111 protein-coding genes, 2 pseudogenes and 3 riboswitches (2 of these 116 cut by a window edge) are annotated in these 115,343 nt (G+C 36.2%); of the genes and pseudogenes, 51 read left to right on the plus strand and 62 right to left on the minus strand.

The features are described from left to right. Positions 1–1,299, plus strand: the 3' portion of a protein-coding gene (argH, locus tag C7B89_RS09690) for an argininosuccinate lyase (RefSeq protein WP_048392798.1). It extends 21 nt beyond the left edge of the window; only the last 1,299 of its 1,320 coding nucleotides appear in the window; the start codon falls outside the window, past its left edge; it ends in the stop codon at positions 1,297–1,299. A 255-nt stretch (positions 1,300–1,554) separates the two neighbouring features. Here argH and C7B89_RS09695 read toward each other — a convergent pair whose 3' ends face one another. Then, complete coding sequence (locus C7B89_RS09695; protein ID WP_115673595.1) at positions 1,555–2,412, minus strand: PhzF family phenazine biosynthesis protein; 858 nt, start codon at positions 2,410–2,412, stop codon at positions 1,555–1,557. Positions 2,413–2,578: 166 nt separating this feature from the next. Further along, on the minus strand, positions 2,579–3,787 hold the full coding sequence (locus C7B89_RS09700) for an MFS transporter (RefSeq protein ID WP_115673596.1): 1,209 nt from the start codon (positions 3,785–3,787) through the stop codon (positions 2,579–2,581). A 134-nt stretch (positions 3,788–3,921) separates the two neighbouring features. On the opposite strand from C7B89_RS09700, the gene C7B89_RS09705 reads away from it, so the two are divergent. Continuing rightward, positions 3,922–4,476, plus strand: a complete 555-nt coding sequence (locus tag C7B89_RS09705) for a helix-turn-helix domain-containing protein (protein ID WP_103118130.1) — start codon at positions 3,922–3,924, stop codon at positions 4,474–4,476. Positions 4,477–4,862: 386 nt separating this feature from the next. Here the strand turns inward: C7B89_RS09705 and qoxD are convergent, their stop codons facing one another. Genes qoxD through qoxA form a run of 4 tightly spaced genes read right to left on the minus strand, consistent with a single transcriptional unit; the run spans position 4,863 to position 8,602 of the window. Then, a complete protein-coding gene (gene qoxD / locus C7B89_RS09710; protein ID WP_036079092.1) occupies positions 4,863–5,147 on the minus strand; it encodes a cytochrome aa3 quinol oxidase subunit IV in 285 nt (94 codons plus the stop codon). A gap of 1 nt (position 5,148) precedes the next feature. Then, a complete protein-coding gene (gene qoxC, locus C7B89_RS09715; RefSeq protein ID WP_048392792.1) occupies positions 5,149–5,745 on the minus strand; it encodes a cytochrome aa3 quinol oxidase subunit III in 597 nt (198 codons plus the stop codon). Further along, complete coding sequence (gene qoxB, locus C7B89_RS09720) at positions 5,742–7,691, minus strand: cytochrome aa3 quinol oxidase subunit I (RefSeq protein ID WP_048392790.1); 1,950 nt, start codon at positions 7,689–7,691, stop codon at positions 5,742–5,744. The genes qoxC and qoxB overlap by 4 nt, the downstream gene beginning before the upstream one ends. A 20-nt stretch (positions 7,692–7,711) precedes the next feature. Then, positions 7,712–8,602, minus strand: coding sequence for a cytochrome aa3 quinol oxidase subunit II (gene qoxA / locus C7B89_RS09725; protein WP_054550145.1), 891 nt, complete (start codon positions 8,600–8,602; stop codon positions 7,712–7,714). A 352-nt stretch (positions 8,603–8,954) separates the two neighbouring features. On the opposite strand from qoxA, the gene pdxR (C7B89_RS09730) reads away from it, so the two are divergent. Further along, positions 8,955–10,385 (plus strand): MocR-like pyridoxine biosynthesis transcription factor PdxR, encoded by a 1,431-nt coding sequence (pdxR, locus tag C7B89_RS09730; protein ID WP_054550146.1) that lies wholly within the window; start codon positions 8,955–8,957, stop codon positions 10,383–10,385. A 1,022-nt stretch (positions 10,386–11,407) separates the two neighbouring features. Beyond that, positions 11,408–12,937, plus strand: coding sequence for a DHA2 family efflux MFS transporter permease subunit (locus C7B89_RS09735; protein ID WP_115673597.1), 1,530 nt, complete (start codon positions 11,408–11,410; stop codon positions 12,935–12,937). A 128-nt stretch (positions 12,938–13,065) separates the two neighbouring features. Here the strand turns inward: C7B89_RS09735 and C7B89_RS09740 are convergent, their stop codons facing one another. After that, positions 13,066–13,974: a C40 family peptidase gene (locus C7B89_RS09740; RefSeq protein ID WP_115673598.1), complete on the minus strand. Its 909-nt coding sequence runs from the start codon at positions 13,972–13,974 to the stop codon at positions 13,066–13,068. 538 nt (positions 13,975–14,512) lie between these two features. Between C7B89_RS09740 and C7B89_RS09745 the strand changes: the two genes are divergently transcribed. Next, positions 14,513–15,121, plus strand: a complete 609-nt coding sequence (locus C7B89_RS09745) for a DUF4304 domain-containing protein (RefSeq protein ID WP_115673599.1) — start codon at positions 14,513–14,515, stop codon at positions 15,119–15,121. A 47-nt stretch (positions 15,122–15,168) separates the two neighbouring features. Here C7B89_RS09745 and C7B89_RS09750 read toward each other — a convergent pair whose 3' ends face one another. Continuing rightward, the gene (locus tag C7B89_RS09750; RefSeq protein WP_115673600.1) at positions 15,169–15,771 is read right to left on the minus strand and encodes a YczE/YyaS/YitT family protein; all 603 of its coding nucleotides are present in this window, start codon (positions 15,769–15,771) and stop codon (positions 15,169–15,171) included. A gap of 127 nt (positions 15,772–15,898) precedes the next feature. Between C7B89_RS09750 and paiA the strand changes: the two genes are divergently transcribed. Then, a complete protein-coding gene (gene paiA, locus C7B89_RS09755; protein WP_115673601.1) occupies positions 15,899–16,417 on the plus strand; it encodes a spermidine/spermine N(1)-acetyltransferase in 519 nt (172 codons plus the stop codon). 45 nt (positions 16,418–16,462) lie between these two features. Here paiA and C7B89_RS09760 read toward each other — a convergent pair whose 3' ends face one another. After that, positions 16,463–17,080: an FMN-binding negative transcriptional regulator gene (locus C7B89_RS09760; protein ID WP_103118134.1), complete on the minus strand. Its 618-nt coding sequence runs from the start codon at positions 17,078–17,080 to the stop codon at positions 16,463–16,465. A gap of 166 nt (positions 17,081–17,246) precedes the next feature. On the opposite strand from C7B89_RS09760, the gene pdxR (C7B89_RS09765) reads away from it, so the two are divergent. Next, on the plus strand, positions 17,247–18,662 hold the full coding sequence (pdxR, locus tag C7B89_RS09765; protein ID WP_115673602.1) for a MocR-like pyridoxine biosynthesis transcription factor PdxR: 1,416 nt from the start codon (positions 17,247–17,249) through the stop codon (positions 18,660–18,662). A gap of 69 nt (positions 18,663–18,731) precedes the next feature. Continuing rightward, positions 18,732–19,163 (plus strand): DUF2935 domain-containing protein, encoded by a 432-nt coding sequence (locus tag C7B89_RS09770; RefSeq protein ID WP_066036753.1) that lies wholly within the window; start codon positions 18,732–18,734, stop codon positions 19,161–19,163. 79 nt (positions 19,164–19,242) lie between these two features. Here C7B89_RS09770 and C7B89_RS09775 read toward each other — a convergent pair whose 3' ends face one another. Continuing rightward, positions 19,243–19,608, minus strand: coding sequence for a hypothetical protein (locus tag C7B89_RS09775; protein ID WP_048392769.1), 366 nt, complete (start codon positions 19,606–19,608; stop codon positions 19,243–19,245). A gap of 347 nt (positions 19,609–19,955) precedes the next feature. Between C7B89_RS09775 and C7B89_RS09780 the strand changes: the two genes are divergently transcribed. The 5 genes from C7B89_RS09780 to C7B89_RS23235 all read left to right on the plus strand — a co-directional run bounded on the left by C7B89_RS09780 (position 19,956) and on the right by C7B89_RS23235 (position 25,195). Further along, the gene (locus tag C7B89_RS09780; RefSeq protein WP_115673603.1) at positions 19,956–23,003 is read left to right on the plus strand and encodes a sensor histidine kinase; all 3,048 of its coding nucleotides are present in this window, start codon (positions 19,956–19,958) and stop codon (positions 23,001–23,003) included. Next, positions 23,000–24,106: a response regulator gene (locus C7B89_RS09785; protein ID WP_115673604.1), complete on the plus strand. Its 1,107-nt coding sequence runs from the start codon at positions 23,000–23,002 to the stop codon at positions 24,104–24,106. The genes C7B89_RS09780 and C7B89_RS09785 overlap by 4 nt, the downstream gene beginning before the upstream one ends. Before the next feature lie 71 nt (positions 24,107–24,177). Beyond that, a complete protein-coding gene (locus C7B89_RS09790) occupies positions 24,178–24,681 on the plus strand; it encodes a GNAT family N-acetyltransferase (RefSeq protein WP_112118650.1) in 504 nt (167 codons plus the stop codon). A 45-nt stretch (positions 24,682–24,726) separates the two neighbouring features. Beyond that, positions 24,727–24,951: a hypothetical protein gene (locus C7B89_RS23230; protein ID WP_244205615.1), complete on the plus strand. Its 225-nt coding sequence runs from the start codon at positions 24,727–24,729 to the stop codon at positions 24,949–24,951. A 55-nt stretch (positions 24,952–25,006) separates the two neighbouring features. Beyond that, a complete protein-coding gene (locus tag C7B89_RS23235; protein WP_244205617.1) occupies positions 25,007–25,195 on the plus strand; it encodes a hypothetical protein in 189 nt (62 codons plus the stop codon). Positions 25,196–25,222: 27 nt separating this feature from the next. Here C7B89_RS23235 and C7B89_RS09800 read toward each other — a convergent pair whose 3' ends face one another. Further along, on the minus strand, positions 25,223–25,951 hold the full coding sequence (locus C7B89_RS09800) for a DUF3888 domain-containing protein (RefSeq protein WP_115673605.1): 729 nt from the start codon (positions 25,949–25,951) through the stop codon (positions 25,223–25,225). A gap of 90 nt (positions 25,952–26,041) precedes the next feature. Between C7B89_RS09800 and C7B89_RS09805 the strand changes: the two genes are divergently transcribed. Continuing rightward, complete coding sequence (locus C7B89_RS09805) at positions 26,042–26,338, plus strand: hypothetical protein (RefSeq protein ID WP_244205619.1); 297 nt, start codon at positions 26,042–26,044, stop codon at positions 26,336–26,338. Positions 26,339–26,493: 155 nt separating this feature from the next. On the opposite strand, the gene C7B89_RS09810 is transcribed toward C7B89_RS09805, so the two are convergent. Then, positions 26,494–27,975, minus strand: coding sequence for an Lsa family ABC-F type ribosomal protection protein (locus C7B89_RS09810; protein ID WP_048392759.1), 1,482 nt, complete (start codon positions 27,973–27,975; stop codon positions 26,494–26,496). Between the two features lie 565 nt (positions 27,976–28,540). Further along, positions 28,541–28,720: riboswitch (cobalamin riboswitch) on the plus strand. Positions 28,721–28,894: 174 nt separating this feature from the next. Between C7B89_RS09810 and metE the strand changes: the two genes are divergently transcribed. From metE to C7B89_RS09885, 15 genes are all read left to right on the plus strand, one after another. Continuing rightward, on the plus strand, positions 28,895–31,192 hold the full coding sequence (gene metE, locus C7B89_RS09815; RefSeq protein WP_115673606.1) for a 5-methyltetrahydropteroyltriglutamate--homocysteine S-methyltransferase: 2,298 nt from the start codon (positions 28,895–28,897) through the stop codon (positions 31,190–31,192). A 149-nt stretch (positions 31,193–31,341) separates the two neighbouring features. Next, a riboswitch (cobalamin riboswitch) is annotated at positions 31,342–31,534 on the plus strand. Between the two features lie 149 nt (positions 31,535–31,683). Then, positions 31,684–33,300, plus strand: coding sequence for a nickel ABC transporter substrate-binding protein (gene nikA, locus C7B89_RS09820; protein ID WP_066036744.1), 1,617 nt, complete (start codon positions 31,684–31,686; stop codon positions 33,298–33,300). Between the two features lie 71 nt (positions 33,301–33,371). Further along, a complete protein-coding gene (gene nikB / locus C7B89_RS09825) occupies positions 33,372–34,325 on the plus strand; it encodes a nickel ABC transporter permease (protein WP_115673607.1) in 954 nt (317 codons plus the stop codon). Positions 34,326–34,327: 2 nt separating this feature from the next. After that, entirely contained in the window at positions 34,328–35,137 is an 810-nt protein-coding gene (locus C7B89_RS09830) for an ABC transporter permease subunit (protein ID WP_244205621.1), read from the plus strand. Between the two features lie 13 nt (positions 35,138–35,150). Continuing rightward, complete coding sequence (locus C7B89_RS09835) at positions 35,151–35,921, plus strand: ABC transporter ATP-binding protein (RefSeq protein WP_115673608.1); 771 nt, start codon at positions 35,151–35,153, stop codon at positions 35,919–35,921. A 9-nt stretch (positions 35,922–35,930) separates the two neighbouring features. After that, positions 35,931–36,737, plus strand: coding sequence for an ABC transporter ATP-binding protein (locus C7B89_RS09840; RefSeq protein WP_066036740.1), 807 nt, complete (start codon positions 35,931–35,933; stop codon positions 36,735–36,737). A 192-nt stretch (positions 36,738–36,929) separates the two neighbouring features. Further along, positions 36,930–37,295, plus strand: coding sequence for a DUF2089 domain-containing protein (locus C7B89_RS09845; protein ID WP_004229931.1), 366 nt, complete (start codon positions 36,930–36,932; stop codon positions 37,293–37,295). A 12-nt stretch (positions 37,296–37,307) separates the two neighbouring features. Next, a complete protein-coding gene (locus tag C7B89_RS09850; protein ID WP_016991732.1) occupies positions 37,308–37,694 on the plus strand; it encodes an SHOCT-like domain-containing protein in 387 nt (128 codons plus the stop codon). A gap of 9 nt (positions 37,695–37,703) precedes the next feature. Continuing rightward, a complete protein-coding gene (locus C7B89_RS09855) occupies positions 37,704–37,985 on the plus strand; it encodes a hypothetical protein (RefSeq protein WP_048392756.1) in 282 nt (93 codons plus the stop codon). Between the two features lie 370 nt (positions 37,986–38,355). Then, positions 38,356–38,533: riboswitch (cobalamin riboswitch) on the plus strand. A 118-nt stretch (positions 38,534–38,651) separates the two neighbouring features. Next, positions 38,652–38,876, plus strand: a complete 225-nt coding sequence (locus tag C7B89_RS09860) for a glutaredoxin family protein (RefSeq protein WP_004229925.1) — start codon at positions 38,652–38,654, stop codon at positions 38,874–38,876. Beyond that, positions 38,873–39,232, plus strand: a complete 360-nt coding sequence (nrdI, locus tag C7B89_RS09865) for a class Ib ribonucleoside-diphosphate reductase assembly flavoprotein NrdI (RefSeq protein ID WP_048392755.1) — start codon at positions 38,873–38,875, stop codon at positions 39,230–39,232. The genes C7B89_RS09860 and nrdI overlap by 4 nt, the downstream gene beginning before the upstream one ends. Next, positions 39,229–41,322 (plus strand): class 1b ribonucleoside-diphosphate reductase subunit alpha, encoded by a 2,094-nt coding sequence (gene nrdE / locus C7B89_RS09870; protein WP_054550167.1) that lies wholly within the window; start codon positions 39,229–39,231, stop codon positions 41,320–41,322. Before nrdI ends, nrdE begins: the two co-directional genes overlap by 4 nt. Then, a complete protein-coding gene (gene nrdF, locus C7B89_RS09875) occupies positions 41,310–42,278 on the plus strand; it encodes a class 1b ribonucleoside-diphosphate reductase subunit beta (RefSeq protein WP_004229921.1) in 969 nt (322 codons plus the stop codon). The genes nrdE and nrdF overlap by 13 nt, the downstream gene beginning before the upstream one ends. Positions 42,279–42,290: 12 nt before the next feature. Next, entirely contained in the window at positions 42,291–42,728 is a 438-nt protein-coding gene (gene dut, locus C7B89_RS09880) for a dUTP diphosphatase (RefSeq protein WP_048392753.1), read from the plus strand. 145 nt (positions 42,729–42,873) lie between these two features. Beyond that, positions 42,874–43,722 carry a stalk domain-containing protein gene (locus C7B89_RS09885; RefSeq protein WP_115673609.1) on the plus strand — a complete coding sequence of 283 codons (849 nt, stop codon included), beginning with the start codon at positions 42,874–42,876 and terminating at the stop codon, positions 43,720–43,722. Between the two features lie 84 nt (positions 43,723–43,806). Here the strand turns inward: C7B89_RS09885 and C7B89_RS09890 are convergent, their stop codons facing one another. After that, positions 43,807–44,298 carry a PaaI family thioesterase gene (locus C7B89_RS09890; protein ID WP_048392750.1) on the minus strand — a complete coding sequence of 164 codons (492 nt, stop codon included), beginning with the start codon at positions 44,296–44,298 and terminating at the stop codon, positions 43,807–43,809. A gap of 307 nt (positions 44,299–44,605) precedes the next feature. Here C7B89_RS09890 and C7B89_RS09900 point away from each other — a divergent pair, with 307 nt between their 5' ends. Continuing rightward, the gene (locus C7B89_RS09900) at positions 44,606–45,202 is read left to right on the plus strand and encodes a hypothetical protein (RefSeq protein ID WP_115673610.1); all 597 of its coding nucleotides are present in this window, start codon (positions 44,606–44,608) and stop codon (positions 45,200–45,202) included. A 111-nt stretch (positions 45,203–45,313) separates the two neighbouring features. Here C7B89_RS09900 and C7B89_RS09905 read toward each other — a convergent pair whose 3' ends face one another. Then, entirely contained in the window at positions 45,314–45,700 is a 387-nt protein-coding gene (locus C7B89_RS09905; protein ID WP_054550170.1) for a hypothetical protein, read from the minus strand. 192 nt (positions 45,701–45,892) lie between these two features. Here C7B89_RS09905 and C7B89_RS09910 point away from each other — a divergent pair, with 192 nt between their 5' ends. From C7B89_RS09910 to C7B89_RS09935, 6 genes are all read left to right on the plus strand, one after another. Beyond that, complete coding sequence (locus tag C7B89_RS09910; protein WP_048392745.1) at positions 45,893–46,387, plus strand: DinB family protein; 495 nt, start codon at positions 45,893–45,895, stop codon at positions 46,385–46,387. A 47-nt stretch (positions 46,388–46,434) separates the two neighbouring features. Beyond that, entirely contained in the window at positions 46,435–46,989 is a 555-nt protein-coding gene (locus tag C7B89_RS09915) for a GNAT family N-acetyltransferase (protein ID WP_115673611.1), read from the plus strand. Positions 46,990–47,003: 14 nt separating this feature from the next. After that, positions 47,004–47,765 (plus strand): glycosyltransferase, encoded by a 762-nt coding sequence (locus C7B89_RS09920; RefSeq protein WP_115673612.1) that lies wholly within the window; start codon positions 47,004–47,006, stop codon positions 47,763–47,765. A gap of 193 nt (positions 47,766–47,958) precedes the next feature. Beyond that, positions 47,959–48,903 (plus strand): serine hydrolase domain-containing protein, encoded by a 945-nt coding sequence (locus C7B89_RS09925; protein WP_244205622.1) that lies wholly within the window; start codon positions 47,959–47,961, stop codon positions 48,901–48,903. Positions 48,904–49,233: 330 nt separating this feature from the next. Next, a complete protein-coding gene (locus C7B89_RS09930; RefSeq protein ID WP_054550174.1) occupies positions 49,234–49,800 on the plus strand; it encodes a TetR/AcrR family transcriptional regulator in 567 nt (188 codons plus the stop codon). Positions 49,801–49,857: 57 nt separating this feature from the next. After that, positions 49,858–51,738, plus strand: a complete 1,881-nt coding sequence (locus C7B89_RS09935) for an alpha/beta fold hydrolase (protein ID WP_115673614.1) — start codon at positions 49,858–49,860, stop codon at positions 51,736–51,738. Between the two features lie 662 nt (positions 51,739–52,400). Here C7B89_RS09935 and C7B89_RS09940 read toward each other — a convergent pair. After that, positions 52,401–53,288: a LysR family transcriptional regulator gene (locus tag C7B89_RS09940; RefSeq protein WP_048392734.1), complete on the minus strand. Its 888-nt coding sequence runs from the start codon at positions 53,286–53,288 to the stop codon at positions 52,401–52,403. Positions 53,289–53,406: 118 nt separating this feature from the next. Between C7B89_RS09940 and C7B89_RS09945 the strand changes: the two genes are divergently transcribed. Further along, positions 53,407–54,804, plus strand: a complete 1,398-nt coding sequence (locus tag C7B89_RS09945) for an MFS transporter (protein ID WP_115673615.1) — start codon at positions 53,407–53,409, stop codon at positions 54,802–54,804. A gap of 793 nt (positions 54,805–55,597) precedes the next feature. Here the strand turns inward: C7B89_RS09945 and C7B89_RS09955 are convergent. The 4 genes from C7B89_RS09955 to C7B89_RS09970 all read right to left on the minus strand — a co-directional run bounded on the left by C7B89_RS09955 (position 55,598) and on the right by C7B89_RS09970 (position 60,291). Continuing rightward, a complete protein-coding gene (locus C7B89_RS09955) occupies positions 55,598–56,554 on the minus strand; it encodes an acetyl-CoA carboxylase carboxyltransferase subunit alpha (RefSeq protein ID WP_115673617.1) in 957 nt (318 codons plus the stop codon). Continuing rightward, positions 56,547–57,395, minus strand: coding sequence for an acetyl-CoA carboxylase, carboxyltransferase subunit beta (gene accD, locus C7B89_RS09960; RefSeq protein WP_066036728.1), 849 nt, complete (start codon positions 57,393–57,395; stop codon positions 56,547–56,549). Before accD ends, C7B89_RS09955 begins: the two co-directional genes overlap by 8 nt. A 439-nt stretch (positions 57,396–57,834) precedes the next feature. After that, complete coding sequence (locus tag C7B89_RS23535; RefSeq protein ID WP_369700631.1) at positions 57,835–58,053, minus strand: FadR/GntR family transcriptional regulator; 219 nt, start codon at positions 58,051–58,053, stop codon at positions 57,835–57,837. A 1,050-nt stretch (positions 58,054–59,103) separates the two neighbouring features. Continuing rightward, a complete protein-coding gene (locus C7B89_RS09970) occupies positions 59,104–60,291 on the minus strand; it encodes an MFS transporter (protein ID WP_115673618.1) in 1,188 nt (395 codons plus the stop codon). A 91-nt stretch (positions 60,292–60,382) separates the two neighbouring features. Here C7B89_RS09970 and C7B89_RS09975 point away from each other — a divergent pair, with 91 nt between their 5' ends. Beyond that, the gene (locus C7B89_RS09975) at positions 60,383–61,252 is read left to right on the plus strand and encodes a LysR family transcriptional regulator (protein ID WP_066036726.1); all 870 of its coding nucleotides are present in this window, start codon (positions 60,383–60,385) and stop codon (positions 61,250–61,252) included. 402 nt (positions 61,253–61,654) lie between these two features. On the opposite strand, the gene C7B89_RS09980 is transcribed toward C7B89_RS09975, so the two are convergent. The 11 genes from C7B89_RS09980 to C7B89_RS10030 form a co-directional block, all read right to left on the minus strand. Continuing rightward, on the minus strand, positions 61,655–61,933 hold the full coding sequence (locus tag C7B89_RS09980) for a hypothetical protein (protein ID WP_066036725.1): 279 nt from the start codon (positions 61,931–61,933) through the stop codon (positions 61,655–61,657). 157 nt (positions 61,934–62,090) lie between these two features. Further along, a complete protein-coding gene (locus tag C7B89_RS09985; RefSeq protein ID WP_066036724.1) occupies positions 62,091–62,564 on the minus strand; it encodes a DinB family protein in 474 nt (157 codons plus the stop codon). Between the two features lie 1,074 nt (positions 62,565–63,638). Beyond that, complete coding sequence (locus C7B89_RS09990) at positions 63,639–64,121, minus strand: GNAT family N-acetyltransferase (RefSeq protein WP_115673619.1); 483 nt, start codon at positions 64,119–64,121, stop codon at positions 63,639–63,641. Positions 64,122–64,178: 57 nt separating this feature from the next. Beyond that, complete coding sequence (locus C7B89_RS09995; RefSeq protein WP_115673620.1) at positions 64,179–65,534, minus strand: FAD-dependent oxidoreductase; 1,356 nt, start codon at positions 65,532–65,534, stop codon at positions 64,179–64,181. A 104-nt stretch (positions 65,535–65,638) separates the two neighbouring features. After that, on the minus strand, positions 65,639–65,863 hold the full coding sequence (locus C7B89_RS10000; RefSeq protein WP_115673621.1) for a hypothetical protein: 225 nt from the start codon (positions 65,861–65,863) through the stop codon (positions 65,639–65,641). A gap of 64 nt (positions 65,864–65,927) precedes the next feature. Beyond that, positions 65,928–66,209 (minus strand): Fe-S cluster assembly protein HesB, encoded by a 282-nt coding sequence (locus C7B89_RS10005; protein ID WP_103118156.1) that lies wholly within the window; start codon positions 66,207–66,209, stop codon positions 65,928–65,930. Beyond that, on the minus strand, positions 66,206–67,975 hold the full coding sequence (gene arsA, locus C7B89_RS10010; RefSeq protein WP_115673622.1) for an arsenical pump-driving ATPase: 1,770 nt from the start codon (positions 67,973–67,975) through the stop codon (positions 66,206–66,208). Before arsA ends, C7B89_RS10005 begins: the two co-directional genes overlap by 4 nt. Before the next feature lies 1 nt (position 67,976). Beyond that, complete coding sequence (gene arsD, locus C7B89_RS10015) at positions 67,977–68,336, minus strand: arsenite efflux transporter metallochaperone ArsD (RefSeq protein WP_115673623.1); 360 nt, start codon at positions 68,334–68,336, stop codon at positions 67,977–67,979. A gap of 1 nt (position 68,337) precedes the next feature. Next, complete coding sequence (gene arsC, locus C7B89_RS10020) at positions 68,338–68,757, minus strand: arsenate reductase (thioredoxin) (protein WP_115673624.1); 420 nt, start codon at positions 68,755–68,757, stop codon at positions 68,338–68,340. A 12-nt stretch (positions 68,758–68,769) separates the two neighbouring features. Further along, entirely contained in the window at positions 68,770–69,828 is a 1,059-nt protein-coding gene (gene arsB, locus C7B89_RS10025; RefSeq protein WP_103118160.1) for an ACR3 family arsenite efflux transporter, read from the minus strand. Beyond that, entirely contained in the window at positions 69,821–70,147 is a 327-nt protein-coding gene (locus C7B89_RS10030) for an ArsR/SmtB family transcription factor (RefSeq protein ID WP_115673625.1), read from the minus strand. The genes arsB and C7B89_RS10030 overlap by 8 nt, the downstream gene beginning before the upstream one ends. A gap of 609 nt (positions 70,148–70,756) precedes the next feature. Between C7B89_RS10030 and C7B89_RS10035 the strand changes: the two genes are divergently transcribed. From C7B89_RS10035 to C7B89_RS10045, 3 genes are all read left to right on the plus strand, one after another. Further along, positions 70,757–71,743 carry a copper amine oxidase N-terminal domain-containing protein gene (locus C7B89_RS10035; protein ID WP_115673626.1) on the plus strand — a complete coding sequence of 329 codons (987 nt, stop codon included), beginning with the start codon at positions 70,757–70,759 and terminating at the stop codon, positions 71,741–71,743. 839 nt (positions 71,744–72,582) lie between these two features. Next, positions 72,583–73,197: a DUF4879 domain-containing protein gene (locus C7B89_RS10040; protein WP_048395855.1), complete on the plus strand. Its 615-nt coding sequence runs from the start codon at positions 72,583–72,585 to the stop codon at positions 73,195–73,197. A gap of 34 nt (positions 73,198–73,231) precedes the next feature. After that, a complete protein-coding gene (locus C7B89_RS10045; protein WP_054550191.1) occupies positions 73,232–73,573 on the plus strand; it encodes a hypothetical protein in 342 nt (113 codons plus the stop codon). 476 nt (positions 73,574–74,049) lie between these two features. On the opposite strand, the gene C7B89_RS10050 is transcribed toward C7B89_RS10045, so the two are convergent. The 7 genes and pseudogenes from C7B89_RS10050 to C7B89_RS10085 all read right to left on the minus strand — a co-directional run bounded on the left by C7B89_RS10050 (position 74,050) and on the right by C7B89_RS10085 (position 83,357). Then, on the minus strand, positions 74,050–74,895 hold the full coding sequence (locus tag C7B89_RS10050; protein WP_115673627.1) for a DUF2785 domain-containing protein: 846 nt from the start codon (positions 74,893–74,895) through the stop codon (positions 74,050–74,052). Next, positions 74,892–75,646: pseudogene (locus C7B89_RS23500) on the minus strand (alpha/beta fold hydrolase). The gene C7B89_RS10050 and the pseudogene C7B89_RS23500 overlap by 4 nt, the downstream one beginning before the upstream one ends. Before the next feature lie 528 nt (positions 75,647–76,174). Beyond that, complete coding sequence (locus tag C7B89_RS10065; RefSeq protein WP_158539187.1) at positions 76,175–79,957, minus strand: S-layer homology domain-containing protein; 3,783 nt, start codon at positions 79,955–79,957, stop codon at positions 76,175–76,177. Positions 79,958–80,763: 806 nt separating this feature from the next. Beyond that, on the minus strand, positions 80,764–81,237 hold the full coding sequence (locus C7B89_RS10070; protein ID WP_066036716.1) for an EVE domain-containing protein: 474 nt from the start codon (positions 81,235–81,237) through the stop codon (positions 80,764–80,766). An 11-nt stretch (positions 81,238–81,248) separates the two neighbouring features. Further along, positions 81,249–81,785 carry a DinB family protein gene (locus C7B89_RS10075; RefSeq protein ID WP_066036715.1) on the minus strand — a complete coding sequence of 179 codons (537 nt, stop codon included), beginning with the start codon at positions 81,783–81,785 and terminating at the stop codon, positions 81,249–81,251. Between the two features lie 67 nt (positions 81,786–81,852). Beyond that, the gene (locus tag C7B89_RS10080; protein WP_066036714.1) at positions 81,853–82,800 is read right to left on the minus strand and encodes a helix-turn-helix transcriptional regulator; all 948 of its coding nucleotides are present in this window, start codon (positions 82,798–82,800) and stop codon (positions 81,853–81,855) included. Positions 82,801–83,012: 212 nt separating this feature from the next. Continuing rightward, positions 83,013–83,357: pseudogene (locus C7B89_RS10085) on the minus strand (NUDIX hydrolase). 605 nt (positions 83,358–83,962) lie between these two features. Between C7B89_RS10085 and C7B89_RS10090 the strand changes: the two are divergent. Then, positions 83,963–84,109 carry a YrzI family small protein gene (locus C7B89_RS10090; protein WP_083225250.1) on the plus strand — a complete coding sequence of 49 codons (147 nt, stop codon included), beginning with the start codon at positions 83,963–83,965 and terminating at the stop codon, positions 84,107–84,109. 465 nt (positions 84,110–84,574) lie between these two features. Here C7B89_RS10090 and C7B89_RS10095 read toward each other — a convergent pair whose 3' ends face one another. After that, complete coding sequence (locus tag C7B89_RS10095; RefSeq protein WP_115673631.1) at positions 84,575–85,069, minus strand: NUDIX hydrolase; 495 nt, start codon at positions 85,067–85,069, stop codon at positions 84,575–84,577. Between the two features lie 559 nt (positions 85,070–85,628). Between C7B89_RS10095 and C7B89_RS10100 the strand changes: the two genes are divergently transcribed. Together C7B89_RS10100 and C7B89_RS10105 are read left to right on the plus strand one after the other, a co-directional pair. Continuing rightward, positions 85,629–87,056, plus strand: coding sequence for a serine hydrolase domain-containing protein (locus C7B89_RS10100; protein WP_115673632.1), 1,428 nt, complete (start codon positions 85,629–85,631; stop codon positions 87,054–87,056). A 175-nt stretch (positions 87,057–87,231) separates the two neighbouring features. Further along, positions 87,232–87,561, plus strand: a complete 330-nt coding sequence (locus C7B89_RS10105) for a hypothetical protein (RefSeq protein ID WP_115673633.1) — start codon at positions 87,232–87,234, stop codon at positions 87,559–87,561. Between the two features lie 229 nt (positions 87,562–87,790). On the opposite strand, the gene C7B89_RS10110 is transcribed toward C7B89_RS10105, so the two are convergent. The 6 genes from C7B89_RS10110 to C7B89_RS10135 form a co-directional block, all read right to left on the minus strand. Further along, positions 87,791–89,326, minus strand: coding sequence for a multicopper oxidase family protein (locus C7B89_RS10110; protein ID WP_115673634.1), 1,536 nt, complete (start codon positions 89,324–89,326; stop codon positions 87,791–87,793). A gap of 125 nt (positions 89,327–89,451) precedes the next feature. Continuing rightward, positions 89,452–89,991, minus strand: coding sequence for a TVP38/TMEM64 family protein (locus C7B89_RS10115; RefSeq protein WP_115673635.1), 540 nt, complete (start codon positions 89,989–89,991; stop codon positions 89,452–89,454). Between the two features lie 50 nt (positions 89,992–90,041). Continuing rightward, the gene (locus tag C7B89_RS10120) at positions 90,042–90,920 is read right to left on the minus strand and encodes a C39 family peptidase (protein WP_054550203.1); all 879 of its coding nucleotides are present in this window, start codon (positions 90,918–90,920) and stop codon (positions 90,042–90,044) included. Positions 90,921–91,163: 243 nt separating this feature from the next. Further along, positions 91,164–91,316, minus strand: coding sequence for a DUF1541 domain-containing protein (locus C7B89_RS10125; RefSeq protein WP_425269281.1), 153 nt, complete (start codon positions 91,314–91,316; stop codon positions 91,164–91,166). Between the two features lie 61 nt (positions 91,317–91,377). Next, on the minus strand, positions 91,378–91,911 hold the full coding sequence (resA, locus tag C7B89_RS10130) for a thiol-disulfide oxidoreductase ResA (protein ID WP_115673636.1): 534 nt from the start codon (positions 91,909–91,911) through the stop codon (positions 91,378–91,380). A gap of 38 nt (positions 91,912–91,949) precedes the next feature. After that, a complete protein-coding gene (locus C7B89_RS10135; RefSeq protein WP_112118605.1) occupies positions 91,950–92,660 on the minus strand; it encodes a cytochrome c biogenesis CcdA family protein in 711 nt (236 codons plus the stop codon). A 372-nt stretch (positions 92,661–93,032) separates the two neighbouring features. Here C7B89_RS10135 and C7B89_RS10140 point away from each other — a divergent pair, with 372 nt between their 5' ends. Then, positions 93,033–93,308, plus strand: a complete 276-nt coding sequence (locus tag C7B89_RS10140; protein ID WP_048395961.1) for a YqhV family protein — start codon at positions 93,033–93,035, stop codon at positions 93,306–93,308. 548 nt (positions 93,309–93,856) lie between these two features. Here C7B89_RS10140 and C7B89_RS10145 read toward each other — a convergent pair. After that, the gene (locus tag C7B89_RS10145) at positions 93,857–94,177 is read right to left on the minus strand and encodes an ArsR/SmtB family transcription factor (protein WP_048392987.1); all 321 of its coding nucleotides are present in this window, start codon (positions 94,175–94,177) and stop codon (positions 93,857–93,859) included. Between the two features lie 501 nt (positions 94,178–94,678). Between C7B89_RS10145 and C7B89_RS10150 the strand changes: the two genes are divergently transcribed. Next, positions 94,679–95,299 carry a class I SAM-dependent methyltransferase gene (locus C7B89_RS10150; protein WP_048392989.1) on the plus strand — a complete coding sequence of 207 codons (621 nt, stop codon included), beginning with the start codon at positions 94,679–94,681 and terminating at the stop codon, positions 95,297–95,299. Between the two features lie 188 nt (positions 95,300–95,487). Here the strand turns inward: C7B89_RS10150 and C7B89_RS10155 are convergent, their stop codons facing one another. Then, positions 95,488–96,381 carry a DMT family transporter gene (locus C7B89_RS10155; RefSeq protein WP_054550207.1) on the minus strand — a complete coding sequence of 298 codons (894 nt, stop codon included), beginning with the start codon at positions 96,379–96,381 and terminating at the stop codon, positions 95,488–95,490. 182 nt (positions 96,382–96,563) lie between these two features. On the opposite strand from C7B89_RS10155, the gene C7B89_RS10160 reads away from it, so the two are divergent. Continuing rightward, the gene (locus C7B89_RS10160; RefSeq protein WP_054550208.1) at positions 96,564–97,442 is read left to right on the plus strand and encodes a LysR family transcriptional regulator; all 879 of its coding nucleotides are present in this window, start codon (positions 96,564–96,566) and stop codon (positions 97,440–97,442) included. 55 nt (positions 97,443–97,497) lie between these two features. On the opposite strand, the gene C7B89_RS10165 is transcribed toward C7B89_RS10160, so the two are convergent. Continuing rightward, positions 97,498–99,654 carry an ATP-dependent helicase gene (locus tag C7B89_RS10165; RefSeq protein ID WP_115673637.1) on the minus strand — a complete coding sequence of 719 codons (2,157 nt, stop codon included), beginning with the start codon at positions 99,652–99,654 and terminating at the stop codon, positions 97,498–97,500. Positions 99,655–99,878: 224 nt separating this feature from the next. Next, complete coding sequence (locus C7B89_RS10170; RefSeq protein WP_115673638.1) at positions 99,879–100,328, minus strand: GNAT family N-acetyltransferase; 450 nt, start codon at positions 100,326–100,328, stop codon at positions 99,879–99,881. 455 nt (positions 100,329–100,783) lie between these two features. Between C7B89_RS10170 and C7B89_RS23045 the strand changes: the two genes are divergently transcribed. Beyond that, a complete protein-coding gene (locus C7B89_RS23045) occupies positions 100,784–100,933 on the plus strand; it encodes a hypothetical protein (RefSeq protein WP_016992948.1) in 150 nt (49 codons plus the stop codon). An 87-nt stretch (positions 100,934–101,020) separates the two neighbouring features. Here C7B89_RS23045 and C7B89_RS10175 read toward each other — a convergent pair whose 3' ends face one another. From C7B89_RS10175 to C7B89_RS10190, 4 genes are all read right to left on the minus strand, one after another. After that, positions 101,021–101,839, minus strand: a complete 819-nt coding sequence (locus C7B89_RS10175; RefSeq protein WP_054550211.1) for an SPL family radical SAM protein — start codon at positions 101,837–101,839, stop codon at positions 101,021–101,023. Between the two features lie 30 nt (positions 101,840–101,869). Continuing rightward, complete coding sequence (gene adaB / locus C7B89_RS10180; protein ID WP_054550483.1) at positions 101,870–102,403, minus strand: methylated-DNA--[protein]-cysteine S-methyltransferase; 534 nt, start codon at positions 102,401–102,403, stop codon at positions 101,870–101,872. Next, positions 102,387–103,007, minus strand: coding sequence for a bifunctional transcriptional activator/DNA repair enzyme AdaA (locus tag C7B89_RS10185; RefSeq protein ID WP_054550212.1), 621 nt, complete (start codon positions 103,005–103,007; stop codon positions 102,387–102,389). Before C7B89_RS10185 ends, adaB begins: the two co-directional genes overlap by 17 nt. Before the next feature lie 85 nt (positions 103,008–103,092). Then, the gene (locus tag C7B89_RS10190) at positions 103,093–103,806 is read right to left on the minus strand and encodes a 2OG-Fe(II) oxygenase (protein WP_054550213.1); all 714 of its coding nucleotides are present in this window, start codon (positions 103,804–103,806) and stop codon (positions 103,093–103,095) included. A gap of 161 nt (positions 103,807–103,967) precedes the next feature. Between C7B89_RS10190 and C7B89_RS10195 the strand changes: the two genes are divergently transcribed. Beyond that, positions 103,968–104,879 carry a DNA glycosylase gene (locus tag C7B89_RS10195; protein WP_054550214.1) on the plus strand — a complete coding sequence of 304 codons (912 nt, stop codon included), beginning with the start codon at positions 103,968–103,970 and terminating at the stop codon, positions 104,877–104,879. A gap of 123 nt (positions 104,880–105,002) precedes the next feature. Here C7B89_RS10195 and C7B89_RS10200 read toward each other — a convergent pair whose 3' ends face one another. Further along, positions 105,003–105,884 (minus strand): LysR family transcriptional regulator, encoded by an 882-nt coding sequence (locus tag C7B89_RS10200; protein WP_115673639.1) that lies wholly within the window; start codon positions 105,882–105,884, stop codon positions 105,003–105,005. Between the two features lie 124 nt (positions 105,885–106,008). Here C7B89_RS10200 and C7B89_RS10205 point away from each other — a divergent pair, with 124 nt between their 5' ends. Next, complete coding sequence (locus tag C7B89_RS10205) at positions 106,009–106,908, plus strand: PhzF family phenazine biosynthesis protein (protein WP_115673640.1); 900 nt, start codon at positions 106,009–106,011, stop codon at positions 106,906–106,908. A gap of 103 nt (positions 106,909–107,011) precedes the next feature. Here the strand turns inward: C7B89_RS10205 and C7B89_RS10210 are convergent, their stop codons facing one another. Beyond that, positions 107,012–107,896: a LysR family transcriptional regulator gene (locus C7B89_RS10210; protein ID WP_115673641.1), complete on the minus strand. Its 885-nt coding sequence runs from the start codon at positions 107,894–107,896 to the stop codon at positions 107,012–107,014. Positions 107,897–108,000: 104 nt separating this feature from the next. Between C7B89_RS10210 and C7B89_RS10215 the strand changes: the two genes are divergently transcribed. After that, positions 108,001–108,768 carry a sulfite exporter TauE/SafE family protein gene (locus C7B89_RS10215; protein WP_115673642.1) on the plus strand — a complete coding sequence of 256 codons (768 nt, stop codon included), beginning with the start codon at positions 108,001–108,003 and terminating at the stop codon, positions 108,766–108,768. A 126-nt stretch (positions 108,769–108,894) separates the two neighbouring features. Here C7B89_RS10215 and C7B89_RS10220 read toward each other — a convergent pair whose 3' ends face one another. The 8 genes from C7B89_RS10220 to hemL form a co-directional block, all read right to left on the minus strand. Then, entirely contained in the window at positions 108,895–109,647 is a 753-nt protein-coding gene (locus C7B89_RS10220) for an SDR family NAD(P)-dependent oxidoreductase (RefSeq protein WP_115673643.1), read from the minus strand. Between the two features lie 72 nt (positions 109,648–109,719). After that, positions 109,720–110,016, minus strand: a complete 297-nt coding sequence (locus tag C7B89_RS10225; protein WP_048393027.1) for a hypothetical protein — start codon at positions 110,014–110,016, stop codon at positions 109,720–109,722. A 58-nt stretch (positions 110,017–110,074) separates the two neighbouring features. After that, on the minus strand, positions 110,075–110,590 hold the full coding sequence (locus C7B89_RS10230; RefSeq protein ID WP_054550220.1) for a hypothetical protein: 516 nt from the start codon (positions 110,588–110,590) through the stop codon (positions 110,075–110,077). Positions 110,591–110,868: 278 nt separating this feature from the next. After that, a complete protein-coding gene (locus tag C7B89_RS10235; protein ID WP_115673644.1) occupies positions 110,869–112,125 on the minus strand; it encodes a DUF4179 domain-containing protein in 1,257 nt (418 codons plus the stop codon). After that, positions 112,122–112,622: a sigma-70 family RNA polymerase sigma factor gene (locus C7B89_RS10240; RefSeq protein WP_115673645.1), complete on the minus strand. Its 501-nt coding sequence runs from the start codon at positions 112,620–112,622 to the stop codon at positions 112,122–112,124. Before C7B89_RS10240 ends, C7B89_RS10235 begins: the two co-directional genes overlap by 4 nt. Positions 112,623–112,785: 163 nt before the next feature. Continuing rightward, positions 112,786–113,148, minus strand: a complete 363-nt coding sequence (locus C7B89_RS10245) for a hypothetical protein (protein ID WP_036079224.1) — start codon at positions 113,146–113,148, stop codon at positions 112,786–112,788. Between the two features lie 40 nt (positions 113,149–113,188). Then, complete coding sequence (gene pdxR / locus C7B89_RS10250) at positions 113,189–114,628, minus strand: MocR-like pyridoxine biosynthesis transcription factor PdxR (RefSeq protein WP_115673646.1); 1,440 nt, start codon at positions 114,626–114,628, stop codon at positions 113,189–113,191. Positions 114,629–114,761: 133 nt separating this feature from the next. Further along, positions 114,762–115,343: the final stretch of a glutamate-1-semialdehyde 2,1-aminomutase gene (hemL, locus tag C7B89_RS10255; RefSeq protein WP_115673647.1), read on the minus strand. Its footprint extends 720 nt past the window's final position; the window shows 582 of its 1,302 coding nt (coding positions 721–1,302); the start codon falls outside the window, past its right edge — the gene reads right to left on this strand; the stop codon is at positions 114,762–114,764.

Below are 115,343 nucleotides of genomic sequence, written 5' to 3' on the forward strand. Positions count from 1 at the left end.
TTTAGAAAAGAAGAAAACAAATTAATGGAAGATTTCAATAGTTCATTAAAGGTGGATCAAAGACTTTACAAAGAAGATATTAAAGGCAGTATTGCCCATGTCCATATGCTAGTACAATGCAATTTATTGACTGAGAGGGAAGGACAAGATATTGAGAATGCACTTCTTTCCATTTTAGAGGATATTGATAATGGCACATTACAAATTGAAGGAAATTATGAAGATATTCATAGTTTCGTAGAGTCGAATTTGACTCAACGGATCGGTGACACAGGGAAAAAACTTCATACAGCGAGAAGTCGTAATGACCAAGTAGCAACAGATATTAGACTTTATGCAAAAAACAAGGCGTTTGAGGTGATTGCCTCAATTGAAGCGTTACAACAGAGCTTAGAACAAAAAGCAAAAGACAATAACGTTATGATGCCAGGATACACACATCTTCAACGTGCGCAGGTTGTAACGTTTCAACATCATTTGATGGCTTATTATCATATGTTAAACCGCGATAAAAAAAGAATTGTGAAAGCGATAGAAATTATGAACGAAAGCCCGCTTGGATGTGGAGCATTAGCAGGAACTACTCATGCGATTAACCGTGAGATGACAGCTAATGAGCTAGGCTTCTCTAAGCCTGTAGATAATTTCTTAGATGGCGTAAGTGATCGCGACTATTTATTAGAGCTAATGTCAGATTTTTCAATCATTATGATGCATTTAAGTAGATTAAGTGAAGAGCTCATTTTGTGGAGTAGTCAAGAGTTTAGATTTATTACGATTGATGATGCCTATTCTACTGGCAGCAGTATTATGCCACAGAAGAAAAACCCTGATGCCGCTGAGCTGATACGAGGCAAAACAGGACGTGTATATGGTTCACTGACTTCACTCTTAACAACAATGAAGGGCTTACCACTTGCTTACAATAAAGATATGCAAGAAGATAAGGAGCCATTTTTCGATGCATTGGACACCGTATTATCTTGTCTACAAATTATGTCAAAAATGATTGCTACGATGAAGGTGAACAGTGAAAACATGAAAAAAGCAGTCAAAGGAGGTTTTCTGAATGCAACAGAGGTCGCTGATTATTTAGTGAGCAAAGGCGTTGCGTTCAGAGATGCACACAGCATCGTGGGTTCTATCGTTATTTATTGTGAAGATCATGACAAAGCCATTGAAGATTTAACAATGGATGAATTGAAAGAATTAAGTTCGTTCATCGATGACGATATCTATGACTATATTGACTATCAAAATATTTTAAATAAGGGGATTAAAGTAGGTTTATTATTATAATGAAGCAGGGAAAACGACTTTGTTGAAATGCATGACGGGCTTCTAGGGTGGAAAAAAGGCAAGGCATTCATTGAGGATGTGCCACTTAAGCAACGGAAACGAATCGGTTATGTCCCACAAGATCATAAAAGGTAGCAGAAATTGAAGACAAACACATTGTTCAATTATAAAAATGTGTTTGTCTTTTTATCTATTTTTCTATTTTTAAATTAAAATTCAAAAAATCTACAGTCTGAGGTTGAGAAATTAAATTGTTCACACCATATCTTCTACATTTAAATATTTTGTTTCACAGTAATAGCCTTTGCCGCCAACATAAACTTTTTCTATTTCATTCTTGCTATTGGTTGCTAATTTCACTAATATTTCGGAAGGAGAGTGTAAAGAATAACCTTGTTCAAATACATAGACTTCTTTTTGCAAGTGGTGCTGTTCATAAAGGTAGCAAGCTAATGCACCGTTAGAAGTTCCAGTCGCTGCTTCTTCATTGATGTCGTATAGTGGAGCAAAATTTCTACATATTATTCGATTGTCATTAAACGTATACAGATGCGTCCCGACAACATGATAATACTCGCTGATTTCTTTTATTTTTTCAAAATTAGGTTGCAGTGCATGTAATTGTGTTTCGCTTGTTATCGGAATTAAAATATCTTTTAAGCCCGTGGAAACAATTTGAATTGGGTATTTATTATCTATATCTTTAATGTCAAAACAGTCGATAAAGTCGTTTGGAGAAATAATATTATAGAATATCGGTTTGTTTTGTTCCATGAAAATGATGTCATCTTTTATGGTAATAGTAAGAACACCGCTGTTTGTTTCAATCGTATAGCGATCCTTGAAAAGTTTATTTAAATGCATCAGTATCGTGAAAGCGCCAATTGTGGCATGTCCACATAAATCTACTTCTTCCTTAGGTGTAAAATACTCAAATTTATAATCAGCCATTTCCGATGCTGATATAAATGCGGTTTCCGCATAGCCCAATTCTTTGGCTATTGCCATTTTTTGAGTAGTGGTCAATGTATCCTCATTAAATACCACTCCTGCTTTATTCCCGCCTTGATGATCCTTGCTAAATGCACTTGCAACATAAACGGATATTTTCATAAAACATCTTCCTTCCTCATTTATAGTGAATTGTAGCATAAAAAGAACTACTTAAAAATGTTGTTGGATAAATCTGCTATAAAGCAAGAGACAAACTATTTTAGCAACTTAAATCTCCAAAAGTAGATTGTCTACTGTCTGAAAAACGGTTTAAAGACGCCTTACTTCATCTACTAGGAAGAACGCGAATAGTAGCTGATTCCGTCTTTGTTTTAACCTTTAACGTCAGCCCCATAATAACGATGATTATAAATAATAAGGTGAAAAGGGCAACGTCAAATGTATTCGTCATATCCTTGATGACACCAACAAGCATTGGAATGATGCCGCTAATGATATAGCCACCGAATTGAATCATCGCTGTCCATTCACTTGCCTCTTTTGGTGTAGTCGTAGCATCTAAAGGTAAAATCATTGCTAATGGGAACAAACCACCAGCACCGATCCCAGTTAACGTCGCACAGAAAATAGGCGAGATGCCGCCCATAATTAACATCAAAATTCCAATAAAGGAGCTTGAAGCACAAAGTAGCATCCAAGGCTTTCTCTTGAAACTATTATTTATTAAGATTGGGATGATAAAGCTACAAATCATTTGCATGACAGAAAAAATAGTGACCGTTGTTGCGGCGTAAGCGTCACTATATCCCATATCCTGTACTTTTGGAGCGAGCCATGTCGCGAGGGAATAATAAACGCCAGATTGTAAACCGAACATGACCATAAGGAGCCAAACATATCGGTTTCCCCAAGGTAGTCGACTTTTTTGACCTGTAGATTTCTCTAATGACTCTTGAGAATGCTTGGATTTTTTGATAATTGGAATCCAAACAATAATACCCATAAAAGCAAATACCGACCATATTGCTAAAGCTGCGTTCCATGATTGATGAAAAGCATGCATAGCAGGCACAACTAAACCAGCACTTAATGACGCTCCAATTCCCATACCCGCAGAATATACACCGATCATCGTAGAAGAATATTTAGGAAATTCCTTTTTGATATAGCCTGAAATCAGTGGACCTGTAATAGCAATACCTATCCCACTAAGAATAGCTGTTACTAATAAAAATAAAGGAAAAGTTGCCACTAACCGTAAAGCTGTTGATACACCAATTAATAAAACGGATAGCCCAATCGTCCATTCGATACCCCATCGTTCACTTAGCTTGCCAGCCAAAGGTGCAAAAATCCCCATACAAAATACGGGAAGTGCTGTTAATAAACTTACAACAACACTTGTCATCTGCAAATCCATTTGAATATTTTTCAATACCGGCGAGATAGATGTGATCGAAGCTCGTAAATTCATAGATAGTATAAACAAAGAAAAAACGCTCCAAATAATCGGAAAGTTTTTTGATTTCGCCATCACTGAAAACACCTCTTTTAGTTATTATTTGATATACTATAGTTAACTTTTAAATTAAAAAAATAAACTATAATTAATCGACTTGTATACTATAATATACTATTTATACAAAGTCAATGGGAGGGGTGCGCAGAATGCAGGAGGAAAATATCGACTTATCTGGACAAGTTGGAGGAAATTTACGGGAAATTAGAAAAAGCAAAAGGATGAGTTTAGAGGAGCTGGCGAATGTCAGCAATGTTAGTAAATTGACGTTAGGGAAAATTGAACGAGGGGAAACGAATCCGACTGTCAATATTCTTTGGAAAATTTGTAGAGGGCTTAATATTCCGCTTGTCGCTTTACTATCTTTTGAAGAAAATATAGAGGTTCATCGTTTTGGCTCAGACTACCAATTCGCAGGTCATAATAACGACTGGTTTGTCGATCCATTATTCAAAGCAAATGGAACTGAGTGGTTTAGAGGTCGTCTTGAACCGAATAGTGAATACAGCGAGTGTCACCTAGCAGGCTCCGAGGAAATTGTGCTTGTATTAAATGGGCAATTGGAGCTAAAGGTCGGAGAGAAAACCCATCAGCTAAACCAATGGGATGTCATTAAATTCAAGGGTGAAGAACTTCACACGTATATCAATCACTCGGATGAAAAAGTACATTTAATGCTGTCATTAACATATACAACCCCATGATTGTTCAACAATAATCAAGCAGAAGTTGATCCTATTTTGGGGAGGAAAAAATAATTCTGATTATCGATTTCATCATTGTTTATTATTTTCATGAATATCAATAAAAGCTTGTAAAGGATGTGCTACACGCCAATCATTTAAACGAGGAAATCGTTAAAATTGGCGTTATAAAAATAAACATTGATAAAGGCAATCCTATATTTATCCCATTCAACCAATCTCACAATGATTACTTGATATCACAATGAATGAAAGCGTGGACTCTTACTTTGATGGTGAAAATTTCAAAGAATTGTTGTTTATCCTCATTGTCTTTTGACTATATATCATGCGTTTCCATACAAAAATCGTCCTTACTAAGTTAAGTAAGGACGATTTTTTTCTATTTAGATATAACCCCAAATCATACATAATAATGTTCCGAAAATGGTCACGAGCGCAATAATTAAGCCATAATAAATATTGGTATAGATGGCTGGTTTATCATTTGTTTCACCAGCATGCATAAAGACAACTAACTGCAAGCCTGCCTGAATAAATGCTGTGACTAATAAAATAGTCATGGTAATTGGAAAAGATAGATTGAAAAAATATACACATGCCGCAATGATCGTAAGGATTATGGACACACCAAACCCCATGACTTGTTTCATCGGGAATAAATCACTCATGTTACACCATTCCTTTCAAGTAAATGAAGCTGAAAATAAAAATCCAGACCACATCTAAAAAGTGCCAGTATAAAGAGAAGATAAACGATTTATTGGCTGTTTCTGGTGTTAAACCACGTTGGATGAGCTGATAGACGATGAACATTCCCCAAAATACCCCAAAGGTAACGTGTGCACCATGTGTTCCTAATGTTGTTAAAAGGGCAGCCGTAAAGGCACTCGTCTGTAAGCTCGCACCAACATGAATATAGTGCATAAACTCGTAAACTTCAAAACCAATAAATACGACACCGAGTACTAATGTCAAAACATAAAACCATATCATTGCTTTCGTATAGCCCTTACGCATAGCATGTATACCTAAGCCAATGGTAAAGCTACTTGTTAAAAGAATAAACGTTTCAAATAAAACAGGTGTAATTTCAAAAATCTCCGCTCCTGTTGGACCATTCCCAGTACGGTCTACTAAAACAAAATAACCTGCGAATAATGTGCCGAAAAGCATAATTTCAGCACCAATAAACACCCAGAAGCCTAATATATTCAATTGATTTTGCTGAGTACTATATTCTAAAGGAAGTGATTGATCGATTTTCATAATTGACTACCTCGCAATTTCGATTCCGTTGCTTTCACTTTTTCGACAGGTACATAGTGTCCTGGATCTTTTTCCAATGAACGGTGAGCCATGCAGATAAAAATACCAATGGTTGTGAGAATTGTTGGTATCCACATACCAAAAACAAAGGAGAAGCCCCATGCAAAGAAAATACAGCCTAATATAAAAGGTACACCGCTATTATTCGGCATATGAATCTTTTCATATGGCTCTGGGAACAGTTCATGCTGATGATATTTTGCATCCCATAACGCTTCTGTTGAAATTACGTGTGGAACCTTGGCAAAATTATAATAAGGCACAGGGCTTGGTGTAGCCCACTCTAATGTGCGAGCGTCCCATGGATCCGACCCAACATTCCTTGGTGAATAACGAATACTGTAAATAACATTGTAAACAATTAAGATAAAACCAATTGTTAAGCCAATTGCACCGATAAATGAAATCATATTCCACAGCCCAAAACCAGTAGAGGCAGAATAAGTGTACATACGGCGTGCTTGTCCATCTAAGCCAGAGACAAACATTGGCATAAAGGCTAGCAGCGTACTGACGGCAATAATCCAAGCCGTCCACTTGCCGATTTTTTCATTCAACATAAAGCCAAACATTTTTGGCCAATAGTAATGTAAGCCAGCTAGCATAGCAAAGACAACACCAGGAATAATCACCATATGGAAGTGGGCAACCAAGAACATTGTGTTATGGTATTGATAGTCAGCGGCTGACATGCCAAGCATTACACCCGTTACGCCACCTATTGTAAAGGTAGGAATAAATAACATGGAGTAAAGCATTGGCGTTGTAAAAACAATTTTTCCTTTCCAAAGGGTGAATAACCAGTTAAAAATTTTAACCCCAGTTGGGACGGCAATGGCCATCGTTGTAATCGAGAAAATACTATTTGTTAAAGCACCTTGTCCCATCGTAAAGAAATGATGTGTCCATACTAAAAACGAAAGGAAGGAAATGATTACCATGGAGCCGACCATTGATTTATAGCCATAGAGATTGCGTCCTGAAAAAGTAGAAATAATCTCACTGTAGATCCCAAACGCAGGTAAAATCAGGATATAAACCTCAGGATGCCCCCAGACCCAGAAAAAGTTTGCCCACAGCATATCCATACCACCATCGGATGTTGTGAAAAAATTAGTAGCAAATAGACGGTCAAAAGTTCCCATCGTTAAAGCTACCGTTAAAACTGGAAAAGCAAAAACGATAATCACGTTTGCTACTAATGAAGACCACGTAAACATCGGCATTTTCATAAGTGTCATGCCTGGTGCTCTCATTTTAAGTATCGTCACAATCATATTAATACCAGTAATTAATGTGCCAAGACCTGAAATCTGTAAGGCAAATAAATAATAGTTTGTTCCTACAGATTGGCTAAATTCATTATTTGCTAGAGGGAAATAATTCGTCCAGCCAGCATCAGGGGAGCCACCTATAACAAAGGATATATTTAGTAGCATGGCCCCCATGAAAAATAGCCAAAAGCTTAATGCATTCAATCGCGGGAAAGCAACGTCTCTTGCACCGATTTGTAAGGGCACAATATAATTCATAAAGGCCATAATAAAAGGCATGGCCATAAAAATAATCATGACTGTTCCATGTGTTGTGAAGATTTCATTATAATGCTGCGCATCAAGTAATGTATTGTCAGGTACAGCCATTTGGGCGCGCATCATAATCGCATCTGCTCCACCACGGAAAAGCATCAGAAGGGCAGAAATTAGATACATAATACCAATACGTTTATGATCAACCGTTGTTAACCATTCACGCCAAAGGTAGCCCCATTTTTTAAAGTAGGTTAAGCCAACTATAATTGCTATCACCGTCAGTCCAATCGCAACCATCGATGCATAGATAGCTGGACTTGGATGGGGTATAGCAAATCGTTCGAAGTACTCCATATGACTATGTCTCCTTTTAATTAATGATCGTTTTGTTGAGAAGCATGATCTTTAATGTGTGATGTACCATGCTGATGTCCACCATTCTCACCCTCAGGGGCTGGCAGGAATGTTAAATGTGTACCAGTGTAGGTTGATTGGCCAACGTGTCCTGGTTCTAGCAACGTATTAAATTTTTCTTCTGTTAATGGTTCAGCTGTTGCTTTTACTTCCTTCACCCAATCATCAAACTCATCCTGAGTCACTGCTGTTACGTTAAACGTATTTTCAGCGAACCCTTTACCATTAAAGTTTGCATTTCTCCCCATATACTCCCCAGGTAGATCCGCAGCCAGATGCAATGTATTCACCATATCGGCCATTGCATATTTTTGACCACCCAGTTGAGGAATCCAGAAACTTGTAATTGGTCCGTAAGAATAAAGTTTAAATTCGATAGGACGCTCTGCAGGAATATACAAATAATTCACCGTTTCAATATCTTCCTCTGGATAGCTAAAATGCCATTTCCAGTTCGATGTTGAAGCATAAATGATTAACGGCTCTTCCTGTTTGTATTTCTCTGGTGTAGATTCCACCTTATAGTTACTTTCAACAGAAATAAAGGATAGGTACGCTACAATTAAAACGGGTATACCTACACAAATGATTTCCACCTTTGTACTCCCTTTAATGTGGGGAGGCTTATAGTCAGGGCTTTGCTTAGATGCACGAAATTTCACTAACATATAAGCTAACAACACAAAAACAATGAGTACGATAAAGGACATAATCCCTATCGAAAGCATAATATCTTTGGCTTGCACTTGAGCTTGAGGTCCTTTTGGATCTAATACTAACAATGGGTCACAGCCTGTTAGCATAGTGACAATAGTGGAAAGACCAATTAATCTGAGCCAACTTTTTTTCATAAACAAACCCCTTTAACTGTTTCATTGAAGTGCTATAGGCTACTACGGGTTTGTATGGAATTCGATTCACAATTGATTTTTATAATAGGGGGACTTCTTTTGAAAGACAAGGCGTTTTCCAAGATAACACAGAATGTTCTCAAACGAGAAAAATAATTTCAGTATAATTTTATAGAGGGAAATGCGCATCAAATAAGGGCTTTTATCAAAAAAAATGGATTGAAATTGAAAGTGGATGGTGAAATTAATAAGGAAATGGATGGTTAGTTTCAAATATTGTTATAGTATGATTGTCTTTTTAGCTTATTTACTAGAGCTAAGAAAGGATAAGGCATAACTGAGGTGAGTAAACATGGATTGGAAACCTGATCGAACAGTAAAAAAAGCGATTTATAAGCAGCTCGCAGAATACATTGAAAAGGGGATTGCAGATGGGACATTCCCACCCGATAAACCCTTACCATCTGAGCGCTATTTAGCAAACGCTTTGAGTGTAAACAGAAGCACGGTAGTTAATGCATACGATGAATTGGAAGCAATGGGGCTGATTGAACGAAATCGTGGAAGTGGCACAACCATTAGCAAAGACATCTGGGGCATTACGAGGAAACGAATTCCTAGCTGGAATCGCTATATTGAGGCAGGTTCCTTTTTACCGAACCTTCCTGTTACCCAAAAAATTAGAAAAGAGGCTATTGAACATAAATTAATTAATCTAGCTACTGGCGAATTATCCGAGGATCTTTTTCCCAAAAGCGCCTTGAGAGAAATTACCGCAACGCGTTCATTTATCGGTAGCCTTGGGTATGACCATCCTTTAGGGAGTGACATATTACGGACAACTCTTTCACGGCATATTAAAAAAAGCAGAGGAATTGAGACAAAGCCTTCCTCCATACTGATTACTTCAGGAGCACAGCAAGCCCTACATTTGATTGTCCAATGCCTGTTAAAGCCTGGAGATGCAGTCGCCATAGAAGATCCTTCTTACAACTTTAATCTGCCTATATTTAAAACAGCAGGCTTACAAATCCATTATCTTCCTGTCAATAAGGATGGCATTAACCCCGATGATTTGCAAGTATTATATAAAAAACATCGAATTAAAATGATTTTTCTAAATCCTGATTTTCATAATCCTACGGGATCTTCCTTAGATTTAAAGAAAAGAGAAGCTATTCTAGACATATCCTCTAAACTAGGTATACCAGTAGTAGAAGATGACCCCTATAGCCTAACAGCTTTTTCGGGGGATAAAATGCCTACGCTTAAATCGCTCGATAAGAACGGGAATGTTTTATATATTAGCTCTTTGTCCAAAATTGTAGCCTCAGGCTTACGAATCGGATGGATTGTTGGTCCTACATCTGTAATCGAACGACTATCCGATGCCAAGCAACAAATTGACTTTGGGCATTCTAGTTTCACGCAATGGATTGCCAATGATTTTTTAGAATCCCCTAATTTTAATTTGCATATTAAGCACTTAGTGAAGGAATTAGAAACACGACGAGATACCATTGTACAGAGCCTCGATATGTATTTAAAGGACGAAGTGACGTTTTCCATTCCTCAAGGTGGGATACATTTATGGTGTCATGTTCTCAAGGAATATAACGAGACGCAATTACTTGAGGAATCCATTAAGCGAGGCGTCATTTATGTTCCTGGATCTACGATGGGCTCCAAAAAGGGTTTTGTACGCTTCACTTATGCGAGGGAGGATGTTCATTCAATCAATGAGGGGATTAAAAGGTTTGCACAAGCTCTAAATAGCTTCTAGTAATTTTGTAAATTATAGCCAAGTGGATGGCTGAGAAAGTGCTTAAGTGGATGGTTTAAATTCGCTAGAAAGTATTTAAGATAGAGTCATGGATAACAACTATCCATCAAGGCTAACTACTATCATGGCAGTGTGGATTGATTCACAATTATTCACACAAGTAATGAAATTTTTTATGATCTGGAAGGTGATAGGACAAACCTATTAGTAGCAAGAGAAAGATATCAGTGAAGAGGTAGTTCACTTGATTCGCTATAAAAATAGGCAAACACTTTAATCAAGAGATTTAAAAAATTCACAACAAGTATCGTTGGTTTTCTCAGTTTTACCTGTTCAAACAGTCTCAATCGTTAGCTTTAGGCTGCTGATGAGAAAACATCAAGGCAGTCACACCTTATTATATTTTAATTCCCACAAAGGTATAGTGGGGAAATAGGCACCCCTTCTATACGGACACTTAAATCTTAGTTAAAAAAACACCATCCAGCCACTTAGTCTCGATATTCAATCGATGCTAGGTGGCTGCTTTTTTTCATTAAAAGTAGTTGAGTAGTGCAAGAAGACAATTTGGTGGAGCTATCATTAGTGTTTTGCATAATCGCCGCTACACTTACAAGAAGCCGCCACTACATTATGAATTAACACTAGGGTAGGATTATTTAAAAAATAACGACAACAAAAAAAGTCGCATTCCTGTAGTTCAGGGATCGACTTTTTGGGAAAAAATTTATGAGAAATACATTGAAATATGTATAGTCTTGTGATAAATTTATAGAGATAGACACTGTATAATTATTATACCGCGCATTATCCCTATTTTAATTATACAATACAATCTATTGTGTCGTCAACAATTTTAATTTTAATTTTTTTGAGGGGTGGTTGCGATGAAATCAGCAGGGGCAAAACAGCAGATTGGGGGAACAAACACACGAAGAAGCTCCATTGTTTGAGACAATCAAATGGCTTCCTAAACATGTGAATGAAATTGAAAAAGATAAAGAAAGTAGGACTGATACTATATGTCAGAGAAAACCATTTCAGTTGAGACAAAAGCGCCTTATGGCATGATTGCCATTTTATTTATCGGGGCCTTTGTTGCTATTTTAAATGAGACCTTACTCAACATTGCACTACCAGCCATTATGGACGAATTCGATGTGAAAGCCACTGCAGTACAATGGCTTTCAACAGGCTATATGCTAATTAACGGTATTTTAATTCCTGCCAGTGCATTCTTCATTCAACGATTTACAGATAAAAAATTATTTATTACAGCGATGGCTCTGTTTACATTAGGTACATTTCTAGCTAGTATTGCACCTGCATTTGGTGTGTTATTAGCAGCACGTATGATCCAAGCTGCAGGCTCAGCAATCATGATGCCTTTATTAATGAATGTGATGCTAACTGCATTTCCAGTTGAAAAGCGAGGAGCTGCAATGGGGATGTTCGGTCTTGTCATGATTACAGCTCCAGCGATCGGGCCGACGCTTTCTGGTTGGATAATCGAGCATTATAGCTGGAGAATGTTATTTGATCTTGTGCTACCAATTGCCATTTTAACTTTAATTTTTGCAGCCTTTAAATTAAAGGATGTGACACCACAACGTGCCATTAAGCTCGATGTGATTTCTCTTATTCTATCAAGCATTGGATTTGGCGGCTTGCTTTATGGCTTTAGTTCCGCAGGTGAAAAAGGATGGGATCATATCCTTGTATATGGAACAATTATTATTGGGACAATTGCTTTAATTACGTTTACCCTTCGTCAGCTACGAATGGATGAGCCCATTCTTGAGTTTCGGATTTTCAAATATCCAATGTTTGCCTTATCCTCAGCCATCTCCATCGTTATTTCGGTGGCGATGTTCTCGGCTATGATTTTAATGCCTATTTACGTACAAACCATTCGTGGTATTTCCCCAATGGATTCAGGTCTACTCATGCTGCCTGGTGCCATAGTGATGGGAATTATGTCTCCGATTACAGGGAAGCTCTTTGATAAATACGGGGCAAGAAGCTTGGCTGTATTTGGCTTGATCATTACCATTGTTACGACATATTACTTCAGTAAAATTAGCATGGATACAGCTTATTCTACATTGGTGCTGCTGTATACATTACGTATGTTTGGGATGTCTATGGTAATGATGCCCGTGATGACAAATGGTTTAAATCAGCTACCAGCACACAATAATCCACACGGTACAGCTATGAACAACACATTACAACAGGTTTCTGGTGCGATTGGTTCTGCGGTGCTGATTACGATTATGAACAATAAAACAACTGCCAAGGCAGAGGAATTAGCTACAGGTGCGATGAACAATATGAGTGCCAATGCAGCACAGGCTACGACACAGTCTGCCAGCGAAGTAAAACAGCAAATCTTAAACGAAGCCATGCTACATGGCATCAATTATACGTTCTTCCTTTCCACATTGATTGCGGCCATCGCACTCATACTTGCCTTCTTTATAAAGCGAGTTAAGCCTAACTATGATAATCACACAGGTGGGGAAGTTGCTGGAAAACAGGTAGAGGAATAATACTAGATGGGTGTTGCTTCAGTTTAGCAACGCCCGTTTTTTCTTAAGAAATTTTATATAGAGGTGGGGAAACCTAGTAAGAATAAAAAAAGGCATTCCATCCATAGATGAAATACCTTTTCTAGTAGTTATTGAGCTAATCGTTGAATAAAGGCTTCTAATTGGACCAATGTGACATTGTCGTTCACTCCGAATGTGCCGTCACCTTTACCTACGGTTACTTTATTCGAAGCAAGGATCCCTACATAATGATTTGCCCAATGTGAGCCTGGAACATCAATAAATTGTTCAGCTGTTCCTTGCTGTGTTAAATGAAATGCTTCCACTAAGACTTTAGATAGTTGTCCACGTGTCATTGGAGAACCAGGATTGAACTTTCCATTATCATCACCCGTAAAAACGCCAATTTTTTTAAGTGCCTCTGCAGCACCTGCATATTTAGACGAAGGCTTAATATCTGGGAAACTTGAATTCGTATTACTCGTATCTAAATGTAATTTATTAGCTAATCGAAGAGCTACCTCTCCACGCGATGCATATATGCTAAAGTCAATTTCCGCATCTTTTACTTCTCCATAATCAGAGAAGTTGGCAATACGTTTTGCTCCTACATAACGTGAACCCCAATAGTATGGGTCATTCACTGTATCTACCTTAACCCCAGAACTTGTAGTAGCTGAGATAAAATTATTGTCACCTATGTATATACCAACGTGTGAAACACCGCTTCCAGATGTATTAAAAAATACGAGATCACCCGTTTTTAAATTGTCTTTTGCGATCGAAGTACCTTGTTGGTATTGAGCTTTAGATGTACGCTCTAATGAAATGCCTAGCTTAGAAAAAACTAACTGTGTATATGCTGAGCAATCCACACCTGTCTTAATATCCGTTCCTCCATATTTATAAGGAGCTCCTATATATGCTTTGGCTGTATTTGTTATATCTGCTATTGTTGCCGCTTTCGCATCATGAATACCCATACCTGTAAAGAACATAAACGATGCGAAAATGGGTAGTAACCATTTTTTCTTCAAATCAATCTTACTCCTCTCAAAAAGCTTTCGCCTTTGAACTAAAGTAAGAATAGCATGAAATAGGGCAGAGTTATTTTTCAATAATATTACCAATTACCCCTAATCACCAAAATTGAAACCTTAATTTTAATTGTGTAAAACTTTTGCAATAATAATGGGCAATTTTACTAAAAATATATGAAATTAATGGATTTATAGGGACATAAGTGTTAATTTAAACGTTTTATCCAATTGAAAAATCGTTATTGTAATAGTGGCTTTCCAGCATAACGGTTATTTAAACATTATTATTTATGTGTGATACTACGTTATGACACTAAGGATAGTGGTAGAAAATTCTGCTTTTATGTAGCTCCCGTAACTGCAAAGTCGTTTACTGTTAGATAGGAAAAGTTAGCCTTAATTTATGTTTTTGAGCAATGGATACGTTAAACTATATAAAATAAGTAGGTTCAACATGAAGAAATACAGCTGCGAGCTAATGAAATAATAAGGAAACATAAATCGAATGAATACTAAAGGAGAAGGAGGTATTCCATTGCAGCAAATTTTTAATGAATTAATAAAACAGGACATCAAGCCATTTCTAATCAAGCTAGGCTTTAAAAAGAAAGGATTGAATTTCTATCGAACAACTGAAAACCTTATCTATCTGATCAATTTCCAAAAATCCTCTGGTAATACAGCCGACACTATGATGTTTTATGTGAACTGTGGGATATATGCGGCAGAGCTAGCACGGCTACAATCAAGAGAAATGGTGACAGCACCCAAAGAAGCAGAATGTCACTTCCGAGCAAGGATTAACTCCATTGTCGAAGATGCACCTGATCGATTTTCCATCACAGCCACTACAAATTTGGACGAAATAACAAAATTATTGCTGCTGGGGTTAGAGGAGGTTCATAATTTCTATGAAACGATGACTTCTGCAAGATCCATTGTTGATTATTATATAGCAGGGCCATTTTTGCACTTGGGCGAAGAAAGTTTTCATTTGTTATTACAAGCCAATGATGTAACAACAGCAAAGCTCTATTATAATGCATTGCAGAAGAAGCATGGAACCGAACAGAGGTGGTCCATTTTTCAAAATAAATACCAAGCCATTTTCAATCAATACGGTGTGGAATTTGGGGAAAATTAGTCATCAAAACCAGAGCTCATTCTTGAACGAGAATCTGGTTTTATATTTTAGGAGTTGTTCAGTATATTATCTAGTATTCTTCCAGTTATCGGCATAAAAAAATGGAGGATATAGCCACCTAAGCAAACTGTTAATAATGTACCGACACCGATGGGGCCATTAAAAATGATAGCTAACATTAAAAATAAAATATAAATAAGGGTTCTTGAGAAGAAAACCGTTTTTCTTGTTAATTCTTTGATGATCAAAGTAAGTCGATCTACAGGAATTGGTGCAAAATTTGTATGTAAATAAGTTGCCGTTCCTAACCCAACTACAACTAATCCAGTGGTAAAACAGACAGCTTGGCTAAACCAAAGATCTGGGGACACTATATCATGTAATAAAAATAACCACATATCAATCCCTATGCCAGTGATCAATGCAGTAACCAACCCTAAAATTTCAGGTCTTTTTCTAGCTAATAGGGAATTACTACCTATTAATAGGAGAGCTAAGATGATTTCCCAACTACCTACAGTTAGCCCCACATTTTTAGATAATCCTACTAGAAGCGCATCAAAAGGTGATGTGCCGAGTTTAGATTGAATCGTGAGCGAAATACCTAGCGTTAAAATTAAAATGCCCACTACATAAAAGACATATTTCAACTAAAAGACCTCCCCCTACTATTTTTATTGCAAATACAACAAAATTGCGTTAAATTGACTATATACTCTTTTTATTGCATTTGCAATATAAAATCCAGAAAGAGTTTACATCAAAGGAGTGGAATCAATGTCTGTTAAATTAGAGAAGTGTGAGCACGCAGATTTAAAACAGCTTCAAGCAATAAGTATTGAAACATTTAATGATACATTTAAAGACCAGAACTCCCCTGAAAATATGAAGGCTTATTTAGAGCGTGCCTTTCATAAGCAACAGCTAGAGAAGGAATTGGCCAATTTGGATTCAGCATTCTATTTTATCTATTATGAGGAAGAAATAGCTGGTTATTTAAAAGTAAATATCAACGAAGCACAATCCGAACTAATGGGGGATGAGTCATTAGAGGTGGAGAGAATTTATGTTCGACATCAATATCAAGGAAAAGGGCTTGGCAAATACCTTATGAATAAAGCAATAGAGGAGGCTGTGGCTCAAAACAAAAAAAGCATTTGGCTAGGGGTTTGGGAGAAAAATGACAGTGCCATCGGTTTCTATCAGAAAATAGGCTTTGTCCAAACAGGCGCCCATTCATTTTATATGGGTGATGAAGAACAAATTGATCTTATCATGACGAAAACACTTGCCTAAATTTTATGGCAGAAACGTTGATTCACAACATTTCTGCCTGCTATTTTAATGGCTTCTATTTTTCTTCATCGCCTCAGCTAAAGCATCAGCATGTGGATTTTCCTCTTTATAAAGTTCCTTTATTATGTTGGCGTAATCACTAGCATTTCGATTTTGACTTAATTTATAGGCTGCCTGCACTTCTTCAACCTTTATTTTAAACCCTTTTATTCCTTTCATTTCTTGCTGCAAAAGCTCAGGAGATAGTTTATCCCACAACACAGGATTTTCACGGAATGACTCATATTTTTCAAGTAAGCTAGTCAAATCTTGTTCTAAAGCTATTCCTTCAATCAGACTTGCCTTTCCATATACATGGACAGCTTGATAATTCCAGGTTGGCACATTTTCATGCTCATACCAAGAGGAAGAGATATAGGCATGTGGACCATTAAATATCACGAGAATGTCTTGTACTTCCTCAAAGGTCTTCCATAAAGGGTTACCATAGGCTAAGTGACCTGTCAGATAATAGTCATCCTCGATTTTTTTCAGCAACACAGGTATATGGGCTGCAAAAGGCTTACCTTTTCGAATTGAAACGATTGTTGCAAAGGAATTATGTTGAATAAATTCTTTGATTTCTTCTAAATCCGATACTTTGTAATACTTAGGAACATACATGGAAACCTCTCCTTATACATAAAATCATCGTGAGTTTTTCGAATAAACAAATAATTATGTAGGCACGTCTTTACATTTTCTACTCAACAATGTAGATTTTATTATAATCAATCACTGGCACCTCATAAAAGTGCCAACAACGCTATTTCTAAAGGAGCCAAGAATCATGCTCGAAATGACACCAAACCTGAATAATGAGGAACCACTTTACCTTCAATTATATAACTATATAAAAGCAGAAATTCAAAACGGAAAGATAAGGGCTCAAAGCAAATTGCCGTCTCAGCGTAGTCTAGCTAAACATTTACAGATTAGTCGCAACACTGTAGATGCAGCTTATCAGCAGCTCCTTGCAGAGGGCTATGTGATAAGTAAAGAGCGAGATGGAATATATGTGGTTGATCTTGAAAAAGGTTATTTTCAAGGAGGCCCTCATCATTTTGAACCACAATTAGCGACTCAGCAGAAACAAGAACGACCAGCAATTAAGTACGATTTTAATTATGGAGATATTAATTTAAAAGATTTTCCGTTTAAAATATGGCGTAAATTATCAATGCAGAGCCTTGATGAAGAACAGGCTCACCTCCTTTTATATGGAGATCCACAGGGAGAGCTGGAATTAAGAAATTATATGGCAAGCTACCTTTATGAATCAAGAGGGGTGCAATGCAGTGCAGAGCAAATCGTTATAGGGGCAGGCTTGCAGTTTCTTCTTGGTATCGTATGTAACCTAATTGGACGGAATGAGCTTTTTGCTATGGAAGATCCAGGTTATTATCGCGTTCGTTACTTGTTTAAAGATAATGGTATAAAGGTGAAACCAATCCCACTTGACGAGCATGGTATTCATATCGATCCGTTAAGAAACAATAACATCAAGGCTGTGTATGTCACACCCTCCCATCAATTTCCCCTTGGAACAGTTATGCCTATCTCAAGAAGATTAGCATTACTAGAGTGGGCTAAGGAAGAAGATGCTTATATCATCGAGGATGATTATGATGGGGAATTTAGATATGCTGGAAAACCGATTCCTGCACTACAGGGATTAGATTCAAGTGATCGCGTCATCTATATGGGCACCTTTTCAAAATCTTTGATTCCAGCCATTAAGCTAAGCTATATGATATTACCTAGAAAATTAATGGATTTATTTCATCAAAACAATTACTATGTTCAAACTGTGTCTAGACTCCATCAGCATACGTTACAGCTATTTATAGAGAGTGGGCATTGGGAGAGACATTTGAATAAAACACGAAATAGTTATAAGCGAAGATATGAGGCATTACTAAAGTCCATTCAACAAACGTTCGGGGAAAATGGGAAAATTTATGGAGCAAGCAGTGGCTTACATATTTTACTTGAACCAAATAATAAGATGACTGAAGAGGAATTGATTGATACAGCAAAAATGGCTGGTGTTAAGGTCTACCCAACATCTATTTTTTATGCAAATCCCTTGGTTGTTCAGCCTGCAAAGGTATTACTTGGATTTGCTAATCTAGCGGAAGATGAGATTGACACAGGCATTAAGCTATTAAACAATGCTTGGTTTAAAAGTTCTACTATGACGTGAATCTCTTTCAAAGTTCTATTTCCACATTTCTTGTATATACATAATAGAGATAAGTGGGAGGGGATTTTTATGCAATTTTACTATGGCCATCAAATGCCATTACGTGTATTAGATGAAGCTGAATTTTGGAAACATCAAGAAGAGGAGCATACAGTAGTAATAAGAGAGCTTGTGAAAGATTTGGAGCAGCAATATGTCGATGCGTTAAAGGAATGGGAAAAAGCTTTCGCTCAAACACATCAGCAAGTTGTAAGATATATAGAAACCGTCAATCGTTCCCAGGGACAAGTTTCCCCAGCTCTGTTTCAGGATATTTTACAGCTTACTTCCTTCTGTTTGCAACAGAGTGATCAATTTATCCAGTTTTGCCGAACGCTTATGCAAGAAAGTCAACCGATAAGCGCAAATCCTACAGCTAAAGTTGTATTAAATCATATCATTGTAGAATCCGAATATTTTATCGGAATTGCCCAAACCATTTTATATCAACAGAAATACTAGGTCTAGCGTCTGGAAAATGGAGTTTGGAGAAAAAGCACTTGCCACGCTCCATTTTTAGGACGTTTTCACCATCACAATATTAACTATTCGGAATTTTCTCTTTATATTTAAAGGAAAGGAGACTTAAAGAATAATTTTTAAGTGTATCTGTGTGAACAAAGTCATTTAGAATACTTTCAATTGAATGACAATGTTGATTGATTAAATTAATTTCTTCTATATAATTTGAATCAATCAATACTTCTTTTAATGTTTTAAACACTACTTTCTGCTCGTTAAATAAATAAACCAGTTCAAACCTAGTGTTCAATATTAAAGTGGTAATCTCAGGGAAAATAATTCGATCCTTTAGTACTTCAAGAATGGAATTCACGGATTTTACTCCATCAATAGTTTGTAAAGATGAAAAAACACCATTTAATAACTCTTCAAAATCAACCTTCATCAAAATCCTCCATCAATCAAAATCCTTTCTGATAATAACATTTTTTTAGAAAAATTTTAATGATTAATATTTTCCTTCAATAATGTGGAAAGTCTATTTAGACAATAGTAATTTATTGAAAGCAATTCACTTCACATGTTTCCAGAGGCTAATAAAAATTTTTAATCCGCTCACAATCATTTTTTTAAAATAACAACAAACAAAACATCAAGAAAGGTATTATTATTGTTTGTTTAGATTTTGTTCAAACACAGTATGCTACTATCTCAAAAGGGGTTGATTGTAAAAACAGTGAGCAATATGATGTAAAGATACATCATAAATGATCGATCTTTGGGGGCACGAAAATGAAAAAAAATATCATAATTATTGTAAGTATAATCATGCTTTTTGTGATTGTTTTTTTTATTGGTAATTGGCATTATTTCTCCACTAATCAGCCAAAAATTATACATAAAGGTGTAGGAAAATTAGAGGAAGAGCAATTATTAAAGCTTGTAAAGCTAGAAGGAGAATGGGCCTTTTATCCAAATGTATTAATTTCTTTGGGGGAAAATTTTGATAGCTATCAACATAAAAAACTGAATTTAAATGTACCCTTTAATTGGCAAGCATATGTAGAGCCAAATGAAGAGGGGCTTTCGGTGGGAACCTATCACGTCAACATAGAGGTACCATCAGATGGAGTTTACGGCCTATATATTCGAACGATTCGTCAAGCTAGTCGTGTATTCATTAATGGCGTTGAGGTGGGGGCTAAAGGAAATCCAAGTACTGTTTTAAGCGCATATGCATCTGAAAATGATGATAAATATACCGTTTTTTCTCCTAGTGTCAATAAAAGACTAGACGTTGTCATCCATGTTGCAAATTACAATTATCCTCAGGCTGGAATTGTTTATCCTATTGAATTTGGTACAATGAAGGCTATTCAAAAGCATTATCACTGGAAAGTTTTTTTAGATATAGTAGTGAGTATAGGTCATATTATAGTTGGTGCGATCTATGTCTTTACATTTTTACAGAATCGCAAGCGTAAGGAAGAGTTATTCTTTGGTCTTTTTACTATTTCATTAGGATTTTATATGTCGTTTATCAATCAAAAAGTGTTTTTTCTGTTATTTACTGATCTATCGACGGTCAATCAAATACGTCTGCAATTAGGAATCATTCCACTCGCATTGCTTGCTTTAACATTTTTTATAAATGCGATGTATCCACAATTATTAGAAAGAAAAATTTTATACACGCTTGCCATATTACTTGGTATCGTGTTTGTTATGTACGGTATCTATAATCCCTTTACAAAAAATGAAAGGGCCTCCTCAGAATTTGAAATGATTATGAGAAAAATAATCTATATCAGTGTCACGGCTCCAGTTATTTTCTATAATATATGGTTGCTTATAAAGGTCATGCTAAAACGTTTAGAGGCTGTGCGTTATGTGCTAATAGTTATTACAGCGATTAGTTGTTATTCTATTTTACTCATTTGTAACTTTTTATTTGGGATGCCTTTTGACTATACAGAATTCATGTTATTTTTACTAATATTATTTGGCTTTGCCTCATTATTAAATTATCGTGCCAATCAAGCTGTTTTAAAAATAGCAGCATTGTCAGAGGAATTGCTTGAACATAATCAAATGAAGAATGAATTTCTTCTGAAAACTTCGCATGAACTCCGTGCCCCCCTAAACGGAATATTAAATATATCCAGATCCTTAATGGAAGGTGCTCAAGGACCATTAAAACGATCTCAACAGGAACAAGTTATTCTAATTCACAGCGTTACACAGCGCATAGGTCATTTAGTAGAAGATTTATTGTTTTCTTCTAATCAAATGACAGGAGAAGTAAGGATTAGTCTACGCAGTGTATCTCTATCTGTTATACATGAGGTAGTAGCCGAAATTCGTAGTCTTATGCCCAAAAATAGTCAAGTAAGGGTAACAGCAGAGATAAACTTAGATTTGCCAAAGATCTACACGGATGAATTACGCTTTAAACAAATTTTATATAACTTGCTGCATAATGCAATTAAATTCACACAAAATGGAACAATCATAGTCACTGCGCATGTTGAACAGGAGCAGATGGTCATCCAAGTAAGTGATACAGGCTGTGGAATTCCGACACAAGAATTAGATCGTATTTTTAACGCCTTTTATCAAGGAAACAATCATCATAATAAAGAAGGGCTAGGTTTGGGACTAAGTATCACTAAAAATATTGTTGAAAAATTAAATGGTAACATTTATGTGACAAGCACTGTAGGGGAAGGGACAACATTTACATTTACAATGCCCCTCTCAACACTAGAAAACGTAAGTAATGAACAAGCTACCATTACATCACATACAGATACAGAAATACAGCTTCGACTGCCCCTTATTTATAAAGGAAGCGATAAAAAAATACTGGTGGTAGATGACAACCATGTCAATATAAAAACTTTAACGGAAGCACTAAGTTTAAAGGGATATACAGTGATCGCCTTAGATAACGGCTTTGATGCGATCGATTATATTAAAACCAATCATGTAGATTGTATGTTAATCGACCTAATGATGAATGGCATGTCAGGTTATGAGTTATGTAAACGTGTACGTAAACAATATGATATGCTGGAACTACCAATAATTATCTTAACTACAGTTATGAAGCAATCTGACTTACTGCAAACGTTAAAAGTAGGGGCGAATGATTATCTACAAAAGCCGATTTCTACCGATGAACTTTTTATTCGTATTGAATCTTTATTGGCTGTTCGACAATCATCAATCGATGCAATCGAAGTAGAAATGAACTATTTATATTCACAGGTCACACCACATTTTGTATATAACACACTTAATACGATTATTGGTTTAAGTTATACAGATATGGAAAACACACGTGAAGCTCTTTATTGTTTAGCCACTTATTTCCGTGCAAAACTGAATGTTCATTATCGAAATAGCATTGTCCCCATCGATGAGGAGATGGAGCTTGTAAAAGCCTATTTATCAATTGAAAAAATGCGCTTTGGAGATCGTTTACGTATTAAATATGATATTGACGAATCGATACAATTAGGAATCCCTGCATTGTCCATTCAACCTTTAATTGAAAACGCAGTGTTCCATGGGATCTCTAAGAAAGTAGAGGGAGGGACAATAGAATTAAGCCTACAGAGAGAGGGACAATTTGTAAGAATTAAAATCTATGATAATGGTGTAGGAATTTCAGAAGAAAAATTGCACCAATTGCTAAATGAAGAAAGTACAAGAATTGGCTTTATGAATCCATTAAAGAAATTTAAATTAATAAAAAATGCTAGTTTACGAATTTACAGCGAAGAAGGAAAGGGAACAACAATTGTCATTTTATTACCAGAGGGTGGTGTCACATGAATATAATGATCGTTGATGATGAAAAATTGGCCATTGATGTTTTATCTATTATGGTTAAACAACTTGCCCAATTTCAGATTAACATTAAGGGAACATTTACAAATCCAACTGAGGCCCTCCAGTTTCTTGAAAAAGAAATAATTGATGTAGTGTTTTTAGATATTGAAATGATTGACACACACGGTATGCAACTTGCAAAGCAGCTCCTACACAAGCAACCATCCTTACAAATCATTTTTGTTACAGCTCATACACAATTTGCCGTGGAGGCTTTTGAAGTAGAAGCAACAGATTATTTATTAAAGCCTGTGCATGAAAAACGACTGATTATTGCGTTAACAAAAGTACAGAAAAAAATGGTCGTGACGGTGGCGCCGAGGGATGAGAAGAAAAACTCATTATATGCGCATACATTAGGCAGCTTTTATCTACTGGATGTTCAACATAATGTGATTAAGTGGCGAACAAGAAAAGTACGTGAACTATTTTTATATTTACTATTTCACCAAAAACGGCCTATGTTAAATGCAGTTCTTTTAGAGGAATTGTGGCCAGATTTGAACTTTGAAAAGGCAGCTAGTAATTTACATACAACTATTTATCATTTAAGAAAGATATTAAAGGACAATGGTATTCAAGATCCCATACTCTTGGTCAATAATCACTATAAATTAAATGCGGAAATTCAAACTGATTATGATGAGCTGAATCAACTATTGGAGCAGGATCAACATGATGAGAAATCCATTCAGCAGTTATTGAATTGCTATGAGGGTGATTTTTTAATAGATGAGGAGTATTTATGGGTTAATCAAATCAGGCTCCGCTTAAAGCAATCTGTATTACATGTGCTTGAACAGTATATTGCACGTACAGACGTTGCCCACACTTTATTAAAGTATAATTGCCTACAAAAGCTTTTAGAGCTAGACGAATACAATGAACAGTATATGTTTCAATTGTTAGAATTCTTAATTCAACAAAATAGGAAACAAGAATGTATAAAATTCTTTGAATCTATAGAGGCAAAATTAGCTGAAATTGATCTCCCTGTGCCAGAAAAATTTTATAGAAAATACAACGAGTTCTTACTCAACGTTTAGAAACGATTTCGGAAAAGTAATTTCTGTTTTAATAGTAGGTAATAATTTTATAAAAAGGAGATGCTTTCGGCATGCAAAAGATTGAAATAATTGAGCTTCACCATATTGAGCAAGATTTGGAGAAGCTTACTGAATTATTGATTATGGTCGTAGATGAAGGAGCATCCGTAGGTTTTTTACCTCCACTCACACAAGAACAAGCGATAAAATATTGGCAATCTGTCTTAGCGTCAGATGTCTTACTGTTCATTGCGAAAATAAATAATGAAATTGCAGGTAGTATTCAATTGCATTTAACTAGCAAACCAAATGGCATTCATCGTGCTGAAATTTGCAAGTTAATGACACATCCCAACTTTAGACGCAACGGTATTGGACGAGCGCTGATGCAACAAGCAGAGGAACGAGCAAAACAAGAAAACCGCTCCTTGCTAGTTTTAGATACGAGAGAAGGGGATCCTTCTAATAAATTATATAAATCATTAGATTATCAAGAAGTAGGGAAAATTCCGCAATATACTATTTCACCAGATGGAGAATTAGAAGCAACCGTAATTTACTATAAATTAATTTAATCTAGGATATCGAATACTGAAAACGTGTAGAAAGGGAGCTAGTATATGAACGAAGCGCAATTATTTATGCAAATGAAAATGTGGCGTAATTGGACTGTTGAATTTCTACGTACGATCCCTGAGAATATTGCTGATCAGATACCCGCTGGACATCATAACAATATTCGTTTTGAATGCTGGTCATCTATTAGTTGGTTGGGATCATTCCGTTTTTCCAGCTGTTACACAAGAAAGGCATTTGCCCCTATCCTATCATGTAATGTTTCCTAGTGGCAGTAAACCAGATAACTGGACTGAGCAACCGCCAACAATGGATTAAATAATTATGCTCCTAGAGGAACAACCAATTCTTATTGAACAAGTTTGTGCAGGACATCTACATGAACCGCTTAAAGAACCTTTTTTAGGTATGAAAACATTAGGTGATATGGTTGTCTTTCATATGAACCATGAAAATTTTCACATGGGAATTATAAAAAGTATGATGCAAACGCTCTTAAAGAATGAAGCCTAACTGATGGAATCAGTTGGCTTCATTTTTCTATATATACCACGGTAACAGATCCTCCATTTTCCTACCTGGCTTACTTGTTTTATCTGTTACGATCCATGTGCCGTCTTTCTTTTGCAGCTGATAGCTTACATTTGTACCATCCGCCCTTTTAAAGAGCATATAACCTATATTACCCTTGATAAAAGTGACAGGGTCTATGACATTTTTGTAGGGAATCTTTCGCTCAGGAAATAAAATATGGGTCACTATTTCCTCTGCAATCATAGCAAGGGATTTCATATCATTATGATATTGCAATTGATCGTATCGGTAGGAAGTATACGATGCTAAGTCTAGCTTAAAACTCTGCTGTATATCTAACAGTGTTGCCCTATAGAATGCGTTTATTGCTTTTTCTACATCATCTGCCTCATGTATATAGCGAAGTGTGCTGACACCAGTTGGACTGACTTCAAACGTAATGATTTCCTTACTGTAGGGTGGGGAATGTGCATGCTCAAAGGTCGTAACTTCCACGCTAACTTTAAAGCTAAACTGACTTTCTTTGACAATTTTTAAAATTTTCACATCATACAAGTCATACTGCTTAGGATAGCCATAGTAATGATCAATTTCCTTTTCAATAAATGGATTAAGGATTGTAATGAATGTGTCCCTGATTAGTTGATCATCAGCTTGTTCACTTTGCGCATAAATCTTACATGGCAGAATGAACATAGTGAAGATAGCCATTAAAACATAAGCAAATTTTTTCATGGAATAGTGACCTTTCTGCAGGATGATACTTTATAGAGTGCACCAATCACAGCAAATTATCGAGTATTTTTTAAGAAAGGGAGTTGAACAATGGAAAAAATAATAATGCCCTTTTTATGTATGCTTTTGTTATTTCCAACAGCTACTTCGGGATCAGAACCTGAAGGCTTAAAATGTCCAAATCCAGATGTATTGATGAAAACAACGGAGAAAGACAAAGACGAGCTTAGTCAAGCATTAGCTGACATCATTCCAAAAGTATATGGCTCAAGCCCTGATTATCAGGAGTGGCAAATTGAGGTGATAAAGCCCATGCCCATATTAACTGGCATGGAGGAGAATTACTATAAAATGGCAAGTGAACTTCTGTGGAGAAAATGTGGCTAATCACTCCTGGTTTGTTCGATTAAGGTTTCCAAGATTACTGCCAGCGCAAAGTGCATCACTAGGTGAGCTATATATCGTAAAAGAGACAAATTCTAAATGGATCCATTGGTTTCAATATCATTAAAAAGGAAGAATCCATAAATGGATTCTTCTCTTTACGACATAGCTATCGTTTTCGTTGCTACAGTTTGTTGAAATGCCTGATCATGCTCAACAATCACCATTGTGAGATGAGAGCTTTTTATGAGCTCTTCAATCTGCATGCGTGAATAGATATCAATAAAATTGAGTGGTTCATCCCAAATATATAAATGAGCCTTCTCACACAAGCTTTTAGCAATCAGCAGCTTTTTCTTTTGCCCACCAGAATAATGAGAGATATCCTTCTCAAATTGAATACGCTCAAAATCCATCTTGCGCAGGATTGATTTAAATAACGTCTCATCAATACCATGCTCTTCAATAAATTCCGATAGCAATCCCTTTAAATGGGATGTATCCTGCTGAACATAGGAAATGACTAGACCTGAAGCTAACTTTATCGAGCCTGTATGTTGGATGGGATTACCTAGAATAAGTTTTAACATACTACTTTTTCCGCTTCCATTTTTGCCATCTAAAACAACTCGATCCCCTTGTGCCACTTTGAAGCTAATAGGCTTATTCACGATATGGTCATCGTACCGAATCGATACATCCGTGACAACAACCATTTCTTTTGATGGATATGCCAATGGCTCTACTTTCAATGACTCGGTTTTTTCAACATTTTTTAGCAGTTTTGATTTTTCCTCAATAGCTCTTTGTTGTCTGGATTCCAGGTTCTTCGCTCGTTTCATCATCTTGGCTGCTTTATGTCCAACAAAGCCTTTGTCCAGTTTGGAACCTGAATTGGTTGTGCCGTTTTTGGAGGCTTCCACTTGATTAGACCAACCTGACGAACGCTTTGAGGATTGTTTTAATCGGTCGATATCTTTTTGCAGTCGTTGATTGGTTACTTCTTCGTGTTCCTGCTGACGATCAAAATTTAACTTCCAAGAAGAATAATTTCCACTTTGAACGTCAATATTGGCTCTATTAATCGATAGGATATGGTCAACACAGCCATCTAAAAAGCTTCTGTCATGTGAAATTAAAATAAATCCTTTTTTCCTGCGAAGATAATCGGAAACCGTCTTTCGTGCATCCGTGTCTAGGTGATTGGTTGGTTCATCAATTAATAAAAATTGACCCTCTGTCAAAAACAACGCAGCAAGTAACACCTTTGTTTGTTCACCATTGGATAATGTTTTAAAAGGACGATACATGACCTCCGCATCTACATGTAGGTAAGCTATTTCACGTAGACATTCCCAATCTTCTGCCTGAGGACAAATTTCTTCAAATATTTCATGGGTATATTTATTTGGATCAGAAACTGGATAGGGGAAATAAGTGAAGTCTACAGAAGAGATGATTTTTCCGCTATACTCATAATTTCCTAATAACAACTGAAAGAATGTTGTTTTACCTCGTCCGTTTCTACCGATAAATCCAAGTTTCCAATCCGTATCGATTTGAAAGTTGACATTCTCAAAAATATTGTCAAAGCTGCTTGGATAAGAAAAAGTTAGGTTTTGTACTTGTATCATGGACATGATAATTCCTCCTTTGTATTGCAACAGTTTACTTTTCATACAAAGTCGGTCTATCCATCTATGGTTGATTTCTCCGTATAAGCAGATGGATATTAACGACTTATACGGAGTGTTACATGCGTTACAATAGTTTCTGAATCGCTCATATTTTTTCCTCTCCTTTATGGGTAAATGAAAGGTACAAAATCAACTATGAAAGCAAGAAAAAATCCCTCCAATTGTGCATTGGAAGGATTAGTCTTTCTCTGAATTAATGCGATTTGCCATTTGTGTCATGACAAATAAAATGCAAACTGATAGTTAAAAATGGATAGACTAACCCTATATTTTGTGTTTGAAATCATTCAATTCAAATAAAAATATAGTTTAGTTCTTCATTGTCCATTCATCAGTCCTCTCATAATTGTCTTTTTATAGTAACAAATTTTTTTACAGAATACAATGTAACCTTATTTTCATTTAGTACTATACAATAATTCCTATAATATTTATAGAAATAATTTATATAATAGTTGAAAAATAATTTCTACTATTCTGAAATATGTGCTATAGTAGGAGCATAATTGAATATTGTGTAAGACTTGGTGCCAAATGAAAGTTTGGCTTAAAAGGGAAGTCGGTGCAAATCCGACGCTGTCCCGCAACTGTAATTCGGAGCAAATCACAAATGCCACTGGGGAAACTGGGAAGGCTGTGAGGCGTGTTGATGGAAAGCCAGGAGACCTGCCAATTTCTAGTACACACCAAATACCTACGTGGAAATAGGTGGTGAAAAGTGACCAAATAGGCACTGTGCGATAACGTTTATGCGAAAGTAGATACTTTTTCGTATTGTTTTAGCATTATTAATTTTAACATGCAGCCATTTTCCTAATAGGAGAATGGCTTTTTATTTTTTCTAAAAAAGGAGCTTAAAAACATGAACTATACAAGTACATTGATCGGTTATCCCTATATAGGGGAGGAACGCGAATGGAAAAAAGCACTAGAAGCATTTTGGCGCAATGAACTTTCTGAGGAGGACTTTGAGGAAAAATTAAAGAAAATCCGTTTATCAAGAATAAACAAGCAGCTGCAACTTGGAATCGATATGGTGACAGTTGGCGACTTTACGTTTTACGATAGAATGTTAGATACAGCTTTGATGTTTGGTTTAGTTCCAAAGCGCTTTAACTGGCAAGGTGGTAAAGTCGATTTTCATACCTACTTCAGTGTAGCAAGAGGAGACAAAACAGCCGTAGCTAGTGAAATGACAAAATGGTTTAATACAAATTATCACTACATTGTTCCAGAGTATGAGGGACAAGCCTTACAACTAACAGAAAATAAAGTGTTAGCCGACTTTTTAGAGGCGAAGGAAACTTTCGGTATCATTGCGAAGCCGACACTAATTGGTCCCTATACATTTTATAAGTTAACGAAAGGCTACAACAAATTAACACAGGTTGAGTACTTATTAGCTTTATTACCACTCTATACGCAGGTATTAAAAGAATTAGTGGATGCAGGTGCCACTTGGATTCAGCTAGAAGAGCCATCCCTCGTCTTAACACTTGATCCAGCAGAGATAAAGCTGGTGAAAGAAATGTATGACCAGTTAGCCACTGCCGTTCCTGAGGCTAAAATAATGCTACAGACTTATTTCGAAGCTTTAAGTGCCTATGAAGCATTAAGTACATTGCCTGTTCAAGGATTCGGTTTGGACTTTGTTCATGGCTATAAAGGAAATATGGCGTCACTTCGTCAATTTGGTTTCCCGCAGGATAAAGTATTAGGAATAGGGGTAGTGAATGGCCGTGATATTTGGCGTTCAAACCTGGCGGAGGTCAATGCGACGATTCAAGCCATTGAACAGCTAAGTCATGCTGCTGAACTATGGATTCAACCATCAAGTAACCTACAGCACGTTCCAATCACAACCTCTCTTGAAAATGAACTTGACCCTGTTTTAAAGCAGTCTCTGGCCTTCGCAGATGAGAAAATCGTAGAAATCACGGGGCTGACTAAATATAGACGAGATAAAGATGGTTCCTTACAACATAATTTTTCAGAAAGTATGAAGGCGATTGAGGCTCTAAAAAATCATCCAATCCGCCAAAATAAGTTAATTCATCAAGCCGTTCAAACTGTGACAAAGCAAGATTTTGAACGACACAGTAATTTTACGAAGCGACAAACGATCCAACAACAAGCCTTAGGATTACCGCTGTTTCCAACAACTACAATCGGTAGCTTCCCGCAATCAGATGAAGTGAAAAGAAATCGTAATACGTGGCGAAAGAAACAATTATCGAATGAAGCCTATGAAACATTTTTAGAAGACGAAACAAAGCGCTGGATCTCCATACAAGAGGAATTAGATATCGATGTACTTGTTCATGGTGAATTTGAGCGTACAGATATGGTCGAATATTTCGGTGAAAAGCTGACTGGCTTTGCCTTTACAGAGAAAGCGTGGGTTGTTTCATATGGATCACGCTGTGTGAAGCCTCCGATCATTTATGGAGATGTTGCATGGGCTTCACCAATTACCGTAAAAGAATCCGCCTATGCCCAAAGCCTAACGAAGCGATTTGTAAAAGGCATGCTGACAGGGCCAGTAACAATATTAAATTGGTCCTTTGTGCGAGATGATTTGTCCCGTAAAGATGTCGCTTATCAAATTGCATTAGCACTCCGTAAAGAGGTGGAAGCACTAGAAAACGCAGGTATATCAATTATTCAAGTGGACGAGCCAGCGTTAAGAGAAGGTTTACCGCTTAGAAAGGAGGAATGGGGGGCTTACTTAGAGTGGGCTGTCAATTCCTTTAAGCTTGCGACATCTAGTGTCAAAGATGAAACACAAATCCATACACATATGTGTTACTGTGAGTTTAATGATTTCATCGAACCAATTAGCGCACTAGATGCAGATGTGATTTCCATAGAAACATCACGAAGTCATGGGGAACTTATTACCTCACTACAAGTACAGCCCTATAAAAAAGGAATTGGCTTAGGCGTCTATGATATTCATAGCCCTCGTGTACCAAGCGAGGATGAAATGCTCGCTATTATGAAAGATAGTCTACAGGTGCTGGACCGTTATCAATTCTGGGTGAATCCAGATTGTGGCTTAAAAACGAGAAAAGAAGATGAAACAGTTGCAGCTTTAGCGAATATGGTTGCTGCTACTAAAACGTTGCGTCAAGCTGTACAGCAATCTACATCAAGTTAACGAAATGATTTTTAATCTACTACATCTACTCTCCAATAACGAAGACTAGGGTAAATCCCTAGTCTTTTTATCTTACGTCGATATATATATATTATCTTCAGAAAGTAAAATTGACGTGAACATGCGAGCATGTTATGTTTATTACTAATTTCATAGCAATCATTACAAGTTTGAGTGAAATCGTCTTTCATTCAATTAAAAGGAAAATGGGTGAAAATCCCATGCTGTCCCGCAGCTGTAAATGAGGAGTTTTGTTTCAAATACCACTGAGTGAGTACTTGGGAAGGTGAAACAAAATGATGATTCATGAGCCAGAATGCCTGCTTGTAAGAAGATTCATTGATGATCTACGAAAGATAGGGAGATGGATGGAGACTTGCTCATCGTGGGTTTTTCTGTCCTTATTCTTTTTTAGAATAAGGTTTTTTTATGCCTTCTCTTCTTCAACAAGTAGATGTATTTGTACTACGAATAGAGATAGGAGACAGAAAATGAGATTGACAAAGTATTTACTTCCTTTCCTGCTTGTCCTGACGTTCAGTTTACTTGCTGGCTGTACAGGCACGGATGAAGAAAAGGAAAAGACCTCAGCAAACCAAACAGATGAAAAAATAATAACGATTGGCTGGCCATTAGATGTCGGTCCATTGAATCCTCATACATATTTACCGAATCAAATGACTGCCCAAGCAATGGTTTATGAATCCTTGGTGGAATACAATGATGATGGTACTGTTACGCCTAAGCTCGCCGAAAGCTGGGACATCTCTGAGGATAAAACTTCGTATACTTTCCATCTAAGAAAAGACGTGAAATATTCAGACGGCACTGCATTTAATGCAGATAATGTCATTCGTAACTTTGACGCCGTTTTAGCGAATCGAGACATGCATTCTTGGATGGGCATGGTTAACCACATGAAAGAGGTTGTAAAAGTAGATGATTTTACAATTCGTCTGCAATTGGATGAGCCTTATTATCCAGTCTTAAACGAACTTGCCTTCGTCAGACCTTTCCGTTTTTTAGGGGATAACGGATTCCCAAAGGATGATATGACGCAAGATTCTATCAAAGCACCGATTGGAACAGGCCCTTGGGTATTAACTGAATACAAAAAGGACGAATATGCATTATTTAGTCGCAATGAAAACTATTGGGGAGAAAAACCACTAGTTGAACAAATAAAAGTAAAAATTATTCCTGACTCAGAATCTATTTCATTAGCATTTGAAAACGAAGAATTAGATTTAATTTATGGGCGTGGCATTATTAGTTTAGATAACTATACGTATTTAAAAGACAGTGGCAAATACAAAACTGCTACCTCTGAGCCTTTATCTACGAAAGCACTGCTATTCAATACACAATCTGGTCCATTATCTGAGCTAAAGGTACGTCAAGCCATTCAATATGCTATTAATAAGGAACAAATGGTCGACAGTATTACACATGGTACGGAAAAAGTAGCGAACACATTGTTCTGGGATGCGATTCCTTATGCCAATATAGATTTAGCACCTATTGTATACAATCCAGAAAAAGCCCAACAATTGCTAGATGAGGCAGGGTGGTTATTACCTAAGGGTGAAAAAATTCGTTCAAAAAACGGACAGCTGTTGTCTTTAGATTTGATTTACATTGCATCCGATGCAATTCAAAAACCAATGGCAGAATTAATGCAAGGTGAACTCGCAAAAATTGGCGTTCAGTTGAATTTAGAAGGGGCAGATGTAATGGTCGGTCTTCAAAAATTGATGGATGACCAGGTGGATATTAATTTCTGGCGTACCAATGGACCACCTACAGATCCACATAGCTTTGCAAATGAATCAGCTACACCAAATGCTAGTGGTGTGTACGAGGCGAAATTAGGCCTAGCAAACGCCAAAGAAATCGATACGAAAATTCACCAATTATTAGTAGGAACAGATGAACAGGAACGCGTGCAGCTTTACACGAATATTTTAACGATGTTTCATGACCAGGCACTCTTTTACCCTATTTCTTACGAAACAAATAATGTGATTTATCAACCATCTCTAAAGGATTTTGCACCACGTGCATCTGAATATGATATACCTTATGCACAAATGGCTAAAGAAAAATAAAAGTGGAGGAGAGAGTGTGTCTAGCAGAGACAGCTCTCTCTTTATCATAGGATTGAGTAGGAAGTGACAGCATGTATGAATCAACATGGATCTTTTGTTTAAAAAGAATTTTAACATTGCCCTTTGTCTTATTAGGCGTTTCCATCCTAACCTTTGTATTTATTCGTTTTGTTCCTGTAGAGCCTGCTGAAGTCATACTACGTTTGGCAAGGGTTGCGCCAACAGAGGAAGCCATTCAGGCATTACGTGAGGAACTGGGAACGGACAAGTCGTTTTTTCTTCAATATTTGCTATGGGGAAAGGGCATAATCCAGCTAGATTTTGGAACATCTTTTGTTAGTAAATTACCTGTGGCACATGAACTATTCGTGAAATTACCCGCAACCATTGAATTAGCTATTGCTGCGTTTATCCTCATTTTAGGGCTAAGTATTCCATTCGGAGTAATAAGCGCATTGTATAAGCACACCATCATCGATAAAATCATACGATTCTTTAGCATATTGAGTGTGTCGATTCCAGCCTTTTGGTTAGGTTTCCTATTACTCTATTTATTTAGCTTAAAATTAGGACTCTTTCCGACAAACGGGAAGGGCACACCTGCTCATTTAGTTTTACCCGCCTTCGCACTGGCGTTACCAACAATTGGATTATTCGTTCAGCTTATCCGTTCAACCATCCTAGAAGAATTACAGCAGCAATATGTTCAATATGCACGGCTAAGAGGATTAAAAAGCTCCGTGATTCTTATCCGTCATGTTTTGCGAAATGCTGCTATTCCCTTGACTTCCTTGCTAGGCATGACCCTTGGTAATCTTTTAGGTGGAGCCGTGATTGTGGAGCAGGTTTTTAGCTGGCCTGGACTCGGCAGGTACTTAATAGAATCCATTATGAACAGGGATTATCCAGTTGTACAATGCTATGTGTTAATTATTGCGGTTATCTATGTGCTTGCCAATTTATGTACAGATATATTGCATCGTTTATTGGACCCTCATCTAATGATGAAGGGTAGGAGAGATTAAAAATGAAATTTGTACGAACAAAAAGTGGCAACTTAACAGGATTAATCAGTCTATTCCTCCTTGTCATTACTGGCTTATTAGGACTGTTTGCGCCAATTTTAATGCCACACGACCCTTTTGCTGTCGATATTGCTAAGAAATTTTCAGTCCCGTCTTGGGACTATCCATTAGGTACAGATCATTTAGGAAGGTGTATCTTGTCACGCCTTCTTTTAGGTATTCGTTATTCTTTAGGTTCAGCGCTCATCATTCAGCTAGTCGCTATTGTTTTAGCTATCCTACTGGGTGCTTTTGTAGCGTTGAAAAGAGGATTAATTGATTTTCTTTTTATTCGATTATGTGATATTTTATTAGCCTTTCCGACACTCGTACTTGCATTTGGACTGTTAGGTATATTAGGTCCTAGCTTAAAAAATGTTTTAATAGCGCTCATTTTCACACAGCTTATTTATTATGCAAGAATGATCCGAGGTTTGTTTATTGGCATCAATGAGAAAGACTTTGTTCAAGCTGCTAGGATAACGGGCACTACAGGTATCCAATTAATTAGACGCCATTATATACCCAATCTATTGCCATCTATTGTCACGATTGTCGCATTAGATATCGGGAAGGTGATTTTAGAAATTGCAGGCTTTTCGTTTATCGGACTTGGGGTGCAGGCACCGATCCCAGAATGGGGCATGATGATCAATGAAGGAAAGCAATACATGAGACAGCATCCTGAATTAATGCTTTATCCAGGACTTGCCATCATCCTTGTTGTGTTATTGTTTAATCAATTAGCAAATCGTTTAAAAAGGCTTGACTAGGAAAGGGGAAGTTATGGAGAAAGTTTTAGAAGTGATAGACCTCACAGTCAAAATAGGGGAGAAAAATATATTAACCTCTATCAACCTGACAGCTTATAAAGGGCGAGTCCTAGGAATTATCGGGGAAAGTGGCAGTGGCAAGTCCATGCTTTGCCATGCCATCATGCAAACATTACCGTCCTTTGCCCATGTCAGCCAAGGGGACGTACTCTATCTGCAAGAAAATTTATTAAACGTTTCAGCTACTAAATGGAGAGCTTATCGTGGCAGACATCTTTCGATGATTTTGCAAAACCCATCCTCTGCATTTGATCATATTCAAACGATTGAAAGTCATTTTCGAGAAACATTAAAAGCACACTTTAAGCTTACAAAAAAAGAAATGAGACAGATCGCCCTTGATGCTTTGAAAAAAGTTCATTTACCTCAGCCAGAGCAGCTCTTGTCCTACTATCCTTTCCAGTTAAGTGGAGGCATGCTACAGCGAGTGATGATTGCTCTGTCAATGGCGATACAGGCCTCCCTCTACATCGCAGACGAGCCTACGACTGCTCTGGATACCATCAATCAGAAACAAGTATTAACACTATTTAATCAAATTCGCTCAGAAACAGATGCTACCATACTCCTTGTCACGCATGATTTAGGTGTCATTGCTGAGCTTGCGGACGATGTGGCTGTGATGTATCAAGGAGAAATCGTTGAGCAAGCAAATGTTTTTGATTTTTTTGATGCGCCTCAGCATCCCTATACCAAGAAACTTTTACAAGCGAGAATGCTATGAGGTGATAAAATGACGCTACTAGAAGTAAAAAATATTGAGAAATACTATGCGCAAAGACCATTTCTATTCAAACGAGGACAGGAAGCCCCTGTATTAGAGAATGTGACATTTTCACTTCAGGAAGGAGAATGTCTTGGCATCGTCGGTCAAAGTGGTTCTGGAAAAAGCACATTAGGGCGCATTATTTTAGGGATTGAACGACCAACAAACGGAGAGCTGATCTTTCAAGGTGTCAATTTATACGAAGCACCCAGCAAAGAGAAAAAAATGATACGAAGAAATTTACAGGCTGTTTTTCAAAATAGTTATCATTCATTTAATCCAAAACAGACGATTTTCGAAATACTCGAAGAACCGTTTTTGAATTTCGAGCATTTTAGCAAAGCAGAGCGACAACAGAAAGTAAGGGAATTACTAGACTGTGTAGAGTTAGAGTGGGCAATGGCTCAAAACTATCCCTCACAGCTAAGTGGGGGACAGCAGCAACGAGTCAACATTGCTAGAGCTCTTGCATTAAAGCCGAAACTGATTGTTTTAGATGAGGCCATTAGTAGTCTTGATATGATTTTGCAAAAGACGATTATAGAGCTACTGCAAAGACTTCAAAAAGAGCTACAGCTTGCTTATCTATTCATTTCACATGATTTACAGGCCACACGTTTTATGTCAGATCGCATCCTTGTGATGCAGCATGGTCAGCTCGTGGAGGAGATAGGCAAGGATGGGACATATCAGCACCCCGCTTCACAAGCGTTATACAATGCAATTTTGCCATCACACCCGCGGGAAAGAAAAAAGAAGGATAGACCCAATTAAACAGAAACGCCATTTTGAGAAATTAAAAATGGCGTTTTCTTAATTTTTAAAGCAATATAGAAAAACAAAAATAAATAAAATTAATCAAGATATTAATTTTATTTATTTTTTAATTAAAATTATTAATTTTATTATTTACATCTTTAATTTCTTTATTATATAATCAGCTTAACTTAAAGGAAGGAGTTCACTATGGCTTATCAAGTAATCACAAATTGTCCTGTCTGCAGTAAAACATTAAAAATTACGAAGTTACAGTGTTCTCATTGTCACACGACCATTGAAAATGAGTTTGAATTGTCGAAGCTAGCATCCTTATCACAGGATCAGCTTCATTTTGTGGAAGTATTTTTAACCTGCCGAGGAAATATTAAAGAGGTTGAAAAGGAACTGGGGGTTTCGTATCCAACAGTTCGAGGCAAGCTAAATGATATTATTTCATCCCTTGGCTATGCTCAAAAGAAGAAAAATGAAGTAGATGAGAAAAAAATTGTAAGCATGCTTGAAAATGGCGAAATCACAACAGATGAAGCCATAAAGCTCTTAAAAGACGAATAGGGAGGAACGACCATGAAAGAGGAAATTACAAAAGTGTTAACGATGATTCAAGAGGGCAAAATTGATGCGGATAAAGGATCAGAGCTGATTCAAGTGCTACAACAGAAAGAAGAATCAGAGAATAAATTTGTGGAAAAAACAAAGTATTTAGATAAAACGTTAAAGGTCCGTGTTGTATCCACCGAAAATGATAATGTCACGGTAAATTTACCAATTAAACTTGTCAAAGCCGTATTGATGGCAGGACACAGCATCGCTGCAAGTATTCCGCAATCGGAAAAATACGTAAAAGATATCGACATCAATCTTCTTCTTGAAGCAATTGAAAATGAACTAGATGGACAAATTGTAGATATAAAATCAGCAAACGGGGATTCCGTTGCAGTCTTCATTGAGTAGAGGCGACGAATGATGCATGTAAAAGTGAAAGCAAAAGACGTTCGCTTTACCGTCCCTGTTCCCTATACTGTGCTAACAATTGTCCTCTCCATTTTAACTTCTAAATGGATACAGCAACAAGCCAATAAGTGGACAAAGGCATACTTCGATAAAAAGAAAATAGACTTTACCTTTCCCCTCATCGACAAAGAAATGCTAAAGCCGATTATCAAGGAACTACAAAATTATAAAGGACTTGTGCTAGTCGATGTCAAAGCTCAGGACGGGACTGAGGTTAAGGTTAGACTATAATCCCAATGATAGAATGGTAAGAGCATGTTATGATAAAAGCATGCTCTTTATTAATGTAATGAGCATCATTTGAAATGGGTAAGAGATGATCATTATTTCAGGACTTACGATAGAGACAACTATTTTTCAATGGTACATAAAATAGAAGATTTCTTTAAACTCAAATTAGAATTCTAGATCCATTTTAATAGAAAATCACGTACATCGTTAAAAATAGATTTTTGATTTGGGTATAAGTGATTAGTGGTAATCTATTTGGAACTACATAATTAAAAATACTGAATAATCCAAAAATAAAGAAGTTTAGAATCTTGATTTACTTTTCATTTGAAGGATGGTACACTTAAAACTATTGAACAACAACTATATATTGTGTTCGTTTTACAAAGGTACTACTACATGTAGTTTAAAAGGGAAGTTCGGTACAATTCCGACGCTGTCCCCGCAACTGTGAAGCTGACGATGATTGCAACCACTGTGCATTTGCATGGGAAGGGAATCAGAGAATGAAGCAAAGCCAGGAGACCTGCCTTTATAAAACAAATTTATCATTTCTTCGGGGATTAAGAGATGGGAACGTCAGTATTTTTGGTATGTTAACGTTTCCATTTAGCCTATCTCTTTAGAGGAGATAGGCTTTTTTATTTTATGAAAAGAGGGATTTCTATGAAACTTTATACGAAAACAATTTGTCCAAAATGCCTATGGGTAAAATCTGAACTACAACGTGCAGGACTTGAAGCTGAAATTGTTAACATCGATCACGATGAACAAGCAAAGCAAACGATTATTGACGCAGGTTTTTTAAGTGTGCCTGTTTTAGAGATGAATGAAACTTTCATAGGAGATGTTCAGGAAATTGTTTCTCAAATTGAGTTGATTGCCCTATGATTGTTTACGCGAGTCGTACAGGTAATGTCCGAAATGTTGTATCCAAATTAAAGGCAGAATGTATCGAGCTCTCGGAAGAATTGCGATTGAACAAGCCATATCTCTTAATTACCTACACAGATGGTTTAGGTGACATTCCAGCAAAGGTACAACGTTTCTTAGAAAAAAACAGGGATTTTTGTAAAGGAGTAGTTGCCAGTGGTAATAGTAACTTCGGTCATCATGTATTTGGCGCTGCTGGTGAGAAAATCGCTGCTACCTATCATGTACCCTTAGTAAGGAAATTAGATTTACGAGGTAATCAAACGGATTACGAAGCAATACAAACGTTTTATGAAACGAGGGTAATGAGATGAAAACCTATTTAAAGCTTAATAATGACGTACTGAATCGTTATAGTACAACTGGATTACTTGAGTTAGAAAAGGACCGCGAAGCTACGCGCCGCTACTTTTTAGAGTATGTTAACGTACGTTTGCGTTATTTTATAGATATTGAGGAAAAAATACGCTATTTAGTTGATGAGGGCTACTATGAGAAAGCATTTATCGACATGTACGAAATGGAATTTATTAAGAAGCTGTACAAGAAAGCCTATGATTATAATTTCCGCTTTCCATCCTTTATGAGCGCAAGCAAATTTTACGATAGCTATGCTATGAAAAGTCGTGATGGGGAAGAGATCTTAGAAAAGTATGAGGATCGTATTGTCATTATTGCTTTGTATTTAGCTCAAGGCAACACGGCTCTAGCAGAACGCTCTGTCGAAGCAATGATGGAAGCCTATCAGCCTGCAACACCAACTGCTTTAAATAGTGGTAAGAAAGCACGTGGTGAATTAGTCAGCTGCTTTAAATTATCAATGGATGACTCCATGAATAGTATTGCTGAAAATATTGGCTATTGTTTAGAGCTATCACGCCTTGGTGGTGGAGTTGGGGTCAACTTAACAGATTTACGTCCATTAGGTGATCCAATTAAAGAGATATTAAATCGTGCAAGTGGTGTCATCCCAGTAGCGAAACTGTTAGAAAATTCTTTCAGTTATTCTAATCAGTTAGGGCAACGAAATGGCTCAGGTGTTGTCTATCTAAATATTTTCCATGCAGACATAGAAAATTTCATTTCATCAAAAAAACCAAATGCTGATGATAAAATTCGCCTCGCTACCCTTTCAACAGGGATTATTATACCTAGTATTTTCTTCGAACTGATGAAACGTGATAAGGATATTGTGTTGTTTAGCCCATACGATATTTTTAAAGAATATGGCAAACGTATGTCTGAAATTTCTATTTCAGACATGTACTACGAGCTACTTGATAACCCTAAAATTCGTAAAATTAAACGTTTAAATGCACGCAAGCTTTACACAGAGGTGAAAAAAGCACAATTTGAATCAGGCTATCCGTTTGAAATCTTTGATGATAATGTCAATAAGGTACATCCTTTAAAAAATATTGGACGTGTCAAAATGTCCAATTTATGTACAGAAATCTTACAAGTACAAGAGACAAGTATCATTACGGACCAGGATCAACCAAATGACTATGGATTAGATGTATCGTGTAACTTAGGTTCCATCGATATCCATGCAGCAAGTAAAGTCAATGATTTCGGCGCATTAGTCGATACAGCCATGCACCTATTAACAAATGTATCGCAAATGACACACATTAAGAATGTTCCGTCTGTTGCAAAAGCCAATCAATTAATGCATTCTGTAGGGCTTGGCTGTATGAACCTCCATGGGCATCTCGTGACAGAAGGCATCCTGTACGGCTCAAAAGATTCCATTGATTTCATGGATCACTTTATGGAAGCGATGAACTATTATTCTCTGAAATCTTCGATGGAAATGGCGAAAGAAAAAGCTGCAACCTTCTACCGATTTGAGGACAGTGATTATGCATCAGGTAGCTATTTTGACCAATATATCAATAAAACTGAAGAAGAACTATCGCCTGCTGTGTTGAAGGCGCTTGGCAATATTCCAATCATCACAAACAAGATGTGGGAAACGTTAAAGCAGGATGTAATGCAGTACGGTCTATTCCATTCCTATCGTTTGGCTATTGCCCCAACTGGTAGTATTTCATATATTCGTAGCTGTACGGCTTCAATCGCACCATGTACAGAGCGCGTAGAGGTTCGTGATTACGCCGATAGTAGAACCATTTATCCAATGCCTCATTTAACAAATGACAATAGTCATTTATATGTGGAGGCGTATGATGTAAATCCGTATGATTTAATTGATTTATATGCAGCTTCTCAAAAGCACGTTGACCAAGGTATTTCCATGACGCTTTATGTAACGGACAATTGGACAACCGAACAATTGGCTAAAGTATACATTTATGCGTGGATAAAGGGCATTAAGTCTGTTTACTATGTTCGTCAACGATTACAAAGCTTAGAGGAGTGTGTAGCATGTCAAATATAATTTATGAGGCAGTCAATTGGAATAAGGCAACAAGTGAGCTTGCCCAAATATTTTGGGACCAGCAATGGAAGCAAATTTGGTTTCCAGAAGAAATTGCGGTCAGTAAAGATATTAAACAATGGAAAAGCTTTGAGCATCAGGACACATATAAAAAAGTATTTGCAGGATTAACCTTACTGGATACTGTACAAACAAATATCGGGATGAATCGTGTTGCTGCTTATACAGACGATTTACAGGAAAAGGCTGTCCTAACCGTTTTTGATGCATTCGAGGCGATACATGCCAAGTCCTATTCTTATATTTTCACAACGCTTTGTACAAACGAAGAAATCGACGAGCTATTTGAATGGGTCAAGAAAAATGAATTTCTACAGTATAAAGCCAATAAAATAGCAGACATTTATAATAGTATTGAAGAAGGCAATCCAGAGAGCTTATGGAAAGCGATGTTTTCATCCGTTATGCTTGAATCTTTCCTGTTTTATTCTGGCTTTTTCTATCCACTATACTTAGGAGGACAAGGCTTCCTACGAAACAGTGCCGAGATTATTTCACTCATCTTGCGCGATGAATCTATCCATGGGGTAGCAGTTGGATTTTTTGCTCAAAATTTATTCAAGCAATTTTCAAAGGAAAAGCAAGAAGAGCTACATTTATGGGGCTATGAGCTATTATTAGATTTATATCAAAATGAAATGAAGTATACAGATGATATTTATGCGGAAACAGGATTATCACCTGAAGTTCGAGCATATGTACGTTATAATGCTAATAAAGCTTTAATGAATGTCGGCTTTGAAGCCATGTTCCCAGAAGAGGAAGTCAATCCAATTGTGATGAATGGTATTCGTAATGAAGGTTCCACATATGATTTCTTTTCACAAAAGGGTGCTACCTATGCCAAGGCAAAAGTTGCGCCGATCACAGATGACACATTCAATTTTAATCGTTAAGGATGAAGAACAATGAATCTAGAAGTAAAAATTAAAAAAGTTCACGCTGATGCCATGCTACCGATACAAGCCAACCCTGGTGATGCAGGCATGGACCTCTATTCCATAGAAGCAGTAGAAATCCCAGCAGGCGTAGCCAAACTCATTAAGACAGGTATTCAGATTGAGTTACCTAAGGGAACGGAAGCCCAAATTCGACCAAGAAGTGGACTAGCATTAAAGCATAGTGTAACCGTACTGAATAGCCCAGGCACTATAGATGAAGGCTATAGAGGCGAAATCGGTGTTATTTTAATCAACCATGGTCAAGAACCATTTATCGTAGAAAAATCAATGCGCATTGCTCAAATGGTTATACAATTTGTTCCTTCTATTCAATTAGTGGAAGTAGATGAATTATCTCAAACGGTCCGTGGAGAATCTGGATTTGGTGCAAGTGGTACGAAATAGCGTACCTATATATAAACCGCATAAAGTTTACTTAAAAATCCTGCGAAAATGCAGGATTTTTTTGTTACCGTTGCTAATAGCAGGAGGAAATAATAGGGTACATATGGAATGAAGTAATGATAGCGAATTAAAGGAGCTAATAATCATGAAAAAAATATGTTCAGGTATTTTCCTTATGTTGATTGTCATTCTTACATCGATCACAACTGCTACAGCAGCTAGTAGTCAACTAAAAGTGGACGGTATGACAGTACAAACGGATGTGAAGCCCGAAATAAAAAACAATCGAACAATGGTACCTTTACGCGTGATTAGTGAAAATTTAGGGGCTAAGGTGCATTGGTCGGAAGGGCAAGTGATACTGACCCAAAGTGAGATGAAAGTCAGTTTAAAGTTAAACAGTAGTAAAGCCACCGTAAATGGAAAAACGGTATTATTGGATGCAAAGCCATACTTAAAGAATGGACGCACCATTGTACCATTACGTTTTCTAGCAGAAACCTTTGGCTGTAAAGTTCATTACGATCATTTAACGATCTCAATCGATACAGAGCCATTGATGATTAAGGGTGTGGAAGTGAAAGCATTACTTCATGAATACCACATGACAATGGGGGGAGTAGTCGAGCAAATCAATGGCAATGCCTATATGGAAGAAATGCACCGTATATTTACTAAAAATATGGGCAAGAAGATAAAACAGCCTAACGACTACACCTGGTCTGTCCATAGCACCGTAATTGGGGGCTATTATAAAATGGGCCAATATGATTTCTTGAACAAGGAAGGTAGTAGCATAGCACGTTATGATCTCTATTCGTTGGTGCAATCTTCAGATAAACCTTTGACTGGACAGCCAGACGTGTTGATTTATGATGCCACTGTTGACAAATGGTATGAGTTTAACAAAACAGCCAGTGACTCTATTTATTCGTTAATGGAAACTGCCACGAGAAATGGCTTTGTGACAGTTATTAGTAATACAGTTCCTTGATTATATAATCCATTAAAAACGCAGTAGAAGAGCACATCTATAAATAAGATGTGCTCTTCTTATTTTTAGTGAGGATAAAAAATGCTAATCATTTTTATTTAGAAAAGTACTAGGCATGACTACAAGAACTACTGTTCCACGAGCACAAAGCGTATCCTGCGCGTAAACTTCAGTTTCTACTTTCCATTTTTTCGGGTGAATTTCCTCAACAGTGCCAATTGCCTTTAATGGAACATGTTGGGGTGTTGGCTTTAGGAAATCTACATTAAGGTTAGCCGTTACAAATCGAGGTGGCTCCGCTCCATCACCAATTTCATGTCCATTTTTACGATGCAAGGCAAGCGCTGCTGACCCTGTTCCATGGCAATCAATTAATGAAGCAATTAAACCACCATAGATAAATCCTGGAATACCCATATATTTTGATTCAGGTGTATAGATTGTAATCGTCTTATCACCATGCCACCCCGTGCGAAGATGATGACCATCATCATTCAAACGGCCACACCCATAACACCAAGCGATATCATCTGGATAAATATCTTGAATTGCTTTTTCTACTTTTAATTCTTCCATTCTTCTCTCCCCAATACTCTAGTATTATTTGTTTCTAATCGAACGTTAATCATTTAAGTATAATTAATCATTTCCATTCCATCAATAAAAATCTAAATATTCCATCTATTTAAACTATGTAAAAAAGCACTACCATAAAGTTGGACAAGTTTTATTAATGACAGATGGGGAGGGCTGGTATCAGGAAGAAGGAAAAGCTGCATAGCTTGTAAAACGCTGGCATGGTCAACAAAAGAAAGATGGTATACTAAGATCGTTACATTTTTCTTTTACCGTGCTGAAGAAGGAATTAAAGGAGTCAAAAGGTATGTCATTAGAAAATATAATCGATTGTATTTGCAAGGAAGCAACTAATAAAGACAGTAAAAAATTAGAAGAATTACTAGAGCAATTGTATGATTATGAAAGTGCTAAAATACTTGATATTTACCCTTATCAGATAAAAAGTAATGAAAAATATAGTCAAGTAGAAGTATTCTTCGATAAATTAGAGATGGTCGATTTCCAACAAAAAACGCAGGATTATCATTCGTACCAGAAAAGCCTTGAAAAATTCGAGAGATTTTTTGAATTGATGTGGTTAAAATCATCTGAATTTTATGCATTTTATTATTTACCAGATCCTTTATATAAGGATCAATTGTATTATAAAGTCTACGAGAATGAGTGGGGTAAAATTATACCTAAAGATCTTACAGAAGGAACTTTTGTAAACATTGATGAATACACAATGTTAAATTCACTAATAAAATTAGCTGTTTCGGACCATCTCCATTTACATTTTATTTCACCTGAGGAGAATATTGTATTTAGTGGGAATGGCTTAGCCTTTTTAATTTTCAGCCAACATAATCTTGAGTTATTAGAAAAGATCGCTAATACGGAGGGGCTCTATATCCGTTGAAAAAGTGAGAGAACATTCCCAGCAACATGAAGCTAGATAATATGAAACATACCCTAAAAAAATAGCAACAATCTATGTTTCTTACAGATCGTTGCTACAATTATTTAAAAATCATTTATTCTGCTCTCGATAATTAATGGCCTCTTTAAATTCATCGGTAGCTAGGATATTGTAGAACATATTTTTACTGTTTACGTTTGCTATTGTCCCAGTGATTGTATTATCAATCCATAGATAGTATTCATCATCGTTTAGTTTGATCTTATACTGCGGAGCAATTTCGTTATCGACCTCACCGAATTCTCTAGCTTTTTTAAATGTTTTTTCTATAATTTTAATATCTTTCGCATCGGAGATTTGTTGTAAAGTATCGGGTTGCACTTCATCGAAATTAATTAATTCTTGAATTTCTATCACCTCCGATGCTTCTTTCTGATCGTTACAAGCAACTAACGCTAAGGAACAAATCATTAACAACAAAAATGTTCTTATTTTCACCTTGTCTTCACCCCTTTTTGTTCAATCTAGTATATTCCCTTATGAACATTTCTTCAAACTGCAAAACCCTCGAAGTATTTACATATTCTAACAGTCTAAAAAAGGTTTAACCATAGCATAAAAACTTATTTGAGAGCTTTCCCCTTGAATGGAATTTATAGTATGCTGATTAAAAGGGAGGAGAGGGATTTTATGGTTAAACAATTGATTGTTGGGGATACAACACAGGAATTGGCTTCTACTCGTCGCATGCTGGAACGCTTGCCCGACGAGCATATGACATGGAGGCCACATGAGAAATCAATGACACTAGGAGGTCTGGCCACGCACCTAATCAATCTGCTAAACTGGCAAATGGCTATTTTACAGTACTTAGACTTTGATCTTTCCACCGTTCCGTTACGACGAGAGGCATTAGAAAAGCGAGCTGACATTCTGGATGAGTTCGATACAAACGTAAGAAAACTGGAAATGATGCTTACTGAATGTGATGAGAAAACGCTTGGAGAGGAATGGACACTACGTCATGGTGACCATATTATTCGCCAAGAGCCTCGAGCAATTGCGTTCCGCACCTTCGGATTAAGCCACATGGTCCATCATCGGGCGCAACTTGGGGTATACTTGCGACTTCTCGATATTCCAGTACCAGGCATCTACGGCCCCTCTGCAGACGAAGAAGCCTAGTAAACTACTTCCATGAATCGCTATTTAGAAAGGTATGAGGTGTTCGATTGACTAAGATAATGACGAAAACAGAACGATTAATTATTCGATTAATGGAAGAGGGAGATTACTCTTCTTGGCTTACGCAATATGAAAATCGTTTACCTTCCCAGCATAAATACGATGAAGGTAAATTAGATATGAGCATCTGTACGAAAGAATGGTTTATTGATTTAGTTACTAAGCATCATCAGATGGCTGAGGATGATAAGGTGTATGTATTTGGAGTATTTAGAAAAACAGATAATACGCATATTGGTTTTGTAGACTTTTCCACAATTATGAGGGAAGAATTTCAATGGGCTAGGTTCGGGTATACCATTCATAACCATTTTTGGAGAAAAGGTTATGGTAAAGAGGCTGTAAAGGCAGCGATTGATCTAGCATTTGAAAAATTAAATTATCATCGAATAGAAGCTCATATAAACCTCGACAATACGGCATCTATAAAATTAGCAGAAAATGTTGGGATGCTTTATGAATGCACGAGGAAAGGATTCATATACGAGGACAACAAGTGGACTGATCAGCTGGTTTATTTTATAAATGCAGAAGACATTTAAAAGGGAGGAGCTGTATGTACGACATGGAGAACTCTTTAGAAGTGCAAAAGAAAGAGGATATAAAAATTTCAATAGTCATACCAGCCCATAATGAAGAAAAATACATTGGAAAATGCTTAGAATCTATTTTAAAGGCTTCCAAATCCTTTGAAAATCAAGTAGAGATTATTGTTGTTTTAAATCGCTGTACAGATAGAACAGAGGAAATTGCAAAATCGTATAATTGTATCCTACTAAAAAATAGCGATAAGAACCTTTCGAAGATTAGGAACGCTGGCGTTGATATAGCAAGAGGGGAAATCATCGTCACAATTGATGCCGATACACAGATGAACGAACATGTGTTATCGAAGGCAGTAGAGAACTTAAGCACAGGTAAGTACATTGGCGGGGGCGTTACAGGAAAGTTTGAAAGAATGTCCTTAGGAATTTTTGTTTCAGCTTTGTTATTAATCGGACCAATATTTTTAAAATATGGTGCAATTTCTGTAGGCATCTTTTGGTGCTACAAAAAAGATTTTCAAGCAATTAATGGATTTAATGAAAATATGCTCATGGCAGAAGATGCCGATTTTGCTAAACGATTAAAAGATTGGGGAAAAAAGAACGGAAAAAAATACGGAACAATTCAAAATGGAATGATCACTTCAAGCAGAAAATTTGATAAGCATGGAGACTGGGTTTTACTTAAACGTCCTAAAATGATCCTAGCATACCTTAAAGGTACAGATCAGAAACATGCGAATGAAGCATATTATGAAAATGAAGATAGATAAAAAGAAACCGTAACGTTAATCGAACAAGGATTAACGTTTTTTTGTTATCACACTAGCTGGAAAAAAGAAAAGAATTGAATAATTTTTTATAATAAAATATTCTTTATTACATCAATATTGATGATTCATTTTAGCGAAAGGATGGGGATTGATATAGCTGACGTCAATGTGTCAAACCCTAACAATCAGAATGATGAATAACTTTGAAGATTTAATAGAAAAAGAGTATTCCAATATAGCAGGCATCGCTATTAGAAAAGATAATCATTTAATTTACGAAAAATATTTTGATGGGTACACCCCAGATGATGCTTTGCATATAGCATCTGTCACTAAAAGTATCATCTCCATTCTTATTGGAATGGCAATTGATAAAGGATATATGAAAAATATAGAACAGCATGTGTTAGATTTTTTTCCAAATTATATAGTGAAACGTGGCGAAAAAACCATTCAAAACATCACCATCGCAAATTTGTTGTCAATGACTGCACCCTATAAATACAAGTCAGAGCCTTATACAAAAGTATATTCAAGTGATGACTGGGTAAAAGCTGCATTGGATTTGCTAGGAGGCAAAGGTAGTATTGGGGTGTTTAACTATTCTACCGTTGGCACACATATTTTATCAGGTGTTCTTACAACTGCCACTGGTCAATCTGTTCTTGATTTCGCTACAGAAAACTTGTTTAAACCTCTTGCAATCAAAGCTCCCACAAATACAACTATACAAAATAAAGAAGACTATTTCGCTTTTCTGAAGGATAAATATGTAACTGGCTGGATAGTAGATCCTAAGGAAGTAAATACCGCTGGTTGGGGACTTACGTTAACAACCCGAGATATGGCCAAAATAGGTCAGCTCTATTTAAATGGGGGTGTATGGAACGGTCGCCAAATTCTTTCTTCTCAATGGATAGAGGACAGCACTAAAGTACAAAGTCGATCAGGAAAGCTGACCTATGGTTATTTGTGGTGGATACTTGATGATTGCTATGCAGCTTTGGGGGATGGTGGAAATGTAATATTCATAAATCCTCAAAAGAAGATGGTCATTTCGATTGCTTCGCGCTTTATGCCACGTGCCAAGGATCGTGTTGAATTGATTAGAAAACATATGATGCCATTGTTTGAATAACAGCTAGGCATAATAAACAATTATGTTAAATACACTCCATTTTGATCATCATCAATCAAAATGGAGTTTTTATATTGAATGAAGGATATTAATGAATCAATTTTGTCAATCATCCTTAATGGGCATAAAAGCATCTACTTTATTGACTACAAAATAACATTACAAGCCATCCAAAACAGTTTTGGGGATTCGTTCAATTTTGTTCAACATGACATTTTTAAAATCAATTAAAGTTTCGCATTTTTAATCAAAATTTTTTTAAACTAACAAAAATACTTGCAACACCCATTGTAGTACTGTATAGTACTAATTATGACAAAGGTAAAATTAATGAATCAAAAACGTGTAATTGAAGTAGCTGCAACATTATTTTTAGAAAAAGGGTTCGCTTATACAAGCATGGATGAATTAGTTCGTGTAAGCAAAGTTTCAAAGTCTAATGTGTATTATCACTTCTCTAATAAGGAAGAATTGTTGGAAGGGGTCGTTGATTATTGGATTGAAATGTATCAATCTGCAATAGATGACTTACTATCTCAAAACCATTTATTAGTTGAAGATCGTATCAAACTATTTTTAAAGCAAATAACACAAGGAGTTCAGACGAGAGAATATAAGGGGAGCTGTCCATTTATTACCCTTTATATTCAAAGTCCTACAAATGCCACAAAAGTAAAAGAAAAAATAGGTCTTTTTTTTAAAGGCTTACAAACGAAAGTTTCTTTATTCCTTAAACAAGGGGTAGAGAATGGTGAATTTAGAAAGACAATAAATATTGACGAGGTTGCATCTCTTTTTATTACAAATCTTGAAGGAGCGCTATTTATTTCAGAAACACTGGAGGATGCAACTGTAATCATGAAAACAGCAGATCATTTGTTTAACTTGCTTCGGTAAAAGAAGCATTTTTTTTACATCAAATTAGTACTAAACAGTACTACTAGGAGGATTTTTATGAGAACAGTATTTTTAACGGGTGGAACAGGTTTTATTGGAAAGCAATTAGTGAATGAATTAGTCAAAGAGGATGTGAACATTCTTCTTTTAGTGAGGTCGAAAAGTAAAGCAACACATATTTTTCAGGAAAGAGGCATCTTAAAAGAGGAAAATATGCACTTTATTGAAGGTGATTTAACGAAAATAGACTTAGGTCTAAGTGCTGAAGATAAGGAGTTGGTATTGAAAACGGATGTGATTATTCACGCAGGAGGCTCCATGGATATTCAAGCGACAAACAAAGAGGCAACTTCTGTATTTTTGAATGGCGCCAAACATATTAGTGAATTCGCTAAAAGTATTCATCAATTGAAGGGCTTACAGCAATTTATCCATGTTGTAGGTTACATGAGTCCCTTTGATGATAATAATAGCAAGGTTGCGATAGATGTATTTAAAGAAGGAAACAAATTTTTAAAAATAAAAAATCCATATGAGAAAACAAAATTTTTAGCTGATCTTTATATCCGTCAACAGGCATCAGCAGTAGGTTATCCGCTGTCTGTCATTAATCCGCCAACTGTGGTTGGTAGTAGTAAAACAGGGAGTACAGAGCAGATAGCAGGATTAGGTTTGCTTGTGACAAGTATGCGAAGAGGGCTCATGCCAGTGATTCCTGGAGATAAGGGATATAGGTTGCCACTGATTTCAAACGATGAGTTTGCGAAGTTTATTGTGCAGGTTTTCAAATTGGAGCAGCCGGCTATTCAAACATATACACTTGTTGATGACAAAGTGAACGATCCGAACATTGCTGAATTATTAAGTGTTATGTCGGAAAGTATGAATATGAGGGCACCAAAAATCTCTGTTCCAATGCCGCTTATGAAAACAATAATGAAAAGTGGAGTAAGTAAAATAACAAACATTCCTTCTGATGGACTGAATTTTATCACAAAACGAACATTTTCAAATGGTTCGGTGAAAAACATGAGGGGGGGAGATTGGTTTAAGAAGATGAGTGTCATGAACTTTTTCCCTGCCGTAGTAGCTGATCTGGATTATCGATTGATGTATCAAAATGGTGAACATCATCATTTATTTGAGCGAACATTATGCGATAACAATACCCTTTACCAATTACACGGAGAAGGAAAACCGTTTATTTTATTACATGGTTTATTGAGTGATGGGGAGGATTTATTTCCTTTAGCGCATGAGCTTCATGAAAAAACGGGTCAACCTGTATGGATCTTGGATCTTCCAGGTTTGGGACGTTCTCCTTTTAAACGCGAGAAAAATCTTTTAAATATCTATTTGAATGTAGTAAAAAAATTATTGGAGAAAGCTACTAACGGCGCCCATCTAATTGGCCATTCATTTGGTGCGTATATTCTTTTGGAAGCATTAGTACAAAAGTACATAGATAAGAAGTATACAATTACTTTACTTCAGCCACCTATTACTAAAATAAATGCTAAATCGATATATGTTCCTCAATTTATGAACAAATGGACATTGAAATTGGCAACTACTAATTTGATAGAGCGATATTTATTAAGTAATGGTTTATTTGAAAGTATAGAGAGCATCCCTGAACATTATATTGAAAAACTAAGTAAAAGTTTTACTTCTCCTAGAATTTTAAATACTACGGTTCAGCTTAATAGTTTACTATCGAAAAACGTTCAAGGTGATTTCAATGAAGTAACAAAGTATAATCTTCACATTATTTGGGGGGATTCTGACAGAGGCTATTCTGCTCCTTCACATCTGGGTAAGGTTGATTTTGTTCCATATGGTCATCATTTTCCTCTTAGCCATCCGAGTGAAACGGCTAATTTGGTCATAAAAAACAGTAATGAATTTGCAAAAGAAGCTGAGATCTTGCTTCGGTAAAACTACTATTTAGTGTCCTTTCTACAGGTAGCAGTGAAAATTACTGATATATTACAGCCGAAAAAGTATACACCTAACCAGTTGTCAAAATTTATTTGACGACTGGTTATTTAGTATTATTCTTCAGAATTAAGGAATCAAGAAGAACGAATTTAATAAAAGGAAACTTGATGCAGTATATTGTTTTATTTAAAGAAAATTCTTTTTTAGAGTATGGGGAAGACGAAAGGGACTACGAAATTATTCATATTCCAACAGAGACATTAAAAGAATTATTTGAAGATAATTCCAGATCTAATTGCATTTTTTAATAGATATCGAGGTGATTGAGGATTAATATCTTTTTCAATGAGCATTCGTAAATAATCGCCTATGTTCATATGTCCTATTATTGGATATGGCAGCTGAAAACAACTTTTTTATTATATGAAATGGGGAAACTATTTTTTAAAGTAATACTATCTTAGGCACCAATGTATTAAGTTTTTTTAACATATATTAAACTTTCATTCAACAATCGGGCCAGATTGTAGAGTAACTTCAGGGCATAACTTCTAACTAATAAATATATTATGCACGTTATTCGTTAGAAGTTATAATACTCAATTTAATAGTAGGTTGTTCCATAAGCTCATCGAATCGGTACGAGTCATGCAATAAGATTAATTGGACTGGTTTGATATTGCCTCAAAATAGTCTAGAACTACCTTGCGGAATTCCAATGAAGCTTGCGTCATGTATCGACTTTTATGCCATAATAAAGCGATATCACGTACAAGTTCATGATCCTCAACTTGCAAATATTTAATCTTTTCCCATGATATTTTTGCTGTGCTTGGTATGAAGGCAAGTCCAATTTCAGCTTCTACAAGAGTGATCAAACGTGTAGGTTCATCGCCCTCATACACATATTTAAGGTCAATTCCAGCCGATTTGCATACAGCGTCTACTAAATCACGAGTGCCGTATCCTCTTTTCACACCTACAAAGCTTTCATCCTTAAGTTCTGTTAAACATACGCTACTTCGGTCTGCCAGCCGATGCCCATTAGGAACTGCAACAAGAATGGGATCAACAAAGACAACTTGACATTCGATGTCTTGCCCTTGAAAAGGAGAGGACGACAAGCAAAAATCGACTTCGCCTCGATGTAAAAGCGTGACCATTTCCAGTGTGGTCAGCATTTGCACATGAAATTGGATATTAGGACGTTTTTTACGAAACTCTCGCATTATCTGGGGCAAAGTGCTTGCTGTGGTTACCGCAAGCTTAAGTGTACCAGATTCTGCTCTGGACAAATCGCTAATCTCCTGCTTCCCCTGTTCCAACTCAAACAAAGCCCTTTCCGCGCGACGAATGAATTTGTTGCCAAATTCATTTAATCGCAGTTTCCTGCCTGTGCGATCAAATAAAGGTACCCCTAAATCTTCTTCCAGACGCTGAATCGTTTTGCTTAGCGACGATTGCGTAACGTGGAGACTTCGGGCAGCTTCGGTTACATGCTCTAATCGAGCTACCTCAAGAAAATATTGTAGTTGAAGAAGTTCCATTTCTTTTTCTCTCCAATCATTCCTTTTGGTCAATGATATCATAACTTTAAATGCGTTGGAATGAATGTAAAATTTCAAGTAAGATATCAATGTAACAAATATAAAGGGGGGGTAAAATATGAATTCTCGTAGCAGGTGGTTAATGATATCCGTTGGACTAGGAATATTATTAAACCCTTTAAATTCATCAATGATTTCTGTTGCTATTGCTAGGTTGCAACATGTGTATAGCATTGATTTTACTACTGTTTCCTGGATTGTGTTTTCATTTTATATCGCTAGTGCTATCGCCCAACCTGTAATGGGGAAGGCTAGTGATTTATTCGGTCGGAGAAAGATATTTCTAGCTGGTCTTCTAGTATCCTTAGTTTCTTCTATTCTGGCTCCATTTTCTCCAAATTTCGGATGGCTTATAGTGTCCAGAATTGTACAATCAATCGGAACTAGTATGCTGATTGCAGTTGGAACAGCTATCGTACGCATTCATATTACAGAAAAGCAAGCAGATGCTTTAGCAGGTTTATCGATTTTCCTATCCGGTGCGGCAGCTATAGGACCTTTTGCAGGAGGAGTACTTATTCAATGGTGGGACTGGCCAGCGATCTTCATCGTCAATATCCCGTTTGTTGTGGCGAGCTTTATATTAGCTTGGAAAATGATTCCTAATGATGGATCGGCAGCAATTGTTTCACGTGACATGTCGTTTCAAAAATTACTGGGTGTGATTGATGTGCCAGGAATTCTGCTCTTTGCGGTGGGTCTGATTGCACTTCTAGTTGGCTTGCTGTCAGCGAAATCATCTGGGCATTTCTCTCTATGGAATGTCATTTTTGTGCTAATCGGGCTCGTTGCGTTGGGAATATTCGTACAACATGAGCTAAAAACAATGTCGCCATTTATTCCTTTACGCACCTTCGCCAAATATCCAGGGATGACTTGGGTCAATATACAATACTTGCTAGTTAACTTACTTTATTATTCACTCTTTTTTGGGATTCCATCATACCTGCAAATGGTGCGTCATGTCAGTGAATTTCAGACAGGGATTCTTATGTTAACCTTGGGCTTGAGCTCGATTGTAGCTTCGCCAATAGCAGGGAAATGGGTCGGTAAATCGGGACCAAGACCTGCATTGATTGTATCCTCATTACTGATGGTAGTGGGGGCAGTGTGGATTGTGACATGGACGCAAAGTTCACCAGTCATCAGTGTGTGCCTGGCGTTAGCCGCATTCGGTTTTAGCAACGGGCTAAACGCTGTTAGTATGCAGGCAGCTTTGTTTAAAAGCTCTCCAAAAGAAATTGCTGGTGTAGCATATGGCCTATTTAATACATCGAGATACTTGGGAACAATTTTATCTTCACTGTTGACAGGTATCATTATGGGAGGTGCGTTCAACTTGACAGGATTCCGATTGCTGGGAGTTTTCCTAACGGTCATTGCATTGGTCTTAGTATTTATAAGTCTGCGCCTCAGATATTCTGAGCAATTGGATGAACCGAATACAAGCAATTAAAACAAAAAATAAAAATAGGAGTTGAATGTTATGACAACTGTTAGTATCAAGGAATGGTCCTCATGAGATCAAGCTTGGAAGGAAATGCAAAAGGATAAACAACCCCAAGATGAGAAAGTCATCCAGAAGTTGAATGCGAGAGCGCAAACTTTCGCCGCGAATACCCTTAGAAATGCAGGTCAAAAACGGATGGAGCAAGTTATTCAATGGAATGAGGATTACAACAAAAGAATTGGTTCATATTACATTTTAAATTCATTTTGTCTCACTATTATTAGTATACTTTTTAATGAAACATAACTTCCTATAATTTATATTATGTAAACTAAAATTATTTTGCGTGGAGGAGGGCCTTGATTCATCAACTACCCATACTATCTGTACTTGTATATGAACAAGAACTTTTAGACATTTTATTTTTATGGACAGATGAAAACTAATAAAGATTAAATTACTCTGTGTAAATGGTCACTTAAAGCAAATTAATAAGACACAAAAGTGTTGGTTTAGAATAAAGTTTGATTAAAAGTTTGTTGCAATCGTTGATTTTATAATAGAAGAAACCCACGCATTTTGAAAAAAGTTTGATCAATATGCGTGGGTTTTATTTAAATACGAAGTTATTTTTATCAAACTATATTACAAATAATCGAACTTTATTATAAATGCTCAATCTTTTTTACCAACTACAATTCTTTTTTCTTCCATCATTCATTAGGATATTAATTTATTTAGGAAACATTTTTTATCTCTTTACAAACAAATTCACATGTCCAATAACCTAAAAATGAAATTAAACTTCTGTATATTGTCCAATCTTTCTGAATTTCTCATAGCGATCTTCAATTAATTGTTCGCCATTTAGAGAATTCAATGCTTTTAGTGTGACGCTTATACATTCTTTTATATAAGATGCTTGCTTCACAACATTGCGGTGTGCTCCACCCGTTATTTCAGGGATTATTCCATCAATAACGTCAAGCTCTTTTAAGTCAGGTGCTGTTATCCGCATTGCTTCTGCAGCTTGCTTCCCTAGGCTACCATCTCGCCATAAGATCGATGCAGCCCCTTCAGGCGAGATAACCGAATACGTTGAGTTCTCTAACATAAAGACGCGATTAGCTACCCCTAATGCAATGGCACCACCACTTCCGCCTTCCCCTATAACAATACTAATAACTGGTACTGTTAGAATCGCCATTTCAGAGAGAGTTCTAGCAATGGCTTCACTTTGGCCGCGTTCCTCGGCTGCCTTACCCGGATAGGCTCCTTTTGTATCAATAAAACAAATGATTGGGCGCTTAAATTTCTCAGCTTGCTTCATTAAGCGTAATGCCTTACGATATCCTTCAGGGTGTGGCATACCAAAATTTCGTCGAATATTTTCTTTAGTTGATTTTCCGCGCTGATGTCCAACAATTGTTACGGGCTGTTCTTCAAAGAGAGCAATTCCTCCTAGAATAGCTGCATCATCACCAAATGTACGATCTCCATGTAACTCAATAAAGTTTTCACACATCGCTTCTATATATTGTAAAGTTGTTGGTCGTTCTGGATGTCTAGCAACCTGTACACGATCCCATGGCTTCATATTGGCATAAATAGATTGTTCTAGCTGTGTTAGACGTGTTTCAAGCTTTTCGATTTCGCCTGTCATGTCTACATTTGCCTCTGTAGCAATCGTTTTTAATTCATCAATTTTTTCTCGTAATTGTACGACTGGTTCTTCAAAAGCTAAATTTTTAGACATATTGCACACCGCCTTTTGTATGCATTTTTACAAGTATTGCTACTTGGTTTCGTAAATCCTTCCGATGGAAAATTGCATCAAGCTGACCATGCGCTAGTAAAAACTCTGACTTTTGGAAATCATTTGGTAATTTCTCTCTTAATGTTTCTTCGATTACACGGCGACCAGCAAAGCCAATTAATGCTTGCGGTTCTGCAATATTAATATCTCCAACAGAGGCAAAGCTTGCTGAAACGCCACCGTATGTAGGGTGCGTCATGATCGAAATAAATAATAGTCCTTCTTCACTATGACGTTTTAATGCCACACTCGTTTTTACCATTTGCATTAATGATAGAATACCTTCTTGCATGCGCGCTCCACCACTAGCAGTAAAAATAATAACCGGTACACGTAATTCAATAGCTTTTTCAACGGCACGTGTGATTTTTTCTCCTACAACGGAGCCCATTGAGCCCATACGGAAATGAGAATCCATAATGGCTACAACAATTTCTTCTCCATCAAGAGTACCTAACCCAGTCAGTACAGCTTCGCTTAATTCCGTTTGTTGTTTAGCCACTGAAATTTTTTCTACATAATCAGGGAAATTAAGTGGATTACTTGTTTGTAAATGATCATCCATTGAAACAAATGAACCTTCATCTAAGAGATATGCTACGCGCTCCTGTGCAGTCATTTTGAAATGATGGTCGCATTTTGTACACACTTTATGATTTTTTTCTAATTCCTTTGTTAACTGAATGTGACGGCATTCTGGACATTTTGTCATAAGTCCTTCTGGAAATCCCATTTCCTGTCTGTCCTCTTTCTTTTTACTAAATAAGCTACGTACTACCATGTTCTACTCCCCCTTTGTTGTCTAAATGCCTTGTTCAGCATTCATCCACTGTTGGTAAGCTTTTAATGCTTCTTTTTCATAGCCAAGCTGTATCGATTTCAACATAGTTTGAATGATTAATTTTTCTTCTTCTGTTGAGTTTCGATTTAAACGGTCACTGGCATAAACTGCTAACTGAAACCAAACTTTTAGTGAAAGACGATTTCCTGACGTGATGATTATTTCTCGTTAAACATCCCGACAATAAATCGTACTTTCTATCTCTAGCTTTACAAAAAAACTGCCCCACACTGGTAGTGTTCGCAGAGTCTCTGTACAACTTATAACGCGAATGGCTTCCTTATCATGAATTTGTCGCGTTAATTCGCATCCTTTTTGATTTTTCATCTTCTAATATAAACATCGACAATATTTCTACGAGCTGATGCTTTTGTAGAAGCTAGAAACGTCCTTCCCCATGTCTCGTTTCAATAAGACCTAATAACTCTAAACTTCGCAATGCCTCTCTCACAGAGGATCGCCCGACACCTAGACGTTCTGAAAGGACTCTTTCGGAAGGTGACTTTTCACCAGCCTGTATTTTTTCTATTTTAATAAGTTGTCGTAATTGTTGGACGATATCTAAAAACACTTTCTTTTGTTCGGTTTTTTTATCCATACGATCAACTCCTCGGTCAATCTATTCGCCTTGGAATAATTATTGCTGTCGCTTTCCTTTCGCGCAGATAAACAATGCATCCAAAGGCTTCATCTTCATTCAGTAGGTGTTTGGATACCTACTAAAAAGAAACAAAATCCACCACCTTCAGATGATGGCGTCTCTTACTGAATGAATTCAAAAGTGGTCTGGCCACTTTTGAAGTTGGCTTTATCTTACAAAATAATTATTTGAAAGTAAAGAAAAAACTGCATAAAAATTTATGCAGTTTCTTTAATTCCCTTCAATTTCATATTCTTTTCGTCGTTTGTGCATATTTTATTTTCACTTGAGGTCTACCAAAGCGCTTTTCAAGCGTTCTCTCAATGTAAAGCAATTCATCTTCTAGTAAAAGCTCCTGAACAAGAGGAAAAACTTGCGGGAATAAGGTTACAGAAACCGTTCCTTGCTGCTTTGTTGTTTATTAAAAATGAGTAATGATTAAATTCTAAAAAAGAGTTTTTGAAACAAGAAACTGCCCTTAGAAAATTTGGAACTTTAAAGGACAGTTCTGATTTTTAAGTATTCTATTTAGATTTTTAATATCAATCAACAATTTTTAATTTTTAACTCCTCTATCCATCCATTTAAACAGCTATTATTTTCTTCTATTTGCACTCTTACCCAATTATTTTTTTCTTTCTATTACCTCAACTATTGTATTTTTAGGAATTTTTGTTTCTTGAATAGTCTAGATTGTCGGCTTTTCCCAAATCTTATATAACTTCCATTACGTAATATCCCTAAATCATAAGGTAAATAATCTGATTTAGATTTACGATAATTTTTGTATTTCTTGAACTGTTGAATGTTCAGTTATACTAGATTGAATCTTATTAATTGTCTCAATACTATAAGTGGTTAAAAAAATCGAAAAAACCATTAACAAAACTTCATCTCCAATTACTGAAATAGTCTCCTTAGTAAAATCAGTTATTTCTTCAATATAAACAATACCTAATATTCCCTGAATACCAAGGCAGTTGAGTTTAGAAATTACTTTTTAATTCATTAAAGTCGATGGTGCTTCATAACTTTTTTATTTAGGTAGAAAGAACATCTGATAAAAATAAGTGCGAGTATTACGAATATTCCACCAATCCAGCTTAAATTTTCTATATTAGTATATTGAATAATGATTCCTCCTAATGCAGAGCCCAGCATCATTCCCACATTCATTAAGGCGGTATTAAAACTGAGTACTGTTTCAGAGGATTGTGGTTTTAATGAAATCAGATAAAACTGCTTTGCTGGTGTCATTGTCCAAGTTGCTACTCCCCAAAAAGCTAGTGTGACAAATACACCCACTGCCCTATACTGTGTAAATGCTAGTACAAATAAAGAGATGATATGAACACATAAACTTAATGTTATTGTTCGATTAGGTCCCCATCTATCTACCGCATATCCTCCAAAGCGTGAGCCAATAAAAGCAAATGTGCCTAAAACAAATAATGCGATACTTGTCATTTCTATAGAAAAACCAGCAGTATGACTTAATAATGGAGCAATGTAGGCAAACACCATCGTATAACCTAAAATCCAAAAAATCGTTGTCATTAAACCAGTTAGGACTCGTTTATCATTCATTATTTGTAGCTGTTGTGTAAATGGCAACGGTTGGTTTCCTTTTATAGCTGGTAATAATTTATAAAGACCTATCATTAAAAAAACTGTACCAAGCACAATGATCAAGAAAATATAGTGCCAATCAAAATGTCCAGCTAAAAATGTTCCAATAGGCACTCCAAGTACTAATGAAACAGTGAAACCTGTAATGACTGTTGCCATTGCACTACCTCTTTTTTCTGGAACTGCAATTTGAGCGGCATAATTGGTGGCAACAACAATATACAGCCCTCCACTCATTGCCATAATGACTCGGGATAACATAAGAATGACGAAATTATAACTGAAAAATGCAACTAGATTTCCTAGAATAAATATAGAGATGGCACTTAAAAGCACTTTTTTACGGTCAAATTTAGACGTTAGCATGACCAATACCAATGCTCCAATAGCATAAGATAAAGAATAAATCGTAATCAACTGGCCAGCTATTGAAATTGAAACATTTAATTCAAAAGAAATCAGTTCTAAAATTCCAGAAACAACAAACTCTGCTGTTCCTGTTACAAAAGCTCCTAAAGCTAAAAGTATGATGATTAGTTGATTTATATTATTTTTCAATTTGTACATCTCCTTATATTTGAACTGCTGTTTTTATTTTAAGTTCCATGTTAACATAAGTAAAATTGATGTTTTTGATAAGGGAGATGAGTAATTACTCATGACTATCGTGCGCTACGAAATCATTGCAAAAGTAGTCGAGCTAGGAAGCTTTACAGAAACTGCTGAAACATTAAATATGACTCAATCTGCCGTGAGCCATGCAGTTGCGAGTTTAGAATCTGAATGGGGAGTTTCTTTATTAATTCGTGATCGAAAAAAAGGAATAACACTTACAGAAATGGGACAAAAAATTCTGCCGCATATCAGAGAAATATTGAAAAGAGTGGAAGTCATTAATCAAGAAATTGCACTTATGACAAGCTTGGAAACAGGTATTATTCGTATCGGCACTTTTGCAAGTGCTTCTTCCTGCCTATTGCCTAAATTACTTGCAAAATTCCGGAAAAAGCATCCTAAAATAGAATTTAAATTTTATGAAGGAACCTATGAGGAAATTACGGAATGGTTGGATTCAGGCATTATTGACATTGGATTTGTAGTAAAAGGAAAATCAAGCCCAAATTTCGATTTGGTTCCTTTGATTAAAGACAAGATGGTAGTCGCTTATCACTCTGCTCATCATTTCCGCTCTAAAGAAATTGTAGAAATGAATGATTTAATGGATGAATCCTTTATTATGCCAACAGGGATGTACCAATCACATGTTGAGGAATTATTTGCAGAAGCGCAAATTAAACCATCTATTCTTTTTGAAGTACACGACTGTACAACCATCGCTAATATGGTACAGGAAGGACTTGGCGTTACGATAGGTCCAGAATTATACTTAAAGACACAGCAAAACATAAAAATCAGCAAACTAAATATTGAAAACAGCCGTGAAGTAGCACTTGCCTGTCATTCTATTGCAAATGCTTCTCCTGCAGTTAAGGAATTTCTCCATGTGGCAAAACATGTTTTTAAGTGAACATTTGGAGCGATTACGTTTCAAAATAGAACTTCCTTTATTCATGTAACTCATGATAAAAGGAAAGAAAAAGGAATTTTTATGTATAGGCCTTTTAGATTTATTAAAAACACCTAACAAGTGTAGTGGAACGTCCCCAAGTGCCGTTTTGGAGCCTTTCGTTAAAAAATGTTTTTCAATAATTGGGCCCTTTTCATGAAGAAAGACGCTTTCCTTTTTTCAGAAAAGCGCCCGATTGTTCAATAAGACATACTTTATTCAGTATAGGAAAAAATACAATAAATTTTGATAAAGGTATAAGAGGAGGATTAAAGAAAAATAAAAAATGTTAATCACTTTTGTACTCACACTTGTTTTTATTACTTCTTTTCAATCAGCAGCTGATTCATCTTCCGAACTAACTCAAGACTCTGAAGAACTTAGATGACAGGGTAAAGGTTGTTTCATCTGTTGCGACGATTGAGTTGTTTGCTGTTGTAATTGGTTCATCTGTTGTAAAGGCTGAGTCATTTGCTGCATTGGTTGTGCCATTTGTTGTAGAGGTTGCATCATTTGTTGTGTGTTCTGTAAATTTAATTTGTTCGATATATTTTTTGTGAATTGCTGAAGATTTCCACTTTGCAACCTCTTGTTATTACCCAAGATAGCAGCTCCAATTACACCCCATGTAAGAAATTTCATTATTAAAAACCCTTTTTCCGTCCCCCCTAGTTCATAGCGATTACCATTCAAGCCAGTTTTCTATGTTTGTTCATTACATATCTTCGAAGAATACTCTTTAATTTAACCCGTTATAAAAAGCACATGTTGTTCCCTCTTTGCTGTGGTTTAAATAGGTTTAATTTGGTTGTTTCTCTCGATATGAATTCTTTACCCGTTCAATTTGATCAAGGTGGTCGCGAACATGTTGTACGCGAAATTCAAGTAATTGCTTAAATGTGAATCGTTCCTGATCTATGTACATCCCCACTCGCCTGCTTTGTTCACTCGTTAGATTGTCCAAAATAGGCTGCATACTAGTACGTAACAATTTGAAAAGATGCAAATACTGTTCACGGTCCAATAAGTCATAACTCAAGGTATTCGCCCATGCATCTTGGTCAAATGAGACCAGTATTGGCTCATCCTCTGCCAATACTTTTTTTAGCCTAGGTGTGGCTGAGATCTCGGAATCCGTTACATGTATGAGAATTTGATGAATGCTCCATTTGTTTGGTGCGGGTTTGTATCGAAGCTCCTCCTCTGTTAATCCTTCGATGGCATCCCAAATCATTGTGTATCCTAAGCTGTACTCCTTTATTAAATCCTCCAATTCAGTATCTCCTTTCTCAAGTAACGCTTTTTAAAATTTTAATAAATATATATTCTTTTTTATTGGGTAAGAATCCTTGAATTTTACGAAAATTTATTAAACTAACCTGCTCCGTTAGTAAAAAGCGACTGTTCTATTGAACAATCGAACACTTTAACGGAATACCTAAAATATGTCTAAGATCGCTTATAGCTAGTTGAACTATCGCTACCGTTAGTTTAACTAGACGAGCACAACCCATTATTGAGCTTTGGCATATAAGTACTTCCACCTGCTACCATTACTTTTGTTTCAACATCATAAATTGCATAATTACCTCTAAATTCTTTTTCAGTGTCTTTAAAGGAATAAAAGAAATAAACTTGCCTATCGGGGCTAATAGTACTTAATATCAATATCAGGATAGGTACGAAGAATATTTCCATCGAAAGTTATATAATTTAAACTTTCTACCTAATTAAACAATAATTTCTTTCTTACATTTACAGATGCATCAGGTATTTCTTTAAAAAGAACAGTATCCAAATACCTTTGCTGTTGCTTTGGCTTCAGCTTATATCTTTGATTAACCTCCTGATGAATAGGATATTTTAGGTCTCTTAATGCCTGGTAAAATTCATCTACAGTTTCATTAATAACTTTTTCCTTATTTGCGGGATGTAATTATTCATTTTTATCTGAAGGTGTAGTTTGTGAAAAAACAGGACTTACTAATAACATAGAAAAACTGAACAAAATATAAACACAATCAAACTAATTATGAATGGATTTTTCATTTAGATTACCCCTTTTTAGAAGTAACCCCTAGATGTTCTTTAGCTATCCTGCTCTGTTAGTTTAAGTGAGAAACTTCACAATTTTATTCTATGATTTCAATAATAATATCCAATTTTATTGAAAACGTTCATCAACAATCTGGCCCGCTTGTTGAACAAAAAACTCCCGCATATCAACACAGGATTTTTAATCGAACTTTGTTTTAAATGATCAATCTTTTTTATAAAACTACAATGGCTACCCATGAATTTACTTTATTCTAATTTTGAATCTTGCACACGTAACTTTATTTCGAAGTTACATTCTTCTTTCCATTAAAACTGTATCATGCCATATCCCATCTAATTGAGCAATTTTTTCTCTTGTACCAACAATTCGAAAGCCCATCTTTTTATGTAATTGGATACTTGATGAATTGATCGCAAAGATGGATGATTGGAGTGTCCAAAACCCCTCCTTTTCACTCTCTTCAATTAGTACTTTAAATAGCTTAGAGGCAATACCTTTCCCTTTACTTTCACTCGATATATAAACACTAACTTCTCCAACTCCAGAATAGACGGAGCGTGTAGAGACGGGTGAAATGCCAATCCAACCAACCACTCTATTGTGTTCTTCTGCAACAAAACGCAAGGTCGCATGGTGTCTTTCATCCCATACCTGTTCACTTGGCACTATTGTTTCAAAAGTTGCCATTCCTGTTTCGATTCCCTCTTTATAAATCTTTAATACCTCTTGTAAATCCTTCTTTTCCATTTTACGAATAATAAGTGTGTCCATCCCATTTCCCCCTTGGTATTTTAAAAGGACTGCTAGCTTGCGCTAACAGTCAAATTTTTAACAACATGTATTGGATTGATTAACAAGATTAATACTACATACGCCTGTTTCTGGTAATTCTAATTCCACACGTTTCGACGCTTCTTCATCTCCTGATAAATAAGCTGTTATAGAACGAACCTGTTCGTAGCCTGTGGCCATTAAGAATGTAGGTGCGCGTCCATAACTTTTTGCACCGACAATGTAGAAGTTCTTTTCTGGTTGTCGTAGTGTTTCTTCTCCATGCGCCCTTACTGTGCCACAACTATGCTCATTAGGATCAATTAAGGGCGCTAATGCTTGCACACTTTCTGTTGCTGAATCAATAGATAAACGCAGTTCATTGTTCATGGTAAAGTCAGGTCGATTTCCTGCATTAACAATAAGTTCATCGAATCCTGTAAGTACTTTTTGTCCTCCATTAATAGTACCTATAATATGAATATTCTCTTCTTTTTTCACTTGTGAAATATAGAAAGGTGTTACTACCTCAATCTTTCCTGTATCTACTAACTCATGGATGCGAATACCCAGTGCGCCACGTGCTGCCAACGCATCTTTTTCCTCCCCGCCATAGGCCTCTTCTACAGATTTTTTACGCATAAGCCACACAAGCTTTGTTGCAGGATTATCTTTTTGTAATTCAGCCAAAGCTAATAAGGTATTGATCGCTGAATGACCACCACCAATGACAGCAACCTTCTTATTTGCATATCTCTTAGGGTTCGTATTTATATCTGGAATACCATACTCAATGTGATCTGCTATTGCTTTTTCATTTTTTAGCCAAACACCTGTAGAATTTGCTGGGTTTGGATTCCCCCATGTTCCTGTTGCATCAATAACTGCTTTCGCCTCAATAATATCGATATCATCCTCTTTTTCAACATATATATTAAAGGACTGATTGAATCGATTTTTTGATTTCATTTTATCATTAAATTGTCTTGATATACCTACTACTTTTGAGTTCAATCGGATACTTGGTTTTATTTGTGTTAACTCTGCCAAAGGTTTTAAATAAAGATCTATTAATTCATGCCCCGTAGGTATTGTTTCTAAGTTAGGTTCTATCCAATCAGAGCCCTCTAATAATGATTTAGCAGCTTTATTGATGTTATAACGCCATGGAGAAAATAATGTGACATGACCCCAAGTACGAATATTGTGTGCTATTTCATTGCCAGCTTCAAGTAAAATAAATGACTGGTTCTGCTCTACTAGATGAGCAGCAGTAGCTAACCCTATAGGACCTGCACCAATTATGACAATCGGTAAATTCTTATTTGGGATATTAACACTCTCCTGTACTTCAATATCCTTAGTTGTAGTACAACAAGATTGATTTTGGTTGATTACTTTTAGTGTTTTCATATAAATTTCTCCTCTTTTCTCTATATAAGCATTTTCTTATATAAAATATATTTTTTTACGTCTAGCAGTTAGCTAGACGTAATTTATTTAAGCTTTTGTAATAGTTATGAACACACTTCAATTTCACACATGATTTTATCAATTTCTTTTATAGCTTTTTCAAATTGCAACCATGTAGAAGGGCCGTAACGCTCCATATCTCCTTTAAAGAAGAAATCAAAAGCAAATTCTTTAGCCTGTATCAATGTGTATTCTCTACTATTTATAATTAACTTTAAATAAGCGATAAAATAATCTTTTGTTAATACGCTAGCATGATTTACTGTCATTATTGTATCCTCCATTCACAGATAGAATAATTGCTAAGACAGACAGTATATTTAGAATTACTCTTTAGCAAGATGTCGGAGAGTATCCAACTAATACTAAACCTAGTTCACCATTCTCTTCTTCTGCATGGATCGTAACATCTGTTAATTGCGGTGCAATATCAGGATGAATTGCGATTTCGATACCTTCAATTGTTTGAATCGCATCTTCTGCTGCTGGTGCTTCTAAGCCTACACCTAAATTAACCCCACAGCAGCCTGTAATACCAAAGAAACGAAGTGTTTTAACCTCGGAATCAGCTAATACCTGTTCTAAATAATTTTTACCTTCTGGACTCATTTTCATTTGATTTTCTCTCCTTTTAATTCATGTAAGCCTTGTGCTCCAACCAGTGGCGTTTTTACCCATGGAATGGCCACAAATTGATTATTGCTGATGGATCTAACTTCTTTTAGCCATTTCGATTCTGCTTGTTGTTTTTGAATTAATGTTGGACTTGTTGTATAGATAGATGAAAATGCCTGATTAACAACCCACCAATCAACAGATAATCCAGCACGATGTAAATCTTCTTGTAAGCGCGAAGCTTCATAGACAGGTGTTGCTTCAGGGAGAGTTACAATGGCGACACTCGTATAAGAGGCATCACGCAACCTTGGTAACAGGTTTGAAACAGCTGGAGGAATATCCCCTTGTGAACGGCTTATTTCACGATGATAAGCTTCTGTTGCATCTAATAACAGCAGCGTATGCCCTGTTGGTGCAGTATCAATAATAATGACTTCATCTTGATGATTTTCTACAACGTTAGCAAATGCTCGGAATACAGCTATTTCCTCTGTACAAGGAGAAGCCAAATCTTCTTTCACAAATGCTAAACCTTCCTCATTCATCGTTTCACTTGCCTTTGCAAGCACTTCTGCTTCATAGTTTGCCACTTCTGCTTTTGGATCGATACGACTGATTGTTAAATTTTTAACGTTGTCATCACCGAATGTCCAATTGAGATGTGCGGCAGGATCTGTTGTAGTTAAATGTACATGAGTACCTTCTTCCGCTAATCGTAATGCAATATAAGAAGCCACCGTTGTTTTTCCAACCCCACCTTTACCCATCGTAAAAATGAGTTTCGGCTTACGCTCTAAATAATCTGCAATCATTTCTTCTATCTCAGGAATCTTAGTTACTTCATTTGATTCATCTTCATGTATAACTTCTTGGTCAGTCATCCATGCTTGCATACGCTCAATACTTGATAAAGAGTACGGTACAAAAGGTAAGTAGAATTGCTCAAATTGATTTAGTTCTTCAGGAATTCTTGCTATTGCATCAGCTTGACGTGCAATGAAAGCCTCTTCGATATCATCAGTAGAATTGGCATTGCTCATATATCCATTAATTAGTAGGGTCTGATTTTGAATACCTATTTCAAACAATTCGCGAGAAGCACGTGCTGCTTCCTTTAAAGGATTTTCTTCTGGGCGTGTCACTAACATTAACGTTGTTTGATTAGCATTCTTTAAACGTTCAACTGCTTCTTTATAGATTTCACGTTGTGGCTCTAGCCCTTTTAAAGGACCTAAACATGAGGTACCAGTCGTGTTATCATCTAGAAACGTAGACCATGCAGAAGGCAGTTGTAATAATCGTAACGTATGCCCTGTTGGCGCTGTATCAAACACGACAGTGTCAAAATTCCCTATGACTGAAGTATCAGTCAATAATGTTGCAAATTCATTAAAAGCAGCAATTTCTACTGTGCAAGCACCAGAGAGTTGCTCTTCCATATTTTGTAATACCACTTCAGGTAGCTTTCCACGATACGGACCAACCATTTGTTCTTTGTAATGCTGTGCCGCCTGTTCAGGATTCAAATTTATCGCAAATAAATTATCTATGCCTTCAATTTTTGTTGGACTATTAGAAAACGTTTGGCCAAAAATATCTTGTAAGTTGGATGCGGGGTCTGTACTAATTAAAAGTACCTTTTTCCCTTCATTTGCAATGGCTATTGATAGGCTACAAGCAACCGATGTTTTCCCAACGCCCCCTTTCCCCGTGAAAAACAGGAATGGGGTGTCAGGGAAATGACTTCTTGTAAAACGTTCCATCTTAGGCTTCTCCTTTTAGTGACAAGCGTACTTTTGGCTTTTGTAGTAATTCGTCTTCTGAAAGTCCTGACCACTGTGAAAATTGTTCATTTGTAGGATAGATCCCTTTGCAAAGTAATTCTCCATCCACAAACGTTGCAGGCAAGGCATCCATTCCTTCTGACATTAATAGTTGATTAATTGCTTCATTTTCTACAAAAGCATTTGGCTCGTTTGTAAGATTAAATCTCTCAGCTTCTATGTTTGTTTTCTTTAAATTATTCATAATAAATGACATACGCAATAATTCTGGGTCTATAGAGGGTCCACATAAGCCTGTAGAACAGCACATTGCTGGCTCATAGATATGAATTTTTTTCAATTTATTTCAGCTCCTCAGCTACAAATTGTTCAATGCGTTTACCAATTGCATCACGAACATTTTGGAATACAGCCCACTTCTCTTCATCAGTACCTGTCGCTTTCGCAGGATCTTCAAATCCCCAATGCTCCCGACGAACGTGAGAAGGTGTCATCGGGCATTTATCTGCTGCATCCCCACATAACGTGACAACTAACGTTGCACTGTTTAATGTCTCAGTATCAATTACATCGGATGTATGATTTGAAATATCAACCCCTACCTCGGCCATCGCTTTTATAGCATTCGGGTTTACACCATGTGCTTCAATACCCGCACTTTTAACTGTCCAATTGGTAGGTAGTAATTTCTTTGCCCATCCTTCAGCCATCTGACTTCGACATGAGTTTCCTGTACATAAGAAATAAAGTATATTTGTCATAGTAATTGCTCCTTATAATTTAATGGTTTTAAAGTATTTTTTCTGCCAACGTAGGGCAACCCATACAAGTCCTATGAGAACAGGTACTTCTACAAGTGGACCAATAACAGCAGCAAATGCCACGCCACTATGCAGGCCAAACACACCCACTGCAACCGCAATCGCTAGCTCAAAATTGTTACTTGCAGCTGTAAAAGAAAGAGCTGCTGTGACAGGATAAGATGCCCCAACTTTACGGGAAGAGAAGAATGACACAGCAAACATAATCACAAAGTAAATAAATAATGGAATAGCAATTCGCACTACATCAAGTGGCAGTTCTACTAATTGCTCACCCTTTAAAGCAAACATCATCACAATCGTGAACAACAGTGCAATTAGAGTCAGTGGTGAAATCTTCGGTAAGAACTTTTCCTCATACCAATGTTTCCCTTTTGTTTTAATCCCTATCCAACGTGTGAGGAACCCTGCAGCAAACGGGATACCTAAGTATATAAGTACGCTCTTAGTAATCTCCCACATAGAAATGGATACATGGAAATTCTCTAAACCAAACCAACCAGGTAATACATTTAAGAAAAAGTAAGCAAAAATTGAATAAGTCACGATTTGAAAGATGGAGTTAAACGCAACTAAACCAGCTACATATTCACGGTCTCCACGTGCTAAATCGTTCCATACAATGACCATTGCAATACAACGAGCTAAACCAATCATAATCAGTCCAGCCATATACTCTGGATAATCGTGCAGGAAAATGATGGCTAAAAAGAACATTAAGAACGGTCCGAGTAACCAGTTTTGAAAAAGAGAAAGTAAAAGCACTTTCCAATCCTTAAACACACGCCACATCTCTTCATACTTTACTTTCGCTAATGGTGGGTACATCATGACAATTAACCCGATAGCAATCGGTATGGATGTTGTGCCAATAGACATGGCCTCTAATGCTTCTCCAATATTAGGCATTGTCAAACTTAATAAAACACCTATTCCCATAGCAACAAATATCCATAAGGTAAGGTAACGATCTAGAAAAGATAGCTGCTTGGTTAAAGAATCATTACTCAATTATATTTCCCCCTACATGGCAACAATCTGTGCCACAGTTGCAACCCTTTAAAGGCTGAATTTGTTCTAAGATGCCCTTCATCAATGGCGTTTGATCCTCCACTAAACGGTAATGTTTCCAAGTCCCTACTTTTCGTTCCGTAATAATGCCTGCCTCCTTTAATTTTCGTAAATGTTGACTAACAGCTGGTTGCGATATTCCGAGAACATCTACAAAATCACATACACATACCTCCCCATTCTTCATGCATGCAAGTAATTTAATGCGGTTTAAATCTGCAGCTGCTTTTAGTTGTTTTTCAATTAGTGTATTTTCCATTTATCTGCACTCCTTATATAATTATTTGCTTATATATTATTTTAAATAAAATCACCTCGTTAAAGAAAGGTGAATTAATTCGTATATAACTATATTCTTATATTATGATTTAATGTTTTGAATTGCAACAGATTTTTACCCAATTTGAGCTAAGTGCTGCTCTTAACGGGAGTTTCCATTAACAATTGGAGAGTCCCTTTTTTAATTCGCTAAAGAGAGAAATAATAGAAATTCATATAGATTAGAACAAAGAGAGTAGACTATCCACTTAATTGCTAAAATAATATGTTAAGCGCAAGCCATACGTATCTTTTAAATCAGCATCAGTTGCCAGGATAATTTGTTTCATTGAATTTGAGATCTCCAGAATCGATACGCCAGGTTGAACAATTGAAATTCCAAATTAAGTTTAAAACCAATATTATTAAGTTATGATAATACGCTTATTTTCCAACTGCTCTTAGAATAATTGCTGCATCTTTTTAATTATGAAAATTAAAAAGTAAACATTAAAAGTTAAGACAAACATAAAATTTTCAAAAATAATTTAAAAATGGTAAATCCCCATTAATATCCCTTATAATCATATTTAAAGGGGGAAAATTCTAAATGAAAAAAATAGTTTCATATATTTTATTTGCACTCATTTTAATTTCTACAAATACGGTTAGTGCACAAAGTGTCGTTACTATCACTGGTGGGAAAATGATTGAAAATCGTACGTTAGTCCCATTACGTTCAATCTTTGAAGAATTAGGAGCAACTGTAATATGGAATCAAAATACAAAAACCATTTCTGCAACTAAAGATACAACTAACATTTCATTAAAACTAGGAACGAAAACAGCTATAATAAACGGACAAGCAGTTTCTATCGATGTTCCTGCTCAAATTAGAAATGGCACAACTTTAGTACCTTTAAGATTTATTAGTGAAGCTCTAGGTGCTAACGTTAAATGGGATAATAAAACTTTAACCGCTACAATCGAGCAAAATGATAAGACTATCTCAGTAAAGGTAGAAATCCCCAAACAAGAGGGAAATAGGAATTTTTTGAACATTACGGACGCAGAGATTAAAGAAGCAATTCAAGAAGGGAATAAAGGTGTATATCACCTCCACGATATAAGAAAAAAATATATAGTTCCTGTAGCATCAGATGGATTTGGACTAAAGTATTATCAACCTATTGTTAATATTAATACTCCATATTTAACTGTTCTATCTGTAGCTGCATTAAAAACTAATAAAAATGAAACTTTGTCTTTTTCAGAAGCTAAAAAATGGGTTGATATATATAAGCAATCAAAAAGTATTGATTTTACAATTGAGACATATGGTAATTCAATTGATGTAATATTTAACCCAATAAATATTGTTTTAAAACAAGGAGATAACTATATTTATCCATCAAGCACTATATCTTTGGGTGTTCAAAGAACAACAAGTTGGCCAAATGATCCATCATATAATGAGAATCATACCTCCTTTTTTCCAACTAATAAAATAGATACTAATGAAAATGCAACCCTTATCTTAAAAATGCCAGATAATACATTAATAACGTATAATGTTGTTTTTTCGAATTACAAATAGCATTAAAATTTTTGCAACGAAGGAAGGTGTAGCTCCTAAGGCTACATCTTTTTTATTGAATTAGTTTGGATAATATGACCATATTTTAGATATTATATTTCCGTATTTTATACGAAGTATCATTTCTTTGAATCTCTCTTATTCACAAAAAATCCGATATTGTAAGCTTCTCTACTAGTATCCATCCTGTATTAAATACCTTTTTTTGAAAACTACTCTATGAGAAAAATTGAGACATATCATTATTCACTAAACAATATTTCAATTCGTATCAGAACACCAGAGTGTTAATTTTTTGTAATTAACTTTGAAAGTTTTGAGCACCTTTTCACAGGAATACATATGTGTTCTTAAGGTATATTAAATTCTAATATTATAAATAGATTTATAATATTAGTTTTTTAAACTATTCACATTTGAATGGTGCCGATATTTATAAAATTATGAAATCACTTGGACATGAGAAGTTTGAAACTACCATTATTTATATGGAAAAGGTTCTGGAGATGGATCAAAATGCTATTCATGAGTGGGATACTGAAAGTTTCGGCGGTTACATCTAATATAAAAGATATTGATAAGTAATGTAGCAACTACAATTACTCCCCTATCACATTGTTATAGACACATGCTGGCAATCAGCATTTCAGAAGCTGCAGTGTAACCTTTGGAATCGAAAGTTTTGGTCGAGTTTAATGATTCATTACATGGGTACTACTTGGTTTTTCTGAAGGGGCATTTAATTAATAATTATCTATTTTGGAAAATAGTGTTAAACATCCAATTTATTATCCGATAATTATAATGTGTTACAAATAATGTAAAAGGAGAAGTTGTATATGAAGAAATATTTACTAACTGTAGGAATTTTAGCAAGCGGTTTGCTGGGGCTAAATACAGCTGAGGCTTCAGAGATAGAAAAAGATCAGATTGCTGTAGATCCATTAATTGAAGATTTAAAAACAAAACATCCTGATTGGACTGTTACATTAGTTACTTCAGATGAGGCTGCTAAAATTAAAGAGGAATTAAAAAACAGTCAAAATAGTCCCGTTCTAAGAGGTCCAGCACCACCTTTAACATCTGTTTATATTGACAAAGTAGTATCTCAAGTTGGAACAAGCAATCAAGTAACTGAGGATATTGGCATGCAGCAAACTTCTCATGCAGTTTCAGGAACTGTTACTGTAGCAGTTATGGAAGTTGGCTATGGAAGTGAAAATCAATGGTTAGATGATGAGCGTATTACATATCAAAATCGTGATTATAAACTTAATGAAGCTGCTATAGATTTTAATAATGACAAAATTATAGATGCGTTCTATCATACAGTAACTTTTAATTCAGACTTAAAAATTTCAAGTGGGGCTTCTGCTTTATATAAGTTTAGATCAACTTCACAAAATTCCCCTTGGAATACCATTGAAAGAACGATAAATATTCCACATTTATAATGTAGGAATACTATGAAGAGAGGTGTATTTAAAGATGGTTTCTATGGAAGATATGAGTATAAGGTTAACTATCCTTCAAGGAGCTTACGGATATAAAGGTTTTACTGAACAAACGGGCGAGAATATGTATAAAACTGATTTGAAAGCTTTTCAAGAAACTATAGAAAATGCAAAAGAACCGATTGATACTAGTAAAGTTTCAAAGTTATCTTCTGATCAAATTAAAGTGCTACAAGGTGCTCCAAGTGGTAGTTGGTTGATTCCTTTACTAAACAAAATGGGACAATTAGGGATGATGGATTTGCGTGATGGACTAGTTAACCCTAAAATATTCCAATATACCTCGACAATGAGTGCTTATAAAAGATCCATTTAAGCTAAGTAATATAAAAGGCATTAACGAAAAGGATTTCTCCTTTCTTGTTAATGCCTTTTAGGCAAAGACACTATTTTAGTTTTCCGAGAAAGCGCTCGATTTTTGAAAATCGTTATTGGATTAGAAACCCTACACTTATTTTTATTAGGCTTTAGGCTTCAATATTTACGTCGGTAAGAGCAGTTTTTGATATTACTGGAATAAACATTGCGACATATTGTGGTATAGAAAGTTTAAGTGGTCAAGAATATTTAGCTATTATTTCCAATTCACAAGAAAATACAACCGTTCTTTTAGTTGGAGAAGATAATGGAGATGTCTGTGAAAATAAACAGGAAAATGAAAAAGCATGTTTTAATATATGATTAATCAAAACATGCTCATTATATATTTTAGGGAATCAAAGCGTTTAATGGCGGAATAAACCAGGAAATCTCTCAGCCAATTCCTATGGATGGGGACAACCCCTTAATCCTTTAACTGATAGAAAACCTGTTTAATTTTGCCTCTGTGCCAAGTATAGCAGTATTAAGCGCATTCCCTAGGCTATCTTGTCCCCTTCTGAAATAGAGACTGCGTAAAAAATTCTTGCTGTTCACACGAGCAATCACCTGACTGCGATGTCTCGGCAAATTGCAGCATTGCGCTAAGCAGCTAATCCAATCAGCAATTTCTTGATGTGGAAGTAATTCTTTGTGAATCATCGTATCCACGATATTGACTAATCGCTCATCATCCTCATCACTAAAAATATGTATTCCATTATGTAGCTTGCCAGAAATAGCGACAAGAACCTCACGCAGCATTGCAACGCTGCTCTCCTCGCACTGCACCAACTCAACAAAAACATCTGCACCGTGAGACGCGCTGTGAGCCCAGCCTCCTACTGAAAGGTAACCCCGCAGATCTTTTTCTTCTTTGTAATAACGTAACATTACTTGCATTAATTGCTCAATTTCTTCTTGATTTAAAAATGGATTCTTTCTGTGGTGTTGTATAATCAAAGCGATAGGCAAGGCAGAAAACGTCCTTGTAAAAACTGATTGATCATCCTCGCTGCCAATATTATAGAACAAATGGTTCTCATCAGTCAGAATAGTTAAGAGACTACGCAACTCCTCTTCACTGAACCTATTCTCTTCCTTAATCCACATATAAAACATCGGATAAATCAAATTATCCCGCAATTCTGGCTGAGGGTCGCCAATATATTGGAGTAACAAAGGTAAGAAATCTTGATGCTGCTCACCTTCGCCTAACTGATACTCATTCTCCTCAATTCTTTGTAAATCTTCCATAAGTTTTAACCTTATATCGCTCACTTTCCCATCCCCTTTAACATGAATAAAATCTCTTCTATTACAATATCAGGCTCATCATGGTGTATATAATGTCCACTACGATTAGCAATCCGGAACTTACTTGACGTTGACAGCCGTTGGAATTCTGCTTGTAGACTTTGTTCAATTTTTAATATTTCTAGAGAGGGCCATCCATCTTCATAATTATCGGGTAAACCTCTTGTAATAATTGAGAGAGGGATGTCACTTTCTTTTGAATAATCAGCAATTTGCTTATAACTCTGTATTTTATCAATTTTCTCACTATTCAACATAGGATTCTCGAAATATTCCCTATTTCCTGCAAGTAGATTTTCTGGTAGAACCTTTTCATAGGCAAGTTCTTTGTATTCCGGTGCAGCGTCAACCAAAACCATACCACAGATGTCCTGCGGATAAAGACTGGTATACAATCTGGCGACCAAACCACCAAAGGAATGGCCTACTAATATATAAGGCTTTCCACGTCAAGCACTTGCACCAATTCGAAGAGCTCCTCAACAAGATCACAGCAAGTTCGCGAGACAGCTACGTCCTGACTCCTGCCAATACTTGCCCTGTCATAGGACAAGGTAGATGTTTCATCCGATATTCGGTCTTGTACTTTTTTCCATGTTTCATGGCTATCGCCTAACCCTGCAATAAAGATTACGCTGGGTGTATTTTTACGATATTTATTGAACAGTATACGCCTATCATAAACATTGATTAACTTTTTATGTTGTATCGTCACTTTTAATCACCTAATTAAATTATAAGCTTTACATTATTCTTTCTACAATATAAATAAAGGACCTTTTATGTAACGCAGTAAAAATTTGCTAAAGTCCTCTGTTAGTTCAAGTGAGAAACTTCACCTTCTTACTCAATTTCCAACAATATCTAATTTATCGAAAACACTTCTCAACAATCTGGTCCTTTAGATAAAGAGAGACGCATTCCTTACTAAAGAAATGCGCCCAATTATGGAATATAGTTATTGCTACTTTCAATAGTAATCTAGATGTTTGAAATCCATTAATTTGCGACATTCAGACGATTCGAGACAGGTAACTATCCGAATTAACAAATCTCGATGCGTCTGACATCACAATTCTCATTTTTTGTAAGTTCATAATGAATAAAAAATGGCGTAACTCCATCAATAATAATATATACTTCTTCCCTAGAGTATTGATCGTATAATTTTAAGGGCTTTATCGACAATTATTCACCTCCAAACCTATATAGCTTCAATGTTCCGCCGAATTATATTTCTTGTTTATTTTTTTATCGTTTGTGCTGTTACAGCTGCTTCAATTTCTCTGATTGCCCAATGTGTTGAAGGTACGTCTTTAAACGAAGACGTTGTAATTCGATCTAGAGCTGGTCGCTCGAATAATTGGTTGAGCACTTTCACTGCCTGTGCACGTGTTAATGTATCGTTCGGATTAAACGTAGATGCACTTGTTCCGCCCATAATTCCTAAAGCACTTACCTTTTCAATTGCGCTGACTGCCCAATGATTTAGTGAAACATCTGTAAATGTTTTACCGTTATTTGATGCCTGACAGAAAAATTTTGTGGAGTCTTGTGTACATACAGTTTCAATCCAATGTGCCGCTACAACTGCCATTTGTGCTCTTGTAATCGTCCCATTTGGATTAAATGTTGTATCCGTTATACCGTTAAATAAACCAATTTCTTTCACTAATTCAATCGCATCTTTAGAAGGATGATTCTTTGTATCTTTAAAAGTTGCACTTGCCGTTGGTATGTCACCATTCGTTAAAAAACGTGCTAACATTGTTGCCATTTGTGCACGTGTAACCGAAGCATTTGGTTTAAATGTGCCATCTGGGAAACCTTGAATATATGGTGCTATTTGCTCTACTTCTTCCTCAGCTTCTTGAACTTCTGAAGTATATACTAAGCTATATGTTGAGAAGTGATCAACTTCAAACTGGAAACCTTTCACCCCAGGTACAAACTCCACTATACGCCCATGTTTTACTTCCGTTGTTTCGTCACTATGCTCAACATAGATAAGTAGTGAGGCAATTTGATTTTCTGTTAACTCAGACGAAATCGGTAACGTAATCATTACTGGGCGATTTTGTAGATTCGTTTCGATTCTTACGGGTGTACCTAGTAATGAAATTATCGCTCTATCTGGCATTGCTTTCTGGATTTGTTCATTGTTTAGGGCATTCGTATGAATCATATCCTGTTGTGGTCCCTTGACAGGAGCTAGATGGAAGTACACATCCTCTGTCACGCCATCGAATGATTTAAAAGGAATCCTCATTTGTGCTAACTCTGTTTGTATGAAAAGATCCGTATTTTGATTGTATAAAAACAATCCTGCGTTTCTAAAAAGATTCAAATAAGCCTTTGCAGTTGCTGTTTCTGCTGGGTACACGAGACGAATTGTTCGTGCATCTTGATTAGTCATTTGTTGTACTAGCATTTGGACATGATTCAATGATACGTCTGCTCGATACTTCACGATACCTTGTTCAACAGTACGAATAATGTCTATTGCACCTGAAGGCTTTGGTTCCACTGGATTTACAGGCTGTGGTACCGATGGCGGAACTGGTGTAGGCTTTTTCACCGTAATTGTTGCTGTGTCGGATGAGCTACCATAGGTTGCCGTTACCGTCACGGTCCCTGGAGCAACCGCTGTTAGTTTGTTGTTTTGTATTGTGGCAATGGATGAATCGCTAACAGTAAATGTTGTATTTCCTGTTTGGTCTTTACTTATCCCATTGGACAGATTTTCTACTAACCGGAAGTTTTGCGTATCCCCTACTGTTAATTGACCTGTTTTTGGTGATAGAACAATGCCTGTTGTTGTGACAGGTGGTGTATTCACCGTAATCGTTGCTGTGTCGGTTAAACTACCATAGGTTGCCGTTACCGTCACGGTCCCTGGAGCAACCGCTGTTAGTTTGTTGTTTTGTATCGTGGCAATGGATGAATCGCTAACAGTAAATGTTGTATTTACCGTTTGATCTTGATTGCTCCCATCGGACAGGTTTTCTACCAACTGGAAGTCTTGTGTATCCCCTACTGTTAATTGACCAGTTTTTGGTGATAGAACAACGCCTGTTGTTGTGACAGGTGGTGTATTCACCGTAATCGTTGCTGTGTCGGTTAAACTACCATAGGTTGCCGTTACCGTCACGGTCCCTGGAGCAACCGCTGTTAGTTTGTTGTTTTGTATCGTGGCAATAGATGAATCGCTAACAGTAAATGTTGTATTTACTGTTTGATCTTGATTGCTCCCATCCGACAGGTTTTCTACCAACTGGAAGAATTGTGTATCCCCTACTGTTAATTGACCTGTTTTTGGTGATAGAACAATGCCTGTTGTTGTGACAGGTGGTGTATTCACCGTAATAGTAGCAACCGTTTCGTTGCCAGCAATATCGCGTGCATATACGGAATATATATCATTCTTGGTTACTTCGAACTCTAGTGCATCAACAATGTTCGCTCCTCCACCTGAAGCGAAGAAAGCCGTTTGTTGCTCTCCCTCTGCCCATCGAAGAGCAGTCAATGCATTGCCTTGAGCTGTTCCTTCCGTTTCAACTTCAATCTTGACTATTACCGTATTATTTGTGGGTAGTACAGGGAACGACGTTAATGTCAATTTTGGTGTTTGCTTAAACAAATTAGAGACCGTTATTGTAGATAGCCTAAAATTCCCTGCAGTATCCTCTACATAAACTGTATATACTCCATTTCTAGCAGCAAAAAATTGATTAGTGAAGGGGGTTCCTTCCCCTGTTTGAAAGTAGGATGAATTTTTCAATCCTTCAGCCCAAAGTTGCTTACTAATTGCTACATTGTCCACCGCTATAGCATTTATTTCAATATCCTTATTAGTAGGAGCAGTAGTGCTTTCTGTGAGCGAAACATCTGGTACTATACGATCGATATTGGACACAATTACTGATAGTAGTGTTTCGTTCCCAGCATTATCTCTAGCATAGATCGTGTACTGTCCATTTTCGTTTGCTGTAAAGCTATTCGTAAATTCCGTACCACCTGTTGTGAAGTAACTCTTAGATTGAGTGCCTTCTGCCCATTTAAGTAACTTCACTCCACTAATCGTATCAGTTGCATTAATCTGTACTGTTACATTTTGATTAGTTGCTTCATTTGGCGTCAGTGTATACAAAAGGTTTGGGTTGGTGTTGTCGTATATAACTGATGAGCCATCTGTTGTGGTCGTAATTTCAGTGCTTGGAGCTCCTTTATCTGAGAATACAACAGCAGAAACTGATAAATTTCCTTGGTCAACAGCATCAGTTAGCTCAAGAGAAGCGGACCAGTCAGTACCATTTCCTACAGGTGTTAGCTCTACTCCAGCAATCTTCAAAACAGGGGCAGCAATAGCAAGATTTGTTTGTACGGTAATCGTTACCTTATCTCCCTTTTTGGCATACACAGCATGTCCACCATTAGATGAAATTTTTAGCGACTTAACTATTGGAGTAGTACGATTAACAGTATAATTAGTAAAGGCATGATTAATTGTCTTTGTCCAACCATCGCTAAAGTCAACAAGTGTAGCCCACATTGAATTTGTTGGAATGTTTAAGGCATTAGTTGTGGTTTGTATATCGATTCCATTAACTGAATACTGAAAGGCTGTATTTCCAATTGCGTATTGATTTGTGCCTTCAATTTGAAAAGAATTTATCGTTGCCCAAGTAGCAGTTGCAGGAATGCTCATTGCATTGTTCGTTTGAGCAATTTTACCGAAATTGCTATAAGTAAACTCTTCATTCCAACTATTACGGTTCCAACCAGCATCGAAAAAGTTCGAGGGTGTAACCCAGTCAGCATTAGTAGGCGGTGTAGAACTTTGCTGTACTACACCATTAAGGCTAAAAGTGTATTCTGTTACTGTACCTGTGTAAGTATTATTGGTGATTGTCTGGTAACTCCCCATAACTTGTCCCTCTATGGTAGCTGCGGCACTAACCTGAGTTGGGTTTGTAAACGTTACAAACGATCCTATCATTGGCATAAGCAATATTACTATTGCCAAAGTGGAGAAAACCCCTCTTTTTTTCATTTGAACTTTCCTTTCATTGATAATATGTAAAACTTTAAATTATTATTTCATATGTAGAAACATGAATTATATCTACATACCCCCTCTTAAATGTACTATAAATAAAGATAGACTGATACTAACAAATAGATTTTTAAAAATGAAATTCCACCATCAACATTTTACAAGAAAGGGAAAGAACAAATTGCTATGCATTTCATTGTCATTAGCTACTTCATTTGTATTAGTAAATAAATGATAAACAAACCCTCTTGTGTTTTGTTTGCTCTAAAAGGTGATTAGTCTCATCAAGTTTTAAAGCATGAATTCCCTTTTTTTTCTTTTGCTATTTTTCACTCTTTTTCGGGAGCATACTTAGCCATTCGTTTGACGCAATTAAATTATTAAAGCACATTTGCTCAACATTTTGATTAACGATATCTTCGGTGCATGGATTGGTGGAATGCTTGTTGTATGGTGAAGTCCTAAATTTTCTGATTTCTGATTCGTGCAATCATTGCGGAAAGCTCCGTAAGCTAAATAGATCTTTTATTTTACATCTATATGGTTAAGTGAACCAAGATGTAAACAATTATAAATGGTGACTGTTTTTAATAAAGGCGGCCTTCCACAAACTAATCTGTGGAGGACCGCTTTTAATTTGTTCTTATTTACTTAACAATTCTCGTCTCGTGAATTCAGAAGAACAGAACGCTATTCAACAATAGAGTCCAATTGTTGAATATTGTTATCTAACTAAAGCACTCTAAAGTTTAAGTGAAACTGTTCACAACTTACAATCAGTGTTTAAGGATCTCGGATAATGCCTGTTCCTCACCATCTAACATCGAAGTAACGATTGTCATAAAATCTTCAGCTCCAATTTCAAAATGACCTCGACGGAATGGTAACCCCCAATTGCGATTTCCACGCGTAAAAGTGAGCTGGTTTAACAACAGTGCAATCTTAACTTCTCGACAAGGAATATAACGCATATCTCTGCGAAATGGCACAAACGACTCCGACACTTGATGTTTGTAAGCACCGTTATCCGTAACCTGACCAATAGCAGTAAATGCTTGAACTGGCTTCCCTTTGGACATGTCTGTGCGAGGGGAATAGTATATCAGCCAATCACCTGGAGACATTTTACGCAAAGGTGCTGCCTTACCGTGACATAACTGTGCAAAACCACCTTCTATGGCTAAATTCACATGAGAAGCGGATACAACGCCAATCCAATATCTGCTTTTCTGACTTGTTATATTCGACATGATGCATCCCCCTACTCTTCAAATGCTGAACTTTTCAAACGATCCAGTTGTAAAAAATGATGTCTGTAATGCATTTCAATCAACATAAACCATTCCTGCGCGTTTAAAGCACCGAACGCCGGATGAAGTATCTTGTTACTTACAGGCACTTGAAGTAGAACTGATTCCGTATTCCTCATCCGTTCCACTACACTGTGAAGTCCTTCTACCAAATGCTCCATGCTCTCTGGTGGTTGCGGAGTATAGTTTGGCGAAGCAGGGACCTTAATACGAACAGCAGGAAATTGTTCTAGTTTAAAAACAATCTTACCCTGCTCAGTTTTTTCCTTCGCTGGGTTCAATGTCGATTCGCTACCAGCTAAACATTGCTCGACATTATGTAGATGCATGAAAGCTGATTGAATTAAATGTACATACATCTGTCCAATGGACCAATCTTCTTCGTTCAGCTTTCTATGCATTTTATCCATATTGAGTTTTGTCAGTTCTGCCAAATATCTTTCTACTGTAAGTTCAAATGACTTCAATACTTCCTTTGTACTTTTCATCCTTCAAGCAGCTCCTCTTCATCTTGGTATAGTCACAGTATAAAAGAACACTACTGACAGGTGTATGTCAGTAGTGTTCTAGAATTTTTTTCGCTACTTCCCGAATCTTGAAGCGTAAAGACTTCGGCTCAATCACCTCGATATCTCCGCCCCAGCCAAGTAAATGCTGTAATAGTTCCTCTGGATACCGAACACGAAATTGAAAGATTACATCCTCCTTCCGCTCCTCAATAGATTCAATATAAAAATTAACTGCCTCAATGATTTTGTCGGCAATTTCGGGGTTTGCCCTCATTATTATTCTTTCATCTCGATTGTCAGGTGGCCGATAGCTACTTAGGTCAAAATCATTTGGTAGAAGAAATTGATCTTCCAACACAGAAAGCTCGGACATCCGGGACAAGCGGAAATGGCGCATTTCTTGCCTCATATCACAGTATGCTAGTAAAACCCAATTTTCATGGACAAGTGTTAATCCATATGGAGAGACCACACGTTTATTTTTCCGATTCCCATCTGTTCCTGGCATTTTTTTAATATACATAAAACTGATTTTGCACTGTTTCAAAATTGCATCGCGAACTTGATTAAGATACGTTTTTACCCGCTCTTCAGTTGACTGCTCACCTATATGAAGCAGTCGCATTGTTTCCCGAACAAGCCTTGACTCGTTACGAACTGACTCCGACAAAGTAGCCTCGATTTTGCGTTTAGCGGACCTTGCATTAATACCATAATCTGTATCCAACCTTTGCTCGATAAAATCAGCTCCCATGAGCAGGGAGACGGCCTCTTCTGCTGTGAACCTAACCGGGGGTAGAAAATATCCTTCCATTAAGGAATAACCCTGACCAGGGGCGCCTAAAATGGGAACCCCAGCCTCACTTAGTGCTTGAATATCCCTATATATCGTACGTACACTTGTCTCAAATTGAGAAGCTAAATCTTCTGCTCTCAATGTTTTGCTTCGCTGTAATTCAAGCGTGATCGCAAGCTGCCTCTCCGTTTTATTCATTTTTTTCCTCCACAATTTCAGCATTCTATTACAGTACTTGCCCAATAATTGAATAACAGCAAGCAATATTGAAGCTGTATTCCTAAAAATGAGCTGCCTATGCAACTCCGTGTTCTTCAAGCAAAGCACCCGTTTTAGCTTAAATATTTTCTTTCATATGTTTGGGGTTAATCAGATTTAATAACCTCCCATAACGCCGTTTTATTGCTATCCTATTTCAAAAGTGTTACTGCCTCTTCAAAACATGCTCTTTGGATAATGATATATCTTTTGTAGGGAACTTTAACACCAAATAAAAATTCTTTTAATACATAAACGTCTTGTCTCCAAAGGAAATTCCCAACTCCACCTTCTACTGGTAGTGAAGAAATAGAAGCTAATTCAATATATGGATAATCTCTTGTAAAGCCAACCTCTTCAAATGCTTCTCGTTTAGTAGGAGTCTCACCCTCTTCTCCAGCACCAGCTAATCCCTGCCAATATCCATAATCACTTCTATTAAAAATTGCATATTCAACCCGTGAAAGTAAACACCGAGTGCGCCATGTGCTGGCCAAAGCATCTTTTTCTTCGACCTATAGGCTTTTTCTACAGACTTCTTACGCATTCCACACTAGCTTTGTTGCAGAATTCTCTACCTGTAATTCCGCAAGTGCTAGCAATAACAGAATGGCCACCACCCAAAACTGTAATTTTCTTTCGTATGCGTATTTATAGTTGGGATACCATACTTTATGATCTGCTAATACTTATTCATTTTGTAATTATATCCCTGTAGAAATTACTGGATTTGGATTCCCCCCATGTATCGTAGCATCCATAACTGCTCTCTCTTCAATAATTAGGAAAGCTTTGTAAAAGATGTTTACAAACAACTTAAATTTAGATATACTTACAAAGTAAACAAAAAATTCTTAAGGAGGTCGAATAAAATGATCGTTATCGTTAAATTGATGTCATTGGTAGCTACAACTTCATTAAAAATGAAAATCACACATTCGACCGCATCGGAATGGATCGCTTAAGGTTTTTTTGTAAATAAGCATACCCATACCGCAGGGAGAAGTGTGCCCCTGCGGTATTTTTGTGCCTTTTTTCGCCGTAGAGGAGTCTCTCTACGGTTTTTTTCATTTTTCATGACATTTTAAGGAGGTGATAATAAATGATATTAAACTTTTTTGCGCTCACGATAACTATTACAAAACGTAAGGTCTCTCTTGAGAAAGCACTTCATGATGAATATGTGAAAAAAATCTTTGAAGAGAACCGAAAAAAAATTGACGATTATATTCGTATTCGTCAATTTTAATCTTGTTAATTAAAAAACATGAAAGGTGGTAATTGAAATGTATTATATGATCAAAAGACGTCATGCAGTTTTATGGCTGGAGAAAGACACAACCACCAGATGAAGTAATATAAAGTGATAATTTAGCTAATTTTATAATCTCAGTTGAGCTAACCCGTTCTAATCTAGGACGGGTTGCTTACTCCAATCGCAATGTTAATTAAGTTAAAAAGAAACTTATAAACTAACTATTCCAGACTACACCGTGATAACCCTTCTTGCTTAGAAATTCATTAAATCCTTATTACTTTAACCTTCCCAGTTAGTTAAGTACATTACTTTTCCAACTAACCTAATTTTCAACATAATTCCTTTAAAAACGTTATTCAATTAAATAGCCCTTAAACTGAAAAATGAGCTTTCCTTTTTCCAGGAAAGAGTCCGATTGTTGAAGATCGTTGTTATTAAATTAAAGCACACGTTAGTTTAAGAAGAACAAAAGGTTAACGCATCGTCTAAGATTAATTTTGAAAGTTTATGGTCATTAATTACAAATGGTATTTCAGAGGGTTCTACCCAAATTCGAGCAAATGATTCATGTTCTCGGAGAAAAGGTAAGCATTCGGTAACATCCATTCTAAAAAATGCCTGATAAGCAATCAATGGATATTTTCCACTTGAATCATAAGACAGATTTTCTTTATGGCTTACTTCAATTGAACCTATGTATTTAATTGTTCCCTTTACATACCCCTCTTCATATGTTTCGCGTAGTATAGCTTCTTCTACGTTCTCCCCAATCTCTACGTGTCCACCTGGATAATTAAACCCTCGATTTTTTATTTGTGATAATAACACTTTCCCATCTCTAAAGCACACTGCATGAACACTCGTCACTATTAAAGATTCTGTTAATTTCATTCGAGGCATCCAAGTTAGCTTCACATTATTTCCACCCCAGTCTACAAAAATCGTCTGCATATATCTATCCCATCTCCTGTTAAATGCAATTTATCACCTAATATTAACTTTCTACACTGTTTCAAAAATCCCTCTTATTCAACAAACCGGAAATAGATTTTAAAACGTGGTAAATATACGTTTTTTATGTTGCATCAATTGTAGAATATATTACGAGTAACCAATCTTATGCCAATAGAATATATTTGGAATTTGCATATTGGTCCGTTTAAACGAATGAGGCTTCTGACTCTTATTCGAGTTCTCGTCATCTAGTAAATTTAAAAGTCTTATCAGCAAAGCCTCCCTCATGGTAATAGATTTCTTGATTGTTTTACAACTTGTATTCCACAATCTGGCCCTTTAATGCAAACAAGCGCTGATCCTTATTACAGAATGCACCCTTTTGTTGAAGATCGTTTTTCTTATTGAACTAACGTATCTGTTCGTTAAATGTAACTCTTCACATTTTACTTAATATTATAAAGGTGAATAGAAAGATACGTTATAATTTAGTTTAGTAGTTGTAAAAGTATGTTATTTATATTATTCTCTTATAATTTTTCAAAAAGGAGTGTTTATGAAAAAGATTATTGTTGTTGTATTAATGATATTTATATTATTCTTAGGATCCACAACACAAAGTTATGCACTGTCAGATTCGAAATCTGCGGCAATACAAGCGTTGCTAGATGATGCCTCTCGAATATCAGGTGTTCCAGGAATTTCAATCTCAATAATTGTCGATGATGAAGTGTTCTACTTTTCTTCAGGGTATGCTGACCGTGAAAAGGGGTTGACTGCAAGTGAAAATACACTCTATGAGTTAGCTTCTGTCAGTAAAGCTTTTACTGGTATGGGTATTATGCTGTTGGAAGAGCAAGGGCTGCTCTCAATGACGGACCCTGTGCAAAAATATTTACCTTGGTTTACGTTAAAGTATCAAGGAAAACCTGTTGATACGCAAAGCCTTACACTAAATAACTTTCTTCACCATACCAGTGGTCTAACAAATATTAGGCATACTCAAAATATTCCACAAGGCAATACACCGGATATGTTGCAAAAGACTGTGGAAATGCTCGTAGATGCTGAATTGGCGTTCCCTCCTGGTGAACAGTATAACTATGGAACCGTTAATTATGACGTATTGGGTTTGGTTATTGAGATTGTGTCGCAACAAAGCTATGAAGACTTTATGAAGGAACAAGTATTTCAGCCGTTAGGTCTTCACCAGACGTATGTTTATAAAGAAGATGCTCAAGCCACTGGACAGTTGGCACAAGGCTACCGTTCTTCCTTTTTTATGACAACTCCATTTAAAGCTCCGGATTATGCTGGGAACAAACCCGCAGGCTACATCATTTCTAATACAAAAGATATGGCACGTTGGATGGGCATACAGATGGGTATTGTGCAGGACATACCCGAAATATTTCACACGGTTATCGAAAAATCACATAGGGGTGATATGTCTGTCTCGGCTGTCAACGATATGTATTATGCGGCAGGCTGGTCGGTAAACGCCGACCAAACAATTATCGAACATACTGGGGGCAATCCAAATTTCCGAACCGAAGTAGCCATACTGCTAAATGACAGAACAGCCGTCTGCTTGCTGAGCAACGGCGCAAATACCAATATAAACTTGGTACTAAAAGTTAAAGATATATTAGACGGCAATCTAACTCAGTCATATGAAATAAGTGGCACACAGCTTTTGGATATCATTTTATCGTCTATCACTATTATTCTTTGCCTATTGGCTGTTCTGCTATTTTTCTTAGGATTACGAAAAAGGAAAACGAATAAGAGGCAGCCAATGACAAAAAAGAGGATAATCATAACAGTTATTTTCCTGATGGCTACGATTGTCCTTGGTATACTGTGCTATGCTATCGATTGGTCAACGATACTTATTTGGCAAACATATAGTATTCTTACAGCGTTGATTTCGTCAGCATTATTAACAGCCAGCATTACATGGTTTGTATACACTCACCGATAAAATACCTCGCTCCCAAGATAATCATAATGTTAAGTAATAAAATATAAAATTATCGGTATGCTTAATAAACCTGCTACTGCAGCAGAAATTGAAACTGCAACTGCAACATTTAAGTCTGCTACTGTAAGCATTGGGAATGGAAATACGGTCCTTTTACAAAGAAGTAGTATGGTACATGTTTTACAAAATCACCACCCACTTTATTGGACAGGATCAACTGGAAAAACTCTTTTTAATCCTAATATCAGAAACTAATTTATCTAAGAATAACATTGAATGGACCTTAGAAAAAATTATAAATAAACGAAATAACTTAGTGGTTATTTCTTCAAAAAATAGTATGAAAAGTCGGTTAAAAGGAGTTTGTGAAGAAAATGAATTCATTAATGAAGTAGTTGTAAGTGCACATGATTATCTTACTCTAAGAGAAAAAGATACTCGAACTCAGAATCTAAATGAAATGGTTGAAAAATACCCTCAGCTTAAGCAATTATTTAAAGAATAAAAATATGGCAGAAGCTTGAAGATGTACAATAAGCTACTATTAGTTTTCAGACTAATGGTAGCTTATTTAATTGTTAAGTTACAAAAAGGTCGTATCCTAGAAGTCTTTAAAGCAACAGAAAGCATTTAAATGGCTCGAAATGGCTTTATCTGGTGTTTTAAGTCGTTTAAAATCCACTCTTGAATGACATCTAAAAAACCTCCAAATATATGGAGGTTTTTAAACTATTTTATTTTACTTCAACTTGACCCATCATCCCATTTTCTTCATGTTCAAGGACATGGCAATGGAACATGTAAATGCCCTTATTATTGAACTTCACTGCTAATTTAACTGTTTGACCAGCTTCAACTGAAACAGTATCCTTCCACCCTTTTAAATTTAAAGGAGGTTCTTTCCCATCAATCGACACGATTTTAAATTGAGTGCCATGTATGTGGAAAGGATGTGTCATGCCACCCATCATATCAGGTTTATTATAAATTTCCCAAATTTCAGTATCTCCCTGTTTTTGAGTGAAATCAATGCGATTCATATCAAACTGTGAACCATTGATTGAAACCATTGTGCCCATACCAAAAAGTTCAAGTTTCTTTGTAACTGGTAAGGTTTTTTCCTCTTCCGTAACACCAAAATCATTTAATTTTTGTGCAATGTTACTTGTACTTGCAGCTTTTTGTTCAATTTTAAATGGTAAAAGGGTAATTCCTTCTTCATTTATTAATGCTATATCAGTTTTGTCATCCATCTTTGAAAAATCCACTATTACCTCTGCTCGCTCACCTGGTGTTAAGGTAATTTCTTTCATATCAGTTGGTTGATTTAAGAAACCTCCATCAGTAGCAATTTGTTGGAATGTAGCTCCATTATTCAATTTAAACGTATAATTACGAGCATTAGAACCGTTTAATAATCGAAGTCTTATTTTTTCTTTACCGACAGTAAGTTTAGGATTCACAGTACCATTAATTAACAAAGTATCTCCTATTGTACCATCCTCATTAAGGACTGCTTGATAATTTAATTGCTTTTCTTCAGTAAATTGTCTATCTTGGAATACTAACGGAAAATCATTCACACCATACTCATTCGGTAAATTGATTTTTTGCGAATTTTCATCATCAATATAAATTAAGCCAGCTAAACCTTTATATACTTGCTCTGCTGTAGCACCTTCTGGATGTGGATGGAACCACAGCGTAGATGCTCCTTGATTAACTGTAAAATTCACATCTTCTGTTACACCTGGCTCTAAGACTTGATGTGGACCGCCATCACCATTTCCGGGAATTTCTAATCCATGCCAGTGAAATGTTGTTGGTTCAGATAAAGCATTTTTAGTTCTAAACGTTACCGTTTGATCTTTATGAATACGAATGACTGGCCCTAAAAAAGAACCATTATATCCATATGTCTCTGTTTTAGTTCCCTTAAGGATTTCTGTCGTTCCTTGTTGAGCAGTAATATCAACAATTCCATTTTTAGGTTCAATAATAGGTGGAAGCGCAAGCTCATTTTCCCCAGTTGAATTATTTAATGCTAATGGATTGTTATGACTCGCATGACCATTTTCCATGCTATTATCTTTATTATCCATACCCTCCATGTTTTTCATTTCTTCATCACTCATATTGGAATGGTCCATACCAGACATAGTAGAATGGTCCATATTTGAATTATTATTAGATTCCGAATTACCCGCACTACATCCCCCCATTATAATAGCGCCTACCAATAATGAAGCAATCAAAAGTTTAGATTTCATTATGTTTCCTCCTTTTATTCTTTACATAGGCACTATAACAAAGAAGTATGGAGAAATTATGGATTTGTAATTAAATAAGACAAGTATTAACCACTCTATCTAAGAAAACTTTGATATGACTTTTTTTACTTCTTAACTTTCCAAATCAAAATGATAATTGACATTAATAAGATACTTATTACAATTTTTCCTATTAAATTTACTTGCATAAAACCATATACGGCTCCTGCTTCAAAGATTAAGGCTGGTATTTTTCCAATCGTACTAGCAAGCGCAAATGTGCCTAATGACACCTTAGAAAATGCACTAGTAAAAGTCACAAGACCTGATGACATAAAAGGTAAAATCCTTAAACTGACAATTATCCAAAATGCATCAGACCCTTCCAACTCCTTTAATTTTAAAAGTTTAGGGTGTAATACGAACGGTCTTTTCCATTTATTGATTCCTTTTCTATATAAAATAAAGCTAATAACTGCACCAAGTGATTCACCGATAATAGAAATCAACAAACCGTTGAATACGCCAAAAAACACAAGGTTAGTAGCTGTAACAAAAACACTTGGTAGTATACCTATAATACTAACCAAAGTATTTATCATTAAACTAACCAAAATTGCAAATAATCCAGATTGTTCAAGTAATTGAAGTAATTTTTCTTCCATGATTAAACGCTATCTTTTTTAACCTATTACTTGCATATAATGAACTATTGTTAATAAACAACAACTGCCTGTTCGCCTAATGCTTCATAGCTATTAAAAAATGCTCCCTTATCCAATGTTATCAATCCCTTACGTGGATCCATTACTTCCACAGTCGTATTTCCCACAGATAATAGTACCATTGTATGTAAATTTTGATACATTTGATGGTACTCACCTGCTTCTTCCATAATCCATCCCCCTTTAACCTTTGGTGGTGAGAGGTCCAATGTTACCCATATAATAACTGGTATTCCCTGTCTAATATAATTTGTTATTTCTTTTATTGTACTTCCACTACTATTTTTTGCATGTAAATCTAACTTTCTCTCGGTGATAAAATTATTAGCTGCTTTGACAATTGGTTCTGCAAAAACATATGTACCCGTTTCTAGATTGCTTGGCTCGCCGCCATATGCTTGATTAGGATTTGGCCCATACTTTTTTTTCATTTTGTATTCAAACGATTGTTTAGGTAAATAATTTTGATCCATTTCTAATTTAGATGTTTCTGCACCATAGTAATTAAGTACTGCTGTAAGAGTAGTTATTTCACACCCATTTGGTAATTCAGGATTTTGTAGAATTACAGGAACTCCAAATCCTTTATTATGATTTACTGCATATGTTTGCACTAATATGGATTGTGTAGATGACGTATACGTAAATTTTTTCTCTGTTAAATACATTCCTGTTGTAAAATTGTTTGGATTCCCTACTTTTACTGTATAGGTTTCATTCGGTTGCAAATTATTAAATTGAGCCTCACCTTTATTCAAACTAATTGTTGAATCTATTTCTTTCCCTTCTTCATTAAGTAACACCACATATAGATCATTAAGTGGATCTCCACTAAAAAATTCAACGGTTAACACTGTTATGGTATTCAAGTTTGTATTTTTATTTGTACAACCCTCTAAAATAACTGCTAATAATCCTAAAGTGAAAATAATTCCCCACTTTCTAATGCCCCATACCTCCTCCCGTTATTATTACATGATTCAAAATGAATATAACGAATAATTATGGAGAAATTATGGATTAAAATTAAAATGGATTTTTAGAATTTCTTCATAAAAAAAAGATGTTCCATTTGTCAAAATTGACTTGACTCGTCGAACATCTCTGAGTATTTAATTTTTACGGAGTAGATCATCACTTTCCGTTAGCCATTTATGAATTGTTATTTTTACACCAGAAGTAGAAGTGTAGTTAACCATATACACAGTTGTTTCTTCTGCGGAATTGATTCCTCTTCCATCTCCTTCATTTTGTCTTCGCTGCACATGCAATGTAACAATTTTTGAATTACCCAAAATTGACTTTAGTGATATTAAGAATCATTTTTTAGTCTGGTAGAATTAGTTCCATATAATTCTTTATATCTTGTTCTTTCATTTCTCCAGTGATTATTTTTTCTATTTTCCCCTCAGAATTAATAAGAATAGTCGTTGGTAATGGATTGATATTATATGCTTCCATTACACTTTTATTTTTATCTATTAAAACCGGAAAAGTTAGACCTTTTCGGTCAATATAATTTTGAACCACGAAGTCGGATTCTGCTATATTTATAGCTAATACCTGTATACCCTTTTCTTTATAATCATTATAATATCTATCTATAATTGGAAATTCTCTTTCGCAAGGTTTGCACCAAGTACCCCAAAAGTTTAAAAAGACACCTTGTCCTTTGTATTCTTCCAAATTATGTTTCTCACCATGCATATCAACTAGAGTAAAATTTGGAGCATCGTCCCCTATTTTTAATACTTCATTTTTATCTTGCGTTAAAGTTGTATAGACTGTGAAGAATATTGCCCCAAATAATATAATTAATATAATTGAACGCATAAGAAATCTTCTCTTTTTTTTATCCATAATGAAGTTAGGCTCCTTCCTCTCTTATATATGTAAAACTAGAAACCAGTAAACCCTCCAAAAATCGGTGTTAAAAACGCAATAATTTTAGTCATCATATCAAAGTATAATAAAACCCCCATCACAATCATTATTGCACCACCTATTTTCATAAACAGTCCATTTTTTCTTTGAAGAAACTTCATTTTTCCGATAAATAAAGACATTATTAGGAAAGGTATAGAAAAACCTAGCACATAAAATAGCATGTACAACATACCCTTCCCGGGATCAGACACGCCTAAAGCTATTACTCCTGCAAGAATTGGTCCAGTACAAGGTGTCCATCCAGCTGCAAAACCCATACCAATAAGTACCGAACCAAAATATCCTTTGGGCCTTTTTTTAAAATGAATCTTTTTTTCAGATTGTAAAATATCGATTTTAAAAAAACCTAGAATAACTAATCCAAAAAAGACCATGATAATTGCTCCAATTTGTCTTAGGAACTCTTTATACTGAATAAAAATCTGTCCGATAAAAGAAGTTGAAAAACCTAATGCCATAAAAATAATAGAAAAACCAAGTAAAAAAAGCAGGGTATGTATCAGAGATTTTCGCCTCAAAATCCCTTTTTCTTCTTTTAGTTCATTAAAGGATATTCCTGTTACATAAGATAGAAAAGCTGGATACAATGGTAATGAACAAGGTGATAAAAATGATAATAATCCAGCACCAAATGCAAGAAGTAAATTTAAATGCTCTAACAAATACGCTCACTCAACCTTTCTATAGTCCATTTGAAAATAAAGTATAGACTATAAATATGGAGAATATATGCATATGCAGCGTGATATAAGAATTAGAATTTTTTTGATAGCTTTCTAATTTTTCATTAATCTAAATAGGGATTAAAAATAAAAAATGAGCCGTGTTTCAACTTTAGAAACACAGCTCATTTATTATGCTAATTCTAAACATTGGAAAAATCTTTAATTATATTCCTAGTCTAAGGATTAAAGCATAATCTAACAAGAATATTAGACACGAATCATACATATATTGATTTTAGTATTTCATTAAAACTAAAATCTATTATTCTATTCATGATGGAATTATATTAAATTTTCTATAAAGATAGGATGATGACAATTATTGAAAAGTCGGTTCTTGCTATGGTTATTTTACGTGTATTGTCTGGGAGTATTGAAGTAAGTGCTGGATTGTTGATGCTAAAGTTAAATAATCTAGAAAAAGCATTTTATATTAATACAATGCTTGCTTTGGTTGGTCCAACAGTTTTAATCGTAACGACAGCAATTGCATTATTTGGACTAGCAGATAAAATACCTGTGACAAGAATCGTTTGCTTATTTACGGGTATAACACTTATTATTATTAGCTCACATATTAAATAAATATAAAATATTATTAAAATTCAGCAAAAGCATACAAGTGTCAGAATATGAGTTTGACGAAAAAATAATCTTCACAACCTTTTGGATCCAAGTTATCTTCTGTATCTTTATAGCATGGTTCCATTCATAATCTTTGTTAAACTCTTTTATGAATCACCTAACATGTTCATTAAATTACTGTAGCGTGTGACGACGCTGCTTTTTTTTATGTATAATTAGCCTTTATTTGCACAAATTTATATTGAGTGTATCGCACGCACTTATACGGTGGTGGCGTTGGTTGACCGTCACGACCTCCCTCAATAAGGGTTACATTATCTCAGTAACCCTTTTATAATTTCTATTCAGATCAGGTAGTTTTCTACTTTGGACTAACCTTAATTAAACCTTTACGACCACTAACCCTATTGGTAAAGATGTTCCTCTATCTTTGATTTTTTCTGTACTAGCTCATTCATATAGTTAAGGAACACCTATTTCCTCATAATTTTAAATCTCCTGCATCCTTCCCTATATATTATGGAATCTGCTTTTATTTATATATATCTTTAATCTACATGGTTTGCACAGCACGCAACATCAGAATGAACATCTTCTAAAACCGTATCAAACATTTCAAGAAGTTCGCGAATACGCTCATTTCTCAAACTATAGTAGCAATATTTTCCTTCATTACGACCAACAATAATGCCACACCCTTTTAAACAGGCTAAGTGTTGAGAGATATTAGACTGATTCCCCTTTAATTCCTCGACGATTTGAGATACTGTCTTCTCTTTCTCTTTGATACACTCTAAAATTTGAAGTCTTACCTTGTTTGAAAATCCATGAATTAGTTTAATTTTTAAGTCAATATTTTTTTCTGTCACAAAATCTCCTCCAATTCATATTAGACTTAGCTAATATGTTTTGATATGATCATATTCGATATCACTAATATGTGTGTCAAACATACTAGCACTACCTAATATGTCTGTCAAAAATTTTAAAAAAATATGGGTCTCTCTTCAGCTAATAAACGTAGGCATCCTCAAGTTAGATTTTTTACTGTCTGAAAAGGAATATTAGATTAAATTTGGGACAGGTTTCACAACTGGCTGGATACTTGTAATAATGGCTTTAGGGCTAACAAACCCTGATAAAGGCTTATTATACATACTTATTAATGTACTTGGTTTTTCAATTTCCTTTCTTAAGCTGTCTCAAATTACGTTTCTTCCAAAAAGAAGCCATTTATGATTATTGATTTTAATGGGATTTTATTATATTTTGACATGATGACAAAGATTATTGCGTGGGTCACTCCTATTTTCGGAGGGGACACAGGATTTTAGAAGTTCATACGCTCTGTAGAAAGGCTGGATGTAGCATTGAATAATACGTGGAACAAAATTATCTATAAAATTGGCTCTTCCTTTTACGATAAATTTTTTAATACAGGTACTTTTTTAAAGACTAGAAAGAGGATTTTTCAAGAAGTGCCTTTTCAGCGTAAACAAAAAATCCTCTATGTAGGTATTGGTACTGGGGCTGATTTAGAATTAATCAACTATGTTGATTATGATATAACTGCCATTGATTATTCTCCTGATATGCTAGCGAAAGCTCAACATAAATTCGAGCACTCTTCTATCAATTTTTTAGAAATGGATGCTCAAAAAATGTCTTTTGCAGATGAATCATTTGACTATATTGTAGCTAGTTTAATACTTTCTGTGGTTCCTAATGAAAATAAATGCTTTGAAGAGATGATAAGAGTTTTAAAGAAGGATGGTAGAATTCTTATCTTTGATAAATTTGCTCCTAAAAATCAAAAACTAACGCTAACAAAAAAATTGGTAAGGCCATTTATAAGTATGTTAGGAACAGATATTGGTAGAAGTTTTGAGGAGTTGTTTAAACAAAATGATCAAAGGCTCAGAATTATAAGAGATGAATCTGTTATGTTAAAGGGTATGTATAGATATATTGAAGTTCTTAAACTCTCTTAGCTAAGGGCATAGCTGAACTAGCAGTTAACGTTTTGGAGAAACTCATCAAGAAGCTCAAGCATCTTATCAAGAGTTTAAAAAACAACAATTAGCCAACTTGAATTGGCTGATTGTTGTCTTAGTAATTGAACAACCCTATAAATGTTAAATACCATGTACTATCGATTTAAGTCTCCCGTGATAAATTGTTACTCTATTTGTTTTTTCATGAGTTGTTTTGAAAAGTTAAAAAATCGAATTTCGCTAACAAATGTAGAACCTAATAAAAATACCCCTCCGATAATTTGCACTAGGGTCATTTGTTCTTGCAATATCATTGCAGAAATCAATATTGCTACAAAAGGATCGACATAACTTAGCATCGCAATACTCTGCCCTTTCAATTTTTCCATTCCCGAGAAAAATAACCAAAATCCAATCCCTGTATTAACGATACCTAAAATTAAAATAAAAGGAATAGATGCGCTTGATAATCCAAAAATCCCAAAGCCTTCTGTCAAAAAAACATACGGCAGCAGTAATAATGCAGTTGTTCCAAGTTGAATAATGGTCATCTCTAGCTTGTCCATCTCTTTAATAAATTTGTTTAAAAGTAACAATGCCGCATAAAACGCAGCTGCCATCAATCCAAAGGTAAGTCCAAGGAAATCATCTGATTCCGTTGCACTCACCCCTTCTCCTACAATCATTATCATACCGATAATTGCTATGACAATGCATATTATTTTCTTTATGGATAATTGTTCCCTAAGTACAACAGGTGAAAGAATCATTACAAATACTGGTGCAAAGTAATATCCTAGTGTGGCATTGGCAAGTGATGTGTGGTCGTAGGATTGATAGAGAAAAATCCAGTTTCCTCCCAATGCAACGCCTGAGAGAAACAAAAATAAAGCATTCGATTTCACTAAATTCCAGGATATTTTTTTCTTCATTATGGAGAAGATGAAGAATAAAAATAAGCATCCTAGTAAACTACTTAGTAAAGCTCTTTCACTCGCCGCTAAATCAATGTAACGTACAACTAAACCGATTGTGCCAAAAATAATCATTGATACGATAAATTGAAATTTAGATTTCATGGTCTACTCCCCTAACCTACCGCAATTTAATAGGAACTATTAGGTGCTTTTTCCGTCCTTTCCTTCCACTCCCTTTCAACTTGCTTTTGTAATGGGAATAGCATAGCATACTTATATGTATTACAAAATTGAATGTTTGTCATGCTACACATAACTAAATAGCATGCAAGGGGGATAGCGCAATGAATATCCAAAAATATATGGCCTTTGTCAAAGCAGTAGAATATGGGAGCTTTACAAGTGCTGCCGATGCATTAAACTATACACAGTCTGGTATCAGCCGTATGATCAACGATTTAGAATCAGAATGGGGAATTTCCCTTTTTGAACGAGGTCGTGCTGGAATCAGTTTAACATCCGATGGCTTAAAGTTACTGCCCCAATTACAACGTATATGTAATGAGCATGAAATGTTAATGATGCAGATCGAAGACTTACATGATATCCAATCAGGAATCATCCGAATTGGTACATTTTCTAGTGTAGCAACACATTGGCTACCTTATATGATCAAATTCTTTAAGCAGGATTATCCAGGGATTGATTTCGAGTTACTCTTAGGAGATTACACCGAAATCGAAAGCTGGATTATCGAAGGTAGGGTCGACTTTGGATTTTTGCGACTACCAACAAAAGCTAAAATGGAAACAATCTTTGTAGAGCAAGACCGTTTGTTGGTAGTCATTCATCAGGATCATCCTCTTGCTGATTGCGATAAATTTCCTATAAGTGAACTATTGACCAGTCCATTCATGCTTTTAGAAAAAGGCGCAAAAGCTGAAATCTCCGAAATTTTTGAGAAACATAATATCTCGCCGCACATTTCTTTTACAACATGGGACGACTATGCCATTATGTCAATGGTGGAAAACGGGTTGGGAATCAGTATATTACCTGAACTGATTTTAGAACGCATTCCGTACCAAATTATCGCGAAAGAGCTTGAGATCCCTGCTTTTCGAACTATTGGGATTGCGATGAGAGAGCAACAATCGCTGTCACTTGCAGCAAAGAGATTTATAGAATATTTATCCTATAGAAAGAGAAAAAAAGAAGTTTAGCTATTATTTTGCACACTATAAAAAGCGTATTCGAAAAAATCTCGAATACGCTGCATTAATCTTCCACCGCTTCTAAATAGCCTTGCTGTAAACATGTATCCGTCATAAACTGCTTTATCCCTGCATCAAATGACAATTTGATCGTGCTACTTGTGACCTCCAAAATTTTTCCCTCTCCAAACATCACATGCTTCACCTTTGAGCCAACGATTAACGCTGACTCCGTTGTAATTGTCTGATCATTACGGTATTGCTTCAATGCTTTCCTCGGACTTTTCGACGCTTTCTTTGGTAATTCCTGAGGTGAAACGATTTGCTTTAACGCCTTCATAAATATTGATGGCACCACACTTGCTTTAAAGCGCTTGCTGTACGAAATTAATTCCAAATGGCGAATTGCACGTGTGATACCGACATAAAAGAGTCTTGTTTCTTCCTCTATTGCTTCTTCCGTCTCAGTAGGTAAAATCCCATCAATTAAGTCAATCAAATACACACGATCAAATTCCAAGCCCTTTGAACTGTGTAAGGTTGTTAATGTAATGGCATTCATTTCATTTTTCAGATGAGATGTACGTGCTAAATTTTCAAGGTTCTTCAAACGACCCGCAAATTCAGTCATCGTCGACGTATGGCGAGCAATTAGTCCAAGTACATCCACAATATCTAGTAAATTTTCATAATTAAAACCGAGGTCCTCGCTCATTTTCTTTAAGGCACGCTCATAACCAAAGTCATAACGGATATGCTCTAGCATGGCTGTTGGTGTTGTTTGATCAAATTGAATGCTATCATACGTTTTGCGAATTCGCTTAATATATTCAGGCTGATAATCCTTTAATTCCACATGCTCTAGTAATAGTGAGAATACACAGCCATCCTCCGGTACTTTCTGCAGTGCCTTTAATTGTGTTGGTGTAATATAAGCATTCATTTTTCTGTAAACTTTTTCAAATATCGAGATATTTTTTGTATTGTACGCTAGACGCATGAAGTTCATTATATCCTCCACAACCCAATGCGTAAAAAAGCGAATGGTGGAATCTTTCATATAGAAAGGCAAGCCCGCTCTGTCTAACGCGTCCATAAGAGGAATGGCTGACGTATTATTTCGATATAAAACAGCCGTTGAGCCACGCTTAGACAAGCTTTTTAACTGATTCACTACATATTTGGCCTGTAAGCTGTAATTCTCTAGGATTTTAAACGAGATTGGCTCTGCTGCAGGATTTTGCGTAAACATTTGTTTGTTATATCGTTTTTTATTTCGCTGAATGAAAAGATTGGCTGGCTCTACAATCGAGGCAGATGAACGATAATTTTGTGTCATTAGTAAAACACGTGCCTCTGGATAAATCTTTTGGAAATTCAACAAATAATCTGGCTCTGCACCGCGCCAGCTATAAATGGCCTGATCCTCATCGGCAACGACGCATAAATTTTGATGGACAGCGACAAGCTTCTCGATGATCGCATGTTGAACAGGCGATGTATCCTGACTTTCATCCGTTAAATAAAAATCGTATCGACGCTGATATTGCGCCAACACCTCTCGATTTTTCGTAAAAATATCATTCGCCATTAACAGCATATCGTCAAAATCAATGAGCAATCGGTCACTAGCTGTGCGCTTATATTCCTCATAATGCTGTAAAATCTCGACTTTTCTTGGCACCTTTACTTCTGCAATTGCCCATTCCTGTTCTGGCAGCATTTTATTTTTGATGAACGTTATGTACGTCAGTAGCTCGTCTAACTGATCTTCCGTAATTTTGGAGCCATTTAATTGTTCAAAAATCTCACGAAGCACTCGTTTTTTTGACATTACACCAGGCCCGTCCGCTTCTTCGATAATCCCGTACGAAATGCCCTGACGTTCAAGTGTCTGCCGGACAACTTGAAATGCTAAACTATGAATCGTCGAAAAATCAACTGGTGGCAAATGCGGAAAAAACTTTGCAAAACGTGCCTTCATATCATTTGCTGATGCCTTACTAAACGTAACAGCCTTTATGCGAGCAGGCTTGACACCAAGCGCCTCGATCATATAGCCAATACGCATAATAATCGTCGTCGTTTTTCCTGAACCAGGAGATGCCAATAGTAGCAGCGGTCCATTCGTTTGCAATACGGCCTGCTTTTGCACATCATTTAGATAAACGCCAAGTGAACGCTCCTTTTCTTCAAAAAATGCTTTTTGCGCTCCATTCATATCAATTACTCCGTTCTAAAAAAATCTATTTTCTATTATACCAGATGATACTGATTAACTTCTTAAGAGCATTAAAAGCAACTAAGCTCGACTACTACTCATTCGAGTGATCTTAGCTGTTAAGGAAATTGTTTGCCTCTTCATCATTTTTAGATCTTATCAAAAACAAAAAAGCGTATATACAAAATGTACAACGCTTTTTAGTAGCTCGTTAGTGAAATTTTTTATTTGGCTATCCATTCATATTGAATATCAGCTAAATTTTCTTCATTTTCATGTCCTCTCCCTATGATTTTAAATCCATGTTTTTCATAAAATCGTTGGGCATTTTCATTAACCTCAAATGTGTATAAAGTTAATCGCCCTTTTGATTGTGCTTTTACTTTATCTAGTAATGTATGACCTATGCCCATCCCTTGATAGTCAATATGAATATATAGTTGGCTTATTTCTTCTTCGTTATAGGCAATCATGCCAACTACTTTTTCATCCATTAACGCTAAATCGATGTGAAACTGCTCAGCTAATAGATGATTTAAGAAATATACATGACTTTCAAAGGTATGAATTTCTTTTTGACCAATCGCCTGTTCCTTACTATCTCGCCACATAGCAACTGTTTGTTCAGCGTATTGGTGGGTATATTGCGTAATAATTATTTTGTGTTGGTTCACTACGATGCCTCCTTAAGCATAATGTAAAAAATAGATCTTATGAAAAATACTTGGTTGGATTCCTAAATCCTGATTGCATACGACTTTAGCAATGCAATATACTTTAAATCAAATATTTTACATTCAAGACTAAACCTATGTAGTTTGTATTTCCTCACATCTTCTGGAAAAATATAAGACATTCCTGTATGCTTCAATTTTTAATCGACTACAATAATTATTTTCTCGTCTTGTCAATGTCGTAATTCAAACAGCGTGATAGCCCTTTTATAAACCACCTGCTATCATTATCAATTACTTCCTACCCTAGTTTGAACCGTAGAATTAAATTTGGATAATTTTCATTCATACTATACTCCTTAATAAAGTAAAGCACATTACTTGAAGAATTAAATGTAAGTTCTACGGATAAAAAAACATCTTCCACTCACACTAATGGTGGAGGTGAGATGAAAATGGGAAATAATAAACATAAAAATAATAAAACGCAAGACAACAAAAAACAGCAGAATCAAAATCAAAATGCTAACAATGAGCGTAAAAACAGAGAAGAGTTTGCTGAAGAAGTAGATTTCAGTCAAATTCAAAATGAAAACAAACGTTAATCATACTATCATGTGAAGAAACCCTAATACTCACTTCAGTAAAGATGGGTATTGGGGCTATTTTTATAATCCATCTATTACAGCATTTTACGGCTCAAACCCAGCCTGACTTATATAAACATGATTTTCTGGAAAGATTTCAATAAATCGGTTGTATACTTTTTTTATTACATCTGGTCCATACCATTCTTCTAAACCAAGTTGGTCATATTTTTTCTCAATCTCAAGTTTTCTTGTGCGTTTTCCACCACTGCCATCTCCCATGAAGTAGTCATCTATACATATCCGATCGACGAGTTGCTTCAATTTCAAAGGAAAATATTCTCCACTTGGTAAAATGGGAGCGATAGCAACTTGGGTCGGTATGTCCGCAGCTGCTAATTTTTCCAATGTCTTAAAACGCGCTTGGATTGGAGGTGCCATTGGCGTAAAATGTTTACGTATCGTTTCCGAATCTGTCTCAATTGTCATACTTACCCGCACTTTTTCTTTAAATTGTCGCAGCAAATCAATATCTCGACTGACAAGTGGACTTCTCGTCTGTACAAATAAGAAATCAGGGGGATCCTCTAGCATAACCTCTAGTAAAGATCGCGTCACTTTTTCCTTATGCTCTATTGGCTGATACGGGTCTGTACTTGAGGACATAAAAATGGTTACAGGCCCTTTGGCTTTAGCACGATGAAGCTCCTTTTTTAATACATTCGCCGCACCGTTTTTAACATCGACCCAACTACCCCATTCTCCTTCTCGAAAAAGAGATACAGGCATTTGACGTACATAGCAATAAGAACATCCAAATGAACAGCCTGTATAAGGATTGAGCGAATGCGTATAGCCAGAAAGAAAGCCAGTTCCTTTATTCAAAATGGTTTTTGGATGCTTATAGAATAATTCGCTTTTCATACGAAACCTCCATTCCATGTAAAGCAAGTATTACGCATTGCTAGATGAACCTCGCTTTTCAAGTTCCAAGAGCAATTTCTTCATTGCTAATCCGCCCCGATAGCCTGTTAAAGAGCCATTCTTTCCTGTTACACGATGGCACGGTACAGTAAGTAACACTGGATTAGCCCCAATAGCCGCTCCAACAGCACGAACAGCTGCTGGTTTATTGATAGCATGGGCAATGTCTGAATAGGATTTCGTCTGCCCATAAGGAATTTCACAAAGTGCTTGCCAGACTGCTAGCTGAAATGGCGTACCTACGTACTCAAATGGGATAGTAAAGGTTTGCCTCTTTCCTGCTAGATACTGAATGATTTCATTGACATAGGGTTCAAGCTTTTCCTCATCTTCAACAAAAGGACTTCCTGGAAAGCGTTTCTTCGCCCATTCAAACATTTCCTCGATTGGTTTGTTCTGTGAACCAACAAACACAAGGCCCTTGGAGGTAGCAGCAATATAAAAATGCCAATCCTCAAACTTGAGTAAAGACCAAAAAAGGGTTGGTTTATTTTTTATTTCCATCATTCATTTCCTCCATTTTTCTCATTTGACGAAATTGCGCTGGGGTCTGACCTGTTTTCTTTTTAAATAAAGTAATAAAATAAGGCGCATTCGCCATACCCACACATAGGGCAATATCGCCTATTGCTTTATTCGTCTCAATCAAATACTTTTTAGCCGCGTGTACGCGAACTTGTTGTATATACTCAATGGGCGTCAAGCCTTTTATCTTTTTAAATGTTCGATGCATATGATAGGGACTCCCATGACAAATCATTGCTAATGATTCGAGCGTTAATTTTTCAGCGAAATTTTGATCAATGTATGCTGTGATAATATCAACCCACTCGCTATCAGGCAAATTTTCATTAGTAGGCTTGCAACGTTTACAAGGGCGAAAATTTGCGTGAAGTGCTTGTTCTGCTGTTGCAAAAATACATACATTCTCTTTTTTCGGAACGCGAGACTTACAGGATGGTTTACAGAATATCCCCGTTGACTTGACAGCATAAAAAAATTGATTGTTGTACGCTGTATCATTCGTGATAATGGCTTGCCATTTTTCATCTGTCATCATTTCTACATTATTTAAAATATCATTTTCATCATTCATAGGATCCAGCATTTATCTCACCTCTCCTTACAATATACTCCCTAAAAATTCACAATGTACAATTCTAGATATGGAATAGCAAGATATTGAAGTTTTTTTATTTAGAATCGTGAAAAATGATGCCAAGACCGTATCGTTCTCCAGCAGTAATCGTACTTACTCCATGACGAACCGTATGTTTATAATATCCCCTTTTCCCTAGAACAGGTCTATGGTTTGTAGGAAAGATGAGCGCACTGCCTTGATCTAACGTAATGACATGTCCCCTACTCTGAGCACGTGGAATTTGTTCCACTAGGAGGGATTCTCCACCAAAAAAGTCTTGTTCGCGTTGATTTAATACAAATACTACTTGAAACGGGAAAAACACATCGCCATATAAATCTTGATGCAAACAATTAAAGCCACCTGTTTCATACTTTAAGAGTAACGGTGTCGGTCTAGTTTGTTCAAATTCTTCACAAGTGTTCAAAAAATCTTGAAGCTGAGCTGGAAAATGTACTGTTTTCTTTAAATAACCTAACCATCGATTAGCTGTTTTGGCCAATTCTTGATAAAAGGACTCTCTTAAACTTTGGATAATTTCAGGCAATGGATAGGAAAAATATTTGTATTCCCCCTCCCCAAAGCGATACCTGGTCATATTAATGGTCGTTCTATATGGCTCTTCTGTACTATACAACCCTATTAAGAATTCACATTCCTCTTTTGTTAAAATTACTGGAAGCTTTGCAAATCCTTGCTTATCTAGTTCATGTTGAATGGAATCCCACTCCAAGCTGCCAACACGTGTTTGAATATCTTGGACCATTTTTATTCCCTCCTTAGCCTTCTTAATAACTAACACTATAACCTCATCAATAGAAAAAAATAAGGCGTTTAGAATGGAATAGCAAGATAACAAAATGAGTAAAGCTACTTTTATGATAAAGTAAACTAACAAACTGTGTAGTTGAAAAGGAGAATGAAAAAGTGATATGGCATGACGTTGACGATGTGATGATCATTACCTTACCAGCAAATTTTGATATGAATGCAAATCTAGGCTATTTAACAAGAGAAAAAAATGAATGCCTGTATGAAATAGAGAACAATATCATCACAAAAGTGATAGCCATTGGAGAAATGCAGTCTTTAGTACAGATAAGCGTAATCGATAATCAACAAATGGTTGTTCAATTCCTAAATGGTTCTAGGCCTATTGAAAAGAGGGAGCGGGAAAAAATTGCAACATATATAATTGAATGGTTTGATCTTGATAACGATTTAACGCCATTTTATGAAATGGCAAATACAGATCCATTACTTAAAATACCTGCCCAAAAATTCTATGGATTACGAGTTATCGGCATTCCCGATTTATTTGAAGCGTTATGCTGGGGCGTTTTAGGGCAACAAATCAACCTTGCCTTTGCCTACTCTTTAAAGAGACAATTTGTAGAAAGCTTTGGCGATTCTATCGAATGGAATGGTAAAAAGTATTGGGTATTCCCTCCATACGAACGAATTGCACAGTTAGAACCTACTGACCTAGCAGCTATTAAAATGACGGTTAAAAAAAGTGAATATATCATTGGCATTGCAAGATTAATGGCATGCGGAGAATTATCGAAGGAACAATTAATGAAAATGAATTTTAAAGAGGCAGAAAAAAGCTTAATCAAAATACGAGGAATCGGACCTTGGACAGCCAATTACGTGCTAATGCGCTGCCTACGGTTTCAGACAGCTTTTCCAATCGATGATGTAGGTCTGATTAATTCAATAAAAACATTACGTAATATGAACCAAAAGCCTACGAAAGAGGAAATTTTAGCGCTCTCGATACCATGGAAAAACTGGGAATCCTACGCTACCTTCTATTTATGGCGTGTTCTTTACTAAATATCATCACCTTGATTTGAGCATGTTTTGAAAAAATGAACCAAAACATGCTCTTACGTAGGTATGTTTTATGCTTCTACAAAAGCACAATGATGATGAACAATCGCAATGGACACAGAATTCTTATAGCTGTAATTCTTTAATACAATCCATGGTTGTTTTTATAAACTCTTTGACAGCGGGAAGGGGTTGCTTCTTTGAGCGAGTAATAATGCTTATTTCTCGGAAAGGTTCGGGTAAGAGAGGTTTTACAATGGTACCTGCTAAATTATAGGGTAAAGCTAGTTCTGGTATGATTGTAATGCCTAATCCTTCACGTACCATTGCAATGATTGTTTGATTTTCTTCCACATTAAACTCTATGTTTGGGGATACCTCTTGTTCCTGTAAAAACTTCTTAACACTCACTTCACATCCTAGCTGAGGCATAATAAAAGCCTCCCCTTGAAGTTCTTCCGCCTTTACTTGTTCATTGATGGCAAGATGATGATGAATCGGTACGATTGCTACTAATCTATCTCTTACTATGGTGGTAGCCTCCAAATGATCCATAGGGTTACTTAAAGATGTAAAACCTATATCCACTTTCCCCTCTTCTACCCAACGTGTAATTTGGTCATAGCTCCCCTCATAAAAGTTTATTTCAATTCCCTTAAACTCTCCTTTAAACTGTGATATGATCGTTGGCAACACTTTGGAGGCAAAACTTGAAAAGCTGCCAATATTTATTTTTCCGTTTTGTATTCCTAAAATAGAAGCGGCTTCTTGTTTAATGCTTTCTGCTTCGGATAAGATATTTCTCATATTGTTGATGATACGTTCTCCACTATCTGTTAACGAGATGCCATTTCTTCCTCTATTCAAAAGTTTAATACCGAGTTCTGACTCTAATGAAGCGATATTATGGCTTATGCCCGATTGTGTCATCGCCAATATTTCTCCTGCTTTTGTGAAATTCCCAATATCGACTACTTTGACGAATATTTCTATTTGCAAAAGGTTCACAAGCTAACCTCCGTATAAGATTTAACTTTCCATTCGACTTCCTCATGTTGATAATCAAAAACATGAATTTTACTTATCAATTCTATCATACTACAATAATCGTAGAATGAAGGAGGAGATAGCAATGAAGAAAATGGTAGAGTTTTTTTATGTGGATGCATTCACAACAGAAACGTTTGGAGGAAATCCAGCTGGCGTCATACCTCATGCAGAAAATTTAACAGATGAGGAAATGCTAAACATAGCCAATGAATTAAACCTTTCGGAAACGGCCTTTCTTTTACCATCAACAAATGACAATGCAGATTATCAAATAAAATATTTTACTCCTACAAAAGAAGTTGACTTTTGCGGTCACGCTACGTTAGGTACAGCATGGTTAATGGCTAATAAGTACAATTGGATTGATAAGGACGAGAAAATAATCTTTGAATCAAACATTGGACTAATTCCTGTAAAATGGATTACGGAAAACAATCACTTAAAGAGCGTGTCCATGACTCAAGTACGTCCCCATGTAAAAAGTATAGACATTAGCCCTGAAGTCGTTGCGGACCTTGTGGGTTTAGAGGAAACGGACATTGATGATCGATACCCGATAAAAATAGCGAACACAGGTGTCCCACATCTTATGGTTCCCGTTAAAACACGTCAAGCAATTGATCAAGCAGAACCTAAATTAAATGAGCTTAAAAAGATGAACAATCATTTTAACATATCAACCACTCACCTCTTTACCTTTGACACCAATGGGGAATTTGATATTTATACAAGAGATTTTTGCCCAAATATAGGGATTGATGAAGATCCAGTTACAGGGGCAGCAAACGGTGCATTAGGTGGTTATTTATATCTAGAAAATATACTAGCTCCACAAGAAAAACATCAATTAGTAATTGGGCAAGGACATACGATTAATAGACCTGGGACTCTTTATGTCACGATCACTCCTGATGGGGAGAATGCTGTTATTGAAGTAGCAGGAGCAGCAGTTGTTTCAATAGAAGGAAAAATACTTTTATAATACTTTTTTTCTGAATTTTCTGTGTTAATTATCATCATAAAATAAACTTCTCTAAATTCTTCACTTAAATTTAGAGAAGTTTTATTTATGGCAAATAAAGTGGTTAGTTTAATGCATTTAAATGCGTTTTTAAGTATTGCAAAAATGGTTGCTCCATGAGATCGGTTTTTCGAGAGCAAATAAATAAACTTTGCTGAATAGCTGCCTGCTCAACATACACTTGAGCAAGTTTCCCGTTTGCTATACTTTCATCTACACTATAGGACGGAGCTAAAGTCATGCCGTACCCCGCTTCCACTACTTTTATGGATTCGTGTAAGCCCTGCATTTGAAGCCCTAATTTAGGTAATGGCGCATTAAATGTGTAAAAAATGGACTCCAATAAATCGAGTGTCGAGCTACCATGTTCCCGATAAATAAAGTCCTCGTTCGATAATTCATAGATGGAGACAGTTTGATTTGATAGAGGATGTGAAGGATGGACTATAAACCAAAACGGGATATCCAACACCTTTTCAAATTGTAAATCTTCATGACCAAATTTACTTTGAACGACAAAGCCAAAATCTACTTCATAATTCAGAACTTGCTCCTCCACAGATTGAACATTGCCTAACGATACAAAAAATTCAATTTGAGGATGCGCAAGCTTGTATTTAGCGATGATAGGCGGAAGTATATAATTAATAGGGATGTAAGAGGACGCAATATGTATTTTGTCTTCCTTTGCTAAAAACTTACCAAGCTTCTCATCGATTTGTGCTTCTAAGTAAAATAAACGCATGCCTTGCTCGTATAAAAACTTCCCCTCTGGCGTTAATTGAATTCCACGCCCTTTACCTTCAATCAATTTTGCCCCTATTTCATTCTCTAATTTTCGAATTTGTATGGTAACAGCAGGTTGACTTAGTAGCATACTATTCGCCGCTGCAGTAATTCCCCCAAGCTTGGCTACATTCGTAAAGATCCTCAATGCATGTAAATTCATTCCATTCCAACCTTTCTATCCATAAATAATATTTATGAATAAGCAATAATTATATATTTGTTTTATGTATAGTTTACCAGTAATTTAAGTATAGAGGTGATTGAATGGAAATTTTACTACATGAATGGTTAACAGTAAAAGGAGTTATTTTATTTACAATTGGTTTACTCGCAGCCATAATAGGCGTTCTTTTTGGTGCAGCAGGCTTTATTTTGATGCCTTCATTGTTGCTCGTAGGCATTCCAATTCATACAACCGTTGCCATTAATAAATTTGCGACAGGCTTATCAGCCCTATCAAATGTTGTTTCATTTGTCATAAAAGGACATTTATCTGTAAAAAAGTATTTTTCTTTCATGTTTGTTGCTAGTATAGGTGGAGTATTTGGGGCATTATTCGCAATCCTCTTATCGGAACAAATCATGAATGTCGTCGCTTGTATAAGCTTAATTTTTGCATTTCTGATTGTCCTTTGCAGTAATAAATGGATTGTCAAAGATGTAAAAGAAACAGAGGAACAACCCTTGAACAAGCTTATTCCATTTGCAATTTCCATATATGACGGTGGTTTTGGACCAGGCTCAGCTCTAATGAATATAACCTATTTCTTGAAAAAACAATACCATTATTTAAAAGCAGTCGAGTTAACAAGAATGCTCTCGTTATCAAGCTGTACAGGTGCTTTTCTCTTTTATTACTTTACTGGCATTTTTAATTGGGGAATTGCTATCCCTGTTTCACTTGGCTCTATTGCTGGCTCTTTCTTTGGTTTAAAGATCGTTCCGTATATCCAAACAAAATGGATTCAAATTATTTTACCAATCATTTTTTTGTTCTTAATTGTTCAAGTAGTGTCGGATTTAATAAAATAAACGAAACAAGTCCTACCTTTTTTGCCCCCAAATTTAAGGACATCTAAGGTGGAGCTTGTTTAGAATCCGAAATTTACGACTGTTAGTATAATAGAGGAACACAATAATAATTTGCCTATTTTTTATTTATCTACCGCCACTCACATGTATAATTTCTCCAAGGATGTAATTTGAGGCATCAGAAGAAAGGAAGGCAATTACTTCTGCTATCTCTTTAGGCGCTGCAGCTCGTTTAATTGGTACAGCGGAAGCCATCCGTTCTAGCCGATTGTCGCCAGGAGCAAATTTATCGTGAAAGGGTGTCTCTACCATTCCAGGCGCTACCCCGTTCACGATAATTCCATATTCAATTAATTCTCTGGACATACCAATCGTCATTGTATTGATAGCTCCCTTAGCAGATGCATAATGAATACTTTCCCCTGCCCCACCAATACGTGCAGCTGCAGAAGAGACATTAATAATTTTTCCGCATTTCTTCGGAATCATATGTCTTAATACAGCTTGAGAGCATAAGAGCACACTATTGACATTTAGCTTGAACGTTTCTTCCCATAGCTCTTCACTCATCTCCATAAAAGTACTTTGACGGATGCCGCCTCCAGCGTTATTCACTAAAACATCAATCGTGCCGAATGTAGAAATAGCCTGCTCAATCATTGCGTTCACTTCTTCTTTATTCACAATATTAGCTTGAATAGCAATGGCGTCTCCACCTTGTTCTTGAATTCGTTGGACAGCTTCGTTGGCACCTTCCACATTTGTATGATAATTGATAATTACTTTAGCCCCGTGTTTTGCCACTAGCTCAGCCGTGGCAAATCCAATCCCAGAGCTTGCACCTGTGATAAGAATAACCTTTCCTGACAAGTTATGCATAGCGTCCCCCCCTAACGTTTTTAATAGTAATTCGTTCATAAACAACTAATGCTCACGCACCACGATAGTTAATTATATGGTTCTACTACTAGTATATTTTTTAATGATCGTAACTAAAATCGCCAGAATAAATACAATCAAACTATTAATGAGTAAGTAATAGGCAATGTTCAATCCATAGAATAACGCAAAGGGATCACGAATAATAATTAGTGCTAATACACTTCCTAGTCCACCAAACACACCTGCCAGTAGTAAAATGATAAAAGCAGCATTATATAGATTTTTCTTTTTTTTGTAGAATACAAACCCAATCACATTTGCAACAACAATTAAAAAGCCTATCAGTATGAAGAAAAAACCTTCCATTCAACTCCCTCTTTTCAAAACGATTTTGTCATGGGATAACTATTTCTTCCCCCTTGAATTAAAGTGGTCCACCCTCAAAACCAATAGGCCAACCATTTTCTTTAAATTTCACTTTATACTGAAACTCAAAGTGACCCTCATAAATAAAAGCTAAACTAAAGCCTGAAAAGATATAACTATCGAAGTTAGCCATATTTCCAAAGCTTATTGTGGATAAATAATAACTGTTTATTTCTTGATTAGGAAAAAACTTATGTAAATACGCCAATGCGCGGCTTATATGTAAATGGAGTTCATCGAAAATTCTTTCTGCTAGTTCGATTATTCTCACCTCAGGATTTTCATTATTTCCTTGGATAATAATCTCTACATCCTCCCATTCCCCAATATTCATGCTGTATAACCACTGTTCCTGAATAAGATACTTTTCTTTATTGTATACAGGGGGATTGACTAGGTTTAATTCTTTGATGTCATCTTTAGTCAACGGTTTTGCAAGAATAAGCTTATTCTGCAAAATGTCTTTTATATTAGAGACCGTATATTTTGATTTGTTTAATTCTAAAGAGTCCATTTTCCACCTCCGTTTAAAGTAAGTTTACTTAAATTATACCATCATCGCTCTACAACCATTGTAAGTTCAAAAAGAAAAAAGAGCTAGCTATGTAACTAATTCTAGAAAAGATAACCGCTTCGAATCTAAACATATCGTTACCCCTGTTTTGACTAAATCAAGTGTCACTTTAATCTATCATCTATCAAGTTGTTCAGAAAAGAAGCCCCCAACCCTTGCAGTCAAAATAGCAAAACAGCTATTCAAAAAGGTTCGTCTTTTTGAACAGCTGCTGCATTTTATTGCAATGGAATGTTTACTTCAATATTTTCACCAATCGGATTAGGGTAATAGTTTAAATATAGCTTAGCTTTTCCATTATATTCTTCAAATTGTGATGTCTCCACTACATACTGCTCGTCTCGAGAAATAGTCAAACTTTTGAATTCTAATGGCGTGCCATCTTCTTTTATGGCGTCAGAGAGCATTAATAATTTGCCTTCATTATTTTTTTTCATCTTAACCGCTACACTTTGCTGCACTATTGAAATGTCCCCCTTAAAATAAGTAGGCTTCGTGAGTATCTCTTTTGTGCCAAAATCAACTTCGATAAAATCCTCACCCTTTGGCACAGCTTGAACGGCGCCAATCATAACCGTCAATGACGCTGGATCATCGAAATAATTACTTTGCAAATAGAGCGTAAATTTGCCATCGCGAATATTCCCGTCTGTTGAAATGTCATTTCTAATACTTTCTCTACGTTCACCGCTTTCTGTCATGATGGCAACATCATCTAGCGCTAATAGTTGCATTGTATTATCTTTGGCTACCTCAATATCGAGTGCCACTTTTAATGGCGAACGACGAATTTGTGTAATCGTAAATTTCTGCCCATTGACATCGATCGTACGATTTGCAGTAAAAATTTTCTCCTTTGCGATGTCGTTTTTCAGTGAAAACGGTAAAGATATTACAATGTTACCTTTCTCTTCATCCTGAAAGTGAAAGACTGCTTTAAAATCCTTGGAAGTATAGGCGATAGGCTTTAAAAAACTATATTTCACAGATGAAGAGATGTATGTTTGATTGCTAGCATTCATGGTAAACGTACAGCCGCATTCAATCTCCTCAGCTCCTTGAAACAATTGAACTTTCTCTAAGTTTAATTTTGAAATATCAAATGAGGCATCAGCGTCATAGAACAGGACAAATCCTAAATTGTCGGCAATCACGCCCTGCAATGTAAGTGCTAGACCTTTTCTAGATTGCGTCACATTGATTTCTTCATAGTATTCATGGTCTACAATATCTTTTATTCCTTTATCTATTGCAATCGCTGTTACAATTGCTTGAAAGCCGGGTATTTTGGCAACTTGGCTAGCAATCGTTGGCGAGACGCGAATTGAAAAGAGAAGGCTTAGGCAAAGCATGGAGATGCATGCAACCGAAACAATGCGCTTCTTTCTTCTTTTTTCTTGTTGAACCTTTCGCAACATGTTCATGCGAACTTGTTGCAGTTTCTCCTTTGGAACGTCAATTAATGGTTTACTCATAGCCAGTCCTCCTTTTCTCTAGCAAAGCTTCTAAGCTTCTTTAAAATGTGATGAAGCTTCGATTTCACAGTACCCTCAGGAATTTGATTGAGCTCAGCAATTTCTTTATTTTTCAATTGCTGGAAATACTTCATATAGACGAGTTGCTGCTCTGACAAAGATAAATGTTCCAATAATCTCTCCATATCTGAGTAGATGACCCATTCAGATAAGTGGTGTTCCTCAATCTGAACAGTCGGCGGACGTTTTCGTAAATGGTCTTTACAGCAATTGATTAAGACGCGCACAAGCCATGTTCTGGCATATTCGTGCTGTTGAACGGTATGCATTTTTTTGAGTGCCTTGTAAACAAGCTCCTGCATCACGTCCATAGCATCTTGCTCATTTTTCATATATGTAAAGGCCATGCGATATAAAATATCCTCATCCATTTCAATCAGTGAAAGTATCGCTTCTTGATCTCCACGTATAGCACGCTGCTCTAATTCAAATTTCATCCTTTTTCGCCTCCTTCTCTCATTAGACTCAACATTGTTGCATTTCGTTCAAAATTTTTGAAACTTTTTAGGGAACTGTCATTCATCTCCCCATTAATAGTAAGAAGCGATTGCTCTAATTGAACAATCGCCTCTTCCCCTTACCTGTATGTATTGGTAAAAATTAAACACCATAATGAATCATCCATTTATCTTGTTTTATTGCTTCAGCTATTTTTTTGATTAATTCTTCAAGTTCTGCAGATTGGTACTCGACATTGGCTTCACTCACCATATTTAAAAATTGTTTATGAGAGCTTGGTGGTATCAAGGTTATCCCCCAATAGGCGAGACTTTTAAATGGCCTATTTGTGTTGTGTGCAAAAGTTTCGAGGTGATGTATTTTTTTGCCAAAATCCTTAGAAAGCAGTTCATCAAAGAGGTCACCATCTACACCGATGCAATTGTATTTTTCAGGTTCATAAGCAGCATACTCCTTGTCTTTTTCTATACAAGCAATGATTCCAAACTCATGAATGTATGGCATAGTATCGCAACCCCCAATTCCCTTATTGCCCAGCTAATGATTATGTTTCTTGCAAGAGAATCTTTGCAAGACGAAAAATGCCTTCCTCAATGGCTTGCTCATCAATTTTAGCAAAGCCTAGTACCCATCCTTTTCGAGTATTTTCTAAGCAATACTTGCTCAGTGGATAAACACGTATCCCATTTTCGAGTGCGAGGTTCGTCATTGCTTCTTCATCAAACGATTCTTCCGCCTCAAGAAGCATATGCAAACCCGTTTCAATGCCACTTAGCTTGAAACGTTCGGCTAGTCCTGTCACCATGATTGCCTTTGTCATCGCTTCATGTCTACGTCGATAGACATTTCTGGTTCTCCTCATATGACGCATAAAATGACCGTGCTCAATAAAATGAGCAAGCGTTAATTGCTCCATAATGGGAAGATGCCGATAGGTTAATTGTTGTACTTGCGCAAGCTGGCGAATAGCATCTTTGGGGCCGATAACAGCCGATATTCGTATGCCAGGAGCAACCATTTTAGAAAAACTCATCATATATAATGTGTTGTGAGGTTGTTGGCTAAACAAGGTAGGAAGCGGGCCACCTCGATACCTGAACTCACCATCATAATCATCTTCTACAATCCAGAATTGATTTTTCGCGGATTTTTGCAGCAATTGTTGTTTGCGTGGCTCAGACATTATGACACCAACCGCACATTGGTGAGAAGGTGTAACAAAAATAAGCTTGGTTTGTGGATCAATCTGCTCTACTTGTACGCCATACTCATCCACGGGTACAGCAACAACATTCATACGCCGATATTTCATGGTCATCCAGGCTGCAGGAAAGCCTGGATCTTCCACAGAAACCGTTTCTCCTTCCTTAAGAAGGGCTTGGGCAATCAGATCGATACTATGCTGTGCGCCAGAGGTTAAGATGATTTGGTCAATCTCTACATGTACACCTCTTTCAAATGTCAGGTAACGTTGAATCTGTTCACGGAGCGGTGTGAAACCGTAGGCATCGCCATAGCCCCAATTGGTCAGATCTGTTTCTGCTGAAGCCTGTAAAAACGATTGTCGCCAAGTTTTTCGGAAATGCTCGTCCAAATACGGCTCATGGGGACAAAAATCGATTGCGACGTTTCCATTTTCTTTGCCTCTAAACCAACTGTTTAATTCATCAACTGCCACGTTTAATAAAGGTAATGTTGGCGTAGATGGTCCTTGAGGAATCACCTCTTCTGCCAAGTTGGTTTTAAATCCCCATTCACTTACTCTTGTTCCTCCACGCCAATTTGTCACAGTATATCCTCGACTAAATAATTCCTCATAAACAATTTGTATGGTTGAGCGTGAAACACCTACTAATAAGGCGAGTTCTCGGGATGGAGGAAGTAACTCCCCTGGTGGCCATTTGCCTGTTGTAATATGATGAATAGCTTGGTCAAGTAACTGTTGCCATATAGGATTTTTATCGTCTCGGTTAACTTGTAACATTCAATTCACTTCCAGTTAGAATAGAGATTGTTAAAATATGAGAAAATTAATAATTTTGTACAGTCAATAATTATTATACTATCAAATCGATCATTTTATAGATATAGGATGTTTGTAGTCCACTTTGCATCATCTAATTACACGACATCCTTTTAAAGGCTACATCCGCAGCATGAATCGTTCTATCAATATCATGTATGGAATGAGCAGTCGAGATAAATATGCTTTCATATTGAGAAGGAGGTAGAAGTATACCCTGTTTAAGCATTTCTTTATAAAAACGGCGAAACATCTCAGCATCTATTTTTTGAGCATCATCAAAATTTTGTAAGGGATGATCGATGAATGCGTAGCCAATCATTGTCCCAGCTTTCGTTGTTTTAAGTGGAATATGATTGTTATGAGCTACTTTTGATAAGCCTTGAATAAGCCGCTCTGCTAACGCTTCGATATACGTATAACTGTTATGATTTAATTTATTGATTGTGGTATACCCTGCTACCATAGCGATTGGATTACCCGATAAGGTTCCAGCCTGATAAATACTACCTTCAGGTGCAATGTGATTCATGATTTCTTTTTTTCCACCATATGCCCCAACAGGCATCCCTCCACCAATGATCTTTCCTAAACATGTTAAGTCTGGTTTTATGTTATAAAGCCCTTGAGCAGAGTGGTAATCTATACGAAAACCAGTCATGACCTCATCGAGTAT

The sequence above is a fragment of the Lysinibacillus capsici genome (assembly GCF_003367505.1).
In the GTDB taxonomy this organism is placed as follows: domain Bacteria; phylum Bacillota; class Bacilli; order Bacillales_A; family Planococcaceae; genus Lysinibacillus; species Lysinibacillus capsici.

What these genes read in the sequence shown, in the direction of transcription:
- C7B89_RS09695 (WP_115673595.1), bottom strand. Translation starts at nt 2,412, where the DNA reads ATGAAAATATCCGTTTATGTTGCAAGTGCATTTAGCAAGGATCATCAA.
- C7B89_RS09700 (WP_115673596.1), bottom strand. Translation starts at nt 3,787, where the DNA reads ATGGCGAAATCAAAAAACTTTCCGATTATTTGGAGCGTTTTTTCTTTG.
- C7B89_RS09705 (WP_103118130.1), top strand. Translation starts at nt 3,922, where the DNA reads ATGCAGGAGGAAAATATCGACTTATCTGGACAAGTTGGAGGAAATTTA.
- qoxD (WP_036079092.1), bottom strand. Translation starts at nt 5,147, where the DNA reads ATGAGTGATTTATTCCCGATGAAACAAGTCATGGGGTTTGGTGTGTCC.
- qoxC (WP_048392792.1), bottom strand. Translation starts at nt 5,745, where the DNA reads ATGAAAATCGATCAATCACTTCCTTTAGAATATAGTACTCAGCAAAAT.
- qoxB (WP_048392790.1), bottom strand. Translation starts at nt 7,691, where the DNA reads ATGGAGTACTTCGAACGATTTGCTATACCCCATCCAAGTCCAGCTATC.
- qoxA (WP_054550145.1), bottom strand. Translation starts at nt 8,602, where the DNA reads ATGAAAAAAAGTTGGCTCAGATTAATTGGTCTTTCCACTATTGTCACT.
- pdxR (WP_054550146.1), top strand. Translation starts at nt 8,955, where the DNA reads ATGGATTGGAAACCTGATCGAACAGTAAAAAAAGCGATTTATAAGCAG.
- C7B89_RS09735 (WP_115673597.1), top strand. Translation starts at nt 11,408, where the DNA reads ATGTCAGAGAAAACCATTTCAGTTGAGACAAAAGCGCCTTATGGCATG.
- paiA (WP_115673601.1), top strand. Translation starts at nt 15,899, where the DNA reads ATGTCTGTTAAATTAGAGAAGTGTGAGCACGCAGATTTAAAACAGCTT.
- C7B89_RS09760 (WP_103118134.1), bottom strand. Translation starts at nt 17,080, where the DNA reads ATGTATGTTCCTAAGTATTACAAAGTATCGGATTTAGAAGAAATCAAA.
- pdxR (WP_115673602.1), top strand. Translation starts at nt 17,247, where the DNA reads ATGCTCGAAATGACACCAAACCTGAATAATGAGGAACCACTTTACCTT.
- C7B89_RS09770 (WP_066036753.1), top strand. Translation starts at nt 18,732, where the DNA reads ATGCAATTTTACTATGGCCATCAAATGCCATTACGTGTATTAGATGAA.
- C7B89_RS09775 (WP_048392769.1), bottom strand. Translation starts at nt 19,608, where the DNA reads ATGAAGGTTGATTTTGAAGAGTTATTAAATGGTGTTTTTTCATCTTTA.
- C7B89_RS09780 (WP_115673603.1), top strand. Translation starts at nt 19,956, where the DNA reads ATGAAAAAAAATATCATAATTATTGTAAGTATAATCATGCTTTTTGTG.
- C7B89_RS09785 (WP_115673604.1), top strand. Translation starts at nt 23,000, where the DNA reads ATGAATATAATGATCGTTGATGATGAAAAATTGGCCATTGATGTTTTA.
- C7B89_RS09790 (WP_112118650.1), top strand. Translation starts at nt 24,178, where the DNA reads ATGCAAAAGATTGAAATAATTGAGCTTCACCATATTGAGCAAGATTTG.
- C7B89_RS23230 (WP_244205615.1), top strand. Translation starts at nt 24,727, where the DNA reads ATGAACGAAGCGCAATTATTTATGCAAATGAAAATGTGGCGTAATTGG.
- C7B89_RS23235 (WP_244205617.1), top strand. Translation starts at nt 25,007, where the DNA reads ATGCTCCTAGAGGAACAACCAATTCTTATTGAACAAGTTTGTGCAGGA.
- C7B89_RS09800 (WP_115673605.1), bottom strand. Translation starts at nt 25,951, where the DNA reads ATGAAAAAATTTGCTTATGTTTTAATGGCTATCTTCACTATGTTCATT.
- C7B89_RS09805 (WP_244205619.1), top strand. Translation starts at nt 26,042, where the DNA reads ATGGAAAAAATAATAATGCCCTTTTTATGTATGCTTTTGTTATTTCCA.
- C7B89_RS09810 (WP_048392759.1), bottom strand. Translation starts at nt 27,975, where the DNA reads ATGTCCATGATACAAGTACAAAACCTAACTTTTTCTTATCCAAGCAGC.
- metE (WP_115673606.1), top strand. Translation starts at nt 28,895, where the DNA reads ATGAACTATACAAGTACATTGATCGGTTATCCCTATATAGGGGAGGAA.
- nikA (WP_066036744.1), top strand. Translation starts at nt 31,684, where the DNA reads ATGAGATTGACAAAGTATTTACTTCCTTTCCTGCTTGTCCTGACGTTC.
- nikB (WP_115673607.1), top strand. Translation starts at nt 33,372, where the DNA reads ATGTATGAATCAACATGGATCTTTTGTTTAAAAAGAATTTTAACATTG.
- C7B89_RS09830 (WP_244205621.1), top strand. Translation starts at nt 34,328, where the DNA reads ATGAAATTTGTACGAACAAAAAGTGGCAACTTAACAGGATTAATCAGT.
- C7B89_RS09835 (WP_115673608.1), top strand. Translation starts at nt 35,151, where the DNA reads ATGGAGAAAGTTTTAGAAGTGATAGACCTCACAGTCAAAATAGGGGAG.
- C7B89_RS09840 (WP_066036740.1), top strand. Translation starts at nt 35,931, where the DNA reads ATGACGCTACTAGAAGTAAAAAATATTGAGAAATACTATGCGCAAAGA.
- C7B89_RS09845 (WP_004229931.1), top strand. Translation starts at nt 36,930, where the DNA reads ATGGCTTATCAAGTAATCACAAATTGTCCTGTCTGCAGTAAAACATTA.
- C7B89_RS09850 (WP_016991732.1), top strand. Translation starts at nt 37,308, where the DNA reads ATGAAAGAGGAAATTACAAAAGTGTTAACGATGATTCAAGAGGGCAAA.
- C7B89_RS09855 (WP_048392756.1), top strand. Translation starts at nt 37,704, where the DNA reads ATGATGCATGTAAAAGTGAAAGCAAAAGACGTTCGCTTTACCGTCCCT.
- C7B89_RS09860 (WP_004229925.1), top strand. Translation starts at nt 38,652, where the DNA reads ATGAAACTTTATACGAAAACAATTTGTCCAAAATGCCTATGGGTAAAA.
- nrdI (WP_048392755.1), top strand. Translation starts at nt 38,873, where the DNA reads ATGATTGTTTACGCGAGTCGTACAGGTAATGTCCGAAATGTTGTATCC.
- nrdE (WP_054550167.1), top strand. Translation starts at nt 39,229, where the DNA reads ATGAAAACCTATTTAAAGCTTAATAATGACGTACTGAATCGTTATAGT.
- nrdF (WP_004229921.1), top strand. Translation starts at nt 41,310, where the DNA reads ATGTCAAATATAATTTATGAGGCAGTCAATTGGAATAAGGCAACAAGT.
- dut (WP_048392753.1), top strand. Translation starts at nt 42,291, where the DNA reads ATGAATCTAGAAGTAAAAATTAAAAAAGTTCACGCTGATGCCATGCTA.
- C7B89_RS09885 (WP_115673609.1), top strand. Translation starts at nt 42,874, where the DNA reads ATGAAAAAAATATGTTCAGGTATTTTCCTTATGTTGATTGTCATTCTT.
- C7B89_RS09890 (WP_048392750.1), bottom strand. Translation starts at nt 44,298, where the DNA reads ATGGAAGAATTAAAAGTAGAAAAAGCAATTCAAGATATTTATCCAGAT.
- C7B89_RS09900 (WP_115673610.1), top strand. Translation starts at nt 44,606, where the DNA reads ATGTCATTAGAAAATATAATCGATTGTATTTGCAAGGAAGCAACTAAT.
- C7B89_RS09910 (WP_048392745.1), top strand. Translation starts at nt 45,893, where the DNA reads ATGGTTAAACAATTGATTGTTGGGGATACAACACAGGAATTGGCTTCT.
- C7B89_RS09920 (WP_115673612.1), top strand. Translation starts at nt 47,004, where the DNA reads ATGTACGACATGGAGAACTCTTTAGAAGTGCAAAAGAAAGAGGATATA.
- C7B89_RS09925 (WP_244205622.1), top strand. Translation starts at nt 47,959, where the DNA reads ATGAATAACTTTGAAGATTTAATAGAAAAAGAGTATTCCAATATAGCA.
- C7B89_RS09930 (WP_054550174.1), top strand. Translation starts at nt 49,234, where the DNA reads ATGAATCAAAAACGTGTAATTGAAGTAGCTGCAACATTATTTTTAGAA.
- C7B89_RS09935 (WP_115673614.1), top strand. Translation starts at nt 49,858, where the DNA reads ATGAGAACAGTATTTTTAACGGGTGGAACAGGTTTTATTGGAAAGCAA.
- C7B89_RS09940 (WP_048392734.1), bottom strand. Translation starts at nt 53,288, where the DNA reads ATGGAACTTCTTCAACTACAATATTTTCTTGAGGTAGCTCGATTAGAG.
- C7B89_RS09945 (WP_115673615.1), top strand. Translation starts at nt 53,407, where the DNA reads ATGAATTCTCGTAGCAGGTGGTTAATGATATCCGTTGGACTAGGAATA.
- C7B89_RS09955 (WP_115673617.1), bottom strand. Translation starts at nt 56,554, where the DNA reads ATGTCTAAAAATTTAGCTTTTGAAGAACCAGTCGTACAATTACGAGAA.
- accD (WP_066036728.1), bottom strand. Translation starts at nt 57,395, where the DNA reads ATGGTAGTACGTAGCTTATTTAGTAAAAAGAAAGAGGACAGACAGGAA.
- C7B89_RS23535 (WP_369700631.1), bottom strand. Translation starts at nt 58,053, where the DNA reads ATGGATAAAAAAACCGAACAAAAGAAAGTGTTTTTAGATATCGTCCAA.
- C7B89_RS09970 (WP_115673618.1), bottom strand. Translation starts at nt 60,291, where the DNA reads ATGTACAAATTGAAAAATAATATAAATCAACTAATCATCATACTTTTA.
- C7B89_RS09975 (WP_066036726.1), top strand. Translation starts at nt 60,383, where the DNA reads ATGACTATCGTGCGCTACGAAATCATTGCAAAAGTAGTCGAGCTAGGA.
- C7B89_RS09980 (WP_066036725.1), bottom strand. Translation starts at nt 61,933, where the DNA reads ATGAAATTTCTTACATGGGGTGTAATTGGAGCTGCTATCTTGGGTAAT.
- C7B89_RS09990 (WP_115673619.1), bottom strand. Translation starts at nt 64,121, where the DNA reads ATGGACACACTTATTATTCGTAAAATGGAAAAGAAGGATTTACAAGAG.
- C7B89_RS09995 (WP_115673620.1), bottom strand. Translation starts at nt 65,534, where the DNA reads ATGAAAACACTAAAAGTAATCAACCAAAATCAATCTTGTTGTACTACA.
- C7B89_RS10000 (WP_115673621.1), bottom strand. Translation starts at nt 65,863, where the DNA reads ATGACAGTAAATCATGCTAGCGTATTAACAAAAGATTATTTTATCGCT.
- C7B89_RS10005 (WP_103118156.1), bottom strand. Translation starts at nt 66,209, where the DNA reads ATGAAAATGAGTCCAGAAGGTAAAAATTATTTAGAACAGGTATTAGCT.
- arsA (WP_115673622.1), bottom strand. Translation starts at nt 67,975, where the DNA reads ATGGAACGTTTTACAAGAAGTCATTTCCCTGACACCCCATTCCTGTTT.
- arsC (WP_115673624.1), bottom strand. Translation starts at nt 68,757, where the DNA reads ATGACAAATATACTTTATTTCTTATGTACAGGAAACTCATGTCGAAGT.
- C7B89_RS10030 (WP_115673625.1), bottom strand. Translation starts at nt 70,147, where the DNA reads ATGGAAAATACACTAATTGAAAAACAACTAAAAGCAGCTGCAGATTTA.
- C7B89_RS10035 (WP_115673626.1), top strand. Translation starts at nt 70,757, where the DNA reads ATGAAAAAAATAGTTTCATATATTTTATTTGCACTCATTTTAATTTCT.
- C7B89_RS10040 (WP_048395855.1), top strand. Translation starts at nt 72,583, where the DNA reads ATGAAGAAATATTTACTAACTGTAGGAATTTTAGCAAGCGGTTTGCTG.
- C7B89_RS10045 (WP_054550191.1), top strand. Translation starts at nt 73,232, where the DNA reads ATGGTTTCTATGGAAGATATGAGTATAAGGTTAACTATCCTTCAAGGA.
- C7B89_RS10070 (WP_066036716.1), bottom strand. Translation starts at nt 81,237, where the DNA reads ATGTCGAATATAACAAGTCAGAAAAGCAGATATTGGATTGGCGTTGTA.
- C7B89_RS10075 (WP_066036715.1), bottom strand. Translation starts at nt 81,785, where the DNA reads ATGAAAAGTACAAAGGAAGTATTGAAGTCATTTGAACTTACAGTAGAA.
- C7B89_RS10080 (WP_066036714.1), bottom strand. Translation starts at nt 82,800, where the DNA reads ATGAATAAAACGGAGAGGCAGCTTGCGATCACGCTTGAATTACAGCGA.
- C7B89_RS10090 (WP_083225250.1), top strand. Translation starts at nt 83,963, where the DNA reads ATGATATTAAACTTTTTTGCGCTCACGATAACTATTACAAAACGTAAG.
- C7B89_RS10095 (WP_115673631.1), bottom strand. Translation starts at nt 85,069, where the DNA reads ATGCAGACGATTTTTGTAGACTGGGGTGGAAATAATGTGAAGCTAACT.
- C7B89_RS10100 (WP_115673632.1), top strand. Translation starts at nt 85,629, where the DNA reads ATGAAAAAGATTATTGTTGTTGTATTAATGATATTTATATTATTCTTA.
- C7B89_RS10105 (WP_115673633.1), top strand. Translation starts at nt 87,232, where the DNA reads ATGTTTTACAAAATCACCACCCACTTTATTGGACAGGATCAACTGGAA.
- C7B89_RS10110 (WP_115673634.1), bottom strand. Translation starts at nt 89,326, where the DNA reads ATGAAATCTAAACTTTTGATTGCTTCATTATTGGTAGGCGCTATTATA.
- C7B89_RS10115 (WP_115673635.1), bottom strand. Translation starts at nt 89,991, where the DNA reads ATGGAAGAAAAATTACTTCAATTACTTGAACAATCTGGATTATTTGCA.
- resA (WP_115673636.1), bottom strand. Translation starts at nt 91,911, where the DNA reads ATGGATAAAAAAAAGAGAAGATTTCTTATGCGTTCAATTATATTAATT.
- C7B89_RS10140 (WP_048395961.1), top strand. Translation starts at nt 93,033, where the DNA reads ATGATGACAATTATTGAAAAGTCGGTTCTTGCTATGGTTATTTTACGT.
- C7B89_RS10155 (WP_054550207.1), bottom strand. Translation starts at nt 96,381, where the DNA reads ATGAAATCTAAATTTCAATTTATCGTATCAATGATTATTTTTGGCACA.
- C7B89_RS10160 (WP_054550208.1), top strand. Translation starts at nt 96,564, where the DNA reads ATGAATATCCAAAAATATATGGCCTTTGTCAAAGCAGTAGAATATGGG.
- C7B89_RS10165 (WP_115673637.1), bottom strand. Translation starts at nt 99,654, where the DNA reads ATGAATGGAGCGCAAAAAGCATTTTTTGAAGAAAAGGAGCGTTCACTT.
- C7B89_RS23045 (WP_016992948.1), top strand. Translation starts at nt 100,784, where the DNA reads ATGGGAAATAATAAACATAAAAATAATAAAACGCAAGACAACAAAAAA.
- C7B89_RS10175 (WP_054550211.1), bottom strand. Translation starts at nt 101,839, where the DNA reads ATGAAAAGCGAATTATTCTATAAGCATCCAAAAACCATTTTGAATAAA.
- adaB (WP_054550483.1), bottom strand. Translation starts at nt 102,403, where the DNA reads ATGGAAATAAAAAATAAACCAACCCTTTTTTGGTCTTTACTCAAGTTT.
- C7B89_RS10185 (WP_054550212.1), bottom strand. Translation starts at nt 103,007, where the DNA reads ATGCTGGATCCTATGAATGATGAAAATGATATTTTAAATAATGTAGAA.
- C7B89_RS10190 (WP_054550213.1), bottom strand. Translation starts at nt 103,806, where the DNA reads ATGGTCCAAGATATTCAAACACGTGTTGGCAGCTTGGAGTGGGATTCC.
- C7B89_RS10205 (WP_115673640.1), top strand. Translation starts at nt 106,009, where the DNA reads ATGAAGAAAATGGTAGAGTTTTTTTATGTGGATGCATTCACAACAGAA.
- C7B89_RS10210 (WP_115673641.1), bottom strand. Translation starts at nt 107,896, where the DNA reads ATGAATTTACATGCATTGAGGATCTTTACGAATGTAGCCAAGCTTGGG.
- C7B89_RS10215 (WP_115673642.1), top strand. Translation starts at nt 108,001, where the DNA reads ATGGAAATTTTACTACATGAATGGTTAACAGTAAAAGGAGTTATTTTA.
- C7B89_RS10220 (WP_115673643.1), bottom strand. Translation starts at nt 109,647, where the DNA reads ATGCATAACTTGTCAGGAAAGGTTATTCTTATCACAGGTGCAAGCTCT.
- C7B89_RS10225 (WP_048393027.1), bottom strand. Translation starts at nt 110,016, where the DNA reads ATGGAAGGTTTTTTCTTCATACTGATAGGCTTTTTAATTGTTGTTGCA.
- C7B89_RS10230 (WP_054550220.1), bottom strand. Translation starts at nt 110,590, where the DNA reads ATGGACTCTTTAGAATTAAACAAATCAAAATATACGGTCTCTAATATA.
- C7B89_RS10235 (WP_115673644.1), bottom strand. Translation starts at nt 112,125, where the DNA reads ATGAGTAAACCATTAATTGACGTTCCAAAGGAGAAACTGCAACAAGTT.
- C7B89_RS10240 (WP_115673645.1), bottom strand. Translation starts at nt 112,622, where the DNA reads ATGAAATTTGAATTAGAGCAGCGTGCTATACGTGGAGATCAAGAAGCG.
- C7B89_RS10245 (WP_036079224.1), bottom strand. Translation starts at nt 113,148, where the DNA reads ATGCCATACATTCATGAGTTTGGAATCATTGCTTGTATAGAAAAAGAC.
- pdxR (WP_115673646.1), bottom strand. Translation starts at nt 114,628, where the DNA reads ATGTTACAAGTTAACCGAGACGATAAAAATCCTATATGGCAACAGTTA.